This is a genomic window from Streptomyces avicenniae (genome assembly GCF_000719135.1).
GTDB lineage: Bacteria > Actinomycetota > Actinomycetes > Streptomycetales > Streptomycetaceae > Streptomyces > Streptomyces avicenniae.
The window spans coordinates 57,034-169,886 of sequence record NZ_JOEK01000002.1; the positions used below are offsets into that span (position 1 = coordinate 57,034).

Below are 112,853 nucleotides of genomic sequence, written 5' to 3' on the forward strand. Positions count from 1 at the left end.
CGCGCAGCGCGTCGGCCAGGGCGCGCAGGCCGTGCTTGCTGGCGGCGTACGCGCCCCACTGGGCGTTCGCGCGCAGCCCGGCGCCCGAGTTGACGAAGACGACGTGGCCGCGCGTGGCCCGGAGCTGCGGGAGGAGGAGCCGCGTCAGCTCGGCGGGGGCGACGAGGTTGGTGGCGAGGGTGGCGCGCCAGACGGCGGGGGTCAGCTCGCCGACCGGGCCGAGTTCGACGACCCCGGCGCTGTGCACGAGCGAGTCGATGCGGTCGGGCGGCGACTGGTGGCCGAGCGCCCAGGAGAGCCGTTCAGGCTCGGCCAGGTTGCCGACGAGGGTACGGGCGCCGGGGTGCTGCGCCGCGAGTTCCTTGGCGCGTCCCGCGTCGCGGGCCCACAGCCACAGCTCGTCGCCCCGCTCCGCGAGGCGGCGGGCCACGGCGGCGCCGATGCCGGAGCCTGCCCCGGTGATCACATGTGTTGCCATGGGGTCATGCTCTCGTACGGTGGTGAGGGCGGAAGGGCAGGGCGGGGCACGGGCCCGTCCGGGAAGGGGTACGGGCATGCGGATCGCTGCGGTGCAGTTCGTGTCGGGTGTCTCGCCCGAGGAGAACCTGCGGGCCGTCACGGGCGCGATCGCCGAGGCGGCGGTCGAGGGCGCGGACGTCGTGGTCCTGCCGGAGGCGGCCATGGCGCGCTTCGGTATCCCGCTCGGCCCGGTGGCGCAGCCGTTGGACGGGCCGTGGGCGACGGGCGTGCGGGAGGCGGCGGGGCGTGCCGGCGTGCTGGCGGTGGCGGGGATGTTCACCCCGGCGCCGGACGGCCGGGTACGGAACACGCTGCTGATCACGGGGCGCGGCGTGGACACCTCGTACGACAAGCTGCATCTGTTCGACGCGTTCGGCTTCGCGGAGTCGGCGACGGTGGCGCCCGGCGGGCGCACGGTGGTGGCCGAACTGGACGGCGTGGGCCTCGGCTTCGCGACCTGCTACGACGTGCGGTTCCCCGAGCTGTTCACGCGGCTCGCGCAGCGGGGCGCGCGGGTGGTGCTGCTGCCCGCGTCCTGGGGCGCGGGGCCGGGGAAGGTGGGGCAGTGGGACGTGCTCGTGCGGGCGCGGGCGCTGGACAGCACGTGCTGGGTGGTCGCGGCGGGGCAGGCCGACCCCGCGACGGTGGGTGAGCCGCCGCGTACGACGGCGCCGACGGGGGTCGGGCACAGCATGGTCGTCTCGCCGCTCGGCGAGGTGCGGGCGCGCCTCGGCGGGGAGCCGGGGATGCTGGTGTTCGACCTGGACCCCGGCGAGGCGGACGCGGCCCGTACGGCGGTCCCGGTGCTGGCCAACCGGCTGGACGTCCGCGCCCGTTGAGGGCCCCGCGTCAGGCGTGGCCGACGGCGGTGGCGCGTTCCGTCGTCGCGATGGTCGCCGAGCCGACGACGCGGGCGCCGTCGTACAGCACGACGGCCTGCCCGGGCGCGACGCCGCGCACCGGCTCGGCGAAGCGGACGCGCAGCCCGTCGGGGGTGGGCTCGGCGGTCACGGGCGTCTCGCTGCCGTGGGCGCGCAGCTGGGCCGTGTAGCTGCCGGGGCCGGTGGGGGCGGGGCCGCACCAGCGGGGCCTGATGGCGGTGAGCGCGAGGACGTCGAGGGCTTCGGCGGGGCCCACGGTGACGGTGTTGTCCACCGGGGAGATGTCGAGGACGTAGCGCGGCTTGCCGTCCGGCGCGGGGCGGCCGATGCGCAGGCCGCGGCGCTGGCCGATGGTGAAGCCGTAGGCGCCGGAGTGGGTGCCGACGGTCGCGCCGTCCTCGTCCACGATGTCGCCCTCGGCGGTGCCGAGATGGGACGCGAGGAAGCCCTGGGTGTCGCCGTTCGCGATGAAGCAGATGTCGTGGCTGTCGGGCTTGGCGGCGACGGCGAGGCCGCGGCGCTCCGCCTCGGCGCGGATCTCGGTCTTGGTGGCGCCGGTGTCGCCGAGGGGGAACAGGGCGTGGGCGAGCTGCCGCTGGTCGAGGACGCCGAGGACGTAGCTCTGGTCCTTGCCGAGGTCGGCGGAGCGGTGCAGTTCGCGCGTGCCGTCCTGGGCCGTCACGACGGTGGCGTAGTGGCCGGTGCACACGGCGTCGAAGCCGAGGGCGAGGGCCTTGTCGAGGAGGGCGGCGAACTTGATCTTCTCGTTGCAGCGCAGGCACGGGTTGGGCGTGCGGCCCGCCTCGTACTCGGCGATGAAGTCATCGACGACGTCCTGCCGGAAGCGTTCGGCGAGGTCCCACACGTAGAACGGGATGCCGATCACGTCGGCGGCGCGGCGGGCGTCGCGCGAGTCCTCGACGGTGCAGCAGCCGCGGGCCCCGGTGCGGAAGGACTGGGGGTTGGCGGAGAGGGCGAGGTGGACGCCGGTCACGTCGTGCCCGGCCTCGGCGGCGCGGGCGGCGGCGACGGCGGAATCGACCCCGCCCGACATGGCGGCGAGGACCTTCAGGGGGCGGGCGGCGCGAGGGGTCTCAGTCATAGCGCCTTCCAGGGTACGGTCAGCTGAGGCCCGCCGCGCGGGCCCTTTCCACGGCGGGGCCGATGGCGGCGGCCACCGCGGCGACGTCGGCCGGGACGGTGGTGTGCCCGAGGCTGAACCGCAGGGTGCCGCGGGCCAGTTCGGGGTCGGACCCTGTGGCGAGGAGCACGTGGCTGGGCTGGGCGACACCGGCCGTGCAGGCGGAGCCCGTGGAGCACTCGATGCCCTGCGCGTCGAGGAGCAGGAGCAGCGAGTCGCCCTCGCAGCCGGGGAAGGCGAAGTGCGCGTTGCCCGGGAGGCGTCCGGCGGGGTCGGGGTCGCCGCCGAGGATCGCGTCGGGCACGGCGGTGGTGACGGCGGCCACGAGGTCGTCGCGCAGGGCGCCGACCGTGCGGGCGAAGTCCGCGCGGCGCGCGGCGGCGAGCGTGGCGGCGGTGGCGAATCCGGCGACGGCGGGCACGTCGAGGGTGCCGGAGCGCACGTCGCGTTCCTGCCCGCCGCCGTGCAGGACGGGGACGGGGGTGTGGTCGCGGGACAGCAGCAGGGCGCCGATGCCGTACGGGCCGCCGATCTTGTGGGAGGAGACGGTGAGGGCCGCGGCGCCGCTTGCGGCGAAGTCCACGCCGAGCTGGCCCGTGGCCTGGACGGCGTCGGAGTGCAACGGGATGCCGTGCTCGGCGGCGACGGCGGCGAGTTCGGCGACGGGCTGGACGGTGCCGATCTCGTTGTTGGCCCACATGACGGTGACGAGCGCGACGTCGCCCGGGTCGTCCGCGAGGGCGGCGCGCAGCGCGTCGGGGTGGACGCGTCCGTGGGCGTCCACGGGGAGCCATTCGACCGTGGCACCCTGGTGGTCCGCCAGCCACTGCAAGGGATCGAGCACGGCGTGGTGCTCGACGGGGCTGGCCAGGATGCGCGTACGGCGGGGGTCGGCGGCGCGGCGTGACCAGTACAGGCCCTTGACCGCGAGGTTGTCGGCCTCGGTGCCGCCCGCCGTGAGGACGACCTCGCTGGGACGGGCGCCGAGCGCCGCGGCGATGGCCTCGCGGCCCTCCTCGACCACGCGGCGTGCCCGGCGTCCCGAGCCGTGGAGCGCCGAGGCGTTCCCGGTGGCGGTGAGCTGGGCTGTCATCGCCGCGACGGCCTCGGGGAGCATCGGGGTGGTGGCTGCGTGATCGAGATACGGCATGGTGAGCCGATTCTACGAGCCGGGGTGGAACCCTCGGCAGGTGGCGAGCGTTGAAGGGGGTCGGGAGGACACGATGGGTGAACATGCGGCTACGGACCGGCGGTCCGGCGGCGGGGGGCCGGGGCGGCGGCGTCTGCTGATCGCGGGCGGGGCGACGGCCGCGGTCGGCGTGGGCGGATTCCTGGGCCGTGACGCGCTGGAGCGCTGGTGGTGGCAGTACGGCGCCCCGGCCGTGCCGCGTACGGAGGGCGAGGTGGAGCACGAGGGCGCGGAGTGGGTGCCCGCCTCCACCGCCAACTACCGGCGGGCGAGCCGCCCGCGGGACTACGGCGTGGACCGTGTCGTGATCCACATGCCTGAGGCGACGTACGACATCACCCTGCGCGTCTTCCAGGACCCGTCGCACGGCGCCGCGGCGCACTACGTCGTGCGCTCGGGCGACGGGCACGTGGCCCAGATGGTGCGCGAGCTGGACGTGGCGTACCAGGCGGGGCATCAGGCGTTCAACGAGCGCAGTGTCGGCATCGAGCACGAGGGCTGGGCCGACGACCCGTCGTATCTCACGGACACGATGTACGAGTCGTCGGCCCGTCTCGTCGCCGGGATCTGCGCCCGCTACGACATACCGGTGGACCGGGAGCACATCGTCGGGCACAACGAGGTGCCGGACGTGGTCCGGGTCTGCCCCGGGCCGCACTGGGACTGGGACCGGTACATGGCGATGGTGCGGTCGGCGGCGGGCGTCAGCTGAGCGTGCCGAGCCTGGTCAGCTCCTGGGCGCAGCGCTCGGCGTCCGCCTCACGTTCGAAGAGGGCGGCCCTGAGGTGGTGGGTGTCAGGGTCGGGGACATGGGCGAGGTGTCCCTCGTCGGAGACGACGTACCAGCCGCGCTCCTCGCTGTGCCGTGCCTCGTAGCGCATGGGACCACGCTAGCGGCAGGGCACGGGGCCGCGGGCGATGTCAGACGTTGTCCGGCGGGATGCGGAACAACCGCGGTGGCTCCACGACGGGGCCGCAGGGGCCGGGGTCGCTGTCGAAGAACTCCAGTGTCACGCCGGTCTCCCGCAGGTCGTTCGCGCCGATGACGGCGACGTCCCCGGGGAGCAGCTGGAAGGTGAAGTCCACCAACGGAAGCCGGGCGTCGTAGTCCTCGCGCGATTCCCACGGCGGGATGACGGTGGGTCTGTCGATCAGGCCGCGCCGCGGGTCCTCGGCGCCGGGGTCGGCGGGGTCGTGCTCGGGCCACGAGCACATGGTGCCGGGCGGCGCCGGGTTCAGGGTGACGTCGATCCCGGCGGCGGCCAGGTCCTCGGCGAAGTCCTCCGGGGAAATCTCCATGCCGATCCCGTCGAGGAAGCTGAGCGAGACCGTGCCGTCGTTCTCCGTCTCGATGGCGTACGCGGCCGGGGCCGTGCCGCCGGGGAAGAGGAGGACGCCGCCCGTGACGGCCGCCACGGCGGTGGCGCAGGCGGCCAGGCGCACGGGCAGGCGTCGCGTACGGCGCACGGGTGCCGGGTCCTCGGCGGCGGCGAGGTGGACCTCGCGCTGGAGTTCGGCCAGCAGGCGGTCCTCGAACGTGGCGGTCATACGGTGCTCCTGGGGGTGACGGCGGAGGTGGCGCTCCGGCGAGGTGGCGAGGCGGGCTCCCGCGTGAGAGCGGTGAGGGACTTGCGGGCGCGGTGGAGGCGGACCCGCGCGGTGACCGGGCGGAGCCCCAAGGCGCGCGCGGCCTCCGTGACGGTGAGCTGGTCCACGGCGACGAGTTCGAGGACGGCCCGTTCCCCCTCGGGCAGTTCCGCCATCGCGAGGAGGGCGCGGCGGCCCTCGTTCTCGGCGACGAGCCGTTCCTCCAGGCGCGCGATGTCGTCCGGCTCCAGCAGCCTGCGTCCGGCGATACGGGTGCCGAGGGACTTCTCCCTGGCGGCACGCCGGTGTTCGGCCGAGACGGTGTTGCGCGCGATGCCGTACAGCCACGCGGTCTCGCTGCCGCGCGCGGCGTCGTACGTCTGCGCCGAGTCGATGACGGCGAGGAAGACCTCGGCCGTCAGGTCGGCGACGGTGTGCGGATCGTCCACGCGGCGGGCCAGGAAGCGCGTCACCGCTTCGACGTGCCGCCGGTAGAACTCCTCGAACAGCGCCGGGTCACGAGCCACGGCGGCCGGACCGCCGCGGCTCGTGCTGGGTATCTTCACGCGGGGGACTCCCGTCCTCGTCCTGCTGACACACGTACTTGGCAGGAGGGCGGGAGAACGTTACGCCCGCAGGTCAGGTGGGCCAGTAGAGCGACTCGGCGCGCGCCCAGTCCACGGTGAGGGGCCCGTCGCCGTGGTGCAGCACCTCGACGCGGATGCGGCCCTTGTCGGTGGAGGAGATGAAGCCGGTCCACGCGTAGGTGAAGTGGCCGTCGCCGCCGTCGTGCACCGGCGAGTTGATCGGCATGCTGCCGGTGCGCTCGTACTTCCCGTCCGCGTCGGCGCGGTACTCGGCCAGCCGGATCTGGAACTCCTGGCCGCGCTCCAGGCCGACCACGCGGACGCCGACCGACGCCGTGTAGCGGCAGGAGCCGAACAGGATCGAGGGCTCGGCCTCCTTGTCCACCCACTTCTTGCCGTCGTGCTTCCGGTTGAACTGGAGCGTCGTCCAGGTCCCGGGCGGAACGGTCCTGACGTAGTCGGTGGTGCCGTAGACGGACCACTCGGGCATCTCGTCCTCCTCGGCGGGCGCGCCGGGGCTCCACCCGGCGTCGTGCTTCAGACGTTCGGCCACCCGCGCCCGGACGTCCTTCATGGTGATGCCGGGGCCGCGGGGGTCGATCTTGCCCGGCTGCCACTCCAGGTGGCCGATCACGCTCGTGTCGCCGTCCTTGCCCCAGCCGTGCGCGCGGCACAAAGCGGCGCTCGCCCGGACGGTCGCCTCGACCTGGGCGGCGGGCCACGGGTCCTTGTTGTCGCCGAGGTTCACGCACTCGAAGCCGTAGAAGTGCGTGTTGCCGTCCGCGTCGGTCTGGTTGTCGGCGGGGAGTGCCTTCTCGGCGATGACGGCGTCCAGGACGTCCCGGTCGCCCGCCCCCGCGTGGTTGGCTCGGCCGTGGCCGACGAGGTAGACCGTGCCGTCCTTGGCGATCACCCCGTGGCACAGCGGCCCGGGGAGGTCGGACCTTCCCCCGTAGCAGAGGTCAACACTTCCGGCGGTGCCGGTGGTGACGGTGTGGTGCACCATCACGCCGTGCACGGGACCCCAGGACCCCACGCCGTTTCGATTGTTCGTTCGCCAATTCTTGTGTTCGACGACTTTTACTCCCTCGTCCTTGAGGGCCTTGAGGAGTTTGTCGGCGGAAAGCGGAGAGGCCATGTCGCGAAATCCCCCGATCGTCAGGTGCGTGCCGCCGTAAGAGATGTACGGGGTGGCGCGCCGACGTGCAAGGCCGCCGGTCCGGCGCCCCCTACGATGATTGTCCAATCAACCGTTCTTTCCCGGTAGTTGGCACCGGGAACGGGAATGTGAAAATGCCTGGGGCGGCCGGTGAATTCAACACGGCGCCGCCACACGGGATTTCGCGGCGCCGCGGCATCGGCTATTCGCCGGGCGTTCGGCGGGGCGTCGCCCGGCCTACCCGGGCGGCACACGGACGGCGTCCAGAGTCGTCGGCGCGACGGTAAGTCACCCGCACGTGCGAAGAGAGGAACCACCCATGGCTGTGACACGACGGGGCGTACTCGGAGCGACGGGCGCGGCGGCCGGGCTGCTGGCGATGGCGGGCACGGCGGACGCGTCCGGCCCGCGCGCCGGTGAGGGCGCCGGGCGCCGCCCGCTCATCGGCGAGGCGCCGGGCGACCACCTGCACGTCATGTCGTACAACATCCGCTACGACGCCAACGCCGCTCCGGGAAGCCCGGACTCGTGGACGGACCGCCGCCCGGTGCTGGCCGAGTTCCTGAACCGGGAGCGGCCGACCGTGCTGGGCGTGCAGGAGGCGCTGTACCACCAGGTGAAGCAGGTCGCGGCCGATCTCCCCGACCGGACCGACTGGATCGGCCTGGGCCGCGAGGGCGGCGGCCGGGGCGAGTACATGGCGGTCTACTACGACACGCGCCGCCTGGAACCGCTCGACTACGACCACTTCTGGCTGTCGGACACGCCGAACGTGATCGGTTCGGCGTCCTGGGGCAACTCGGTCGTACGGATGGTGACCTGGGTGCGCTTCCGCGATCTGCGGACGGACCGTCAGTTCATCCACGTCAACACCCACTTCGACCACCAGTCCGAGAACGCGCGGCAGCGCTCCGCCGCGCTCGTCCGCGACCGGATCGGCGGCTTCGACCCCGCCCTGCCCGTCGTGCTGACCGGCGACTTCAACACCCCGGCGGAGACGTCGGAGTCCTACCGCGTGCTCGTCACGGACGGCGGGCTGCGGGACGGCTGGACGGCGGCCGAGCGGCGGCTCACCCCGCAGTGGGGCACGTTCCCCAACTACCGCGACCCGGTGGAGGGCGGCGACCGGATCGACTGGCTCCTCGTCAACGACCGCGTGCGGGTGCGGCGCGCGGCGATCAACCCGTACCGTTCGCGCGCGGGGCGCCAGCCGTCCGACCACGCGCCGGTCCACGCGCTCGTCCGCCTGGTCTGAGCGGGGCTGCGGGCGGCCCGGCGGGGCGTGCGTTCCCTCGAACGAGGGGTTCGCGGAAGAAAAATGTTGTCTTCGGCCTCCTTCGGGTAAGCGCATGGATACCCCCCACGGACCCCGGGCGGGCCGCCGGATCTTCGATCCCCCCCACCGGCGGACGCGCCCCGGTCCCGGTCCTCGCCTCGCGGCGGGCCCCGGGACCCCACGGGTTCCCCGCCCGGCGGCCCCACGGCCGCCGGGCGTCGTGCGTCGTGCGTGTCAGGCGGCGCGGCACGTCAGAGGTCCAGCCCCCACAGCACCCCGCGTCCGTCCGCCGCGGCGCGGCGCGCGAGGTCACGGAGCACGGCGAGCGGCGGCGGGCGGCCGTCCAGTGCCTCGGCCAGCAACCAGGACTCGTCGGGGTCGAGCCAGCCGTGGATGCCCTCGAAGCCGTCGGGACCTGCCCGCCGCCAGGCGTCGCCCCGGTTCTCCAGCCACCCGAGGAGCGTCCTGACGTCCTCGTCGTCCACCGACCGCTCGTGCGGCCCGGTGGGGAGGGCGAGGGTTCCGGGGAGGGCGGCGTTCCCCATGAACACGCCGCCGCTCAGGCAGGTTTGTACGACCAGCGTCCGGAAGAGGGCGCACAGGTCCGACCAGACGTCGTGGTCGCGGGGCAGTGTCCACCGGTCGGCGGGCTCCCCTCGCGAGGCCGGGGCGGGTCCCCGGCGTTTCGGGCGGGGGCGGGCCGGGGGATCAGCGCGGCGGGCAGCTCGGCCGCGAGGTCGGGGGCGGCCATCAGACCGGCGGTCGCCTCCCGCAGCCAGGGTGTGAAGCGCGGCACGGGCCGCGACCGCGCCCCGTCCCCGTCGTTCCAGACCGCCTCCACCCACGGCTCGGCCTCCCCCGCCGCGTGCAGCCGACGCATGGCAGGGACGACGTCCCGCCGGAACCGGCGGTGGTCGAAGAGGTAGGCGACCGCATCGACGATCATCTCCCCGGCTCCCCCGCTCCCCGGCCGGGACGGGCCCGCGCGCTCACGCCGCCGGGGCGGCGCCCGCCTGCCTGGCGAGCCAGTCACCGTACCAGGCCACCGTCGCGTCGATCGTGTCGGCGAGCGGCGTCGCGCGCACGCCGAACGCCTCCTCGAAGGCGGAGGAGTCGAGGATCTGCGGCTCGGTGTGCTGGTAGAACATCTCGGCGTACTCGGCCATGAACACCTCGTCGAACGGGCCCACCGGGCGCGGCTCCGACAGCACCGCGACGGTGAGCGGGCGTCCGACGCGCGCCTCGATCAGCGCGAGGACCTCGCGGGTCGTCAGGGCGGGGGCGGTCGGCAGGTGCCAGACGCGGCCGTCGCCGTCCGGCCGCTCGCCGAGCGTGGCGAGGCCGGTGGCGACGTCGCCGATGGCCGTGTAGCTGTGCGGCAGGTCGATGTCGCCTATGCCCATGACCTCGCCGCCGGTCAGCGCGGCCGGGAAGACGGCCCCGCCGAGGGTGGAGGTGAGGACGCCCGGCCCGACGAAGTCCGCGGCCCTGCCCATCACCGTCCTGACGTCGCCCGCGCGGTGCGCGGCGAGGTAGGCGGTGTCCAGGTCGGCACGCATCCGGCCCTTGCGCGAGGTCGCGCGCCAGGGGGTGTCCTCGGTCATGGGCTCCCCGCCGGTCTCGCCGTACGGGTAGAGCGTGTCGAGCACGACGAGGCGCGCGCCGGTCGCGGCGACGGCGGGCAGCAGCGCGCGCTGGATGGCGGGCAGGACGGTGGTCTGGAGGTGGTAGGGCGCGTTGGCGCAGTGGTGGACGACCGCCGCGCCCTCGACGGCGGCGCGGGCCCCGTCCGCCGAGGTGAGGTCGGCGGCGGCACGGGTGACGCCGGGCAGCGCGGGGCCGGTGCCGGAACGGTTCACCAGCCGCACGGCGTGGCCCCTGCGGGCGAGTTCGACGGCGAGCGCGGTCCCGGCGGGCCCGGCGCCGAGGACGGCGTGGAGCGTGCCTCGGGCGGCGGCGCGGGCGGTGGGAACGGTCATGGTGCACCCCTTCACGAACGGATCGGCGCGGCCCCGTGCCGCGCGGCGGGATAGCCGCTCGCTTCTGTTAGAGACTCTAACTTCAGAGATCGGCGATCGCAAGAGCGATGACTGCTTGGCGTCGCTCCGCCGCGAGGCGACAACCGGGCGGAGGTGCGAGGGAGGCGGCTAGGGTGCGGACGAGGAGAGGGGGGCAACGACCGTGCGGTACACCCACGTTCCGGCCTGCCGCTGGCGGCGGACAGGCGCCGGGTACGGGGCTGCCGGTTCGCCTGCCGCGAGCGGGACGGCGGAGCGGGCGAAGGTAAAATTGAGCAAAATCGCACCCGCACCCCGCTAAACCCGCAGGTCACTTACTCTGCTCCCCGCACACGCGAAGGTGTTCCCGACCACGGCTACGCCGCCGCAGTTGCTGCCACCTACTTCCCCGCACACGCAGGGTCGCCGAGACACGGCCGATGGCCTGGAAGGGGAAGCCGGTGGAGGGCCTGATTGCCGTGGACGGTCGGGGGCGCATGGTGCCCGGCGACCGGGTGGCCCTGGCGCGGCACGTGGCCCGGCTGCTCGACGGTTCGCCGAGCGCTCGCGACCTCCGGCAGGCGGGCGTGGGCGCGCTCGTGCTCGGCGAGTTCGAGCGGGCCGCGGAACTACTGCGGCGGGCGCTGGAACTCGCGGACGCGCGCGAAGTGGTCGCGGCGCACGTCAACCTCGGCGACCTGCATCGCTATCAGGGCGACACGGACACGGCGGAGCCGCACTACCAGGAGGCCCTGCGGCTCGCGCACGCCGGGCAGCCGGGGCTCGTCCACTTCTGCCTGCAACACCTGGGCAAGCAGCGGACCGACCAGGGCAGAACGCCGGAGGCCGTCGCCTTCCTGCGGGAGGCGCTGCGGCTGCGCCGCGCACTGGGCGACCCGGCGCTCGTCGCGGCGACCGAGGACGCGCTGCGACTGGCCGAGGCGCGCCGGGTCAGACGGCCCGGGGCCTGAGCCCGTCCATCAGCAGGTCGAGCAGCCGCCCCGCCTGGGCCCGGCCGCCCGGGGCCGCCGCGAGGCCGACGCCGCTGACCCCGACGAGCAGATCGACCGGGTCCACGTCGCCGCGCACCACCCCCGCCTCCGCCCCGGCGGCGAGCAGGGCGGTGACCGCCTCGTCGAGCCGTGCGCGGCTGGTGGCGTACGGGTCGCCGCCGGACGCGATCACCGCGCGCAGGGCGTCGGCCATGCCCTGCTTGGTCGTCATGTAGTCGATGAACTGGTCCATCCACACGCGCAGGGCGCGGTCGGGCGGGAGTTCGGCGAGCAGGCCGGGGACGGCGTCGCACAGGCGGGCGAGTTCGTTGCGGTAGGCCGCCTCGATCAGGGCCTCGCGGGTCGGGAAGTGGCGGTAGAGCGTGCCGATGCCGACGCCCGCCTCGCGCGCGATGGCGTCGAGCGTCACCTCGGGCCCCTGCTCGGAGAAGGCACGGACGGCGCACTCCAGGAGGCGGGCGCGGTTGCGCTGGGCGTCGGCCCGCATCGGGCGGGCGGCATCTGGGGACGGCACGTCACTCCTCGGGCGGCTTGCTTAACGGAGCCTCCTCCGGTTACCGTCGGGAAGCGATAACGGAGGCGCCTCCGGTTCGTACGGGTTCCATCGTACCGGCCGGTCCAGAACAGCGCGCCGCCCCGTACCGAGCGATCCGGAAGGACCCGCAGCGTGTCCACCCTTCTCACCACCCCCTTCTCCGCCACGTCCACCGCCGACGAGGTGCTGGCGGGCGTCGAGCTGACCGGCCGCCGCGCCGTCGTCACCGGCGGCGCCTCCGGCATCGGCGTCGAGACCGCCCGCGCCCTGGCGGCGGCGGGCGCCACCGTGACCCTCGCCGTCCGCGACACGGCGGCGGGCGAGCGGACGGCCGAGGCCATCCGCACGGCCACCGGCAGGCAGGACGTGACGGTCGCCCCTCTCGACCTGGCCGACCAGGCGTCCGTCACCGCGTTCACCTCCGCCTGGGAGGGGCCGCTCCACATCCTCGTCAACAACGCGGGCGTCATGGCCTCGCCCGAGGCCAGGACCCCGCAGGGCTGGGAACTCCAGTTCGCCACCAACCACTTGGGCCACTTCGCCCTGACGACCGGCCTGCACCGGGCGCTCGCCGCGGCCGGGGGCGCCCGCGTGGTGTCCCTCAGTTCGAGCGCGCACCTGATGTCGGCCGTCGTCTTCGACGACATCCACTTCCGCGAGCGCGCGTACGAGCCGTGGGCGGCGTACGGCCAGTCGAAGACGGCCAACGTCCTGTTCGCCGTCGAGGCCGCCACGCGGTGGGCGGACGACGGCGTCCTCGTCAACGCCGTGATGCCCGGCGGCATCAGGACCCGGCTCCAGCGGCACGTGGACATGGCGGCCCTTGAGGCGATGACGGCCCAGCTCACCGACGACGTGCCCGCGTGGAAGACACCCGAGCAGGGCGCGGCCACGTCCGTGCTGCTCGCGGCGTCGCCGCTGCTCGACGGTGTCGCGGGGCGCTACTTCGAGGACTGCAACGAGGCCGCGTCGGCCCGGCCCGGCGCCATCCGCGGCGTCGCCGCCCACGCCCTCGACCGGGACGCCGCGTCCCGGCTGTGGCAGGTCTCGGTGGACACGCTCGCCGCGTAAGTCCCTTCCGCCACCGGGCCGTCAGGCTTCGTGAGTGGGCGGGTAACGTTACGTGCGGAAGCTGTGACGGAACCTGCCGCGGCCTGGTTCGCCGGGGCGCGGAGCGGGACGCTGAAGGCGCCCGGTGATCCGCGCGAACGAGGGGGACGGAATGGCTGAGACAGCGGACGAGTGCCCCGGACCGCATCGGCAGTGCCAGGCGTGCACGGGGCAGCGCGTCGAGTTCCGGGAGACCCTGTACGTGCCCGCGTCGGGCCCGGGGCAGGGCGTGGCCGCGCCGCACCTGTGCTGGCACTGCAAGGGACGCGGGTACTACTGCCAGGCGCTGCTGCGCTGCACCCCGCCGCACGAGTGACCGTCAGACGGCGAGCCGACGTACGACGTCCGCGTCCCAGCCGGTGAGCCGCGCGACCTCGGCCTCGGCCGCGCCACCCGGCACCTCCTGCATCAACCTGACCGCTTCGGCCCGTACGTCCTCCCGCGCCGCGACGACGGCGTCCTCGGCCTCACGGCAACGCTGCACGGCGAGTTCAAGCTTGGCACTGTCCATGCACTCCACGTGCCCGGCCCGCAGCTGAGCAATCAGCTGCGGGCACGGGGGCGTTGGCCGGGCCGACGCCGACGCCCGCCCGGGCAACTGCCATCCCCGCGGGTACGGGGAGCAGTAGAGGGGCCAGCGGGTGGCGAAGCCCGGCACGGGAACATCCCCGCGCATACGGGGAGCAGGAGCCCGGCCCAGCCTGTGCTGGCGCCGTGCCGGGAACATCCCCGCGCATAGGGGGAGCAGAGCAAGTGACCTGCGGGTTCATCCGTGGTCAGGTGTCACTTTGCTCATTTTACCTTCGCCGCCCCCGACGCCCGAGCCCGTGGCGCCGGGTGCGGCAGCCGTCCCCTCCTTCGTCGGCACGGGGAGCCAGGCCGTCACCGCGGCGCCCTCCCGCGTCGGGGCGATGCCCCGGGACGCCAGGAGGCGCAGCACCGCCGCGTTGTCGGGCGTCGTGCTCACGAACACGGCCGTGAAGCCCGCCGCGCGGGCCTCGGACAGCAGCCCGGCCAGCACCGCCGCCCCCACGCCCGCGCCCCGCCGCGAGCGGCCGATCCACACGCCCGCCTCCGCGCCGTCCGCCCGCCCCTCGACCGGGCACAGCCGCGCCGCCCCGACGACCGTCTCCCCCGCCACGACGGCGTACGTACGCTCCACCGGCTCGTCCGCCAGCGCGCGCGACCGGTGGAACCCCAGGAACGCAGACCGCCGTTCCGCCGTCCACCCCGGTGGCCCGGCCACCTCCGGCATCACCTCGCCTGGCGCCGCGTCCGCGACGGCGGCGTCGAGCAGCAGCCGCAACAGGCCCTCGTCCAGCGGCCTCAGCCGTACGTCGGTACGCATGCCGCCCATCGTCCCACCCGGGCCGCGAACGCCACCGAAAAGAGTGAGCAGCCGTCCCCATCCGCACAGATGCCCCCGCCATCCCCTCGTCACGGAGGGGGGCGGGGGCTTCTCCTGGCGACCGACCGGGCTCAGACGGCGTTCTCCGCGCGGAACATCCAGGCGTGCTTCTCCAGGTCCTGCGTGACCGCGATCAGCAGGTCCTCCGACACCCGGTCGGCCTCCGCGACCTCGGCCATCCGTTCCCGCATCCGCACGACGACCGCGCCCAGCGCGTCCACCATCGTGCCCACGGCGTCCGTGTCCCGCTGCCAGCCCTCCGGCGCCTTCGCGATCCCCGTCCCGGCGGCCACGGTGCCCGCCCGGCCGTCCGGGGCGATGCCGAGGGCCGCGGCCCGCTCGGCGACCGTGTCGGAGTGCGTACGCGCCGAGGCGACGACCTCGTCCAGCTGGAGGTGGACGGAGCGGAACCGGGGACCGATGACGTTCCAGTGCGTCTGCTTGGCGACCAGCGAGAGATCGACCAGATCGACGAGCGCGCCCTGGAGCGCCTCGCCGACCGTCTTGAGCGCGGCGTCCGGCAGTGTGCTCTTCACGGCGTCCATACGACGTCCCCTTTCGAGGTGATGTGTCCTACCTCGCTGCGGCTACCCCGGATGCGCGGACGAAACCGGGGGCCGGGGCGTCAGTACGGGCGCGGGTAGCCGTAGCCGCCCGGCCGCGGGTCGGCGCCGTCAGGACCCGGCACAGGACCGGCGGCCCCCGCGGGCGCGTCGCGGTCGTAGAACGGCCGGGTGTTCGCGCGCAGCCACATCGCGACCGGGTCGTAGCCGTCCGCCATGGCGACGGTGCCGACCGGCAGGCCGTCCGGCACGGCGGTGATCGCCTCCAGCATCATCCGCCGCACCGCCTCGGCGGTCCGCTCGCCGGGGTCGTCCACGTCGAGCCCGATGACGAGGTACGCCTCGCCCAGGGCGGGCTGCACCCAGGCGCGCCGCAGGCTGCGGACCACGGGGGTGCGGCCCGCGTGCGTGACGAGCTGCGCGTAGAACGCGTCCGCGCGCACGCCGGGTTCGCCGATGCGCAACGGCCCGGCGGGCAGCCGGTCGAGGCCCCCCGCTATCCGCCGCAGGTCGAGCCAGGGGATGCCGATGCCGCCGCCGGGGGCGTGGGGGTTGAGCCACAGGCCCCAGTGGTCGGGGTAGAGGGCGGCGGCGATGTCGATGCCGCCGACGACCTCGTGGGCGCGGTTCCAGCCGCTGGCGGCCAGCTCGCGTTCCGACGTGACGCAGGGCGCGTAGCCGTGCCCGGCGACCTCGACGCTGCCGTACTGCGCCTCGGGTTCGCCGGAGCGGCCGTGCCACAGCAGCATCCACACGTCGGTACGGGCGAGGGCGGCCAGCAGTTCCTCGTACGCGTCCAGGCGGTCGGCCGTGATCCGGGGAAGCAGCTCCTCAACGCCTTGCACCGCACTCACTCGGGCCTGTCCTCCTCGCTCTCGGCTGCGGCGCGCGTGCCGGGCACGGCTGCGCGTGAGGTGTGCCACCGCGTGGGAAGGTCTCCTGCGCCTCAGACATCGCGGTCGTAGAACGGCTGCACGCACGCCCGGAGCCAGTCCACCACAGGGTCGTCGGCCGCATCCAGAAGGACCAGTTGTACCGGCCAGACGACGGGCTGCCGGGCAAGGGCGCGGCCGAGCGCGTCGTGGACGACGGCGCGCTGCGTCTCGTCCAGTGTGTCCATCTCTATGCCGACGAAGAGGGACGGTGCCGCGCCCTCGGCGCTGGCCAGGCCGCGCCGTGCGGTGCGCACCGGCGCGAGGGCGGACAGCTCGCCCGCGACGGCGCGCAGGAAGTCGATCGGGTCGTCCTGCCAGTCCGGCTGGAAAAGGCGCATCCGCGCGCCGCTGGGCACACCGGGCGTGCGCTCCCCGGGCGTGACGCGGCACAGCTCGGCGACGGCGACGGGCGGCACGGGGATGCCGACGGTGCCGCCGGGGTTGACGGCGACGCCGACGGCGGGCGGCAGGCCGCGCGCGAACTCCCAGGCGGGCGCGACGGCGAACGGGAGGTGGGAGGCGCCGCCCAGGTGCAGCTGCTCGGCCGAGCTGAAGACCGGCACGAACAGGCCGCCGTTCAGCTGGACCGTGGGCAGGTCGAGGTTTCTGCTCTCGCGGCTGCCGCCCTCGGGCAGCGGCACCCACAGGGCGCTGCGGGCGAGCACCTTGAGCAGTCTCGGGCCCGCGTCGGGCACGCCGAGGGAGGCGGCCAGCGCCTCTTCCAGCTCATTGCTCGGCCAGCCGCCGCCGAAGCCGGGCCCCTGCCTGGGAACGGTCATGCACGCACCCTAACGGCTGTGCCCGTCCGGCCGTGCCCGCAGGTTCGTGCGATGATGTGCCGACAACCGCATACCGGCCGTTCGACCTCGCGCGGGAGAGTCCCCGCCGTGCCGGGGCGCCGAAGGAGCAAGTCCTCCCTTGAATCTCTCAGGCCCCGATACCGCGCGCGGAAGGCGAATCTGAAAAGCGGACCACCGCCCGGTGACGGGCGTGGGTCCCACCCACGGTGCAAGCCGCCGCCCACGGGCCGCAGGCGAACCTCTCAGGTGCAGACGACAGATGGGGAGGACCCGGGACGGGCGCCGTCCCGCCGTCCTCACCCCACCCATCCGCCGATCGCACGCGCACCCAGGGAGCGAGCCCATGACGGACGACATCCTCAGCAGGACCACCGCGCTGGACGCCACGCACCGCGCGCTGGGCGCGACCATGACCGACTTCGCCGGGTGGTCGATGCCGCTGCGGTACGGGAGCGAGCGCGCGGAGCACGTGGCGGTGCGGACGGCCGCGGGGCTCTTCGACCTGTCGCACATGGGCGAGGTGACGGTGAGCGGCCCCGAGGCGGGCGCGTTCCTGGACCACGCGCTGGTGGGCCACCTGTCGGCGCTCGCCGTGGGCCGCGCGCGGTACACGATGATCTGTGACGCGGCGGGCGGCATCCTCGACGACCTGATCGTCTACCGGCTCGCGGAGGACCGCTACCTGGTGGTGGCGAACGCGGCGAACGCCGCCGCGGTGCTCGCCGCCCTCACCGCACGCGCGGCCGACTTCGACGCCGACGTGCGCGACGACCGGGACGCGTACGCGCTGATCGCCGTGCAGGGCCCGCGCGCGCCGGAGATCCTGGGGCGGCTCACGGACGCGGACCTGGCCGGGTTGAGGTACTACGCCGGGCTGCCGGGGACGGTCGCGGACCGGCCGGTGATGATCGCCCGCACCGGCTACACGGGCGAGGACGGCTTCGAACTTTTCTGCGACCCGGCGGACGCCCCGGCGCTGTGGGCCGCGCTGACGGAGGCGGGCCGGGACGACGGCCTGGTCCCGTGCGGCCTCGCGTGCCGCGACACGCTGCGGCTGGAGGCGGGCATGCCGCTGTACGGGCACGAGCTGTCCCTCGCCACCACCCCGTACGACGCCGGTCTCGGCCGGGTCGTGAAGCTCGCGAAGCCGGGCGGCTTCGTCGGGCGCGCCGCGCTGGCCGCAGCGGCCGAGCGGGCCGCGGAGCGCCCGCCGCGGGTGCTCACCGGCCTGGTCGCGCGCGGACGGCGGGTGCCGCGCGCCGGGTTCGCGGTGGTGGACGCGGACGGTGCGGTCGTCGGCGAGGTGACGTCAGGTGCCCCCTCCCCCACCCTCGGCCGCCCGATCGCGATGGCCTACGTCGATCCCGCCTACGCCGCGCCGGGCACCGAGGGTGTCCTGGTGGACGTCCGCGGCACGCACGAGTCCTACGACGTGGTCGCCCTGCCGTTCTACCAGCGCCGGAAGTAGTCCCCGATCCAGGAGAATCAGCCCATGAGCAACCCCGAGCAGCTCCGCTACAGCAAGGAGCACGAGTGGCTGTCGGCCGCCGAGGACGGCGTCGCGACGGTCGGCATCACCGAGTACGCGGCGACGCAGCTGGGCGACGTGGTGTACGTCGAGCTTCCGGAGGCGGGAGCGGCCGTCACGGCGGGCGAACCGTGCGGTGAGCTGGAATCGACCAAGTCGGTCAGCGACATCTACTCCCCGATCAGCGGGACGATCACGGAGGTGAACCAGAACGTCGTGGACGATCCGGCGCTGGTCAACTCCGAGCCGTTCGGCGACGGCTGGCTGTTCCGCGTGCGCGCCGACGAGGCGGCGGGCGAGCCGGACGACCTGCTGAGCGCCGACGAGTACGCCACCTTCACGAGCGAGTGAACGGCTGACCGCGGTGGCGCTCTCCGCCTTCGACCTGTTCTCCGTCGGGATCGGCCCGTCCAGCTCGCACACGGTGGGCCCGATGCGCGCCGCGCGGCTGTTCGCGCGGCGGCTGCGGAGCGAGGGGGCGCTCGCCGCGACCGCCTCGGTGCGCGCCGAGCTGTTCGGCTCGCTCGGCGCCACCGGGCACGGGCACGGCACCCCGAAGGCCGTCCTCCTCGGCCTCGCGGGGCACGCCCCCGACACGGTGGACGTGGACCTGGCGGAGGCGGAGGTGGCCGCCGTGCGCGCGTCGGGCACGCTGCGGCTGCTCGGCGCGGAGCCGGACGGCGGGCACGCCGTGCCGTTCGCGCCGGACAAGGACCTGGTGCTGCACCGGCGGCGCTCGCTGCCCTTCCACCCGAACGGCATGACGTTCCGCGCCGCCGACGCGGCCGGGCGCACGCTGCGGGAGGCGACGTACTACTCGGTGGGCGGCGGCTTCGTCGTGGACGAGGACGCGGCGGGCGCCGACCGGATCAGGCCGGACGGCACCGAGCCGCGCCACCCGTTCCGCACGGGGGCCGAACTCCTCGCCCGCGCACGGGAGTCGGGCCTGTCGGTGTCGGGGCTGATGCTGGAGAACGAGCGGGCCTGGCGCGACGACGCGGAGATCCGGGCGGGCCTGCTGACGATCTGGGACGTCATGCGCCGCTGCGTCGAGGACGGCATGGCGCGCGAGGGCATCCTGCCCGGCGGGCTGAAGGTGCGCCGCCGCGCGGCGGCCTCGGCGCGGAAGCTGCGCGGCGAGGGCGACACGGCGGGGCGTGCCATGGAGTGGGTGACGCTCTACGCGATGGCGGTGAACGAGGAGAACGCCGCCGGGCGCCGCGTCGTCACCGCCCCGACCAACGGCGCGGCGGGGATCATCCCTGCCGTGCTCCTCTACTACATGCGCTTCGTGCCGGGCGCGGACGAGGACGGCGTCGTCCGCTTCCTGCTGGCGGCGAGCGCGGTGGGGATGCTGTTCAAGGAGAACGCCTCGATCAGCGGCGCCGAGGTCGGCTGTCAGGGCGAGGTGGGCTCGGCCTGCTCGATGGCGGCCGGGGGTCTCGCGGAGGTGCTGGGCGGCACGCCCGAGCAGGTGGAGAACGCGGCCGAGATCGGCATCGAGCACAACCTCGGCCTGACCTGCGACCCGGTGGGTGGCCTGGTGCAGATCCCGTGCATCGAGCGCAACGGCATGGCCGCCGTCAAGGCGATCACCGCGGCCCGGATGGCGCTGCGCGGCGACGGCCGCCACCACGTCTCCCTGGACCAGGCGATCCGCACGATGAAGCAGACGGGCGCGGACATGTCCGTCAAGTACAAGGAGACGGCCCGCGGCGGCCTCGCGGTGAACATCATCGAGTGCTGAGCGGCGACACCTTCTCTCGGCAGAACGGGTGCATTTTTTGCCGCAAATGAACACAGATCTAGATCAAGGTTGATCACTTCTGGCCAATTCCCCGGCCGGGCTGGACAGTAGGCGTCCCTCGGTCGGCGGACCGGCTAGCGTGGTCCCCCGCCGCGGCCGGACGGACGGCCCCGGCCCGGGGGCGTGCCGACGGCGTCGCGCGTCGGGGCAGGTGGGCACTGACGTGCACCCGGTGCCGCAACATATGACGCGGACATGGGGAGCCGGGCCCCGGCGCCGCGCCGGAACACTGCGGCGACCTCTACATTTTACCTGGATGAGGCGTCGGCAAAGAAGCGGCAAAGAGTGGTAACGAAAAAACGCGGGCACCGTGGCCTGATCGTCCCGACGGAACGGACCCGTCGTTCCCCGTGAATGGGCCGCGAGGTACGTTCGAGAAGGACGAGCTTTCCGTGCGGACCCACGAATTCGGGGGGAATATGGCGATCACCACGCAGCAGCGGAAGGAACTCGGCGCCTTTCTGCGCAACCGGCGCGAGCGGCTGACCCCGGAGGCGGCGGGCATCAGCGAGTCCTACGGCCGCCGACGGACGCCGGGGCTGCGCCGCGAGGAGCTGGCGCAGCTGGCCGGTGTCAGTGTGACCTGGTACACATGGCTGGAGCAGGCACGGAAGATCAAGGTCTCCCGGCAGGTGCTGGGCAGCCTGGCGCGGGCGCTGCGTCTGGACGAGACCGAGAGTTCCCATCTCTTCCGCCTGGCGGGCGAGGTCTCGCCGAGCAGTCAGGAACCCTGCCGCCGCGACCGGATCCCCGCGCAATACCTCGATTTTCTGGAACTTCAGGATCCGCTTCCGGCCTTCATTTCCAACGACCGATTCGACGTCCTCGCGTGGACGCACGGCTTCTGCGTCCTCTTCCCCTATTTCGAATCGCTGCCGCCCAGCCGCCGTAACAGCCTGGCCATGATGTTCGACAGCCGGGCCCGCTACCTCTTCCCCGAATGGGACAAGGACGCGATGGAGGCCGTCGCGCTGTTCCGCGCGCAGGCGGCCGACCAGCTCGTGCAGCCGGAGTACGCGAGCCTGGTGGACGAGCTGACGCGCGTCTCGGCCGATTTCCGCGACGTGTGGGAACGGCTCGACCTGGCGCCGTCGAGCCCGTCGGTCCGGCTGTTCGACCACCCGGTGCTCGGGCGCGTCGAGCTGGGCTACGTGAAGCTGCGGCTGGCCGCCGTGGACGCCACGCTCGTCGTCTACCAGCCGCTGCGCGACCGGCGGCTGCTGGAGCGCATCCGCGGGCTCGTGGAGGAGCGGATGCGCTCGCAGCTGGCGCGGACGCCCCGCTCAGCCGGGAAGTTCGACCGAGAGGGCGTGGTGGAAGACGTCCCGCGGGTCCCAGCGGGCCTTGACGCGTTGCAGCCGGGCGTAGTTGGACTTGAAGTAGAGCGCGTGCCACGGAACGCCTGACGTGTTCCAGCGCGGGTCGCGCAGGTCCACGTCCGGGTAGTTGATGTAGGAGCCGTCGGTCCGGTCCCCGGGGACGGGGACCCCGCCGGTCTCCGCGAAGAGGTCACGGTAGAGCGCCCTGACGCGCTCCACGTGCAGCGCGTCCGCACGCGCGTCGGCCCAGTAGGTGCCGAGGTAGCAGCGCAGCAGGGAGTCGCGCTGGGCGACCACCGTGGCCGCCGGGTCCACGGCGTTGACCTGCCTGCCGTAGGAGAACAGCACCACCGTGGTGTGGCCGGAGTAGCGCGGGTCCGCGAGGTAGCGGTGGAGCAGGGCGCCGTCGCCGCCGTCGAAGGGCACGCGGAGCTGGGCCCCCTTGCTCTTGGAGCGCGTCAGGGCGCCCCGGTTCTCGACGTCGCGGGCGGTGACCTGGAGCCAGGGCAGCGTCTCCCAGGACGTCCTGGCGGACACGCGGACGCCTTCGCCGACCGCGCGGAGGTAGTCGCCGAGGAGCCGTCTGGCGTCGGGGCGGCCCGCGTCGATCTGCGCGTTCAGCACCAGCCGTCCGACCGACCGTTGGTTGAGGTACAGCGCGCTGTAAAGGGACGCGTAGGCCGGGTCGGCGGTGTCCTCCTTGGCGTGCCAGGCGCCGTGGTTGGCGAGGAGGCGCAGGAAGTCGCCCTCCGTCAGCCCGTCCCAGTCCCAGGCGGCCGAGGCGAACAGCACCGTGGCGGGCGGTCGCGGGAGGAGGTCGGCGGGCCGGTGGCCTGGCGCGTCGGCCGAGCGGAACCAGAACCGCGTGACCAGGCCGAAGTTGCCGCCGCCCGCGCCGGTGTGCGCCCACCACAGGTCGTGGTGCGGATCGGCGGGGTCACGGCCCGCGACGACGGTGCGCGCCCCGCCGTCCGCGTCGGCGACCACCACCTCGACGGCCTCCAGGTGATCGACCACGAGGCCGTACCGGCGGCACAGGGCGCCGAAGCCGCCCCCCTGCACGTAGCCGCCCAGCCCGACCGACGGGCACGTCCCGGCGGGCAGCGCGACGCCCCACTTCAGGTACAGGTCCCGGTAGACGTCGCCCATCAGCGCGCCCGCGCCGACGGCGAAGGCGTGACGGTCCTGGTCGTACGCGACGCCGTCCAGCGCGGAGACGTCTATCACGGTGGTGACGGCCGGGTCGTCCACCAGCCCTTCGAGGCCGTGGCCACCGGCCCGCACCGCGAGCCGCTCCCCCCGGCGCACGGCCTGGGCGACGGCCTGCCGCGCCCCGTCCGTGTGCCGGGGGACGAGCACGCGCCGGGGGCTGCCCGCGAACCGCGTGTTGCGCGAGCGTGCCACGAGGGACGCGTAGCGGGCGTCGGCGGGGGTGACCTCGGAGAAGGCTATGTCAGGCATCGGTCGCTCGGACTCCCTTGCCGGAGGGGTGGTTTCTTCGGGTGCGCAGGGCGTGGCCGGTCACGAGCAGCAGCGCGAGCGCGCCGAACGCGCAGCCGAGGAGGGCGGACGCCGCCCAGCCCCCCTCGCGCCAGACGGGCCCCATCAGGGCGGAGCCCACGGCGCCGCCGAGGAAGTAGGACGTCATGTACGCGGTGGTGACCCGGCTGCGCTCCGACGCCTCGACCCGCTGGAAGACGGCCGTCTGGTTCGTGATGTGGGCGGCCTGGACGGCGAAGTCGATGAGGACGACGGCCAGGCAGATCATGAGCAGCGCGGACTGCCAGGCGGCGACACCGGCGAAGGACAGCGCGATGAGCGCGAAGGACAGGACGCTGACGGCCGTGGAGCGGCCCCGGTCGGCGTGGCGTCCGGCCAGGTTGGCGCCGAGCGCGCCCCCGGCGCCGAGCAGGCCGACCAGGCCGATGGCGGAGGCGCCGAAGTCGTAGGGCGGTTCTGCGAGCAGGAGCGGGACGGCCGTCCACAGCACGGTGAACGCGCCGAAGCCGAGGCCGCCGTAGACGCAGCGCCGCGCCAGCTCGGGGTGGTGGCGCACGAGTGCGGCGACGGAGGCGAGCAGCCGCAGGTAGGCGGCGGGGGTCAGCGGGGGCCGTTCCTCCTGCGCCGACCGGCGCGGGATGACCCGCCGCAGCAGGACCAGCACGCCGCACATCGCGGCGGCGGCGCACCAAAAGACGGCCCGCCAGCCCGCGACGCCGGTGATCAGCCCGGCGACCGTGCGGCACAGCAGCGCCCCGAGGATGACGCCGGTCATCACGGTCCCGACGACCTGGCCGCGGCGTTGCGCCGGGGCCATCCCGGCGGCCATGGGCACGATGACCATGGCGGCCACGCTGAACAGGCCGAGCGGGAGGAAGAGGACGACGAGCAGCGTGCCGCGTGCCAGCGGGATGAGCAGGAGGACGACGGCGGCGCAGCTGACCAGGACGCTGACCAGCCGCCGCCGGTCGAGGACGTCGCCGAGCGGCACGAGCGCCAGCAGGCCGAGCGCGTAGCCGAGTTGGGTCGCGGAGAGCGCGGGGGTCAGGGACTCGGGGCGGACGTCGAGCGAGGCGGCCAGGTCGGGCAGGATCGGCTGGAGGTAGTAGAGGTTGGCCACGCACAGTCCGCACGCGACGGCGAGGAGCAGCACGGTCGCCCGGCCGGAGGCCGCCGGCCGCGGCGGTGCCCCGGCCGGGGCACCGCCGCGGGCCGCCTGGGTCACAGCGTGCCTCCCCCGTCCACATGGACCACCGCGCCGGTGACGAAGGTGTTCTCCATCAGGTGCTGGACGCTGACGGCCACGTCGTCGGGGCGGCCGACCCGCGCGACCGGGGAGCTCTGGGCGGTCTGGGCGAACAGGCCCTCGCGCGCGTCGTCGGGGAGGAACGACCACAGCGGGGTGTCGATCAGGCCGCCCACCACGACGTTGACCCGGATCGGGGCGAGTTCGAGGGCCAGGGAGCGCCCCATCCCGGCGATGCCCGCGTTGGCCGCGGCCGTCGCGCTCATGTCGGGGTACGCCTTGAAACCGGCGGCGCCCGCGATCAGCGTCACCGAGCCGCCCGGCGTGATCTTCTTCCCGGCGTGCCGCACGGTCAGCAGCTGGCCGACGATCTTGGTGTCGAGCGCGGCCCTGACGTGGTCGAGCGACACCTCGTAGACGGAGCCGACGGCCATGTCGCCGGGGCACACCACCAGGTGGTCCAGGCCATCGACCGTCGCGAAGAAGGCGCGCAGGCTCTCCTCGTCCCGGACATCGACGACGCCGGTGGTGGCGCCGTCGATCTCCTTCGCCGCCTGGGCGAGCCGGTCCGCGGAGCGGGAGCCGATGTGGACCCGCGCCCCGGCGCCCGCCGCGCGGGCGGCGACCGCCTTCCCGATTCCGGAGGAGCCGCCGATGACCACGACGCGGGCGCCGGCGAGGGAGGAAGTGCTGGAGGTCACGCTTGTCTCCGGTTCATGAGTGCGATGTGGGGTGAACACCGCCCACGCTCGCAGCAGCACGAAGGGCCAGACAGGCAACGCCTGATGCTAGGTGATCCACTACCCGGGACGCGCCCAGGGCGCCCGGGACGCCCCGGTCCGAACGCACGTGTCAGGTGGCACGACCACCCCCCTCGGCCCTTCGCCGGGCCGCCGGGGAGCCCGCAGTATGTGCACGTGAACAGCCTGCGGATTCCGAACGAGGCGGTGACGGCATGACCCGAGCGGACACCCCCGGGCGCGTGCGGGTCCCGACCGCGCGCGGCCCGATCGACGCGGCGGACCTCGGCGTGACCCTCGCCCATGAACATCTCTTCGTGCTCAGCGCGGAGTTCCAGAGCAACTACCCCCACCTGTGGGACCGGGAGGCCGGGATCGCCGCCGCGGTGCGGCAGCTCGCCGACGCGTACGCCGCCGGGGTGCGAACCCTGGTGGACATGACCGTGGTCGGCCAGGGCCGGGACGTCGGGCTCGTCGCCGCGGTCGCGGAGCGGACCCCGGTCAACATCGTGCTGGCCACGGGCGTCTACAGCGTGGACGGCATCCCGCTCTTCGCGCGCTTCCGCGGCCCCGGCTGCGCGATCGAGGCCGAGGAGCCGCTGATCGACCTGCTGGTCGGGGACGTCACCACGGGCATCGGCGGCACGGACGTGCGGGCCGGTCTGGTGAAGTTCGCCTGCGAGCGGGTGCCGCCCGACGCGGCGGCCCACCGCATGGCGGCCGTGACGGCGGAGGTGCACCGGCGCACCGGCGTCCCCGTGGTCGTGCACTGCGACCCGTTCGAGGGCAACGGCCTCCAGCTCGTCCGGCTGCTGGAGCGCGAGGGCGTGGCGGCGGGGTCCGTCGTGGTCGCCCACGCGGGGGACGACGCCGACCTCGCCCGGCTCAGGGCGCTCGCCGACACCGGCTGCGTGCTCGGCTACGACCGCTACGGCATGACGCCGTTCGCCCCCGACGACCAGCGCAACGCCACCCTGGCGGAGCTGGTGCGCGCGGGCCACGTGGCGCAGCTCCTCGTCTCCCAGGACCACGCCACGCACATCGACTACCTCACGGCGGAGCAGAAGGCCCGCACCTATCCCGACTGGAGCTATGTCCATCTCCTCAGGAACGCGCTGCCGCGTCTCCTGCGGGAGCCGGGCATCGACGAGGCCACCGTGCGCACGCTGCTGGTGGACAACCCGAGGCGCCTGCTGTCGCGCGTCCCGGCTCCACGACCCGCAACCCACTCCGAGGACGCTCATGCCATCTGACGAACACCTCTCCCCGCCCCGGCCACGGCCCGGCGACGCACCCGGGCACCGCCACGAGCCGTGGGAGGAACTCGGCGCGGCGCTCGTCGTGGACGAGCCGGGCGTCAAGTGCTGGATCGAGACGGTGCCGCCCGGCGAGGCCCGCCCGCTGCACACCCACCGGCACCCGTGGGTGACGGTGGTGCTGAGCGGCGCGCACGGCGAATCCCTGGACGAGCACGGCGGCGTCATCAAGAAGGTCGCCCTGGAGACGGGGCAGGTCCTCTTCAACGACGGGGCGCAGCTCCCGATGCGCCACCGGGTGCGCAACCTGTCGGACCGGACGCTGGTCATGGTCGCGATCGAGCGGCGCGCGGACGGCGGCGGCGTGTCGGAGGCCGCGGCATGACGGGCGACGCGGCGGCCCCGCACGCCCCGGCGCTGGTCACGGGCGCGACCTCGGGCCTGGGGCGCAGCGTGGCCCGGCATCTGGCCCTGAGCGGCTGGACGGTCCTGGTGCACGGCAGGGACGAGGGCCGCGCGCACGCCCTCGTCGAGGAGTTGCGCGCGTCGGGCGGCGCGGCCTTCCCCTACGTGGCGGACCTGGCGTCGCTTGAGCGGACGGCGGAGCTGGGGCGGCGGATCGCCGCCGACCATCCGAGCCTCGGCCTGCTGGTCAACAACGCGGGCGTGGGCGAGGGGCGGGACGCGCGGCGGCGGGAGCTGAGCGTGGACGGCTACGAGCTGCGCCTCGCCGTCAACTACCTGGCGCCCGTGCTGCTCACGCGCTGTCTGCGGGCGCCGCTGCGGGCGGCGGGGGCGGCGCAGGTCGTCAACGTCGGCTCGATCGGGCAGAGTCCGCTGAACTTCGACGACCCGCAGTTCACCCGTGGCTACGACGGGACGGAGGCGTACACGCGCAGCAAGTTCGCGCTGGCGGCGTTCACGTTCACCGTCGCGGACGACTACGCGCGCGACGACATCCGCGTCAACTGCGTCCATCCGGCGAACTACATGGACACGACGATGGTGACCGAGGCGGGCGTGCGGCCCTGGTCGAGCGTGGCGCACGGGACGGCGAGCGTGCTGGCCGTGCTGGAGGCGGGGGCGCGCGGGGTGAAGGGCCAGTACTTCAACGAGGACCGGCGCGCCTCGGCCCATCGCGGCACGGGCGACCCGCGCGTCCAGGACCGACTGGCGCGGCTCACGGACCAGTTGCTGGCTCCCTGGGAGACGGCCTCCAGCTCCCCCTGGTGAGGCCGGTCCCGGCGGCGGCTCCGGCGGCGGGAACGCCGGGGCCGCCGCCTGGCGCGGCGGGCGGTTCAGTCCTCCTGGACCATGGCCAGGAGGTGCGCGGGGAAGCGCTCCCCGGCGAAGGCCCCCGCGGGCGCGAGCGCGTCCACGGCCCGCAGCGTCGCGGCGGAGAGCCGTACCGTACCTGCCGAGGCGTTCTCGGCCATGTGCGCGCGGATCTGCGCGCCGGGGATGGGGACGACGCTCTGGGCGACGAGCCAGGCCAGCGCGAACTGGGCCGGTGAGCAGCCCACTTGGGCGGCCAGGGCGTGGATGCGGGAGATCAGCTCCAGGTTGCGCGGCAGGTTCTCCTCCGAGAACCGCGGCAGGCCGCGGCGCAGGTCGTCGGCGCCGAGGTCGGTGCCGGTGATCTCGCCGGAGAGCAGGCCGCGGCTGAACGGGCTGTAGGCGACGAAGCCGATGCCCAGTTCGCGAACGGTGGGCAGGACGGCGCGTTCCGGGTTGCGGCTGGCGAGGGAGTACTCGGTCTGGACGGCGGTGAGCGGGTGGACCGCGTGCGCGGCGCGTATCGTCGCCGGGCCCGCCTCCGACAGCCCGAGGTGGCGGACCTTCCCTGCCGTGACCAGTTCGGCCATCGCGCCGACCGACTCCTCGACGGGCACGTCGGGATCGACGCGGTGCAGGTAGTAGAGGTCCACGTGGTCGGTGCGCAGCCTGCGCAGGCTGGCATCGACGGCGCGGGCGACGTGCTCGGGCCGTCCGTCGATCCGCACGCCGTCGGGGGTGCGCACGAGGCCGCACTTGGTCGCGAGGGTGACGCGCTCCCGCCGTCCGCCGTCCAGCGCCTTGCCGACGATCTCCTCGCTGAGCCCGGCGCCGTACATGTCGGCGGTGTCGAGGAAGTCCATGCCGCGGTCGATCGCCGCGTGGATGGTGCGGATCGACTCCGCCTCGTCGGGGACGCCGTAGAACTCGGCCATCCCCATGCAGCCGAGGCCGATGGCGGACACCTCAAGTCCCTGGCCGAGCTGGACGCGGGGCAGGGTGCTCGCTGTGGTGGTCATGGGGTCTCCTGGTTCGTCTCGCGGGGGCCGGGTGTCCGGTGTGCGGCGGGCAGCAGCCGCCCGAGGCCGAGGACGGCGCGGCGGTCGGAGAGCGGCGCCGCCCCGGCTATCACGCCGTCGGGGCGCACCAGTACGGCGGACGGCCGCCGGGCGCCGAGGGCGCGCGTGCTCCTGCTGTCCAGCGGGGCGTACACGAGGTCGGGGCGTGGTTCGAGGGGGTTCAGGTGCCCGGTGGCGAGCAGCACGTGGCTGCCGTGGCGGAGCAGGTCGTGGGTGCGTGCGCCGGTGGGCAGGCCGATGTCGGGGAGGCGGCGGCCGGGGGCGAGGGGGCCCTGGGCGGCGCCCTGGGCCGGGTAACGGAGGTCGAGTTGGGCGAGGCGGGCGGGGAGGACGCGGTCGATGACGCCGGTGGCCTCGGCGACCCTGGCGGTGACGTCGCGCAGGCGTTCACGCCACCCGCCGCAGGTCCACAGCCGCGTCTGCCGGTCGGTGTCGGCGACCACGGCGCGGGCCACGTGGCGCCGTTCGTGTTCCCACCGGGCGAGGGCGTCGTCGGGGAGCGTGCCGCGGATGACGTCCGCGAGGCGCCACGCGGCCTCGTGGGCGTCCTGGATGCCGGTGTTGAGGCCCTGTCCACCTGCGGGGCTGTGGACGTGGGCGGCGTCCCCGGCGAGGAGGACGCGCCCGCTGCGGAAGCGGCGGGCGATCCGGCGGTGCACCTGGAAGAGCCCGGCGCCGGTCCGTTCGCGCAACGTGAGCGGGTGCGGGCAGCGTTCGGCGGCGAGGCGTACGACGGTCTCCTCGACGTCGTCGGCCGTGTCGCCCGCGGGGACGCCCGCGAAGACGCGGGTCCTGCCCCCGGGCAGCCCGACGACGACCAGGACGCCGCGCGGGTCCATGAAGTAGTGGGCCTCGTCGTGGGCGAGCGGTGTGTCCCACACCCCGTCAACCAGCGCGAACGACAGGGGGTACGTGGCGCCGTCGAACGGGATGTCCAGGGCTTCCCGCACGGTGCTGTGCGCGCCGTCGCAGCCGAGGAGCCACCGGGCCTCGTGCGCTGAGTCGCCGCAGTGGGCGACGACGCGGTCCGTCCGCTGTTCCAGCGCCGTGACGCGCTGCCCGTACTCGACGCGCCCGCCCGCGTCGCGCAGGGCGGCGTGCAGGATCTCCTCGGTCTGCTCCTGCGGCAGGGACAGCGGCGTGTCGAAGCGGCTGCCGCGCAGCCGCCGGAAGTTGATGCGGGCGACGCGGCGCCCGTGCGTGTGGTAGTTGGCGGCCCTGACGGGCAGGGACCGTGCGCGGATCTCCTCCTCAAGGCCGAGCCGGGCGAACGCCTCCAGGGCGCGGGGCTGGAGGATGATCGCCTTGGCGTGCGGGCTGCGGCGCTCCGCGCGGTCGATGACCCGCACATCGACGCCCCGGCGGCGCAGTTCGACGGCCATCGTCAGGCCGGTGGGACCTGCGCCCACCACGAGCGCCTCGCTGTCGGTGGCGATGGCGCCCACCTCCTTACGGTCGGGGGTCCGGCGCGGACGCGCCGTGCTGGTCGTCCATGCTGCCGAAGTCGGCCCAGGTCCACCTGGTACGCGCGCTACCCGCGGAATCGCCACCACGTTCACGTCTTTCCGGGGCCCGCGGGCCCTCGCGGCGGCCGGACGGGGGCCCCGCGGGCGCGCGCGGGCGCTCCCGGGCGGGGCGGCGCGGCACGGCACAGCGGTCCGAAGGCGACAAGCGGGGACGAATGTCCTGGTGGCGGGTTCCCGGGTACCGCGCACGCCGGTGGCAAGGGAATCTGGCTGACGGTGCGGAGCCGTCCGAAGACTGTCGGGCACGAGCTGACCCGACTTCCGAGGAGCGGCCAGGCATGTCCGTAACCCATCAGGCCCCGGCCAGGGGACGCACGACGGGCGAGGAGCCCTTCCTGCGGACCGTTGACCGGCGTGACGTCCACCGCTGGGCGGTCGGCGAGGTCTTCCTCACCGGCGCCGCGGCGACGTCGGCCGGAGGCTACACGGCCTTCGCCCAACTTCCCCCGAAGCACCACTACTTCACCGATCACGCCCCCGCGCGGGAGACGCCGGACAGCATCCTGGTCCTCGAATGCTGCCGCCAGGCGGCGACCTGGATCGCCCACCGTGGTCTCTCCGTTCCCCTGGACAGCGCGTTCCATGTCACCGACTGGGCCCTGCGCCTGACCGGCCCGCCCGGGCCCGCGCCGAGCGGCCGTCCGCGTGAGCTGGCCATGCGGGTCACCGTGGACCACGCGCCGAGGCGGGGCGACGCCGTACGGGCCGCCAGGTTCGCGCTCGACCTGTCGATCGACGGCACCCCGGTCGGCCGCTGCGACATCGCCGCGCGCTACTCCCGCGCGGACGAGGCGGACGTCATCCGCCGCCACCACCGCAGGACGGCGCCGCCCTGGTCGTCGTCCCTGCCCGCCGTCCCGCCGGGCGCGCGGGTGCCCGCCGCCGACGTCGGGCGCGGCGACCGGGCGAACGTCGTCCTGGCCGACGTACGCCGCCTGTTCAAGGGTGTGGCGGCCGACCTGTCGGTGCCGCGGGACCACGCCACGCTGTTCGACCACCCGCAGGACCACTACCCCGCGATGATCCTGCTGGAGGCCGCCCGCCAGGCCGCCGCGCTGGTCCGCTCCCCCGCGGCGCCCGTGACCGGCTACCGGTCCCGGTTCCGCCGCTTCGCGGAGCTGGACGCCCCGGTGCGCGTCGCGGCGGCGCCCCGGGGCGACGGCGAGGTGGCCGTCCGCTTCCGCCAGGGCGGGACGCTCGTCAGCGAGATCACCGTCGAGGCCGGGGAGGTCCCCTCGTGACCGCCGTCCGCGCCGTGTGGACCGACTACGGCGGCGTGCTGACGCCCCCGGTCGCGCGCACGCTCGACCGCTTCTGCGCCGGGCTCGGCGTCCCGGTGGACGTCTACCTCGGCGCGATGCGGCAGGTGGCGCGCGACTGCGGCGCGGGGGACGACGTGATGGCGCCGCTGGACACGCCGCTGCTGACGCAGGAGGAGTGGGAACGGCGCACCGCCGCGGCGGTCCTGTCCCTCGGCGGCGTCCGCATCGACCTCGGCGGCCAGCCCGCGCGGTGGTTCGCGGACCGCGCCGTGAACGACGCGTGGCTCGGCACGCTGGCGGGCCTGCGCCGACGCGGCGTGTTCGTCGGGCTGCTGTCCAACATGCCGCCCGCCTGGGACGCGCACTGGCGGCGGGCCGTCCCGCCCGAGGGGCTGTTCGACGCCGTGGTGCTCTCGCACGCGTCCGGCTGCCGCAAGCCGGAGCCGGAGATCTTCGCGCTGGCCGCCGCGCGCGCCGGGGTGACGGCCGCGGAGTGCGTGCTCGTGGACGACCTGGCGGACAACTGCCGCGGCGCGCGCCGCGCCGGGTGGCGGGCGGTCGAGTTCAGGGACGTGGTCACGGCCGCCGCCCGCGTCGAGGAGCTGCTGGCGGACGCGCCCTCGGCCGTCGAGGGGACACGCGCGTGACGGCCGCGGTGGTCGAGGGGATCGGCGGATGGCTGCCGCCGCGTGTCGTCACCAACGACGAGCTGGCGGCCCGGCTGGACACCTCGGACGAGTGGATACGCACCAGGACCGGCATCGGGGCCCGTCACGTCGTCTCGGACGGCATGACCACCTCGGACCTGGCGGTGCGCGCCGGGGCGAACGCCCTCAAGTCGGCGGGCACGGACAGCGCGGACATGGTCATCCTGGCCACGACCACGCCCGACCGGCCCTGCCCCGCCACCGCCCCCGAGGTGGCGCACCAGCTGGGCCTCGCCGGATGCCCGGCCTTCGACGTCGCGGCCGTCTGCACGGGCTTCCTCTACGCGCTGGCCGCCGCCTCGGGCCTGATCGGGACCGGTGCGGCCGGACGCGTCCTCGTCATCGGCGCCGAGGCGTTCAGCACGCTCGTCCATCCCGAGGACCGCTCCTCGGCCGCCGTCTTCGGCGACGGGGCCGGGGCGCTGCTCCTGCGGGCGGGCGACGAGGAGGAGCCGGGGGCGCTCGGCCCCGTGGTCCTCGGCAGCGACGGCGCGCTGTCCGACCTGATCACGGTGCGCGCCGGGGGCACGGAGGAACGGACCGGCGTCCGGCCGATGGAGGCGCAGGACCGCTGGTTCTCCATGCGCGGGCGCGAGGTGTTCGGCCACGCCGTCACGCGCATGACGCAGGCCGCGCTGAGCGCGGTCGATCAGGCCGGATGGCGGCCCGCCGAGGTGGACCGGCTCGTCGGCCACCAGGCGAACCTGCGCATCCTGCACGCCGTCGCCGAGCAGCTCGACCTCCCGCACGACCGGCTCGTGGTCCACCTGGACCAGGTCGGCAACACCGCCGCAGCCTCGATCCCGCTGGCCCTGGACCACGCCCACGCGACGGGGCGGCTGCGGCCTGGCGACCGGGTCGCGCTGACGGCCTTCGGCGGCGGGGCGACCTGGGGAGCGACGACGCTCACCTGGCCCTCGCCCGCGGCCGTCTGATCCCCTTCACCCACGTCGGAAAGGCATGCCCGAGATGAGCAGCAGCATCGCCACCACCCCCGTCTTCCAGCGCATCACCACGATCCTCGACGAGAAGTTCGGCATCCCGCGCGAGGACGTCACGCCCGACACCGTGCTGGACGACATCGAGTTGGACTCCCTGGCCCTCATCGAGGTGGGTCTCGCCCTCCAGAAGCAGCTCGGTGCCCAGGTGCGCACCGAGGACCTGAGCGGCAGCGCCACCGTCGCCGACCTGTACGAACTGGTCAACACGGCCGTGGGGGGCTCCTGATGGCCCGGCGGAGCGTGGCGCGGGGGGCGGTGGCCGTCACCGGGATCGGCCTGGTCACCCCCGCGGGCATCGGCACGGCGGAGAACTGGCGGCGGGTGCTGTCCGGCGTGCCAGCCGCGGCGCGTGACCCCGAGCTGGCGGGGCTGCCGGTGGACATCGCCTGCCGCGTACCGGGCTTCGACCCGGCGGCGCTGCTGGGGCGGTCCCAGGCGTGGCGCCTGGACCGGGTGAGCCAGCTCGCCCTGGTCGCCGCCGACGAGGCGCTGGCGGACGCCGGGCTCGACCCCACGGCGTGGGACGGCGCCCGGGTGGGCGTGGTGCTCGGCAACGCGCTGGGCGGCACGGCCTCGTACGAGGCTGCGCACGACGCGGTGCGCGACGAGGGGCCAGGGGGCGTCTCGGCGCTGGTCATGGTCAACTGGCCGATCAACATGATCTCCGGGTACCTGGCGACCCGCTTCCGGGCCGGTGGCCCGAACCTCGTGGTGGCGACCGCGTGCGCCTCGGGCGTGACGGCCGTCGGCACCGCGCGGTACCTCCTGCGCAGCGGGGTGTGCGACGTCGTGCTCGCCGGGGCGTCCGAGGCCCCGCTCAGCAGGACGCCGATGGCGGCGTACCACCGGATGGGGGCGCTCTCGACGCGGACGGACGACCCGGCCGCCGCGTCCCGCCCGTTCGACGCCGACAGGAACGGCTTCGTCGCCGCCGAGGCGGCCGGGGTGCTCGTGCTGGAGCGCGAGGCGGACGCACGGGCACGCGGCGCCCGCGCGCACGCCCTCGTCACCGGCTACGGCGCCAGCGCCGACGGCCACCACCCCTCCGCGCCCGACCCCACGGGCGCGGGCGTCGAACGGGCCCTGCGCGCCGCCCTGTCGGACGCGGACCTGGCGCCGGGCGACATCGACCACGTCAACGCGCACGGCACCTCGACCAAGCTGAACGACCTCATGGAGTCGCAGCTCGTCGAGCGCGTCCTGACGGGACGCCCCAGTGTCACGTCCACCAAGGGCGTGACGGGCCACGCGCTCGGCGCCGCGGGCGCCATCGAGGTCGCCTACGCCGCGCTGACGGTCGAGAACGGCCTCGTGCCACCGACGGCCAACCTGGACAAGCCGGACCCGGACATCGGCGTCGATGTCGTCGCCGGGGCGCCGCGCCCGCAGCGCATCGGCGCGGCCACCAGTCACTCGTTCGGCTTCGGGGGGCAGAACGCCGTCCTCGTCCTGGAGAGCGCGGGGAGCCGATGAGCACACGATCCGTCTTCGTCACCGGCGGGAACCGGGGCATCGGCCTCGCCATCGCCCGCGCGTTCGCGGCGCGGGGCGACCGGGTGGCGGTCAGCTACCGCTCGGGCGAGTCGCCGGAAGGGTTCCTCGGCGTCCAGTGCGACGTCACGGACACCGGGTCGCTCGACGCGGCGTTCGGGAAGATCGAGGCGGAACACGGCCCGGTGGACGTCCTGGTGGCCAACGCGGGCATCATGCGCGACATGCTGACGCTCGCCATGAGCGACGAGGACTTCACCGGCCTGCTGGACACCAATCTCGTCGGCCCGTTCCGCTGCGCACGCCGGGCCATCCCCGGCATGCTGGAGAAGCGCTGGGGGCGGCTGGTGTTCATCTCCTCCTTCTCCGGGATGCTCGGCTCCCCAGGGCAGGCCAACTACGCCGCGTCCAAGACCGGCCTGACCGGGCTCGCGCGCTCGCTGGCGCGGGAGTTGGGCAAGCGCGGGATCACGGCGAACGTCGTGGCGCCCGGCTTCATCGACACCGACATGGTGGCGGGCGTCAGCGACAAGCGGCGGCGCGAGTACATCTCGGCGACGGCGCTCGCGCGGCCGGGCCGCCCGGAGGAGGTCGCCAACGTCGTCCGGTTCCTGGCGGACGACGACGCGTCCTTCGTCACCGGCGCGTTCATCCCGGTGAGCGGCGGACTGGGGATGGGCGTATGAGCGGTGGCCTGCTGGAGGGGAAGCGCGTGCTGGTCACGGGCGTCGTCTCGGAGGCGTCGATCGCCTTCCACGTCGCCAGGATCGCGCAGGAGCAGGGCGCGCAGGTGGTGCTGTCGTCGTTCGGCCGCGCGCTGCGGGTGACGGAGGCGGTGGCGGGGCTGCTGCCGGACAAGGCACCCGTGGTGCCGCTGGACGTGACCTCGGCCGACGACCTGGAGGGTCTGGCCGACCGGGTCGGCGCCCACGTGGACGGGCTGGACGGCGTGGTGCACTCGATCGCCTTCGCGCCGCCCTCGGCGCTCGGCGGCGCCTTCCTTGAGACGTCGTGGCCCGACGCGGCGACGGCGCTGCGCGTCTCCGCGTTCTCGTTCAAGGACCTGGTGACGGCCTGCCTGCCGCTGCTGGCCGACGACGCGGCGGTCGTCGGCCTGGACTTCGACGCCAGCCTGGCGTGGCCCGGCTACGACTGGATGGGCGTGTCGAAGGCCGCGCTGGAGTCCATCACCCGCTACCTGGCGCTCTACCTGGGCGAACGCCGCATCAGGGCCAACCTGGTCGCGGCGGGCATGGTCCGTACGCTCGCGGCCCGCTCCCTCCCGGACGCGGACCGGCTCGAAGGGATCTGGCGGACGAGGCCGCCGCTGCCCTGGGACGTCAACGACCCCGTGCCGACGGCGAAGGCGTGCGCGCTGCTGCTGTCCGACTGGCTCCCGGCCACGACGGGCGAGGTGCTGCACGTGGACGGCGGGCTGCACGCGGTCATGGTCTGAGGACCGGCGGGTCCCGCCCGGCACCCCGTCCGGGCGGGACCCGCCCCCGTCATTTCGTCATACGAAACAATTTGACGCACTCCGTAACGTCCGCCGATGCTGGTCGCCACACCTCGGGACGCGCGTCCGCCGCGGTGGTGCGCCGCAGCGCCGCCCTCGCGCCGTGACGCCGTGGAGCGGAGAGACGATGACGGTGACGGACGGCGGCCCCGCCGGGCCTGGCGGAGGCGGACCCCGCGTGACGGGCCCGGTCACGGGCGGCGCCCACGGCCGCCCGTTCGGCGCCCACCCCGGCGGCCTCGCGCAGCAGGGCTACGTCGAGGAGGAGTTCCACGTCGGCGGCCTGGCACCGCGTTTCCGCCCGCTGCGCCCGCTCGGCCACGACGGCCGCTGGACCGTCGTCCCCCACGGGTCCGCGCCGTACCGCACGCGTGTCCTGGTGCGCCGCCCCGTGGACCCGCGCCGCTTCAACGGCACGGTGCTCGTGGAGTGGGCCAACGTCTCCAGCGGCTTCGAGCTGGGCATGCTCGCCGCGCCGGGACTGCTCGACGGCTTCGCCTACGCGGCCGTCTCCGCCCAGCCGCTCGGCATCGACGGCTTCCCGACCCGCCCGCGCGGCCTCGCCGTGTGGGACCCGGAGCGCTACGGCGAACTGCACATCCCCGACGACGCCGTGGGCTACGGCATCTTCACGCAGGTCGCGCGGCTGCTGCGCGCCGACCGGGACGGCCACGGCTCGCCGCTGCTCGGCGGGCTGCGCGCCGAGGTGCTGATCGGCGCGGGCGCGTCCCAGTCCGGCAGCCGCGTCCTCGCCTACGCCAACGGCGTCCAGCCCCTCGACCACGCCTTCGACGCGCTGATGCCGCTGCTGTGCGCGGGGCACGCGAGCGACTTCGCCGCCGACATCGCGCACCCCGACCGCAACGCCGGGGACCGCGGCCACAGCCGCGCGCTGCCCGCCCGCGTCCGCGACGACCTGGACGTCCCCGTCCTGACGCTCAACACCGAGACGGAGGCGGCGCACCACGTGCCGCAACGGCGGCCGGACACGCCCCTCTTCCGCTCGTGGGAGATCCCCGGCGCCTCCCACGGCCCGGCCGGTCTGCTGCGGGCGCTCGCCGAGGTGACCGTCAGGGACGGCGCCGGGCCCATGGGCTGGGCCGAGGGCACGTCCGCCAGCGCCGTCGAGTGGCTGCCGACGTTCGAGGCCGCCGTACGGCACATGCGCCGCTGGGTGCGGGAGGGCGAACCGGCCCCGGCCCAGCCGCCCATCGCGCTGACGCAGGACGGCGCCCTGGCCCGCGACGCGTTCGGCAACGCGCTCGGCGGCGTCCGCCTGCCCGAGCTTGAGGTGCCGGTCGCGACGTACCTGGGCTCGCACCCCGACTCGCCCCTCGCGGGCCGCACCACGCCGCTCCCGCCGGACGTGCTGCGGCGCCTCCACCCGAGCCACGCGGCGTACGTCGCCCACGTCACCACCGCCGCCGAGGCCGCCCGCGCGGCCGGGGTCGTCACCGCGGAACGCGCGGCACAGTACGTGCGCGCCGCCGAGGCCGCCGACGTCCCGCCCGCCTGAGGAGAAGCCCCATGCACGCTCAGGCGACCCGCGCGGTCGAGACGACCGGCGGCGCCGTCCGTGGCCGCGCGGCCCGTCACGTCCTGGCGTTCAAGGGCGTGCCCTACGGCGAACCGACGGGCGGGGACGCCAGGTTCCTGCCGCCGCGCCCCTACCGGCCGCGCCCCGGCGTGCTGGACGCGGACGCGTACGGGCCCGTCGCCCCGCAGCCGGGCCGGAATCCGGCGCCCCAGGGCGAGGACTGCCTCGTCCTCAACGTCTGGACGGCCGGTCTCGACGACGCGCGCCGCCCGGTCATGGTGTATGTCCACGGCGGCGGCTTCCTGACCGGTTCGGGCGGCACACGCACCGCCGACGGCGCGCGCCTCGCGCTCACGCACGACGTGGTCGTGGTGACCGTCAACCACCGCCTCGGGCCGTTCGGTTACCTCTACCTCGGCGACCTGCTCGGCGGCGAGCACGAGGCGGGGAACGCCGGGAACCTCGACCTCGTCCTCGCCCTGGCGTGGGTGCGGGACAACATCGCCGCGTTCGGCGGGGACCCGGGCCGTGTCATGGTCCTCGGCGAGTCGGGCGGCGGCAAGAAGATCAGCCACCTGCTCGCCATGCCAGCCGCCCGAGGGCTCGTGCACCGCGCCGCGATCCACAGCGGCGCGCTGTCCACGGCGCTCGGACGTGACGCGGCGACCGCCTACACCCGCCGCCTCCTCGACCACCTCGGCCCCGGCGCGGGCGGCGCGGCGACGCTGCGCGAGATACCGGCCCGGCTGCTGACGCGGGCCGTCGCCGCGCTGTCGGCCGCCGGGGTGGAGCCCGCGGGAGGCTACGGCGGCGGAGGCGGGCCGCAGCCCCTCGTGGACGGCGTGACGCTGCCGGAGCATCCGGGCGTCGCCGTCGCCGGGGGCGCCTCGGCCGACGTGCCCCTGCTCGTCGGCAGCACGCTGGACGAGCCGGTCGCCGCCTGGCGGGGCCGCGAGGGACGGTTCCTCGGCATGGACGAGGCGGACGTGCGCCGCGCGCTGGCCGACAGCCCGTACGTCGCCCTCGGCGACCGTCTGGACGACGTGATCCGGCACTACCGCGCGGTCTGGCCCGGCGTCCCGCCCGGCCTGTTCGTCGCCCGCGTGGAGACGGCGGGCAGTTGGCGGCTGCTCTCGCGCGCCTTCGCCGACGCCAAGGCGCGCGGCGGCCGGGCGCCGGTGCGCTCCTACGTCCTGACGTTCCCCGGCGGCGACCCGGCGGGCGTCCACGGCGCGGGGCACGCGAGCGACATCCCGCTGATCCTGCGCAACCTCGACGCCGACGACGTCCTCCACGACGCCGCGTGGTGGGAGAAGGCGCCCGGCGCGCGGGAGTTCAGCGACCTGATGAGCGTCACGTGGGAGTCGATGGCGCGGCACGGCGACCCGCGCGGCCCGCACCTCCCCCACTGGCCCGCGTACGTGCCCCCGCAGGCGGCCACGCTGCTGCTCGACCGCTCCCCCCGCGTGGCGGACGACCCGTTCGGCGACGCCACCGCCTTCCCCCTCCCACCCCTCCCACCCGCCCCATCGACGCACCCGGCACCGGGCGCACGGACGAAAGGCTCTGCACCATGACCACACCGGAGAAGGACCAGGACCTGGCCTTCAGCGGCATCATCCCGATCACCGACCCCACCCCGAAGCCCCGCACCGTGGGCCTCACGGAGGTACGGACGGCCGCGCGCTCGATCGCCGACCTGCGCGGCTACGTCGAGACCCTGGAGCCCTACCTCGACAGCGTGAAGTGGACGGCGGGCACGCAGCGGCTGCTGCCCCGCTCCCAGGTGCGCGAGATCAACGCCTACCTGCACGAGCACCGGATCGAGGTCTCCAGCGGCGGCCTGATCGAGACGGTGCTGCCGTTCGGCGCGAAGGCCGTCCGCCGCTACCTGGAGGAGTCGGCCGAGCTGGGCTTCGACATCATCGAGATCTCCTCGGCCATGATCGGCATAGCGGTCGAGGACAAGTGCCGCATCGTGAAGGACGTCCTGGACGTCGGCCTGAAGCCGAAGCCGGAGGTCAACGCCTGGTCGCCGGAGGACCGCGGGCACGTCAGCGGCGACAAGGTGATCCGCGAGGCGGAGGCCGTGCTGGAGGCGGGCGCCTGGAAGGTGATGATCGAGGAGGACGGCATCTTCTCGACCGCCAACACCGGGGACTCCCCGGACCGGTGGAACCGCGACCTCGCCTGGCGGCTGGCGGGCCGCGTCCCCCAGGAGTACCTGTTCTGGGAGGCCAGCTCGCTGGAGATCGACCTGTGGCTGATCAACAGCTTCGGCCCCGACGTGAACCTGTTCGGGGGCGACGAACAGCTCGGCTACATCGCGTCGTTCCGCTCGGGCGCCTTCGTGACGCGGACCGCCGCCTACCGCGGCTGACGCCGCGCGCCGCCGAGGGGGCGGCGGCCGGGCGGGTGGTGAACACCCTGTCCGGCCGCCGCCCCCTCGTCCGTGCACGGTCCAGGCGGCGCGGCGCTGAGGTCGTCGCGGAAGCCCCTTGCGCAATGGTCAAGAATCGTTGACCATTGCTCGCGTGCCTACCGACGACCTCCCCGAGACGTTCCACGTCACCACGGACGAGCAGCTGCGCGCCGTCTCCAACCTCACCCGCCACCGGATCATGGCCGTGCTCCGCTTCGAGCCCGCGACGATCACACAGATCGCCGACCGTCTCGGCCTCGCGAAGGGGAGTTCCAGCTATCACGTGCGGCTCCTGGAGCGGGCCGGGCTCGTCAAGGTCGTGCGGACGCGGAAGGTCAGGGGCGTCACCGAGCGGTACTACGCCATGGCCGCGCGCTCGATCGAGCTGCCCGACCCGGGCGAGGGAGGCCCTGACGTGCTGATGCGCCACGCGGTGGCGGACCTGGAGGCGTCGCCCGTGGACGGCCAGCGGCACGTACGGATGGCGCATCTGCGGCTCACCGACGAGCAGTTCGCGCAGCTGGGGGCACGTCTCGAGGCCCTGGCGGACGAGTACCGGGAGCTGTCCGACCCCTCACTGCCCGACGCGTCGTTCGTCTTCGCGCTCTTCCACCCGGCGGCGGGCGAGCGCGGCGAGGGGGACGCCAAGTGACCTCGGAAACACGGCAGTTGCCGTCCGGGTTCGGACGGCTGTGGACCGCTCAGACCATCTCCTCGCTCGGCGACGGGGTGTCGCACGCCGCGCTGCCGCTGCTCGCGCTGACGTTGACGCGCGACCCGATGGCGCTCGCCGTCGTCACGGCCGCCGGAACGCTGCCGTGGCTGCTCTTCGGAGTGCTCGGCGGCGCGCTGGTGGACCGCTGGGACCGCCGCCGCACGATGTGGGTCGCGGACGCGGCCCGCGCGGCGCTGCTCGCGATACCGGTGGCGGCGGCCGTGCTCGACGTGCTGAGCATTCCGCTGCTCGCGGCCGTCGCCTTCCTGCTCGGCCTCGGCGGGCTCTTCTTCGACACGGCCGCCACGGCCTACCTGCCGGAACTGCTCCGCCGCGACCCCGTACTCCTGGAACGCGCCAACACCCGCCTGCGCGGCGCCCAGACCGCCATGTCCGGCTTCGCCGGGCCGCCCGCGGGCAGTGCGCTGCTCGCGCTCGGGCGGGCGGTCCCGCTGCTGGCGGACGCGGTGTCGTTCCTGCTGTCCGCGCTGCTCGTCCGCTCGCTGCCCGCGATGCCCCGCCCGGCGCCCGAGGTCCGCGCGTCACTGCTGCGGCAGGCGCGGGCCGGGGCCTCGTACGTCTTCCGGGACCGGCTGCTGCTCGGGCTCGCGCTCCGCCCCGCGGTCGGGAACATCGCCTTCCTCGCCGTCGAGACCGTCCTCGCCCTCTTCGCGCACGACCGCCTCGGCATCGGCGCCTTCGGCTTCGGCCTGCTCCTCACGGCGGAGGCCACCGGCGGCCTGCTCGGCGCGGGCATCGCCTCACGCCTCGGCCGACGGCTCGGCACGGGCACCGCGCTGACCTGCACGGCCGCCGTCGAAGGGCTGGCCATCCTGGGCCTGGCCACCGCCACGAACCCGTACGTGGCCGGGCTGGCGCTCGCCGTCTGCGGGGCGGGCATGGGCGCCACGATGGTGCTCGCCCCCTCCCTGCGGCAGGCGATCGTCCCGGCCCACCTGATGGGCCGGGTCACCTCCACCTCCCGCATGCTCGCCATGTGCGCCGCGCCCGTCGGCGCCTTCCTCGGCGGCTGGCTGGCCACCGCACACGGCATCCGCACTCCGCTCTACGCCGCGGGGTTCCTGCTCCTCGCGATGACGGCCGTCACGGCGTCCATGACGAGCAACCGCCGGGTCGAGGCGGCCCTGCGCGCCGCCGCCCCGACCGGCGGCCCCGGACACGAGGCGCCGAGCGCCGCCTCCTCCGGGGCCGCCGCGTCGCCGCGTGGCTGAGCACTCAGGCGGCGGCGGGCTCCCGCTCGCGGGCGGTGCCGTCCTCCAGGGCCCCGGCCTCCTTGCCCGTGCCCACGGCGGTGAACACGATGAGCATCGAGACGAGGGCCGCCCCGGCGCAGATCATCCACACCACGCGGTAGGCGTGTTCCGTGGGCACGACCGTGCCGACGATCGTCAGCGACGTCATGATGGCGCCGAACGAGGCGGACGCCGTGCTGCCGCCGACGCTCTTGACCGTGTTGAACAGGCCGGTCGCGATCCCCGAGGAGGTACGGGCCGCGCGCTCGGCGAGGATCATCGGCATCGCGCCGGTCGAGATCCCCGTGCCGTAGTAGGCGATGGACACGGCCAGGACCGCCTGCCACAGCGACGCGTGCCACACGACGAGGGTCAGGTATCCGGCGACGAGGAGCACGTAACCGCAGTACAGCGTCTGTTTGTGGCCGAGCGACCGGCTCAGGTACGGCACGGACAGCGCGCCGACGACGGCCATGACGCCCGGCGGCACGAGGGCCAGCGCCAGGCCCGTCACGTCGAGCCCGAAGCCGTAGCCGACCTCCTCGGGTGTCGCCAGGAAGGTGCTGACGGCGGTCTGCGCGCCGTAGAAGGTGACGCCCATCGTGAGGCTGGCGACGTAGAAGGGGGCGACGTTGCGCCGGGAGGCGACCCGTAGGTCCACCATCGGGTCGGTGATGCGCAGCTCCAGCAGGGCCCAGCCCGTGAGGATCACGACGGCACCGGCCAGACAGCCGAGCGTCGGGGTGGAGGTCCAGCCCCAGTCGCCGCCCTCGCCGACGAACAGCAGCAGGCAGGCGAGGCCGAGGCTGAGGAGGACGGCGCCCCACCAGTCGGGCCGCACGTGCGCCCGGTTGAGGGATTCGGGGACCATCGTGAACAGCACGACGAGCGTCAGCACGAACATGACGACGGGTATCCACAGCACGGCGATGACGTTGTCCGTCATCGAGCTGATCTGCGCGGCGGCCAGGGTGCCGAGCACCGAGCCGCCGGTGAGGGCCGCCATGACCATGGACACGCCCGACCGCAGCCGCTCGGGGGCGGCCCGGTCGCGGATGATGCCGACGGACAGCGCCGTGTAGGCGGCGACGGGCCCGGCGAGCGCGCGGCCGACGAGGAAGACGAGGTAGTTCGGCGCGACGGCGCACAGCAGCGAGCCCAGCAGCGCCAGGACCACGCCGAGGCGCAGGATGCGGCGGTGGCCGTAGATGTCCCCGAGGCGCGCCAGGACGGGGACGGACATCCCGGCCGCGAGCAGCTGGACGGCGTGCACCCAGGTCAGCTCGCCCGCGGACTGGTGGAAGAGTTCCCCGAGGCCGCCGACGGCGGTGGGCATGACACCGAGCAGGATGCCCTCGGCGAGGTTCGCGCTCGCCAGCGCGACGATCATCAGGGTGTCGGCGCGTCTGCTGGACGCGCCGGCTGCGGGCGGCGACGAAGTGCCGATGGGCTGCACAGCTTCCTCCGGGTTGGGATCAGATCCACGTCGAACTGAACGCCCGGTGCGGCCGTGGCCCCCGCCCCGGCACCGGATCGCCCTAGTAACCCGGATGTTTCCCAGAGCGTCAATAATTTTCTTTGTGCGTAACGAGCAGGCGGCTTATTACGCATGGCGAAAGTTTTTGACTGTGTCAGAAACGGATCGTAGCGTGGCACGGGCGGCGGACGGGCGTGCCGAACGTCCCGAGGCGTCGTCCGGATGACGGAGGGGGCCGGTCCCTACGGGCGCGCGGGCGCGGCGTCCCATTCGCGGCGGAGCATGGCGTAGACGGCCAGGTCCACCCGCTCGCCCTTGAGCATCTCGGCCTCCACGAGGAACGCCTCGCGGCGCATGCCGATCCGCTCCATGAGCCGCATGGAGGGGTGGTTGGCGCCGTTGCACAGGCCGACCACGCGGTGGAAGCCGTACGTCTCGAACGCGATGCGCAGCACGGCGCGCGCCGCCTCGGCGGCGTAGCCCCGGCCGCCGTGGTCCGGGTTCATGACGAAGCCGATCTCGGCGCGGCCCAGTTCCTCGGACAGCCACACGAGGTTCAGGTCGCCGATCACACGGCCGGTGGCGCGCAGTTCGACCGCGACGGCGAGGTTGTCGCCCTCGGCGCCCAGCCCGGTCTGCGTGACGCGGACGGCGAGGGCGTCGCGCGTCTCCTGCCGGGTGCGCGCCTCCCAGCGCAGGTGGCGGGCCACGTCGGGGCGGCGCTGGATGGCGTGGAGGTCGTCGAGGTCACGCTCGGCGAAGGACCGCAGGACGAGGCGTTCGGTGATGACGGGGTCCATGGGCACACCGGTCCGTGGTCGTTCGCACGCTGGTCGGGCCGGTGCATGCTAACAGCGGCGCAACGACCCGCCCGGGGCGGTGGGGCGCCCCGGACGGGTGGGAGGTGCGGTGTGCTCAGAGCATGGTCGGCGTGGGGCGGGTCGCCGTGAGGGGGATCTCGCCCTTCAGCATCCGGCCGCCGTCGCCCGTGAGGCGCAGGTAGTAGTCGGACGAGCAGGGCGTGCCGTCCTCGTCGAGCGCCCAGAAGCCGGCACCGGCCGGGACCTGCGCGGAGGTCTCGGCGGTCTTGGCGATCTGGTTGCCCTCGTTGTACTCGTCGAACATCGAGATGTAGATGCCCTGCACCCCGACGCGGCACATGTTGTAGAACTGGCGCCACATGAAGTCGCCGTGCGCGCGGTCGCGGTCCTGGAGGTTGCCCGGCAGGACGCACGGCTGGTAGTCCACGCCGTTCTCGTTGCACCACGCCTGGTCGGGCAGGTTGACGTTCTGGTAGAAGTTGTCGGCGCCCGCGATGTCGCCGATGCGGCCGACCATCCACGGCGAGAGCATGTCGAGCGCGCGCCAGACCGAGTCGTAGCCGGGGCGGGCGTCCTCGATGCCGCGGCGCCAGTGGGTGGGGACGCCGCCCATGACGTAGGTGCCCTGGTCCTTGAACCAGTTGACGACGTCGAGGCAGACGTCGGCGGGCCAGGTCTTGTTGGGCTCGTTGAAGCCGAGGCCCCAGATACCGACGACCGGCTTGCCGTTCTGCATGGCGTAGGCGGGCGACGAGGTGTACTGGCTCATCTTCTCGAGCCAGTCCGCCTTCGTCTCCGGCTGCATGTTCACCCAGGCCGTGACGTCGTACATGATGTAGAACTTCACGCCGTGCCGCTCCGCCGCGTCGCGGACGCGCGGGACCATCGAGTCCCGGATCGGGCCCTCGCCGCCGTTGGGGTTGAAGCGCTGGAGCGCGGCGGTGTCGATGTTGTTCTCCGCCATCCACCGGAAGTGCGTGTCGATGGTCTGGAGATCGTGCGAGGAGAACAGGTTCGCCGCGCCGCCCCCGCCCAGGTTGGGGTAGGCACTGGGGTAGACGTTGGTGTAGTCGCTGACGTCGGGCCAGCTGATGATGGCGGTGTTGGACGGCGACGGCGGCTGGCCCCAGTTGTTCGACCAGTGCCACCAGTTGCCGTTCATGGGCGAACCGTCGCCCGCGCAGGCGAACCAGCCCTGGTACCCGACGGTGATCTTGCCGACGACGTCGCCCGGAGGGCTCGCGGCTGCGGCCGAACTGGCGGCGGTGACCGAGGGGAGCGCGGCGGCGACGGGGGCCGCTGCGAGGGCCGTGCCGACGAATGCACGGCGGGATATGGGCATGCTAGACCTCTCAGTGTGGGGGAGCTGTTACGGTCTGCGAGCCGCAGCGTAATCAGATCGTCATGGAAGCGCAATAATTGGCGCGAGATCCGGAAGAAATTGACGAGGGATCAGCTCCCCGGCGCTCTTGGCGACGCGCGTAGAGGTACGGCACCATGCTGCGTGCACCGACTGCACGGCCCACCCCACAGGCACGACCGGCCCTGCCGTCCGGCGGGCCGGCCATCAGCAGGAGGGTCCCCTCACATGAGTGCCACATCCGCCCCCACCGCCTCCCCCACGGCACGCCGCGGGCGCGTCGCGGCCACGCTCGCCGCGCTCGCGCTGGCCGCCACCGCCCTGTTCGCCGGTTCAGGCACGGCGACGGCCGCCCCGGCGGACGCCCCGACGACGGCCGCCGACGGCGGGTTCGCGCCCGCCGTCACCAAGATCACCCACGCGCGGGCGACGGACATGTTCCGCGCGTCCGGCATCACCTGGTCGTCGTCCGGCGGCTGTTCGAACCGCAACGTCCCGACGTGCACCTCGTTCGACCAGCTGAACCTGGAGTCGGCGCAGGGCGCCCAGACGCTCAGGTCGGCCAGCGGCTGCGCCCTCAACATCACCGGCGGCACCGAGACCGGCCACGCGGGCGGCACGTACAGCCACTGGAACGGCTACAAGCTCGACTTCGGCCTGAGCAGCTGCCTCACCAACTACGTGACCGGCGTCTTCACCTACATCGGGCAGCGCAGCGACGGCGCCGCGCTCTACCAGTCGGGTTCAGGCAACGTCTACGCCCGTGAGGGCAACCACTGGGACGTGACGTACTACAACTGCGGCGGCTGCTGAGCCGCCCCGCACGGGGCCGCGCCGACCGGCGCGGCCCCACCGCGTCTCAGGGCCGCTTGAGATCGGCCAGCCGCCCCTGCCCGATCACGCAGTCGCGGAACTCGTGCCACGGCTGGCTGCCCTCCCAGCGGAAGAAGGCGTTCGCGCCGCTCGCGGACGTCTCGTCCATGATGCGGCAGCCGTCGTAGAGCACCTTGCCCTCGGTCGTCGCGGCGGCCGACGTGACCACCTTGTGGTACCCGAGCAGCGTGCAGTCCGTGTAACGGACCATCGGGCCACGGCCGTTGAAGCGGTAGAGGTGGGAGTTCGCCTCGTCGGCCCAGGGCCGGTACGAGTGGGCGGAGTCGTCGCAGGACAGGAACGTGACGTGGCCGCGGTCCCAACTGCTGTCGATCACCTTGTGGCCCGCGCCGCGCAGCTCGAAGCGGATTCCGGCCGCGTACAGGCGCCTGACCGAGTCGGCGCGGCTCGGGGCGTCGCCGGTCAGCTGGAAGAACGTGCCGGACGCCCCCTCGCCGGTGAGGATGTACGAGCCGCCGGTGAAGTTCATCGAGCCGCCGCGCCGGTTCTTCACGAAGACGCCCGAGGTGTACTCGACCTTGCAGTCGCGGAACCAGTAGTTGAGGAACTGGTCCTGCTGCGCGACGGCCGGGGTCATCCCGATGACGAGGAAGGCGTCCGTGTAGGTGCCCGAGACCTGGCAGTGGTCCCAGCCCATCTCGCTGTTGAGGTTCGACGCCGGGTCCGGGCCGTCGAGCCCGATGCCGCGCTTCCACGAGCCCCGCCACTCGACGTCGGTGTACCAGGTGTCCTGCACGCCGTGGGTGGCGGAGGAGTAGGCGTAGTTGAAGCTGGACGTGGGGTTGGTGCTGCTGAACGTGAGGCCGCTGACGCGGATGTTCTTGTACCGCTGGTTGTTGGTCCACAGCGTCGTGTCGTTCGCGGTGGGCGCGTACGTGATGCGCGACAGCCGCTTGCCGTAGCCGGTGATGGCGATGCCGTCCACGATGCCGCCGCCCCCGTTGCCGTTGACGTTCGGCAGCAGCGAGTCGGGCTGCGTCAGCAGGTAGGTGCCCGGCGGGATCAGGATCGTCTTCTTCGGGATGGCGCCGGATATCGGGCCGGGCTGGAACGAGGCGAGCACCTCGGCCGCCGCCGCGCGGAACGCGGCGTCGCTGGCGCGCGCGCCGGTCGGGTCGGCGCCCTTGGCGACGACGTCCACGGCGTACGCGCTCGTGTCGGCCGCCGACGCCTGGCCGCCGAGCGCCAGCCCGCCCGCGACACCGCCCGCACCCGCCGCGCCGACGAGCAGCGCGCGCCGCCCGGGGTTGCCGACCCCTTCGGCGCGGTGTCGGGCCTGCGGTCTCTCCGGTCCTCCGGACATGCGCAACTCCTCCTGCTGACGCGTGACATGGCCCCCCGACGCCGGGCCCCCTGCCACGGCGGAACCGGAGCCTATCCCGCGGTACCCGCCCCCCGACCAGGTGTTTCGTGCAGGAGGCACCCACAGGAAACACCCGGCGGGCGGGGGGCGTCAGGCCGTGGCCGGGGGCACCGCGCGCAGCAGGAGGACGGAGCGTGGCCGCAGTTCCAGGACGCTGCCCGACGGGTGGAGCGTGCCGGGCGCCGACTCCTGGTCCTCCAGCGCGGTGTCCACGAGCAGTTCGTACCCGTCGGCCCACGGCGGCCCCGGCAGCGGGAAGCGCAGGGGCTCGTCTCCCGCGTGCAGGAGCACGAGGAAGCTGTCGTCCACGACGGGACGGCCCCGCGCGTCGCGCTGCGGGATGTCGCGGCCCGACAGGAACATGCCCAGGGTGCGGCCGGGCGCGTACCAGTCCTGCTCGGTCATCTCGGTGCCGTCGCCCGCGAACCAGCCGAGATCCCTTATCCCCTCGGGCCCCTGGCGGCGGCCGGAGAAGAAGGCGCGGCGGCGCAGGACGGGGTGCTCGCGGCGGGTGCGGATGAGGCGGCGCGTCAGGTCGAGGAGCGGGCGCCAGTCGGGGTCGGAGACGAGGTCCCAGTCCATCCAGCCGAGGGTGTTGTCCTGGCAGTAGCCGTTGTTGTTGCCGCCCTGGGTGCGGCCCGTCTCGTCACCGGCGACGATCATCGGGACGCCGGTGGACAGCAGCAGGGTCGTCAGCATGTTGCGCAGCTGGCGGCGGCGCAGGGCGTTGATCTCGGGGTCGTCGGTCTCGCCCTCGGCGCCGCAGTTCCACGAGCGGTTGTCGTCGCTGCCGTCGCGGTTGTCCTCGCCGTTGGCCTCGTTGTGCTTGCGCTCGTAGGAGACGAGGTCGCGCAGGGTGAAGCCGTCGTGCGCGGTGATGAAGTTGACGGACGCGTAGGGGCGACGGCCGCCCCAGGCGTACAGGTCGCTCGAACCGGAGAGGCGGTAGCCGAGGTCGCGGACGTCGGGCAGGGCGCCGCGCCAGTAGTCGCGGACGGTGTCGCGGTAGCGGTCGTTCCACTCCGTCCACAGCGGGGGGAACGCGCCGACCTGGTAGCCGCCCGTGCCGACGTCCCATGGTTCCGCGATGAGCTTGACGCGGCGCAGCACCGGGTCCTGGGCGATGACGGCGAGGAACGGCGAGAGCATGTCCACGTCGTGGAAGGAGCGGGCGAGGGCGGCGGCGAGGTCGAAGCGGAAGCCGTCCACGCCCATCTCCTGCACCCAGTAGCGCAGGGAGTCGGTGATGAGGCGCAGGACCTGGGGCTGCACGACGTGCAGGGTGTTGCCGCAGCCGGTGTAGTCGGCGTAGCGGCGGGGGTCGTCGGTGAGGCGGTAGTAGCCGGGGTTGGCGATGCCGCGCAGGGAGAGGGTGGGGCCGAACTCGTTCGCCTCGGCCGTGTGGTTGTAGACGACGTCGAGGATGACTTCGAGACCGGCCTGGTGGAGGGCGCGGACCATGCTCTTGAACTCGCCGACCTGCTGGCCCCGGCTGCCGGACGCGCTGTAGGCGGCGTGCGGCGCGAAGTAGCCGATGGAGTTGTAGCCCCAGTAGTTGTGCATGCGGCGGCGCAGGAGGTGGTCCTCGTGCGCGAACTGGTGGACGGGCAGCAACTCGACGGCGGTGACGCCGAGACTGGTGAGGTGTTCGATGGCGGCCGGGTGGCCGAGCCCCGCGTAGGTGCCGCGCAGTTCGGGCGGGATGCCGGGGTGGCGCATGGTGAAGCCGCGGACGTGCAGTTCGTAGATCACGGAGTCGGCCCAGGAGGTGCCCGGCCTGATGTCGTGCGCCCAGGACTCGGTGTCGTGGACGACGACGCCCTTGGGCACGAACGGGGCGGAGTCGCGCTCGTCGCGGACGGTGTCGGCCAGTTCCTGCTTGGGCCAGTCCCTGACGTGGCCGTAGACCTCGGGCGGGAGCGGCCCGTCCGTGGCGTAGTCGCCGTCCACGGCGCGGGCGTAGGGGTCGAGGAGGAGTTTCGCGGCGTTCCAGCGGGCGCCGCTCGGGGGGTCCCAGCGTCCGTGGACGCGGTAGCCGTACCGCTGCCCGGGGCGGACGCCGGGCAGGAAGCCGTGCCAGATCTCGTGCGTCAGCTCCTCCAGGGCGCAGCGGGTCTCCTCGCCGCTGTCGTCGAAGAGGCAGACCTCGACGGCTTCCGCGCCGCCCGCCCACAGGGCGAAGTTGGTGCCTTCCACGCCGTCTGGTCCTGCGTGGAATCGGGCGCCGAGCGGCTGGGGGCCGCCGGGCCAGACCTCGGTCCTCACGCGCTCCGGTGCCTGTGACACGCGCCCTCCCAGGAGTCTTCTTCGCTTGATGCTTCCCGCCGACGGGCCTTCGCTCACGCGCCGAGGCCCATGACATGACCGTGGGTCACAGGTGACAGGAATGTGACATTTTGTCACGACCCCGCCAGGAGGGTCGGGTGACGCCGCCCTGACTGCAGCAGAACAGTGACGTTTTCCCCGCAGCCCCACCCGTAGCGGTGTGATTACCTGGCCGCAAAAGTGGCGCGGGATGCCCGCGCGGGAATAGGGGAGAGCCGGACGTGGCGAGAAGTTCGGGGCGGGGGCGGCGCGGTGGCGCGGCCGTGGCGCTGCTGGGGGCACTGGCGCTGACGCTGGCGGGGTGCAGCGGGTCGGGCGGCGCGGAGCGGGATCCCCGTGAACCGGCCGCCGTGGAGGAGCCGGAGGCGCCGCCGGTGCGGATCGCGATCGCGCCGGGCGACGGCGCGCAGGACGTGGCCACCTGGGGGGAGCTGGCCGTGTCGGCGCGGGACGGCGTCCTGACGGGGGTGACGGTCACCGGTCCTGACGGTGAGGAGGTCCCCGGCGAGCTGTCGGCGGACGGCACCGGCTGGGAGCCGGACGAGCACCTGGCCAACGACGCCCGCTACACCGTCACGGCGGCCGGGGAGAACGGCGAGGGAGCGGCGGCGGAGGCGACGGCCGCGTTCGAGACGGTGGCGGCCGACGCCACGTTCGGCACCGAGTGGAACGTCCCCGACGGCGCCGAGGTCGGCGTCGGCATGGAGCTGTCGGTGACCTTCGACGAGCCGATCGAGGACACGGCCGCCGTGCGGGACGCCATCCGCGTCACGGCAGACTCGGGCGTCGAGGTGCGCGGGCACTGGTTCGGCACGCAGCGGCTCGACTTCAGGCCGGAGAAGTACTGGGCGCCCGGCACGGAGGTGAGCGTCGCGTTCCGGCTGCGCGGCGTGGAGGGCGCCCCCGGCGTGTACGGGACGCTGCGCGAGGACGTGGCCTTCACGATCGGCCGCGCCCAGGTGAGCACGGTGGACGTGGACACGCTGACGATGGAGGTCGTGCGCGACGGGGAGCTGCTGCGGACGCTCCCGGTCACCACGGGCGCGGCCGAGACCCCGACCTGGAACGGCCGGATGGTCGTCACCGAGAAGCTGGTCGAGACCCGCATGGACGGCTCGACGGTCGGCTTCGAGGGCGAGTACGACATCGAGGACGTGCCGCACGCGATGCGGCTGTCCACCTCGGGCACGTTCATCCACGGCAACTACTGGGCGCCGCCCTCGACGTTCGGCTCGACCAACGCCAGCCACGGCTGCGTGGGCCTGGAGGACGAGCAGGGCGCGGACGACCCGGACACGCCCGGCGCCTGGTTCTTCGCGCAGTCGATGGTCGGGGACGTCGTCGAGGTGATCAACTCGGCCGACGACGTGATCGCGCCCGACAACGGCCTGAACGGCTGGAACATGGACTGGGACGAGTGGGGCGCCGGGCAGTGACCGCCCGGCGGTGAACGGCGGGCGGCCGGGTGGCCGTTCCGCCGTCCACGCCCTCCTCACGGCGTGAGTCGGCCCGGTCCGTTCCGTCCGGCCGGGTCCGCACGCCGGACGAGCGCCCACAGGGCGTCCACGGCGGCGTCCGCCTCGGTGCGGCAGGCGGCCCGTTCGGCGACCGGTACCCGGTCGTCGGCCGCGCGCGCCAGTGCGGGGAACAGGCGGTCGCTCACCGCGCGCAGTTCCGGTCCTCCGTCGCCGAGTGCGGCGAGCCGCGCGACGAGGCTGCCGGGGAGGAGACGCGGCCAGTAGTGGGCCTCGCCCCAACTGGTCCACGGATGCGCGGCGAGCGGTACGACCCGGGCGGTGGCGCGGCACGCCTGGCAGGCATGATGCGTCCACCCGGGCCCCGACCCCCCGACGACGGTCGCCACCGGCACGAGCGCCCCGTCCGTGGCCTCGCAGTACATGCAACGCGGAACGAGACTCACGCCCCCGCCTCCCCACACTCCGGCGCACCGGGCGCGGCGTTCATGTACGGGCTGACGGTGGTCATCGGGGCCTGCCTTCCGGAGTGCGGTCGAAGGAGCTGGGACGGCCGCGACGCGAACGCATGGCCGAGCTGTAGCAAGGTCGGGGGAATCCGGCGACGCGAGAAAAGTCGTCCGGAGGCAGCGGCACGGTGGCGGCCCGACGGCCGGTGGACGTGCCGCCGCGCCTGCGGCGGACCACTCATCCTTCGCCTCACATCCCTTTCAGAAGCTTGAGATGCGCCGCGATCGCCGCGTTCAACTCCGCGCATCTGGCGGCGAGTTCGGCGACCTCTTTCGACGGCTGTGTCTCGTCAGAAGCCTCGGGACCATCAGAGGGCTGATCTTCGGGGGGTGGTGTGCTCATGGCGTGCTCCGCGATGTCCCGGAGCGACCTCCGGAACTGGTGTCCGACAGGACCAAGCGTGATCGAATAGGCACGCTCGGCGACGTATGATCACCCTGACGGCGCAATCAGTCCTGGTGCAATGGGTCGGATGGGGATTTCGCCCTTGTTGACTGCGACGTGTTGACCGCCGTTGCGGAACGGTGTTTTCGGAGCCTCCGTTTGGACGGCGCCGGGTATTCCACAACTGATGGAGGGGTGAGCGCGTGGTCGAGGAACACATGACGGGATCGACCGTCCCACGCAGGCAGTTGGGCCGGTATTTGCGGGACCTGCGGATGCAGGCCAGCATCACGGTGCGGGCGGCGGCCCGGGAGTTGGAGTGGTCGGAACAGAAGATCTGGCGCATCGAGACCGGGCAGGTGGCGATGCGGGTGCTGGACGTCCGCGCCATGTGCGAGATGTACGGCGCGCCGAACGATCTGACCGAGGCGCTGAAGAGCCTCGCCCGCGAGACGAAGGCACGCGGCTGGTGGCACGCGTACGGCGACGCACTGCCGGAGTGGTTCGACCTCTATGTCGGGCTGGAAGAAGCGGCATCCGAACTTCGCTGGTACGAGAACAAGCTCATCCCCGGACTTCTCCAGACGACGGACTATGCGGCGGAGATCATCCGTACGCACAGTCCGTCGCTCTCGGAATCCGAGGTGGAGCGTCGGGTTCATCTGCGAATGGATCGCCAGTCCATCCTGATGCGACCTGTGTCGGCACCGACGCTTCGGATAGTGCTGGCGGAGTGCGTGCTGCGCCAGCTTGTCGGCGCGCCCAAGGTGATGGCCACGCAGCTGGCCCACCTCGCGTACGTCTCGGCGAATCAGAACGTGAACCTGCGTGTTGTACCTTTCGACGTGAGTAACCCGGGAGTGCTCAGCGGTGCGTTCACCGTCCTTCAGTTCCCTGAAGGACGGATGGCGGAGCCCCCGACCGTCTACGTAGAGGGCTTTACGGGCGGCTTGTACCTGGATAAACCTGATGAGGTCAGGCGGTTCGAGGCCGCTTTCCAGAAGATCTGGGATGCGGCAGTGGACGATCAGGCATCGCAGCGCCTGATCGCTGAGGCGGCGAGGAGCTATGAGCAGCAGTAAGGGCGTGCGTTGGCGCGTGTCGAGCTACAGCAACGGTGAGGGTCAGTGCGTGGAGGTGGCGCGTTGTGCTACCGCTGTGGGCGCGCGCGACACGAAGGACACCGGTCACGGCCCTGAGTTGTGGACCAGCTGTGAGAGTTGGGCTGCGTTCGTCGGTTCGGTGCGGCGGGGCAGTCTCGAAGGTTGATCGCACGAGATGAGACGCCCCCGGTCCAGCCCTGTGCCGGTGCCGGGGGCGCCGTCTCGTCCGGATCTCGCCGTTCCTGCCGCTGGCTGCTGGGCAGGTACCCGCAGACGGTTCATGACGCGCCGAGGGAATGCGGGGAGACCCATGTGCATCACGTCGGCATGGCGGAAGTCCACCTACAGCAATGGTCAGGGCGAGTGTGCTGAGGTGGCGCGGGTCGCGTCTGCCGTGGGCACGCGCGACACGAAGGACGCCGGGCACGGCCCCGAGGTGTGGGTTTCGGCGACCACCTGGGCCGCGTTCGTCGGTTCGGTGCGTCGGGGTGGTCTCGACGCCTGACCGCATCAAGGGTTCCACGCCCCTCGCGTCGGACCGGCGTGTGAGAGCACCGGGTCCGTGCGTGGTCGGTTCGCGACGGACGACCGGGCGTACGACCCCTCAACTGACCGGCAGGTGACGGGCGGTGCGGACGGGGCGGACGGGAACGCGGGCCCTCGCCGAGGGCATATGCGGGCCGTCACAGCGGCATCCGTCACCCCTCGGGGCACCGTCCGCCTCCGATACCCCGGAAGCGACCACGCGTCCGGCATATGCACGCCATGATGGGGCGCATGACGACAATGGCGGACGCCAGGGACATCAGGAACGCGGCGTTCTCGGCCGACGAGGACCCGTCCGCCGGAGAGGTGATCCTGCCGTCCCTGCCCGAGTCCGCCGGTCGCGCCAGGCGGCTCACGCGGCGGCTGCTCGGGGTCCGCTGGCTGCTGCCGCCCGACCTGACGGACAGCGCCGTGCTCCTCGTCTCGGAACTCGTCGGGAACGCCGTCCGGCACGCGGGCGCGCCCTCGTTCGGCCTGCGTATCCGCCGCCGCAGGGGCTGGATCCGCGTCGAGGTCAGCGACCCGTCGCGCACCCTGCCCTGCCTGCTGCCCGTCCGGGATCTGGACGTCAGCGGCCGGGGCCTCTTCCTTGTGGACCACCTGTCGGACCGCTGGGGCGTCGATCTGCTGGCGGACGGCAAGGCCACCTGGTTCGAGATGCGCGTCCCGCTCCCCTGAGCCCACCTAACTGAGCCCACCCACCTGAGTCCCTGACCCCCCGGGCCCCCGGGCCCCGGCGCCGCTCCCCCACTCCCCCGCTCGCCCGGGTCAGCGACGGCCGCCCGCGAGCCCCCGTGAGGCACGGCGACGCCGGTCGTTGCACAGCAGGCACCTCCCCCAGCCCGGCGGCAGCGGATCGTCCTTGTCCCCGTGGAGCGGGTCGATCGCGCCGCGCGGATGCTCGCGGCAGCCGGTGCCCACCGGCCCGTCGCTCAGCGACTGCGCCGCCCCGAGCGCACGACGCAGCGCGTCCACCAGCGCCTCGGCCTGCGCCCCCGCCGGGACGTCCTCCTCGAAGGCGATGTCGGACGCCGTCCGCAGGGCCGCCTGGAGTTCCCTTACCTCGCTTCGCTGACTCATGCCCGCCAGCGTAGGCGGCACCACCGACAACGGCGCCGGGCGGCGGGTCCCGGGGTCGGAAAGGACGCACGACCTGCGATCTAGGACAAAAAACCCGTTGGGAAGTGTCAGTGCAGGTCCGTACTCTCGACCTGATGTGTGCCTCAGCCGAACCCAGCGTCCCCCCGGCCCGAAAACGTTCCGTCGTCCGCGCCCTCCTGCGGCTGTGGCCCTACGTCCGTCCTGTCAGGGCACGCGTCTTCGGTGCCGCCGGGGTGGCCGTGGTCGCCGCCTCGCTGGGCCTGGCGATGCCGCTGATCCTCAAGTGGATCGTGGACGGGCCGGTCAGTGAAGGGGACACGGGCGGCATCTGGCTGGGCGGCATCGTCCTGCTGTGCGTCGGGGTGGCGGAGGCGCTGCTGTTCGGGCTGCGCCGTTTCCTGGTGGCCAGGCCGCTGACGAGGGTCGAGGCGGACATGCGCTCGGCGCTGTACCGCCACATCCAGCGCCTCCCGGTCACCTTCCACGACAGGTGGGCCACGGGGCAACTGCTTTCCCGCGCCACCGGTGACCTCCAACTGCTGCGGATGTTCCTGGCGTTCGGCCTGACGTTCCTCATCGTCAACACCGCGACGATCCTCGTCGGCGTCGTCATCCTGCTCGCGCAGGACTGGACGCTCGGGCTGGTGCTCATCGGCCCGGTCGTGCCGCTCATCGTGCTGTGCGCCCTGTTCGAGCAACGCTTCAGCGTCGTCGCCCGGCGCGCGCAGGACCAGATGGGCGACCTGACGACGGTGGTCGAGGAGTCGATCCTCGGCATCCGCATCATCAAGGGCTTCGGGCGGCACCGCAGCCAGGCCGAGGCGTTCCGGGCCCTCTCGGGTCAGCTCCGCGAGACCGAGATGCACAAGGCGAAGCTGCTCGCCGGTATCTGGTTCGTGATCCAGGCCATCCCGGAGATATTCGTCGGCCTCGCGCTGGTCCTCGGCGTGATCCAGGTCTCCGACGGCAACCTGACGGCGGGCACGCTGGTGGCGTTCATGTCCACGGCGATGGCCCTGCGCTGGCCCGTCGAGTCCATGGGCTTCCTGCTGGCGCTGTGCAACGAGGCGGCCACCGGCGCCGACCGCTTCTTCGACGTCATGGACACCCCGCTGCCCGGCGAGTACGACGGCGCGCCGTCCGTCACCGGCGCGGCGGACGGGATGCGCTTCGAGAACGTCGTCTTCCGCTTCGCCGACGCGCCGCCGGACAGCACTCCCGCGCTCGACGGCATCGACCTGCACATCAGGCCGGGCGAGACGATGGCGCTCGTCGGCGGCACCGGCAGCGGCAAGACCACGCTGGTCGGCCTCGTGCCCCGCCTGCACGAGGTGACCTCGGGCCGCGTGACGCTCGACGGCGTGGACATCGCGACGCTGACCCGCGACGAGGTGCGGCGCCAGGTCGCCGTCGCCTTCGAGGAGCCGACGCTCTTCTCCGCCTCCGTGCACGAGAACGTCGCCATGGGCACCGAGGACGCGCGCCCCGACGACCTCGACCGCGCGCTGCGCGTGGCCCAGGCGGACGGCTTCGTCCACGCCCTGCCGCACGGCGCGGCCACGGAGGTCGGCGAGCAGGGGCTCAGCCTCTCCGGCGGCCAGCGGCAGCGCCTCGCGCTGGCCCGCGCCGTCGTCGGCAACCCGCGCTTCCTCGTCCTGGACGACCCGCTCTCCGCGCTCGACGTGCACACCGAGGCACGCGTCGAGGCCGCGCTGCGCGAGGTCCTGGCCACGACGACGGCGCTGGTCGTCGCCCACCGGCCCTCGACGGTGCAGCTCGCCGACCGGGTGGCCCTGCTGTCCGGCGGCCGGATCACCGCCGTCGGCACCCACGCCGACCTGCTCCGCGACAGCGCCGAGTACCGGCATCTCATGACCGGCGAGCCGGTCCCGCACGAGGAACGGCCGGAGGTCAGCGTCCGATGACGACCACCGCCCTGGACGACAGGGAACTCCCCCCGGAGGCGGCGCGGGAGCACACGGAGCCCGTGGACGACCCGTTCGACCGGGACGTCCTCCCGGCGCCGAAGGACGCGTCGCGGCGGCTGCTCGGCTCGCTGATCCGCCCCTACCGCGCCCGCATGGCGGTCGCGGCCGTCGTGCTGCTGGCGCAGCAGGCCGCGGTGCAGGCCGGGCCGCTGCTGGTCGCGTACGCCATCGACAGCGCCGTCCCGGCGCTGCGCGAGGACGACAACGGGCCGCTGATCGCCGTGGCCGTCGCCTACTTCCTGTGCGCGGTGGGCGGCGGCGGCTTCCAGGCGCTGTTCATCCGGCTCACGGCCCGTCTGAACCAGGGCATCCTGCTGGAGCTGCGCGGCAGGATCTACCGGCACGCGCAGGCGCTCAGCCTCGACTTCCACGACCGCTACACCTCCGGCCGCCTCATCTCCCGCGCGACGAGCGACGTGCAGTCGCTGCGTGAGCTGCTGAACGAGGGCCTCCAGCAACTGCTGATGATCATGGTGTCGATCGTGTACATCGGCGGGCTGCTGTTCTACCTGGACGTCGGCCTCGGCGTCGCGGCGGTGGTGTCGTTCGTCCCGCTGTGGTTCCTGGTGCGCAGCTACCGGCGGCGGTCCGCCGAGCGGTTCAGCAGGCGGTCCACGGCGATCGCCGCGGTGATCGTGAAGTTCACCGAGACGGTGGGCGGCATCAGGCCCGTGCAGGCGTTCCGCCGCGAGCGGGCCAACGACGAGGCGTTCGAGCGGCTGAACCGCACGCACGAGCGCGTCAACGGGGACACGATCCTGGAGATGGGCCGCTTCATCGTGCTGTCCCGCTGCGTCGCGGCGATCACCGTCGCGGCGATCGTCCTGTGGGGCGCGCAGCGGGTGGCGTCCGGCGAGCTGGCGCTGGGCGCGCTGGCGGCCGGGGCCCTGTACATCCGGCGGCTGTACGACCCGCTGGACCAGTTCGCGATGGTCCTGAACAACTACCAGTCGGCCGTCGCGTCGCTGGACAAGATCTCGGGCCTGCTGGCGCAGCGGCCCGACGTGCCGGAGCCCGAGCGGCCGGTGCGGCTCCCGGAGCGCGCGGCGGGGACGCCGGGCCGCGAGGTGGTCTTCGACGACGTGCGGTTCGCGTACCGCACGGGCGGCGAGGTGCTGCCCGCGTTCCGGATGACGCTGGCGGCCGGGGAGACGACGGCGCTGGTGGGCGCGACGGGCGCGGGCAAGTCCACGCTGGTCAAGCTGCTGGCGCGCTTCTACGACCCGAGCGAGGGGCGCGTCCTGCTGGACGGGACGGACCTGCGGGACCTGACGACGGCGGAGCTGCGGCGCGGCGTCGTGATGGTGACGCAGGAGGCGTTCCTCTTCTCGGGGACGGTCGCCGAGAACATCGCGATCGGCAAGCCCGACGCGACGCGCGCGGAGATCGAGGAGGCGGCGCGCGCCATCGGGGCGCACGACTTCATCGCCGCGCTGCCCGACGGGTACGACACGGACGTCCGCAAGCGCGGCGGCCGGATCTCGGCGGGGCAGCGGCAGCTGGTCGCGTTCGCGCGGGTGCTGCTGGCCGACCCGGCGGTCGTGATCCTGGACGAGGCGACGTCGTCGCTGGACATCCCGGGCGAGAAGGCCGTGCAGGAGGCGATGGAGACGGTGCTGCGCGGCCGGACGGCCGTGCTCATCGCGCACCGGCTCTCGACGGTGGAGATCGCCGACCGGGTGCTCGTGATGGAGGCGGGGCGCGTGGTCGAGGACGGCCACCCGGCCGACCTCGTCGCGGGCACGGGCCGGTTCTCCGACCTGCACCGCGCCTGGCGCGAGAGCCTGGTCTGAGCGGCGTCGGGGCGAACGGAACGGCGGCGCCGTCCCCGGGTGGGGGCGGCGCCGCCGTGTGTCGGGCCGGTCAGCGCAGGGGGGTGCCGGTGGTCTCGGCGTGGTCCTCGGACGGCATGGCGACCATGCCGAGCTCCGCCCGCGACGCGAGCTGCGGGTGCGCGGGCAGGACGCGGACGGTGTAGCCGAACGGCCCGGCACGGTGCAGCGTCAGGTCGCCGGTGAACGTCCAGCGGCCCGACAGGTCGGGACCGCCCTGCGCCTTCAGCGGGACCTGGAGCGGGTCGGCCAGCGTGTCGTCCCCGTTGACGCGGCCGATGACGGCCTGCACCTCGACGGCGGACGGGTCGAGGTCCCCGAGCGTGACGCGGACCCGCAGCGGCACGGAGGCGCCGAGCGTGGCCGGTTCGCCCGCGGTCTCGACGTGGTCCACCGCGACGCGCGGCCACTCGTGCGCGACGCGGTCGGCGAACGCGGCCAGCTCCCCGGCCGCCTCCGGCGTCATCGCCCGGTGCGCGACGGCGGCGGGCGCGTAGTAGCCGGTGATGTACTCGCGCAGCATCCGCTCGGCGAGGACGCGCGGGCCGAGCCGGTCCAGGGTCGCGCGGACCATCTCCAGCCAGCGGACCGGCAGTCCCGACCGTCCGCCCGCCCGGTCGTAGAAGCGCGGGCCGACCTGCTCCTCCAGCAGCCCGTACAGCGCGGCGGCCTCGATGGCGTCGCGCCGGTCGGGCTCGGCGGCGGCCAGGCCGTCCGCCGTGGGGATCTCCCAGCCGAAGTCGGGGTCGAACCACTCGTCCCACCAGCCGTCGCGCACCGACAGGTTGAGGCAGCCGTTGAGCGCCGCCTTCATCCCCGAGGTGCCGCACGCCTCCAGCGGGCGCAGGGGGTTGTTGAGCCAGACGTCGCAGCCCGCGTACAGGCTGCGGGCCATCGCCATGCCGTAGTCGGGCAGGAAGACGATGCGGTGGCGGATCGCGGGGTCGTCGGCGAAGCGGACGAGTTCCTGGATGAGCCGCTTGCCGCCCTCGTCCGCCGGGTGCGCCTTGCCCGCGACGACGATCTGCACCGGCCGGTCCGGGTGGAGCAGCAGGGCGGTGAGGCGGCGCGGGTCCTGGAGCATGAGCGTGAGGCGTTTGTAGGAGGGGACGCGGCGGGCGAAGCCGATGGTGAGGACGTCCGGGTCGAGCACGTCGTCGATCCAGCCGAGTTCGGCCTGCCCGGCGCCGCGCTGCCGCCAGGAGGTGCGCAGCCGGGCGCGGACGTCCTGGACGAGCTGGTCGCGCAGGGTGCGGCGCAGTTCCCACAGTTCGGGGTCGCCGAGGGTGGTCGCGGCGCGGGCGCGCTGGGTGGCGTCGGCGGTCCACGTCGGGGCGTGCACGCCGTTGGTGATCGAGCCGATGGGCGCCTCGTCGGCGTCGAACCCGGGCCACAGCCCGGCGAACATGCCGCGGCTGACGTCGCCGTGCAGGGCGGAGACGCCGTTGGCCCGCTGCGCGGTGCGCAGTCCGAGCACCGCCATGTTGAACTGCGGGACCTCGCCGTCCTTGGTGAGGGCCTCGGGCTCGCGCCCCAGGGCCAGCAGGGCGGCCGGGTCGAGGGAGCCCAGTTCGGCGCCGTCGCCGAAGTGGCGCGCGACCAGTTCCTCGCCGAAGCGGTCGATCCCGGCGGGGACGGGTGTGTGCGTCGTGAAGACGGTCCCGGCGCGGACGGACCTGAGCGCGGCGGCGAAGCCGGTGCCCGCCTCCCCCAGCTCGCGGATGCGCTCGAAGCCGAGGAAGCCCGCGTGGCCCTCGTTCATGTGGAAGACCTCGGGCGCGGCGTGGCCGGTGATGCGGCAGTACGTCCGCACGGCGCGCATGCCGCCGATGCCGAGCAGCATCTCCTGGAGCAGCCGGTGCTCGCTGCCGCCGCCGTAGAGCCGGTCGGTGACCTCGCGTTCCGCCGGGGCGTTCTCGGCGACGGCCGAGTCGAGGAGGAGCAGCGGGACGCGGCCGACGCTGACCTGCCAGATCTGCGCCGTGAGCGTGCGCCCGGCGGGCAGGGCGAGGCTGACGCGGGCCCGGCCGCCGTCCCGCTCCGTGAGGGGGGTGAGCGGCAGTTCGTGGGGGTCGATGACGGGGTAGTGCTCCTGCTGCCAGCCGTCGGGCGACAGGCTCTGCCGGAAGTAGCCGTGCCGGTAGAGGAGGCCGACGCCGATGAGCGGGGCGCCCAGGTCGCTGGCGGCCTTGAGGTGGTCGCCGGCGAGGATGCCGAGGCCGCCCGAGTACTGCGGGAGCGCGGCGGTGATGCCGAACTCCGGCGAGAAGTACGCCACGGCGCGCGGCAGATCGCCGCCCGCGCGGGAGTCCGCCTGCTGGTACCAGCGGGGCTCGGTGAGGTAGTCGCGCAGATCGCCGACGGCGACGCCGAGGCGCCGCAGGAAGCCGCGGTCGGCGGCGAGGGCCGCCAGCCGGTCGGCGGGCACGGTGCCGAGCAGCCGTACCGGGTCCTCGCCGCACGTCACCCAGGCGTCCGGATCGACGGAGCGCAGCAGGTCACGCGTCTCGGGGTGCCAGGACCAGCGGAGGTTCAGCGCCAGTTCCTGGAGGGGTCGGAGGGGTTCGGGCAGGACGGGGCGAACGGAGAAGCGACGAATGGCCTTCACGGTCCCGACCGTAGCCGGGCCCCGGGGGGTGTGGGCGGGTTTCCACCGAAATGGGCTGGAATCGGACGGTAAACCACCCCCGGGGACCAGGGAACGGCGGGGCGTCGGCGGGCGGGAAACGCGCGGTCAGGCGGGGGTGCCTCCCGTGCCGGGCGTCTCCTGCGGGTCGGCGGCGGGCGGCGGCTTCTGGACGGGCACGGTGCCCGCCGTGTCCTCCGCGCCGCCGGTGCCCTCGGTGTCGGCGGGGGCACTGGGACCACCGGTGCCGTCGGTGTCGTCGGTGTCCCGCAGCACGCGCGGCGCGAGGTCGCGCGTCGGAAGCACCGTCCCGGCGGCGATCTCGGCCGCGTAGTGGCACGCCACCCGGTGCCCGTCGCCCATGTCCGTGAGGACGGGCCGCTCCGTGTCGCAGCGCTCCGGCTGGCGCCAGGGGCAGCGGGTGTGGAAGCGGCAGCCGGTGGGCGGGGCGGCCGGGGAGGGCAGGTCGCCGCGCAGCAGGATGCGTTCGCGCCCCGCCTCGACGGTCGGGTCGGGCACCGGCACGGCGGACATGAGCGCCCGCGTGTACGGGTGGCGCGGCTCCGCGTACAGCACCTCGCTCGGCGCCTCCTCGACCAGCGAGCCGAGGTACATCACGCCGATGCGGTCCGAGATGTGCCGGACCACGGCGAGGTCGTGCGCGATGACGAGGTAGGTGAGGCCGAGCGAGTCCTGCAACTCCTCCAGCAGGTTGATGACCTGCGCCTGGATGGAGACGTCGAGCGCGGAGACCGGCTCGTCGCAGATGATCAGGTCGGGTTCGAGGACGAGCGCGCGGGCGATGCCGATGCGCTGCCGCTGCCCGCCGGAGAACTCGTGCGGGTAGCGCGACAGGGCGCTCGCGGGCAGGCCGACCCGGTCCAGGATGTCGAGGATCTTCGTGCGGCGCTCCTCGCGCGTGGCGCCGATGCCGTGCGCGGCCATGCCCTCGGCGAGGATCGACTCGATGTTCTGCCGGGGGTTGAGGCTGCCCAGCGGGTCCTGGAAGACCATCTGGAGGCGGCGGCGCGCGCGGCGCATCTCCTCGGACGGCAGGGCGGCGAGATCGGTGCCGTCGAAGACGACGCGGCCCGCCGTGATGTCGTTCAGCCGCAGCACGGCGCGGCCCAGGGTCGTCTTGCCGCAGCCGGACTCGCCGACGAGGCCGTACGTCTGCCCCGCCTCGACGGTCAGCGACACGCCGTCCACGGCGTAGACGTGACCGACCGTCCGGTCGAAGAACACGCCGCGTTTGACGGGGAAGTGGACCTTGACGTCGTCCAGTTCGAGCAGGCTCATCGGGAGACCTCCGTGGCCTCGGCGGTGGTGTGCACCGGGTGGACGCAGCGGACCAGGTGGCCCTCGGGCGGCGCGGCGGCCCCGTCGGCCGGGCGGTCGGCGAGCGGCGGCGCGCCGCCGAGGCACTGCGGTGTGTAGAAGTCGCAGCGGGGCGCGAAGGCGCAGCCGTCCTCCCACGCGATGCGGTCGTTGATGGAGCCGCGGATCGGGTTCAGCCGCTCGCCGCGCGGGGCGTCGAGCCGGGGGATGGAGCCGAGCAGGCCGTGGGTGTACGGGTGCGCGGGGTCGGCGAACAGGCGGTGCCGGTCGGCCGCTTCGACGGCCTTGCCCGCGTACAGCACGTTGACGCGGTCGCACAGCCCGGCGACGACGCCGAGGTCGTGCGTGATCATCAGCAGCGCCGTGCCCTGGTCGTCCACGAGCTCCCGCAGCAGTTCGAGGATCTGCGCCTGGATGGTGACGTCGAGCGCGGTGGTCGGCTCGTCGGCGATCAGCAGCCGGGGGGCGCAGGCGACGGCCATGGCGATGAGGGCGCGCTGCCGCATGCCGCCCGACAGCTGGTGCGGGTACTCCTTCAGGCGGCGCGTCGGGTCGGGTATGCCGACGCGGTCCAGGAGCGCGGCGGCCTCCTTGCGGGCGGCGGCGCCGCGCAGCCCGCGGTGGCGGCTCAGGATCTCGGTGACCTGCACGCCGATCGGGACGACCGGGTTCAGCGACGACAGCGGGTCCTGGAAGATCATCGAGAGCTGGGTGCCGCGCAGGTCGCGCAGGGCGGAGCGGCGCAGGGTGAGGAGATCGACGTCCGTGCCGGTGCCGGTGTAGCGGGCGGTGCCGCCGACCGTCACGCCCTTGGCCGGGAGCAGGCCCATCAGCGCCAGCGAGGTGACGCTCTTGCCGCAACCGGACTCGCCGACCAGGCCCACGACCTCGCCCTGATCGACGGTGAAGGAGACGCCGGAGACGGCGGTCGTGTCGGGGCCGCCGCGTCCGGCGAAGGTGACCGTCAGTTCGTCCACGGTGAGCAGGGGCATGTGCGTCAGCTCCGCAGTTTCGGGTCGAGTGCCTCGCGCATGGCCTCGCCCAGGAGGGTGAAGCCGAGGGCGGTGATGATGATGCCGAGGGCCGGGTAGACGGCCATCATCGGCTCGGCGTCGAAGAACCGTTGCGCCTGCGAGAGCATGACGCCCCACTCGGGCTGGGACGCGTCCGGGTTGCCGAGGCCCAGGTAGGACAGGGCGGCGGCCTCGATGATGGCGGTGGCCAGGGCCAGCGTGGTCTGGACGATCACCGGGCCGAGCGAGTTCGGCAGCACGTGGGCCAGCACGATGCGGCGGCGCCGTACGCCGAGGGCACGCGCGGCCAGCACGTAGTCCGACCCGGCCTGGGCGAGCATGGAGCCGCGCAGGAGCCGGGCGAAGACGGGGATCTGGATGACGCCGACCGCGATCATCACCGTCGTGAGGCTCTGGCCGAGGATGGCCGCGACGCTGACCGCGAGCAGCAGCGACGGCAGGGCGAGCATCATGTCGATGAAGCGCATCAGGACGGTGTCGAGGCGCTGCCCCGCCTTGCCGCCGAACGCGAGGGCCGCGCCGGACAGTCCGCCCACCAGCGCGCCGACGACGAAGCCGAGGACGGTGGAGACGACGCCGACCAGCAGCGTCTGGCGGGCGCCGACCAGCATGCGGGAGAACATGTCACGGCCCAGGTGGTCGAGCCCGAGCCAGTTGTCGCCGCGCGGGCCGATGAAGACGCCGCGGTTGGTGAAGACCTCGTCGCGCCAGGTCTGGGCGGTCGGGTCGTAGGGGGCCACCCAGGGGCCGACGATGGCGATGACGATGAACAGGGCCATCACCGTGCCGCCGACGAGGGCCATCTTGCTGGAGCGCAGGCGCCGCAGCGCCTCGGTCCACAGGCTGCCGCCGGACGCGGTGGTGGTACGGGTGGTCAGCTCGGCGAGCCGGTCGATCTTCTCGGTCGTCTTGCTCATCAGTTCACCCGGACTCTCGGGTCGATGATGCTGTAGGCGATGTCCACCAGCAGGTTGATCGCCACGTACAGCAGCGCGATGAAGAGGATGAAGCCCATGAGGACCGGGTAGTCGCGGGTGTCGATGGCGTCACGGATGAAGGAGCCGATGCCGCCGAACGCGAAGACCGACTCGGTGAGCACCGCGCCGGACAGCAGGCTGCCGGTGAGCAGGCCGACCGTGGTGACGACGGGCAGCAGCGCGTTGCGCAGGACGTGCCGCCCGCGGACGACGCGGCGGCGCAGGCCCTTCGACTCGGCGGTGCGCACGTAGTCCTCACCCAGCACGTCGAGGACGCTGGCGCGGGTGATGCGGACGATGACGGCCAGCGGGATCGACGCGAGCGCCAGGCCGGGCAGCACGAGGTGCTGGAGCGCGTCCCAGGAGGCGTCCCACTCGCCGGTCAGCAGGCCGTCGAGGACGTAGAAGCCGGTGATCTCCGTCGCGTCGATGCCGGTGGACTGGCGGCCGAAGCTGGGCAGCCAGCCGAGGTTCACGGCGAACACGGCGCGGAGGATGAAGCCGAGGAAGAAGACGGGGATGCAGATGCCGATCAGCGAGCCGGAGACGGCCGTCAGGTCGAGCCAGGTGCCGCGCCTGCGGGCGGCGAAGTAGCCGAGCGGGATGCCGACGACGACGGCGATCAGCATGGCGGCGAAGGCGAGTTCGACGGTGGCGGGGAAGCGCTGGAGGAACTCCTCCCACACCGGGCGGCCGGTGCGGACGGACTCGCCGAAGTCGAACCGGACCAGCCGCTCCATCCAGCGGGCGTACTGGACCCACACGGGGTCGTCGAGGCCGAGGGCCTCCTCGATGGCGCGGCGGTCCTCCTCGGTGGCGCGTTCACCCAGCAGCGCGGACGCCGGGCCGCCGGGCAGCTGGTGCAGCCAGGCGAAGAGGAGGACCGACAGGCCGAGCAGCGTGGGTATCAGCTGCAACAGTCTGCGGACGATGAGACGGAGCACAGAAGGGTTGGCCTTTCTCTTGGCTCGCCTGGCTCACTTGCTTCCGGGGACCGGCCGGGGCCTGGCCGGTCCTGCGGCCCTCGCACGAACCGCCCGGCCACGGGGGTGCCGTGACCGGGCGGTCGGCCGTGCGTACCGGCGCGCTACTTGAAGGAGACCTCGGCGAAGTTCTCCTGCGTGAGCGGGGAGACCGTCGGCGGGTTCACGTCGGGCGAGAAGACGATGGACGGGGGCGAGCTGGAGATCGGCACGCCGGGCAGGTAGTCCATGATGTATTCGTTCAGCGCCTCGTACTCGGCGACGCGGGTCGCGACGTCGGGCTCGGTCGAGGCGGCGGCCATCATGTCGAACAGTTCCTGGTCCTCGAAGCCCCACTCCAGGCTGTAGTCGGCGAACCAGGTGCCCAGGAAGTTGTAGGCGTCGTTGAAGTCGCCGGTCCAGCCGAGGAGGTACAGGCCGCAGTTACCGGCGCGGGTGGTCTCCTGGTAGTCCGGGTTCCACTTGAGCGGCACCGGGTTGACGGTGACGCCCACGGCCTCCAGGTCGGCCCGCAGCAGCTCGTAGATGTCCGCGGGGGCGGGCATGTACGGGCGGGTGACCTCGGTCGGGTAGCAGAAGTCCACGCTCAGGTCGGAGGCGTCCGCGTCGGCCAGCAGTTCCTGGGCCAGCTCCGGGTCGTAGTCGTACGTGGCGACGTTCTCGGAGTAGCCGTCCACCGTGTCCGGGATGAACTGGGTGGCCACGGTGCCGCCTTCCGGCAGCTGCGTGTCCACGATGTTCTGCCGGTCCAGGGCGTGGGCGATGGCCTGCCTGACCTCGGGTTCGGCGAGCGCGGGGTTGTTCTCCTGCGTGATGCCGAGGTAGAGGATGTTGAAGACGCCGCGGACCGGGACCTCGAAGCCGTCGGCGGCGAGCGTCTCGACGTCGGCGGGGGCCACGAGGTCGTAGCCGTCGATGTCCCCGGCCTGGAGCGCCTGGCGCCGCGCGTCCTCCTCGGGGATGGTGCGGAAGACCAGCTCATCGACCCCGGCGGGGTCACCCCAGTAGTCGTCGAAGCGCTCCAGGGTCACCTCCCCGTTGCTCTTGTTCCACTCGGTGATGCGGAACGGGCCGGTGCCGGCGACCGTCCCGGCCTCCTGGCTGTAGTCGGGGAAGGTGATGTTCTCGCCCTCGCCGCTCGGGTCGTCCGCGGCGAACGCCTCCAGGGCGTTCGGGGACTGGATGGCGAACGCCTGGAGGGAGAACGCGCCGGGGAAGTTCGCGGACGGCGCGGCGACCTCGATGACGGCGGTCTGCGGGTCGGGCGCGGTGCAGCCGACGTAGTTCGACTCGCTCGTCTCCTCGCTCTCGTTCTCGGCGAAGCCGCCGAAGACGGAGCCCCAGTAGTACGAGAGCGTCGGGTTCTGGTAGGTGCCGCTCCAGTTGTACCAGCGGTCGTAGTTCGCGCAGACGACCTCGCCGGTCAGCTCGGCGCCGTCGTGGAAGGTGACGCCCTCGCGCAGGTGGAAGGTCCACTGTGTGCCCTCGGGGTTGCTCTCCCACTCCTCCGCGAGGCCGCCGACCAGTTCGGTGCCGCCGGGCTCGTGCTCCAGCAGCGCCTCGAACGCCTGACGGGTGATCCGGAAGGTCTCGCCGTCACTGGCGAGGGAGGGGTCGAGGGAGGCCGGGTCGCCGGCCGCGCCGAAGACGAAGGTCTCCGTGCTGTCCGCCGATTCCTCCTCGTCCCGCTCGCTCGCGCACGCGGTCGCGAACAGTCCGATCGCCAGGGCCGCCGCAAGCATCCTCGCGGCCTTGGGTCTTGCTATGCGCATCGTCCACCTCAGGGGGTCGGCGGTGGTAGGGCCTTCCGGTGGACCGCACATTACTGCTCGGACACATGCCTGGGAACTGCGCGTAGACCGGCGATACCGACCTGAGATGTGGGCAACAAATACGGACAAGTCACCTCCCGGACGGGCAACTTGTCAAGATCGAAGACGCTTCGCGCGCCCCGGCAACGCGCGCTCCACACCCCCGCAACACCCCGGTCACACCCCGGCGCGGGCGCGGGGCGCCGCCGGGCGACGGCGTGGCGCGCGCCCGCGTACCCCCTTTCCGAAAACATGCGCCGCCGGAAATACGGACGCAACGCCCCGGACGACGAACGGCGCGACACTGGTCCAGAACCCGTCCGCACCCCCTGATCCCGGCCCCGCACCGGCCGCCGGGCCCCCGCGCGCGGGCCCCTTTTCCGCCCCCTCGCACGTCTTGGCGGAAAGCGGACCGGTGTGGTCCCGCGAAGTCCGGAAAGCCTCTCCAAGGCAGACGCGTCAGCGGGCGCAGCGATGCGCCACCCCCACCCGAGTGAACGCGCAGGGGAGCGGCCATGCTCGAAACCAGCCAGTCACGTGCAAAGAAGATACAAAGGACGAAATCCCCACAAGCCGGGGTAAGTCCCCCGGACGACGTCACCGGCCCGCCTTCGACACCTCCAGGTGATTCCCAGATGATCGGTCGCATCCCCGTCCTCGACGTCCAGCCGCGCGTGGACTGCGGGCGCCGCCCCGCCAAGGCGGTGCCGGGCGAGACCTTCCAGGTCAGCGCGACCGTCTTCCGCGAGGGCGCGGAGGCGGTGGGCGCGAACGTGGTGCTGCGTGACCCGAAGGGCCGCGTGGGGCCGTGGACTCCGATGCGGGAGCTGGCCCCGGGCACCGACCGGTGGGGCGCGGAGGTGACGCCGGACAGCGAGGGCCGCTGGACGTTCGCCGTCGAGGCGTGGAGCGACCCGGCCGCGAGCTGGCGCCGGGTGGCGGCGATCAAGGTGGGCGCGGGCGTGGACGTGGAACTGACGCTGCGGGAGGGCGCCGGTCTGTACCGGCGCGCCGCGGCGGGCGTCCCGCGCAGCGACGGCAAGGAGACGGTGCTCGCCGCCGCCCGCGCCCTGCTCGACCCGGCCCTCGGCGCGGAGGAACGTCTCTCCGCCGCGCTGGCGCCCGACGTCGTGGCGGCGCTCGAACGCAGCCCGCTGCGGGAACTCGTCACCGCCTCGCGCCCGATGCCGCTGATGGTGGAGCGGGAACGGGCGCTGTACGGCTCGTGGTACGAGCTGTTCCCGCGCTCGGAGGGCGCCCGGGTGCGCCGGGGCAGGCCGCCGGTCTCCGGCACGCTGCGCACGGCGGCCGAGCGGCTGCCCGCCGTCGCGGCGATGGGCTTCGACGTGGTCTACCTGCCGCCGGTGCACCCGATCGGCACGTCGTTCCGCAAGGGCCCCGGCGGGTCCCTGACGGCGCGGGCGGACGACGTGGGCAGCCCGTGGGCCATCGGCTCGCCCGACGGCGGGCACGACGCGATCCACCCCGACCTCGGCACCCTCGACGACTTCGACCACTTCGTCGCGACCGCCGCCTCGCTCGGCATGGAGGTGGCGCTCGACTTCGCGCTCCAGTGCAGCCCCGACCACCCCTGGGTGAAGGAGCACCCCGAATGGTTCAGGCGGCGGGCGGACGGCACCATCGCGTTCGCCGAGAACCCGCCGAAGAAGTACCAGGACATCTACCCGATCTCGTTCGAGCAGGACCTCCCCGGCCTGGTGACGGAGACGCTGCGGCTGCTGCGGCACTGGATGGCGCACGGGGTGCGGATCTTCCGGGTGGACAACCCCCACACGAAGCCGGTGGTGTTCTGGGAGAAGGTCATCGGCGAGATCAACAGGACCGACCCCGACGTCCTCTTCCTGGCCGAGGCGTTCACGCGTCCCGCGATGATGCACACGCTGGCGCAGATCGGCTTCCAGCAGTCGTACACCTACTTCACCTGGCGCAACGGCCGTCACGAGCTGGCCGAGTACCTGACCGAGCTGAGCGGCCAGGCCGCGGCCTACATGCGGCCGAACTTCTTCGTCAACACGCCCGACATCCTCCACGCGTACCTCCAGCACGGGGGGCGCGCGGCCTTCGAGACGCGCGCCGTCCTGGCGGCGACGCTGTCGCCGACCTGGGGCATGTACGCGGGCTACGAGCTGTGCGAGAACGAGGCGGCGGCGCCCGGCAGCGAGGAGTACGCCGGTTCGGAGAAGTTCGAGCTGCGCCCGCGCGACTGGGCGCGCGCCGAGGCGGAGGGGCGCAGCATCGCCCCCCTCGTGACGCTGCTGAACGACCTGCGCAGGCGGCACCCGGCGCTGCGTCAGCTGCGCGATCTGCACTTCCACGCCTCGGACAACGAGCACATCCTGGCGTACTCCAAGCGCGCCCGGACACCGCACGCCGACTGCGTGCTGACAGTGGTCAACCTCGATCCGCACCACACCCACGAAGCGACGATCTCGTTGGATATGGCGCAACTCCAAGGGTGCGGTCTCACGCCAGCGCAGGAAGGCGGCGCCGAGCCCTTCCCGGTGCGCGACCAGCTCACCGGGGCGACCTATCACTGGGGCAGGGACAACTATGTGCGGCTTGAGCCGGGCCGTGCGGATGCGTACGCCTCGTCCGCCCACATCCTGGCCCTGCGACCGTCCTCACAGACCGGAGGGTCACCCACACCATGAGCGTCAATGAGCCGGTTCTCGACACCTTCGAGGACACGCCAGCCCGCGACCGGGACCCGGAGTGGTTCAAGCGAGCGGTCTTCTACGAGGTCCTTGTCCGCTCCTTCCAGGACAGCAACGGCGACGGAATCGGTGACCTGAAGGGGCTCACCGCCAGGCTCGACTACCTTCAGTGGCTGGGCGTGGACTGCCTGTGGCTCCCGCCCTTCTTCGCGTCACCGCTGCGGGACGGCGGCTACGACGTGTCGGACTACACCGACGTGCTCCCGCAGTTCGGCGACCTGGCCGACTTCGTGGAGTTCGTGGACGCGGCGCACCAGCGCGGCATGCGGGTCATCATCGACTTCGTCATGAACCACACCAGCGACCAGCACCGGTGGTTCCAGGAGTCGCGCAAGGACCCGGAAGGACCGTACGGCGACTACTACATGTGGGCCGACGACGACAAGGGGTACGCGGACGCGCGGATCATCTTCGTCGATACCGAGTCGTCCAACTGGACGTTCGACCCGGTCCGCAAGCAGTACTTCTTCCACCGCTTCTTCTCCCACCAGCCGGATCTCAACTACGAGAACCCGGCCGTGCGGGAGGAGATCGTCTCCGCGCTGCGCTTCTGGCTCGACCTGGGCATCGACGGCTTCCGGCTCGACGCGGTCCCGTACCTCTTCGCCGAGGAGGGCACCAACTGCGAGAACCTGCCGCAGACCCACGAGTTCCTGAAGTCGGTGCGGGCGGAGATCGACACGCACTACCCGGACACGGTGATCCTGGCCGAGGCGAACCAGTGGCCGGAGGACGTCGTCGATTACTTCGGCGACTACGACAAGGGCGGGGACGAGTGCCACATGGCGTTCCACTTCCCCGTCATGCCGCGGATCTTCATGGCCGTGCGCCGTGAGTCGCGCTACCCGGTCTCGGAGATCCTGGCCAAGACCCCGCAGATCCCGGCCCACGCCCAGTGGGGCATCTTCCTGCGCAACCACGACGAGCTGACCCTGGAGATGGTCACCGACGAGGAGCGCGACTACATGTACGCGGAGTACGCCAAGGACCCGCGGATGCGGGCCAACATCGGCATCCGCAGGCGGCTCGCCCCGCTGCTCGACAACGACAGGAACCAGATCGAGCTGTTCACGGCGCTGCTGCTGTCGCTGCCGGGCTCGCCGATCCTGTACTACGGCGACGAGATCGGCATGGGCGACAACATCTGGCTCGGCGACCGCGACGCGGTGCGGACCCCGATGCAGTGGACCCCCGACCGGAACGCGGGCTTCTCCTCCTGCGACCCGGGACGGCTGTACCTGCCGACGATCATGGACCCGATCTACGGGTACCAGGTGACCAACGTCGAGGCGGCCATGAGCTCCCCGGCGTCCCTGCTGCACTGGACACGGCGGATGGTGGAGATCCGCAAGCAGAACCACGCCTTCGGCCTCGGCACGTACGGCGAGCTGCCGTCGTCGAACCCGTCCGTCCTCGCGTTCCTGCGCGAGTACGGCGACGACCTGGTGATGTGCGTCAACAACTTCTCCCGCTTCTCCCAGCCGACGGAGCTGGACCTGCGCGCCTGGGTCGGGCGCGTGCCGGTGGAGCTGATCGGCGGCGTGCGGTTCCCGCCGATCGGGGAGCTGCCCTACCTGCTGACGCTGGCGGGGCACGGCTTCTACTGGTTCCGGCTCCGTAAAGGATCCGAGCAGTAGGACGTAACGCGAACGGGGCAGGCTTACCCCCGGTGGTCCGGGGGTAAGCGTTCCCTGTCGCCCAGTTCTACCCAAAGCACTCCATATGTGTTACGGGCGTCACCCGCTCGGTCGGTCCTTCACGACACGTCCCGCACCACGGGGCTTCGCTCGCTGCAATCCGGGACACTTCGCCACATATTTTCGTGCCCGGGGAAAGGACGCCATGTCGGACAGCTCCTCACCCCGGACGGTTCCGGCGCGCCTCCCGCTCGCCACCGCTCCGCAGGCCAGCGCCCTGCTCAGGTCCCTCACGGGCCTCCTCGCGCGCTGGATGCCACGGCAGCGCTGGTTCGCGGGCAAGGGCCGTCCGCTCAGCTCGCTCACCCTCGTCTCCGCCACGGAGCTGCTCCCGTGCACGGGCGGCGGCCCCATCCCCGGACTGCTGCACCTGCTCGTGCGCACCCGCCTGGGCGGCCAGGAGGGCGCGCCGCCCGCAGGGGACTGCTACCAGCTGCTCCTCGGCGTCCGCCCCACCCTGCCGCCCACGCTCAACCCGGCCCTGGTCGGCCGCCCCGCGGACGGCCCGCTGCGCGGCAAGGCCGTCTACGAGGCGCTGCACGACGCACGGCTCGCCGCCCTCCTGCTGGAGCGGCTGCGCGCCCCCGGGCGGCTCGGCGGCCTGACGTTCGGCCGCGCCCCCGGCTCCGCGATCCCCTCGGGGCTGCCCGCCCGCGTCCTGACCGGCGAGCAGTCCAACACGTCCGTCGTCTACGGCGACACGCACATCCTGAAGCTGTTCCGCCGGGTCAGCCCCGGCATCAACCCGGACCTGGAGCTGCCGCTCGCGCTCGCCGAGGCCGGCAGCGGCCGGGTCCCGGCGCCCGCCGCCTGGTTCGAGGCGACGCTCCCCCCGCCGCCCGACACCGGGAACAGCACGGGCGGCGGCCGGGACGAGCGCCACCGCGACGGCGCGGAGCCGATGACGCTCGGCGTGCTGGCGCCCTTCCTGTCCGGGTCCTCGGACGGCTGGCAGCTCGCCCTGCGCTCCCTGGCGGAGCGCACCGACTTCACCGGCTCGGCCCGCTCCCTCGGCCGCGCCACCGCCGAGGTCCACACGGCCCTCGCCACCGTGCTGCCCACCGTCCGCCTCGGCCGCGAGCAGCTGGAGCACGTCGCCGCCGCCATGGCCGAACGGCTCGACGAGGCGGCCGAGGCCGTGCCCGCGCTGCGCCCCTACCGCGCCGGGCTGCGCCGCTCCTTCGACACCGTCGCCGACTTCGCGCGCCGCGGCGGCACCTGCGTCGCCCAGCGGCTCCACGGCGACCTGCACCTCGGTCAGGTCCTGCACACCGCGGAGACCGGCACCTGGTCCCTCATCGACTTCGAGGGCGAGCCCGCCAGACCCCTGGCCGACCGCCGCAGACCGGGTCCGCCCGTCCGCGACATCGCCGGGATGCTGCGCTCCTTCGACTACGCGGCCTGCCAGCACCCGGCGGGCGGCCCCTGGGTGGACAGCTGGTCACGCGCCAACCGCACCGCCTACTGCCAGGGCTACGCCGAGGCGTCGGGCCAGGACCCGATGGACCAGCTCGACCTGCTGCGCGCCTACGAGACGGACAAGGCCGTCTACGAGGTCCTGTACGAGGCCAGGCACCGCCCCGCGTGGCTGCACGTCCCGATGGCGGCGGTCCGCCGGCTCGCCGCCGCGCCCGGCTGAGCGCCGGGCCGGGCACCCGCGCCCCCACCGCGTGCCCGCGCCGCACGGCGTGGCCGCTCCCTCGCCCGACCCCCACAGCCCATAGGAGCCGCGCAGTGCCTCACGCGCTTTCCGCCGACGACCGGACCCGTCTCCTCTCCGGCGCCCACCACGATCCGCACGCGCTGCTCGGGGCGCACCCCGAGCCCGGCGGGGGCCTGCGGGTCCGCGCGCTGCGCCCGGGGGCGCGGGGGGTGAGCGTCCTCGGCACGCCGCTCGAACCGGAGGGCGACGGCCTGTTCTCCGGCGTGCTGCCCGAGCCCGCGGGGGCGCGCGGCGTCCCCGCGTACGAGTTCGAGGTGACCTACGGGCCGGGCGACGTGCGCCGCGCGCAGGACCCGTACCGCTTCCTGCCCGCGCTCGGCGGCTTCGACCTGCACCTGATCGCCGAGGGGCGGCACGAGCGGCTGTGGGACGCGCTCGGCGCCAGGACCATGACGCACCAGGGCGTGCGCGGCACGCGCTTCACCGTCTGGGCGCCGAACGCGCGGGGCGTCCGCGTCGCGGGGGACTTCAACGGCTGGGACGGCGGCGCGTACCCCATGCGGTCGCTCGGCGCGTCCGGTGTGTGGGAGCTGTTCCTGCCGGGCGTCGGCGCGGGAGCGCTGTACAAGTTCGACGTCTGCCGCCCCGACGGCTCGCACTCCCAGCGCGCCGACCCGATGGCCCGCCGCACGGAGCGCCCGCCCGCGACCGCCTCGGTGGTCGAGGAGAGCGCCTACGACTGGGGCGACGCCGCCTGGATGACCGCGCGGGCCGGGCGCCACTGGCACCGGGAGGCCATGTCGGTGTACGAGCTGCACCTCGCGTCGTGGCGCCCCGGCGCGACGTACCGCACGCTCGCCGAGGAACTGCCCGCGTACGTCGCCGACCTCGGCTTCACGCACGTCGAGCTGATGCCCCCGGCCGAGCACCCGTTCGGCGGCTCCTGGGGCTACCAGGTGACCGGCTACTACGCGCCGACCGCCCGCCTCGGCACGCCCGACGACTTCCGCCACCTCGTGGACGCGCTGCACCGCGCGGGGATCGCGGTGCTGATCGACTGGGTGCCGGGGCACTTCCCGAAGGACGAGTGGGCGCTCGCGAAGTTCGACGGCACGCCCTGCTACGAGCACCCGGACCCGCGCCGCGCCGAGCATCCCGACTGGGGCACGCTGGAGTTCGACCTCGGCCGCCGCGAGGTGCGGAACTTCCTGGTCGCCAACGCCGTGTACTGGTGCGAGGAGTTCCACATCGACGGGCTGCGCGTGGACGCCGTCGCCTCGATGCTGTACCTCGACTACTCGCGCGAGGACGGCGAGTGGTCGCCCAACGAGCACGGCGGCCGGGAGAACCTGGACGCCGTCGCGTTCCTCCAGGAGATGAACGCGACCGTCTACCGGCGCTGTCCAGGGGTGATCACCGTCGCCGAGGAGTCCACCGCCTGGGACGGCGTCACGCGGCCGACCGACCAGGGCGGCCTGGGCTTCGGCTTCAAGTGGAACATGGGCTGGATGCACGACTCGCTGGTCTACATGTCCAAGGACCCGGTGCACCGCGCGTGGCACCACGGCGAGATCACGTTCTCCATGGTCTACGCCTACTCGGAGAACTACGTCCTGCCCATCTCGCACGACGAGGTGGTGCACGGCAAGGGCGCGCTCGTGGCGAAGATGCCGGGCGACTGGTGGCGGCAGCGCGCCGACCTGCGGGCGTACCTCGGCTTCATGTGGTCCCACCCGGGGAAGCAACTGCTCTTCATGGGGCAGGAGTTCGCGCAGGGCGCCGAGTGGTCGGAGGCGGAGGGGCCGCAGTGGTGGGTCCTGGACGACTCGTGGCCCGCCGCCGGGGACCACCGGGGCGTGCAACGGCTCGTCAGGTCGCTCAACTCCGTCTACCGCGCGACGCCCGCGCTGTGGGAGCTGGACACCGACCCGGCGGGCTTCCGCTGGCTGCTCGCCGACGCGGCGGGCGACAACGTCCTCGCCTTCACCCGGCACGCGGCCGACGGCGGCCCGCTGCTGGTGGTCTGCAACTTCTCCCCCGTCGTGCGGCACGGCTTCCGGCTCACGCCGTCGGGCCACGCCCCCGGCTGGACCGAGGTGCTGAACACCGACGACCTCGCGTACGGCGGCAGCGGCGTCACCAACCCGGGGCCGCTCAAGGCGGACGCGGCGGGCACCGTGACCCTGACGCTGCCGCCGCTCGCGACGGTGTGGCTGCGCCCGGCGTGACGACCTGGCGCGGCCACCGGCCCCGGCGACGGCGCGCCGGGGCCGGTGGCGGGGGGCGTCAGACCAGCGCCTCGCGGTAGTACGGGTCCACGACCGTGCCGGTGCGCGTCCCCTCGTCCCACGTGTAGACCTCGCGGCCCTCGATGAAGACGTTCAGCGCGCGGCTCATGACGTCCAGCGGGTCGCCCGACCAGATGACGACGTCGCCGTCGAGCCCCGGCTTCAGGGAGCCGACGCGGTCGTCGAGGCCCAGGATCTCGGCCGGGTTGGACGTGATGGTGCGCAGCGCCACGTCGCGGTCGAGCCCTTCCTTGACGGCCAGGGTCACCTGGTGGACGAGGAAGTTGATCGGGATGACGGGGTGGTCCGTGGTGATGGCGACCTTGACCCCGGCGCGGGTGAGGATGCCGGGGTTGGCGAGGGTGCGCTCACGCAGCTCGACCTTGCTGCGGGTGGTGAACAGCGGGCCGCTGATCACCGGCACGTCGCGGCGGGCGATCTCGTCGGCCAGCAGGTGGCCCTCGGTCGCGTGGTTGATGACGACGCGGTAGCCGAACTCGTCGGCGAGGCGCAGCGCGGTGGAGATGTCGTCGGCGCGGTGCGTGTGCTGGCACCACGGCAGCTCGCCGTCGAGGACCTTGACCAGGATCTCCAGGCTGGGGTCGCGCTCGAAGGGCTTGCCCTCGCTCGCGGCGTGCTCGCGCTTCGCGCGGTAGTCCTGCGCCCTGGTGAACGCGTCACGGATGACGGCGGCGACGCCCTGGCGCGTGGACGGCAGCTGCTTCTTGTCGCCGTAGACGCGCTTGGGGTTCTCGCCGAGGGCGCTCTTCACGCTGACGGGCTGGCGGACCAGCATCTCGTCCACGCTGCGGCCCCAGCACTTGAGCGCGACGGTCTGGCCGCCGATGGGGTTGCCCGAGCCGGGCTTGATGACGGCGCTGGTCACGCCGCCCGCGAGGGCGTCCTTGAAGCCGGTGTCGGCCGGGTTGATGGCGTCGAGGGCGCGCATGCGGGCGCCGTTCGGGTCCGTCATCTCGTTGGTGTCGTTCCCGGCCCAGCCCTCGCCCTCCTCGTGGACGCCGATGTGGCCGTGCGCCTCGACGAAGCCGGGGACGACCCAGCGGCCCGCCGCGTCCACCGTGCGGACGCCGTCGGGGACGGTGACCTCGGCGTCGGGTCCCACGGCGGCGATCCTGCCGTCGAGGATGAGCACGGTTCCGCCATCGATGGGTGCGCCGGTGACGGGTACGACATGACCTGATCTGATCGCGATATCCATGGCCACCGAACCTATCCCACGGGATGTGCAGAGGGTAGGCAACAGTCCGGCCGCCCGACGCCCGCCGTACACCGTCGATTTCCGGCCGTCGCGCCGGGGCGGGAGGGGCGGCTGTGACAGGTGTCACGCGCCGGAGCGGCGTCCGCGGCCCGGCCTAGACTGCGGCGGTGATCGGCTACGACGACATCGAGGCCGCCGCGCGGCGCACGGCGGGCGGCACACGGCCCGTGACGCTGGCGCGGGCGGGCGAACGGCTGTGGTTCGCGCTGGAGTTCCTTCAGCACACCGGCACGTTCAAGGCGCGCGGCGCGCTCAACTTCACCGTGGCGCACGCGGAGTCGGGCTCCATCCCGGCGGCCGGGGTGACCATCGCCTCGGGCGGCAACGCGGGGCTCGCCTGCGCCTGGGCCGCCGGGCGGCAGGGCGTGCCCGCGACGGTGTTCGTGCCGGAGACGGCGCCCGCGGTGAAGGTCGCGCGGTTGCGGCGGCTGGGGGCTGAGGTGCGGCAGGTGGGCGGTGAGTACGCGGAGTCGGCCGAGGCGTGCGCGGAGTTCGCGGCGGCGAACGGCGCGCTGGCGTCGCACGCGTACGACCACCCGCTGGTCGCGGCGGGGGCGGGCACGCTGCTGACGGAGATCGCGGCGGCCAGGCCGTCGATCGGGACGGTGGTCGTCTCGGTCGGCGGCGGCGGGCTGTTCGCGGGCGTCGCGGCGGCGGCCCTCCGGCACGGGACGCGGGTCGTCGCCGTGGAGCCGGAGGGCAGCCGGGCGCTGGACGCGGCGCTGGCGGCGGGGGCGCCGGTGGACGTGCCCGTGCGGTCGGTCGCGGCCGACTCGCTGGGCGCGCGCCGGGTCTCGGCCGAGGCGCTGCGCCGGGCGCAGCAGCCGCACACGGCGTCGCTGCTGGTGCGCGACGAGGAGATCGTCGCGGCGCGGCGGCGCCTGTGGGAGGAGCACCGGATCGTGGTCGAGCACGGCGCGGCGGCGGCGTACGCGGGGGCGCTGTCCCTCGCGGCCTCGGGCGCGGAGCCCGAGGGCGAGACGTGCGTGGTGCTGTGCGGGGCGAACACGGACCCGTCCGACCTGGTGTGACGGACGGACGGGCGCCGCGCGTCGGGTGCGGCGTGGGCGGTGTCAGCCCGCGGTGGGCGCGTTCCAGTCCACCAGCTGGACGATGACGCCGTTGGGGTCGCGGACCTGGAAGGCGCGTTCGCCCCACTCCTCGTCGGTCAGCGGCATGGTGATCTCCACCCCCTCGGCGCGCAGCCTGGCCAGCTCGCCCTCCAGGTCGTCCACGACGAAGGCGAGGATGAGCCCGGTGGCGTGCACGTCGCGCTGGTCGGCCGGGAGCGACGGGAGCCCGCGGCGCAGGAAGATCACGTTCATCCCGGCGTCGTCCCTGCTCAGGGAGGCGAAGCCGTCGGCGGCCATCTCCTCCCTGAATCCGAAGTGTGCCGTCAGGAAGGCGCTGGAGGCGGCCACGTCCTCGACGGTGAGCGACACGGCACTTGAGGTGATCTTCACAGCTGGCTCCTTCGGCGAGCGGTTCCCTGTACGCAGTACATTGTACATCGTACGGAGAAGCGTGCGAGAGGATGCCCCCGTGCCGACGGAACGAACGAGCGCGGGCGACCCGGCCCGGACCCTCCAACTGCTGTGGCAGGACTCCCCCGCCGACCGCCCCAAGGGGCCACGCCGCGGGCTCACCGTGGCGGCCGTGGTCACGGCCGCCACCGGCGTCGCCGACGCGGAAGGGCTCGACGCGCTGACGATGCGCCGCGTCGCGAAGGACCTCGGCGTCGTGCCCATGACGCTCTACACCTACGTGCCGGGCAAGGCAGAACTGCTGGACCTGATGCTCGACGCCGCCTACCGGCGCATGCCCCGCGCCGACACCGCGGGGGCGCCGTGGCGCGACCGGCTCACCGCCGTCGCCGAGGAGAACCGCGCCCTTTACGCACGGCACCCCTGGGCGGCGGCGGTCTCCACCGCCAGGCCCCCGCTGGGGCCAGGACTGATGGCGAAGTACGAGCACGAACTCGCGGCCCTGGACGGCCTCGGCCTCGACGACGTCACCCTGGACGCCTGCCTGACCCACCTGCTCACGTTCGTCCAGGCATGGGCCCGCGCCGCCGCCGACGCGCGCGCGGCCGAACAGGACAGCGCCATGGACGACCGGCAGTGGTGGGAGGCGAACGGGCCCCTGCTCGCACGGGTGCTGGACGAGGAGGCGTACCCCCTGGCCGTCCGCGTCGGCGCCGCGGCCGGTGCGGCGCACGGCGGCGCGTACGACCCGGAGCACGCCTACACCTTCGGCCTGGGCCGCGTCCTCGACGGGTTCGCCCCCCTGATCGACGGCTGACCCCCCGAGGACGGGATCAGGAGATGACCGCCCGTGCCTCCTCCCGCTCCGCCGTGCCGCGCAGGACGCAGAACTCGTTGCCCTCCGGATCGGCCAGGACGACCCAGCCCATGCAGCCCGGCGCGCGGCGGTCGGTGACCAGCGTCGCCCCCAGGGCGAGCAGCCGCTGCATCTCCTCCTCGCACGCCGTCTCGGGGCGCAGACAGAGGTGGATACGGTTCTTGACGGACTTCGGCTCGGGCACCTCGTTGAAGTGCAGCACCGGCCCCTCCGCCAGCAGGACCTGCACCTCCGGGTCGCCCGGCCCGTCCTCGGGGTCCAGAGGGCGCCCCGTCGCCTCGCTCCAGAAACGCGCCAGGCCGTAGGCGTCCGCGCAGTCGATCGCTATGTTCTCCACCACTGAAACCATGCGCCGAGCCTGCCCCGCGCGCCGCCGCCCCGCCACCCCTTTCCCCGCCGCCCGCGTGCGCCCGCGCGGGCGGTGCGACACTGTCCCGGTGCAGGTAGGCATCCTCGGGCCCCTCGAAGTGGCCTCCTCCCAGGGACGACCCGTCGCCGTGACGGGCGGGCGGCTGCGCACGCTGCTCACCCGCCTCGCGCTCGACGCCGGGCGGACGGTGCGCGGCGACACGCTCGTGGACGCGCTGTGGGGCGGCGACGACGTGCCGGGCGACCAGGCGAACGCGCTCCAGTCCCTCGTCTCCCGGCTGCGCCGCGCCCTCCCCGAGCCGGGGCTGATCGTCTCGGCGCCGGGCGGCTACCGGCTCGCCCTCCCGCCCGACGCCGTGGACGCGATCCGCTTCGAACGGCTGGCGGACGACGGCCGCCGCGCCCTGGCCGCAGGGCGGGCGGCGGAGGCCGCCGCCGCGCTGCGGGACGCGCTGGCCCTGTGGCGCGGCCCCGCGCTCGCCGACGCGGCCGACGCGCCGTTCGCCGCCGCCCCCGCGACCCGCCTGGAGGAGCTGCGGCTCGCCGCCCGCGAGGACCTGTACGACGCGGAGCTGACGGCGGGCCGCGCCGCCGTCGTCGTCGCGGAGCTGGAGGCCCTGACCGCCGCCCATCCGCTGCGCGAGAGACCGCGCGCCCTGCTGGTGCGGGCCCGCTACGCGACCGGCGGCCAGGCCGAGGCGCTGTCGGCGTACGAGGAGTACCGCGCGCTGCTGGCCGAGGAGTTGGGCGTCGATCCCTCGCCCGAGCTGCGCGACCTCCAGCTGTCGGTCCTGCGCGCCGACAGCGCCCTGGCCCCCGCAGCGGCTCCCCCGCAGCCCGCGCCCGGCAACCTGCGCTCCGCGCTGACGAGCTTCGTCGGGCGCGAGGAGGAGCTGGGGCTCATCGCGAAGCGCCTGGAGGAGTCCCGGCTCGTCACGCTCGTCGGTCCGGGCGGCGCGGGCAAGACCCGGCTGGCGGCCACCACCGCGACCGGGCAGGCCGAGCACTTCCCCGGCGGCGCGTGGCTCGTCGAGCTGGCGCCCGTGACCGACCCCGACGACGTGCCGCAGGCCGTGCTGGACGCGCTCGGCCGCCGCGTGACGGGCATCCTGGAGCGCCCCAGGCCGCCGGGCGCCGCCGCACCCCCGCGCGACGCCCTCGGGATGCTGACGGAGGTGCTGGCCGCCGCCCCGACACTGCTGGTCCTCGACAACTGCGAACACCTCATCGAGGGCACCGCGCGCCTGGCCGACCACCTCCTCGGCCACTGCCCCGGGCTGCGCGTGCTCGCCACCAGCAGGGAACCCCTCGGCATCACCGGCGAATCGCTCTCCCCCGTGCCGTCCCTGACGATGCCTGGCCCGGGCGCCACGGCGGACGAGGCGTACGCCAGCGCCGCCGTACGGCTGCTCGCCGACCGGGCAGCCGCCGTCCGTCCCGGCTTCACCGTGAACGAGACGAACGTCGCCGCCGTCACCGAGATCTGCCGCCGCCTCGACGGCCTGCCGCTGGCCATCGAGCTGGCCGCCGCCCGGCTGCGCGCCATGGAACCGGCGCACCTCGCCGCCCGCCTCGACGACCGCTTCCGGCTGCTCACCGGCGGCAGCCGCACCGCGCTGCCACGCCATCGCACGCTGCACGCCGTCGTCGCGTGGAGCTGGGAGCTGCTGACCGACGAGGAACGGGAGCTGGCCGCCGCCCTCGCCGTCTTCCCCGGCGGCGTCACCCCGGCCTCGGCCGAGGGCGTCACCGGCGTCCCGGCCGACGAGGCGCTCGACCTGCTGATGTCGCTCGCCGACAAGTCGCTGCTCCAGCTCGCCGGGGCGGGCGACGCGGCGGACGGCCCCCGGTTCCGCATGCTGGAGACGCTGCGCGAGTACGGCGTCGAGCGGCTGGCCGCCGAGGGCCGCGCGCGTGCCGTACGGGAGGCGCACACCGCGTACTTCCTGCGGCTCGCGGAGACGGCGGAGCAGCATCTGCGCGGCCGGGACCAACTCCCCTGGATCCTCCAGCTCATGGCCGAACGCGACAACCTGCTCGCCGCGCTCCACCACGCCACCGCCACCGACGACGCCGACACCGCCGTCCGCCTGTGCGCGGCGCTCTCCCTCTACTGGATGATGCGCGGCGCGCACTCGGAGGCCGCGAACTGGCAGCGCGCCGCGCTTGAGGTGCCGGGCGAGCCGCCGCTCGAACAGCTGACGGTGGTCCTGGGCATGACGGTGATCAACATCGCCTCGACGGGCGACCCGCGCGACACCGTGCGCTACGTCGTCCGGCTGCGCCGCGCCCTGGAGGCGCTGGGGGACGCCGCCGCCCGGCATCCCCTGATCGCCGTCTTCAAGCCGGGCCTCCTGCTGTTCGAGGGGTGGCACGGGATGACCGGGCGTCCGCTGGACATCCCGCTCGACCACCCCGACCCGTGGACCCGGGCCATGCTGCGGCTGATGCGCGGCGCCGTGCGGGAGAACGCGGGCGAGCCGGAGGGCACGCAGGACGAGCTGACGGAGGCGGCCGAGGCGTTCCGCGCGGTCGGGGACCGCTGGGGTCTGGCGATGACGCTGACGTCGCTCGGCGAGCTGAACCGTTACACCGGCGCGTACGGGCAGGCCGCCGCGAACCTGGAGGAGGCGCTGCACCTGATGGGCGAGCTGCGCACCGAGTCCGACGCGGAGCACCTCGGCGTACGGCTGGCCACGCTGCACGCCGAGCGCGGCGACACGGACCGGGCGCAGGAGGAGCTGGAACGATTCGCCCGCGACGCGGAGCGGCGGGGCGAGCCCTTCCTGATCGCCACGGTGCACCACGCGCTCGGCGACCTCCACCGGCGCGCGGGGCGTCCCGCGCGGGCCCGTCAGGACTACGCGACGGCGCGGGCGCAGCTGGACCGGCCCGCCTTCGTCCAGCCCCAGCTGAGCGCCGCCGTGCACTGCGGTCTCGCCCTCGCCCTGCTGGAGCTCGGCGAGCCCACCGAGGCGGCGGCCCGTGAGGCGGCCACCGCCCTGCGCGAGGCGGAGTCCGCGCGGGACATGCCGGTGATCGGCGCGGTGGGCGTGACGCTGGCCGCGGTGGCGGACGCGGAGGGCGACCCGGCGGCTGCCGCCGAGCTGCTCGGCACCGCGACCGCCGTGCGCGGCATCGCCTACGGCGGGAACCCGGACGTCGCCCGGTTCACCGCGCGGGTGCGCGGTGTACTGGGCGACGCCGGGTTCGACGCGGCGTACGGGGCGGGGGCCGCCCTGACGCGGGACGCGGCGCTGGCACGCCTACGCCTTGCGGCGGTAGGCCCGGACGGCGAGCGGGAAGAAGACGGCGAACAGCCCGGCTGACCACAGCAGCGTCGTCGTGACGGGCCCGGCCACCGGTCCGCCGGTGAGCAGGCCGCGCGCGGCCTCCATGACGTCGGTCACCGGGTTGACGTTCACCCACCACTGGAGCCAGCCGGGCAGGCTCTCGGTGGGCGTGATCATGTTCGTGCCGAAGGTCAGCGGGAACATGGCGAGGAACATGATGCCCTGCACCGCGCCCGCCTCCCGTGCCACGACGCCGAGCAGCACCGAGGCCCAGATCAGCGAGAAGGCGAACAGCATCACCAGCACGCAGGCCGCCAGCGCGGACAGCGGGTCGGTGCCGATGCGGAAGCCCAGCGCGTAGCCGAAGCCGAGCAGGACCGCGATGCAGACGACGAAGCGCACCATGTCGCCGAGCACCGAGCCGAGCAGCGGCGCCGAGCGGGCGATGGGGAGGCTGCGGAAGCGGTCGAAGACGCCCTTCTTTATGTCGGTGTTGAGGTTCACGCCGGTGGCGACGGTCGCGAAGATGACGGTCTGCACCATGATCGCCGGGAGCAGGAAGCGCAGGTACTCGGAGGTGGATCCCGAGACGGCGCCGCCCAGCAGGTAGACGAACATGACGACGAAGATGATCGGCTGGAGCGTCACGTCGATGAGCTGCTCGGGGGTGCGCAGCGTCTTGACGAGGCTGCGCCTGGCCAGCGTGAGGCTGTGCGTGACGCCGCGGGCGAGGGCGGGGCGCCGGGTGGCGGCCTGCTCGGCGGTGGGGGTGGGTCCTTCGGCGGGGCGGGTGAGGGTGGCGCTCATGCGACGGCCGCTCCCTTCGTCTCGTGGGCGGTGCGGTCGGGGGCCGCGGTGGCGGGGCCGGTGGCGGCGGGGGTGTCACGGCGGGTGAGGGTGTGGAAGACCTCGTCGAGGCTGGGCAGCCGCAGGGACAGCTCCATGACCTCGATGCCCTGCTCGGCGAGGCGTGCGACCACGGGCGGGAGCGCCGCGTCCCCGGTGACGGGCACGCTGAGGACGTCGCGCGCCGGGGAGTCGGGGCGTCCGCCGGTGACGCGTTCGAGGATGTCGCCGACCTCGCCGAGGCGCGCCGGGTCCAGCGGGCGGACCTGGAGCGTCTGGCCGCCGACGACGGACTTCAGCTCGTGCGGCGTGCCCTGGGCGATGACGGAGCCCTGGTCGATGACGGCGATCTCGTCGGCCAGCGCGTCGGCCTCCTCCAGGTACTGCGTGGTCAGCAGCACCGTGACGCCCGAGGCGACCTGCTCGCGCACCAGCGCCCACACGTCGTCGCGCTTGGCCGGGTCCAGGCCGGTCGTCGGCTCGTCGAGGAAGACGACCTCGGGGCGCGCGACGAGGCTGGCCGCCAGGTCGAGACGGCGCCGCATGCCGCCGGAGTACGTGCCGGCCCGGCGGCCCCCGGCCGCGGTGAGGTCGAACTGCTCCAGCAGTTCCCCGGCGCGCCGCTTCGCCTCCTGCCGGGTCAGGTCGAGGAGGCGGCCGATCATGACGAGGTTCTCGACGCCGGTCAGGTCCTCGTCCACGGACGCGTACTGCCCGGTCAGCCCGACGCGGCGGCGCACCTCCTCGGCCTCGCGGACGACGTCGTGGCCCGCCACCTCGGCCGTGCCGCCGTCGGGGCGGGTCAGGGTGGCGAGGATGCGGACGGCGGTGGTCTTGCCCGCGCCGTTCGGTCCGAGGACCCCCAGCACGGTGCCCGGCCTGGCGGCGAGGTCCACCCCGGCCAGTGCCGTGGTGTCCCCGAAACGTTTGACGAGACCCGTGGTCCTGAACGCGTAGCTCATCCCGGGCTCCCCCTCTCCTTCTGCTGACGTGTGCCTGTCCTTGCGGTGTCCAGGTCACTGTCGCGAAGAGGGCTGTCAGTGTCCGCACAGGGCGCTGACAGCGGCGAGCCCGCCGTGTCAGCGGCCGTCGGCCGGGGACAGGACGGGCTCGGGTCGGGAGGTCAGGAGGCGGGGCGGCGTGTCAGAAGACGGCCTCGGTCTCGTCCATGCGGTTCTGCGGGACGGTCTTCAGCTCCATGGTGGCGCTGGCCAGCGGGGTCATGACGATCTCGGTGCCGCGCAGCGCCGTCATCATGCCGAACTCACCGCGGTGCGCCGCCTCCACCGCGTGCCAGCCGAAGCGGGTGGCGAGGACGCGGTCGTACGCGGTCGGGGTGCCGCCGCGCTGGATGTGGCCGAGGATCACCGGGCGGGCCTCCTTGCCCAGCCGGTGCTCCAGCTCGGCGGCCAGCCGGTTGCCGATCCCGGCGAACCGCTCGTGGCCGTACGGGTCGATCTCGCCGCGCTCGTAGGGCATGGAGCCCTCGGCGGGGCGGGCGCCCTCGGCGACGCAGATCACGGCGAACTTCTTCCCGCGCGCGAAGCGGTCCTCGACCATCTTGCACAGGTCGTCCACCTGGAAGGGGCGCTCCGGCACGCAGATGCCGTGGGCGCCGCCCGCCATGCCCGCCTCCAGGGCGATCCAGCCCGCGTGCCGTCCCATGACCTCGACGACCATGACGCGCTGGTGCGACTCGGCGGTGGTCTTCAGGCGGTCGATGGCCTCGGTGGCGACGCCGACGGCCGTGTCGAAACCGAAGGTGCGGTCGGTGGCGGAGATGTCGTTGTCGATGGTCTTGGGGACGCCGACGACGGGGATGCCCGCGTCGGACAGCATGCGGGCCGCCGTGAGCGTGCCCTCGCCGCCGATCGGGATCAGCGCGTCGAGGCTGAGCTTGCGGCGGAACGCCTCGGCGTTGTCGCAGGCGTCGCGCAGCCGGGTCCGCTCCAGGCGGCTGGAACCGAGAATGGTGCCGCCGCGCGCCAGGATGCCGCTGACCTCGTTGATGTCGAGTTCGCGGTAGCGGCCTTCGAGCAGGCCCTTGAAGCCGTCCTCGAAACCGATGACCTGGTCGCCGCGATCGACCACGGCGCGGTGGACGACCGACCGGATCACGGCGTTGAGACCGGGGCAGTCACCGCCTGCGGTGAGAACTCCGATTCGCATGGTGGTGCTCTCCTGCTCGCTAGGAACTGGGCTCGCTGGGACTGGTGTGCCGCGCCTTCGGGGCCGCGGGAATTCTTTCACGGTCACGTGGGTGCCCGCCGGGGCCTTCCCCAGGTCCCACCGCGCGCGGGCCGCCCCCGCGCGGGTACGGTCGGGAAAGACTGCCCGCGGTGCCTCAAGGCGAGCTTGCCACGCGTGGGCCGGGAAGCGAACAGGGAGGGGACCGTGACGCGCAGCGTGTACGTGACCGGGATCGGCCGGGGCGACGGCCGCCAGGTGGTCGAGCTGGGGGTCATGGAACTGCTCACCAGGCAGGTGGACCGCGTCGGCGTCTTCCGCCCGCTGGCGCACGAGGGCCCCGACCCGGTCTTCGACCTGCTGCGCGGCCGGTACCGGCTGACGCAGCCCCCGTCCGAGGCGCGCGGCATGGCGTACGCGGACGCCGCCGTGCTGCACGCCGAGCGGGGCACCGACGAGCTGGTGGGGCGGCTCGTGGACCGGTTCCACGAGGTGGCGCGCGGCTTCGAGGTGATGCTCGTCCTCGGCACGGACTACGCGGACACGCAGCTCCCCGCCGAGCTGGCGCTGAACGCCCGGCTGGCCAACGAGCTGGGCGCGCCGGTCCTGCCGGTGATAGCGGGCCCGGGCCAGAACGCCGAGTCGGTCGCCGCCGAGGTCCGCAACGCGCACCACGCGTTCACGTCGCTCGGCTGCGACGTCATCGCCATGATCGCGAACCGCGTCGCGGAGGACGAGGCGGCCGAGGCCGCCCGCGAGCTGGCCGGGCATCTGCCGGTGCCGGTGTGGGTGCTGCCCGAGGACCCGGTGCTGGCGGCGCCGACCGTGGCGCAGGTCGCGGACGCGCTGGGCGCCCGGGTGCTGCTGGGCGACGCGACGGGCATGGCCAGGGACGCGCGCGGCTTCGTCTTCGGCGGCGCGATGCTGCCGACGTTCCTCACCGCCCTGACGGAGGGCTGCCTCGTCATCACGCCCGGCGACCGCGAGGACCTGGTCGTCGGCACGCTGGCCGCGCACTCGGCGGGCTCGCCGCCCGTCGCGGGCCTGCTGCTGACGCTGGACGAGCGGCCCTCGGCGCGCACCATGGCGCTCGCCGACCGGCTGGCGCCGGGCACGCCCGTGCTGCTGGTGCCCGACGGCTCGTTCGCCACCGCCGCCGCCCTGTCGGGTCTGGAGGGCAAGCTGACGGCGGCGACGCCGCGCAAGGCGGAGATCGCCCTCGGCCTCTTCGAGACCCGGGTGGACACCGCCGCGCTCACCGAACGGCTCTCGGTGGCGCGCGGCGACCGCGTGACCCCGATGATGTTCGAGCACGAGCTGATCGAACGGGCCCGCGCCGACCGCCGTCACGTCGTGCTGCCCGAGGGCGAGGAGGAGCGCGTGCTGCGCGCCGCCGAGGTGCTGCTGCGGCGGGGCGTCTGCGACCTGACGCTGCTCGGCGACGAGGCGGTGATCCGCAAGCGCGCCGCCGACCTCGGGCTCGACCTGCGGTTGCGCGGCCCCGACGAGCTGCCCGAGCACCCCTCGGCCGCGCCCTGGGCCCGCGTCGTGGACCCGCGCGTCTCCCCGCTGCGGGAACGGTTCGCCGACGTGTACGCCGGGCTGCGCGCGCACCGGGGCGTCACGCAGGAGCTGGCCTGGGACGTCGTCTCCGACGTCTCCTACTTCGGCACGCTGATGGTCCGCGAGGGCCTGGCGGACGGCATGGTGTCCGGCGCGGCCCACTCGACGGCGGCCACGATCAGGCCCGCGTTCGAGGTGATCAGGACGAAGCCGGACGCGTCGATCGTCTCCTCCGTCTTCTTCATGTGCCTGGCCGACCAGGTGCTCGTCTACGGCGACTGCGCCGTCAACCCCGACCCGGACGCGGCGCAGCTCGCCGACATCGCCGTCCAGTCGGCGGCGACGGCGGAGCAGTTCGGCGTCACGCCGCGCATCGCGATGCTGTCGTACTCGACCGGCACCTCGGGCACGGGCGCGGACGTGGACAAGGTCAGGGAGGCGACGGAGCTGGTGCGCCGCATGCGGCCCGACCTGCGGATCGAGGGGCCCATACAGTACGACGCGGCGGTCGAGCCGACCGTGGCGGCGGCGAAGCTGCCGGGCTCGGCGGTCGCGGGGCAGGCGACCGTGCTGATCTTCCCCGACCTGAACACGGGCAACAACACCTACAAGGCCGTGCAGCGTTCGGCGGGCGCCGTCGCGGTCGGTCCCGTCCTCCAGGGCCTGCGCAAGCCGGTGAACGACCTGTCGCGCGGCGCCCTCGTCCAGGACATCGTGAACACGGTGGCGATCACCGCCGTGCAGGCGCAGAACGAACGGGGCGGCGCGCCGGGCGCCGCGGGCGAGGAGAACCGACCGTGACCGAGGCGACCCGTGTGCTGGTGCTCAACTCAGGCTCTTCCTCGGTGAAGTACCAGCTGCTCGACATGCCGGGCGGCACCCGCCTGGCCACGGGCCTGGTGGAGCGGATCGGCGAACGCTCGGCCCGGCTCGTGCACACCCCGTCCGGCGGGGAGCGGCGCGAGCGCGGCGGGCCGTTCCCCGACCACCGCGCCGCCCTGCGCGCGGCGGCCGAGGAACTGGCGGCGGACGGCACCGGCTTCGACTCCCCGGCGCTCGCCGCCGTGGGCCACCGCGTCGTGCACGGCGGGGACCGCTTCACCGGGCCCGTGCGCGTGGACGACCGGGTGATCGCGGAGATCGAGGCCCTCGTGCCGCTGGCGCCGCTGCACAACCCGGGGAATCTGGAGGGGATCAGGACGGCGGGCGCGCTCAGCCCCGGCGTGCCGCAGGTGGCCGTCTTCGACACGGCGTTCCACACGACGATGCCGGAGTACGCCTGGCGGTACGCGATCGACGTGCGCACCGCCGACGAGCACCGCGTCCGCCGCTACGGCGCCCACGGCACGTCGCACGCGTACGTCTCGCGCCGCACGGCCGAGCTGCTCGGGCGGGCGCCCGAGGACGTGAACGTGATCGTCCTGCACCTGGGCAACGGCTGCTCGGCGGCCGCGGTGGCGGGCGGACGGTGCGTGGACACGTCGATGGGCATGACGCCGCTCGAAGGGCTGGTGATGGGCACCAGGTCGGGCGACATCGACCCGGCCGTCGTCCTGCACCTGGCGCGGAACGCCGGGATGTCGGTGGACGCCATCGACGCCCTGCTCAACCGGCGTTCCGGGCTCCTCGGCCTGTGCGGGGACAACGACATGCGTGAGGTCACGCGGCGGGCCGGGGACGGCGACGAGGCGGCGCGGCTGGCGCTCGACGTCTACGCGCACCGGCTGCGCAAGTACGTCGGCGCGTACACGGCGGTGCTCGGGCGCGTGGACGCCGTCGCGTTCACGGCCGGGGTGGGCGAGAACTCGGCGCCGGTCCGCGCGGCGGCGCTGGCGGGCCTCGGCGGGCTGGGCCTCGTGGTCGATCCCGACCTCAATACGGCACCGGGGCGCGGTCCCCGGTTCATCTCCCCGCAGTACGCTTCGGTCGCGGTCGCCGTGGTGCCCACGGACGAGGAACTGGAGATCGCGGGCCAGGCTTACGATCTGGTCAGCACCTGAATTATTCCACCACGGAACAAACGATAGGATCGCTTCATGCGCCGTTCCAAAATCGTCTGCACGCTGGGCCCCGCCGTGGACTCGTTCGACCGCCTGAAGGCGCTCATCGAGGCGGGGATGAACGTGGCCCGCTTCAACTTCAGCCACGGCTCGCACGCGGAGCACGAGGAGCGGTACCACCGCGTCCGCAAGGCCAGCGAGGAGACCGGCCGCGCGATCGGCGTCCTCGCGGACCTCCAGGGCCCGAAGATCCGCCTGGAGACGTTCGCGGGCGGCCCGGTGGAGCTGAAGCGCGGCGACGAGTTCACCATCACCACCGAGGACGTGCCGGGCGACCGCACCATCTGCGGCACCACGTACAAGGGCCTGCCGGGCGACGTCGCCAAGGGCGAGTCGATCCTCATCAACGACGGCAACGTCGCGCTCCAGGTGCTGGAGGTGGACGGGCCGCGCGTGCGGACCATCGTCATCGAGGGCGGCGTCGTCTCCGACCACAAGGGCATCAACCTGCCGGGCGTCGCCGTGAACGTCCCGGCGCTGTCCGAGAAGGACATCGAGGACCTGGAGTTCGCGCTGCGGCTCGGCGCCGACATGATCGCGCTGTCGTTCGTGCGCAACGCCGACGACGTGCGCGACGTGCACCGCGTGATGGACCGTGTGGGCCGCCGCGTCCCGGTCATCGCGAAGGTCGAGAAGCCGCAGGCCGTGGACAACATGGAGGAGGTCGTCCTGGCCTTCGACGGCGTCATGGTGGCCCGGGGCGACCTGGCGGTGGAGTACCCGCTGGAGAAGGTCCCGATGGTGCAGAAGCGCCTGATCGACCTGTGCCGCCGCAACGCCAAGCCGGTCATCGTCGCGACCCAGATGATGGAGTCGATGATCGAGAACTCCCGCCCGACGCGCGCGGAGGCGTCCGACGTCGCCAACGCGATCCTGGACGGCGCGGACGCGGTGATGCTGTCGGCGGAGTCGTCGGTCGGCCGCTATCCGATCGAGACGGTCAAGACGATGTCCAAGATCGTCATCGCGGCCGAGGGCGAACTGCTCTCGCGCGGCCTCCAGCCGCTGGTGCCGGGCAAGAAGCCGCGTACGCAGGGCGGTTCCGTCGCCCGCGCCGCCGCCGAGATGGCCGACTTCCTGAACGCCAAGGCCCTCGTCGCCTTCACCAAGTCGGGCGACACGGCCCGCCGCCTGTCCCGCTACCGCGCGGTCCAGCCGATCCTCGCCTTCACCTCGGAACCGGCCACCCGCAACCAGCTCACGCTGAGCTGGGGCGTGGAGACGACCGTCGTGCCGAACGTGAACCACACGGACGAGATGGTCGAGCTGTGCGACGCGGAGCTGTCGCGCCTGGGCCGCTACGAGTCCGGCGACACCATGATCATCACGGCGGGCTCGCCCCCCGGCATCGCGGGCACGACCAACATGGTCCGCGTCCACCACATCGGCGGCCACCAGGGCGTCTGAGCCCGGGAGCCCGGGGCCCGGCGGCGGACACGTCACGCCGCCGCGGCCGTTGGACGCGGGCAGGGGTTCCCGCCTCAGGTCGGCCGACCGGGACAGGGGGACGGAAAGGCTGCCGCGGCGTCGCCGGCGCGGCGGGTGCGCCTCGGGCCTTGTCCCCGAGGGGCCCGCAGGACGCTCCGGCGCACCCGAACCGACGACGGCTCCCGACGCACGTCACCACGCCCTGTCCGGCGGATCAGGGGGCCCGGAACGCCCGCCGGTAGGCGCCAGGGGTCGTGCCCGTCCGGGCGCGGAAGCGGCGGCGCAGGTTGACCGCGGAGCTGAGGCCGACGCGGGCCGCGATCGCCTCGACCGGCAGGTCCGTCTCCTCCAGCAGGGTGCGCGCCGCGGCCACCCGCCGGGAGAGCAACCACGCACCCGGGCTCGTGCCGAGCTGGGCGGCGAAGCGTCGGGCCAGGGTGCGGGGCGAGACGCCGAGGCGCGCGGCCAGGTCGTCCACCGACAGCGGTGTCCCAAGGCGCTCGTCAGCCCACGTGCGCAGGTCGTCGAGCGCGCCCCCGGGTGGTGGAGCAGGCACGTACGGGGCCTGGCCGCCCTCGCGATGCGGCGGCAGCACCATGTGGCGCGCGAGCAGGGCGGCGTACGCGGCCCCCTGGTCGTGCCGGACCAGATGCAGGCAGAGGTCGAACCCCGCTCCCGCTCCGGCACTGGTGGCGACGTCACCGTGATCCACGTAGAGCCTGTCCGGCTCCACGCGCACCCGGGGGAACTCACGCCGCAGTTGGTCGGCGCGCGACCGGTGCGTGGTGGCCGAGCGGCCGTCCAACAGTCCCGTGCGGGCCAGCGCGAAGACCCCCGAGCAGATGGTGACCAGCCGTGCCCCTCGCGCGTGCGCCCGCAGCAGCGCGCGGCGCACGGGGTCGGAGAGCGGCTCTTCCACCGGTCTCCAGCCCGGGATGATCACGGTGTCCGCGTCCTGCAGCACGGACAGGCCGTGCACCACGGCCATCGGGTACCCGCCCGTGGTCGGCACGGGGCCGGGTCGCTCCGCGCACACCTCGAATGCGTAGTGCCGCGGCATCCCCGGCCGCTCCGTACCGAAGACCTCGATGGCGCAGCCGAGCTCGAACGGCGACTGCACCGGCCCTATGAGGGCCACCACGCGATGCATGGCACGAAAGTACCCCATGGTGTCCTCACGCTCTCTGTCCTGCCGCCGCCTGCGCGCGGCACTGTTGCAGGCATGCACCCCGAGATCCTCGCGCAGGAGGGCTACACCTCCGCCTCTGTCGATGAATCCCCGGTCCGTGAGCTGTTCCCCGGGATACGGCTGCGTCCCCTCTGGCAGGGACCGACCGGCGAGCACGCGAACGTACTGGTGATGGAGGCGGGCGCCTCCTGGCCGCACCGGGACGTCCACGAGCCCGGTCCTGAAGAGGTCTACGTCGTCGCAGGCACCTTCAACGACGGAGCACGCGACTACCCGGCCGGCACGTTCCTGCACGCCCCCGCCGGGTCGTGGCACGTGCCCTCGACCACCACCGGCTGCACGCTGTTCCTCTTCTACCCCGCGGGTTAGCGGTCCGCCCGATCGAACAAGGGCGGAGCCGAAGTCGGGCCGGCACGAGCGACTTCTTCGCACGGCCGGGCCGGCAACGGCTCACCGCCTTCACGCTCCTCGCGCGCGCGACGAGCCCCTGACACGGCTCTCCCCCGGCGACGACCACAGGGAGTGGGACGAGGACGGGCGGCTCCTCTCCCCCACCGCTCCTGGCGGTGGGGGAGCTCGCCGTGGGAGATGTGCGACCGACCGGTCACCTACGATGGCCGCAGGCCGGACGCCGCCCAGGAGCCGGAGTACGCGTGCCGGTCGCACATGTGGACGCGAACGCGCCGCATCCCGACCCCTCGACGCGGCGGTCGCGGAACAGGCGGGCCGGAGAAGTGGCGCCGCCGCCCCGGCCGGACGCGGCGGCCGACCGTGCGGTATCCGGGAGGACGGCGATGAGCGCGATCGTGGCCCTGTGGGCGCGGGCCGAGCTGCCGATCAAGGACGGTCTCCACCTGGCGTCAGGGATGTCGGTGGCGGTGGAACTCGCGCCGGGCACCACGTCCGGCGTCCGGTTCCTCGAACCCTTCGACCCGGAGGCCGAACTGCGGGCGGATCCCGAGTGGGTGACGTCGATCGACATCACCAGGACGCTCCCGCTGGACGGCGGCGCCCGCGTCCTGTGCTGCGGCGACGGCGCGTACGGCTCGGAGGGCTTCGTCGCCTCCACGCGGGGCGACGGGGCGCTGGAGTGGGTCATGTACCTCCAGGACTCCGATCCGTTCGTGGAGATCACTTCCGACGGCCGCCACGCGACGTTCCTGTCCACGTCCGGTGTGCGGGTCACACTCGACGCCGCGAGCCCTTGGTCGCCCATGCCCTGAGAAACAGGACGTTTGGGGTGGCGGTGGGCGAGAACCCGCATGGTGCATGGCACGAGAGACGAGCGGGACGACGGTGGGCGACGGCCACGGCGCGGACGGGACCGGCGCGGGCCTCGCGCGGGCCGTCCTGGAGATGCTCCGCACGGCGGGCGCCGAGTTCACCGCGCTGACCGGGCTGCGCGCCGAGGCGGTGACCCGGCTCGAACGGCACGGCGACGGCTGGCTGGTGGAGGCCGAGGTCGTCGAGGCGCCGGGGCGGGCCCGCGCGCCCGACGTCCTGGCGGCGTACGAGGTCACCACAGGGTGGGACGGCCGACTGCTCCGCTGCCGCAGGACACGGCGCTTCACGCGCGGTCCTTCCGCACACGAGGGGAGAACGGAACGATGAGCACCTATGTCTACGGCATCACCCACGCCGGGCTGCCCCGGCTCCCGGCGGCGCTCGCGGGCGTGGGCGACCCGCCGCGCGCGGTGCGCGTCCTGCGCGCGGGCGGGGTGGCGGCCGTCGTGAGCGACTGCCCCGAGGGGCTGCGGCCGACGCGCCGCGCCCTGTTCGCGCACCAGCGCGTGCTCTCGTCGGTGTCGGGCGCCGCCACGGTGCTGCCGCTGCGCTTCGGCAGCGTCGCGCCGGACGACCGCGCCGTGCGCGCCCTGCTCACCGGCCGGTCGGGGCCCCTGCGCGAGCAGCTCGAACTGGTCGCGGGGCGCGTCGAGTTCACCGTGCGCGGCATGCATCTGGAGGACGTGCTGCTGCGGGGCGTCGTCGCCCGTGACCCCGAGATCCAGCGGCTGGACGCGGCGGCGCGGGCCAGCGGCGGCGGCACGTACACCGAGCGCAGGCGGCTCGGCGAGCTGCTGGCCGAGGCGGTGGAGGCGCAGACCGGGCGGGACGTCGCGGCGGTGCGGGACGGGCTGGCGCCGCTGGCCGCCGCGTGCCGGACGGGCCCCGGGGGCGGCGGGCTGGCGCTGCACCTCGCGTTCCTCGTGGACCGCGACCGCGCGGCGGACTTCCTGACCACCGTGCCGCGGCTCCAGGAGCGGCTGCCGCATCTCGAACTCGGCGTCAACGGGCCGCTGCCGCCCTACGGCTTCGCGGGGACGGCCGGGTTCGCCGGGCTGTTCGCCTCGGCCGGGTCCCGGCCGCTCGCCGCCGCCTGACGGAGGGCCGTCAGCCGGGGCCCGCGCCTGCGCCGGTGTCCTGGGCGGTGCCGCGACCGCCGCCGGGGACCGTCGGGCCGTCCTCCGTGGTGTAGATCTCCATGCCGTGCAGCGTGAGGTCACCGCCGAACTGGCCCGCCTGGTGGACGAAGACGTCCGTGAAGAAGGCGAACGCGATGTCGAGCGGCGGCTCGTGCTCCGGGTCGAAGACGATGGGGATGACACCGAAGAGATTGCCTTCGAGGCGCTCGGTGTACATGGTCACCCGGCCGTTCCTGAACGTCGAGTTGGAGCCGGTGGCGGTGCCGACGTGGTAGCGCAGCGCGCCCTCGCCGTCCACGATCTGGTGGAGGTCGCCGACGTCGAGCTGGTCGGCCGTGAACTTGAGGGCCTGCTTGGTGCCGCCGCCCGCCGTCGTCACGTTCACGACGCCCTCGTAGTCGAGGCCGCGCAGGGTGAGGTAGGTCGCCTCCAGGTACCAGCCCTCGTCGGGCAGGACGACCGGCAGGGCCTCGTCGGAGCCGGGGACGCTGCGCTCCTCGGGGCACGGGTACGGCAGGCGGCCCTGCGCGTCGGGGGCGAACGGGTCGGCGGGCGTGGCGTCGTCCTCGCCGCCGCTGCCGGTCGTGCCGGACGTGCCCGACGTGCCCGACGTCTCGTCCGCCCCGGTGTCGTCAGGGGCGCCCTGTGCGGGCTCCTCGGGGAGCCCCGGGTCGCCCGAGCCCTGCTCGTCCGCCGGGTCCTCGGGGGTCTCCGCCGGATCCTCGGGGCGGCCGGGCTCGGACGGCGCGGCGGGGGGCGGCGTGGCGCCCTCGTCGGTGCCGCCGCCCGAGCCGCCGTCGGCGCCGCGCCCCGGCGTGAGGAGGTCGCCGACGGCGTGCCCGAGGTCGGACAGGCCCTGGCCGAGGCCCAGCGGGTCCCACGGCTCACCGGTGTCCTCCGGCCGGTCCTCGGGCGCGGCGGCGTCCTCCGGCCCCGGCGCCCGGCTCCCGGTGGCCTCCGTGGGCCCCGTGTCCTCGACGGGCCGCTCGTCGGGTTCCGCCTCATCGACCGGCGCCGTGGGGTCGGGATCGGGGTCGGCGTCCGCGTCCGGCGCGTCCGCCGCGCCCTGGTCCGACTCCGGCTCCGGCTCCGGCTCCTGCTCCGGCCCCTGCTCCGCCGCGCCGTCGGTCTCCGGCTCCGCGCCGTCCGGCATCTCGACGCACGGCCGGTCCTGGAACGGATTCGGCGGCTGCGGCTCCGCCTTGGCGAGGGGCGAGCCGATGCCGATGCCGAGCAGCGCGGCGGAGGGCATCGCGGCCAGCGCGATCGCCTTGCCGACCGGCGTCCGCAGCCGGCTGCGCAGCGTCCGCCGGGCGGCCGTCGCGGCTATGTCCTCACTCGGCACGGTCGCCGTCCTTCCCCGGATGCCCCGGCGGCCGTCCGCCGCCCCTGGGCACGGCGCCCCCGAAGCGCGCCAGCGCGCTCCCGGTGCCGGGCACGCGCGCGGGCGGCACCAGGCCGGGCACGGCCGCGGGCGGGGCGGGCGGGGCCGACGCGGCGGCGGGGGCGGGAGCGGGGGCCACGTCCCCCGCGGCGGGCAGGGGTGTCCCCGGCACCCAGGCGACGCTCATCGCACCGCCGACCATGCCGAGGAGGAAACCGATCAGCCCGCCACCGAAGTTGGCGACGACGAGCGAGACGAGGGAGAGCAGGATGGCCGCGACACCCGCGAATATCCGCACATGCGGCTGGAACCATATGGTCAGCCCGAGCACGATGAGGAGCACGCCGATGACCACGGCGCTGGCACCGGCCGTCGTGGACATCCGCACGTTGAGCTGGCCGAGCGTCAGGTTGGCGTAGGGCAGCCAGAGGATCGGCACACCGGCGGTCCCGACGTACAGGCCCGCCCAGAACGGCCGCCGCCAGCGGAAGTTCCGGAAGGCGACGCGGCCTCTGCGCAACGGCGAAGCGGCTGGCCGGTCTTCGGCTTCGACAGTCACAGTACGTACTCCCCTGGTGGCGCGTTCAGTAGCGGGATGCACGATACGGCGGCCGGACCCGCCGTGCGCGGGCGCCTCCGCCCCCTGGCCGGGGCAGGGACGGGAACGGTGGCGTCCGCCGCCCCGGCACGCGGGTCATCGGCCCGTCAGAAGCATTCGTCGTCGTCGCCGGTGTGCAGGCTGAGGCTCAGGTCGGAGAGGGTGAACGTCCCGGCCGACGTGCCGTAGGCGATCTGCTCGACGTCGGTGAGGACGGCGCCCTCGGCCTCCTGGGCGAAGGAGTCGGAACGGGCGCTCCCGTCACCGTCGCGGATGCGGCCGGTCGATCCGGTGCTGACGCCGATCCGCATGTTGCTGAACGTGGCGTCGGCGTCGAGTTGGGCCACGTCGATGAAGAGGTTGTCCGCCAGCACCGGATCGCCGTCGGCCCCGGCGGTGATCCGCAGGGTGATGTCGCCGACGACCGGGAGCGAGATGACGACCGACTGACACAGGTCGGTGATCTCGGCGTGGTCGAACGCCGAGACGGCGACCGCCCGTTCGCCTTCCCCGGCGGCGGTGATCACCGTGCCGTACTGGACGAACCCCTCGCCTTCGAGGCGCGCGAGGCGCACCTTGAACGCGTCACCCGACATGCTCAGCGAGGTGGCGAGGGCACCGGAACTGACGGCGACGCCTATGGCGGCTGTGGCGGCCACGCTCGGCACCATGACCAGACCGAACCGCCGCCATCTGGTGCCGCCGCGAGCCTGAGACTCCATGAGAATCCTCCTTTTCGGACAAGCATCCCCGGGGCTCCCGGAGAGCCCGTGGTTCCGCAAGCCGTCCGGCGCCTGGAGAGGAGAAGCGCGATGCCGCCGGTCCGCACACCGGCGCCAGCCACGGGCCGCCGGTGTGCGCGGCCCTCCGGGACAGGTCCCGCAGCGGCGGGAACCCCCCTGTTCCGGAGCGGGGACGTGGCACCCCCGACCCCGCCGATCGTGGTCCATCTGGCGCCCGGACACAAGGGGTTGGTTACCTGCGGGTAAAATAACCGGCCGCCCGGGACGGCCGTCCCGGTGGGCGGGATCCGCCGCACGCGCGCGCCAAAGAGGACGGACGCCTATCAAAGGGGCCTAACGCCTCGGACACCTGAGCGACAGGTCGCCCCAGGTGGACGTGGCCGCGATTACCAAGTTTTGGTAAAGCCCGGTGAATCGCGGCCACCTGACGGCGAGGGAGGCGAAAGCGGCCGGGACGCGTGGCTCAGAAGAGCACGCGCGCCAGGGCGCCGCGGGCCGCGATCACCCGCGGGTCGTCGGGACCGACCAGGTCGAAGAGTTCGAGCAGCCGCACCCGCGCGGTGTCCCGGTCGTCCCCCGCGCTGCGCTGGACGGTGGAGACGAGGCGCCCGAACGCGTCCTCGACGTGCCCGCCCACCAGGTCGAGATCGGCCACGGCGAGCTGGGCCGTGACGTCGCCCGGCCGCTCGGCCGCGTCCTTGCGCACGCGCTCGGGATCGGCGTCGCGCACACGGTCGAGGAGCCTGGCCTGCCCGAGGCCGATCCTCGCCTCCTCGTCGGCCGGGTTCCCGGCGAGCACGTTCTCGTACGCCTGGATCGCGCCGCCGAGGTCGCCGGAGTCGAGCGCCGCGTGCGCGGCGGCCAGCACCGGGTCGATGGGCTCGGCGACCGGCTCGGGGGCGCCCTGGGCCTCACGGGCCGCCGCCTGCTCGGGATCGACGGGCGCGCCGACGATGCCGAACCGCTGCTCGGCCGCCTCGATCAACTGGTCGAGCACCTGCCGCACCTGCGGCTCGGGCGCCGCGCCCTGGAAGAGCGGCAGCGCCTGGCCGGCGATCACGGCGAAGACGGCCGGGATGCCCTGGACGCCGAACTGCTGGAACAGCATCTGGTTGCTGTCCACGTCGATCTTGGCGAGCACGAACCGTCCGGCGTACTCCTCCGCGAGCCGCTCCAGGACCGGGCTCAGCTGCTTGCACGGCTGGCACCACTCGGCCCAGAAGTCGATGACGACGGGCACCTCGGTGCTGCGCTGGAGCACCTCCTGCTCGAAGTCGGCCTCATCGACGTCGATCACGAGCCGCACGGCGGCGGGGGTCTGCCCGCCCTCCGGCTGGGCCGCGCGCTGGGCCCGCGCCTGCTCGGCCTTCTGCCGGGCCTCGGCGGCGGCCTTCACCGCGGAGAGGTCAACGGCTCCGCTCATGGACATGTTGCGTGGCTGCATGGCACCAGTCTCCCCCCTTCGGGCACGGATCGGGTACGCACCCCGGGACCTGGCGTACCGGAGGGCGGCTCAGAAGACGGGCGGCTCGGTGTAGACGCCCCATTCCTCCTTCAGGGCGCCGCAGATCTCGCCGAGCGTCGCCTCGGCGCGGGCGGCCTCCAGCATGGGCACGATCATGTTGCCGCCGTCCCTGGCGGCGGCGAGCAGCGCGGCGAGCGCGGCGCGTACGGCGGCGTCGTCCCGGGCCGCGCGGCGAGCGGCGAGGGCGCGGACCTGCTCCCGTTCCACCTCGTGGCTGACGCGCAGGATCTCCAGGTCGCCGGTGACCGACTCCCGGTGCGCGTTCACGCCCACGACGCGCTTGTCGCCCTTCTCCAACGCGCGCTGGTAGGTGAACGCCGCCTCCGCGATCCGGCCCGTGAACCAGCCGTCCTCGATGCCCGCGAGCAGCCCCGAGGTGATCGGCCCGACGGGGTGCCGCCCGCCGGGGACGGCCCGCCGCCCCTTCTCCAGGATCTCCTCGAAGATCCGCTCCGCCTCGGCCTCGATGCGGTCGGTCAGCTGCTCGACGTACCAGGAGCCGCCGAGCGGGTCGGCGACGGAGGTGACGCCGGTCTCCTCCATGAGCACCTGCTGGGTGCGCAGCGCGATCTCGGCGGCGCGTTCGCTGGGCAGGGCGAGCGTCTCGTCCAGGGCGTTGGTGTGCAGCGAGTTGGTGCCGCCGAGGACGGCGGACAGCGCCTCGACGGCCGTGCGCACGACGTTGTTGTACGGCTGCTGCGCCGTGAGGGAGACACCGGCGGTCTGGGTGTGGAAGCGCAGCCACTGGGCGCGCTCGCTCGTCGCGCCGTAGACGTCGCGCATCCTGCGGGCCCAGATCCGGCGCGCGGCGCGGAACTTGGCGATCTCCTCGAAGAAGTCGATGTGCGCGTCGAAGAAGAACGACAGGCCGGGCGCGAACGTGTCCACGTCGAGGCCGCGCGACAGGCCGAGCTCGACGTACCCGAAGCCGTCGGCGAGGGTGTACGCCAGCTCCTGCGCCGCCGTGGAGCCCGCCTCGCGGATGTGGTAGCCGGAGACGGACAGCGGCTTGTACGCGGGGATGTGGCGCGCGCAGTACTCCATGAGGTCGCCGATGAGGCGCAGGTGCGGCTCGGGGCCGAACAGCCACTCCTTCTGGGCGATGTACTCCTTGAAGATGTCCGTCTGGAGCGTCCCGTTGAGCGCGCCGGTGTCGGCGCCCTGCCGCTCGGCGGCGACCAGGTACATGCAGAAGACGGGGACGGCGGGGCCGCTGATCGTCATGGAGGTGGTGACCTCGCCGAGCGGGATGCCGTCGAAGAGGACGTCCATGTCCGCGGCGGAGTCCACGGCGACGCCGCAGTGGCCGACCTCGCCGAGGGCGAGGGGGTCGTCGGAGTCGCGGCCCATCAGCGTCGGCATGTCGAAGGCGACGGACAGGCCGCCGCCGCCGTTGCGCAGGATGCTGCGGTAACGCTCGTTGGTCTGCCGGGCGTTGCCGAATCCGGCGAACTGGCGGATGGTCCAGGTCCTGCCGCGGTAGCCCGTCGCGTGGAGGCCGCGGGTGTAGGGGAACTCGCCGGGCCAGCCGATGCGGTCGAACCCGGCGTAGGTGTCGCCGGGGCGTGGGCCGTACACGGGCTCGACGGGGTCGCCGGAGAGTGTGGTGAAGTCGGCGTCCCGGGTGCGGGCCGCGTCGAAGCGGGCCTGCCAGCGAAGGCGGCCCGCGGCAATGGCGTCTGCGTCCATGCCACCAATTTACTTGGACGTCCAACTATCTGTCGAACGTCCCGGCCGGGACACGCCGGACGCGACCCCCGGGGTCTCCGGGGATCAGGGGGCGACGCGCCGGGGTCAGACCCCGACGGGCTCCTCCTCCGGCGCCTCGACCAGCGGCTCGACCTCGGCCGCCACCCGGCGCTCGACGAAGAACGCGGCGGTCGGGATCGTCCCGGAGACCAGCACCCACAGCAGCTTCCCGAACGACCAGCGGGCCTTCTGCCCCAGGTCGAACGCGAAGATCAGGTAGACGATGTACAGCAGCCCGTGGACCTGGGAGACGACGAGGGTGATGTCCTCGCCCCGGTCGAAGCCGTACTTGAAGACCATGCTGACGCACAGGACCAGCAGCATGACCGCGGTGACGTAGGCCATCACCCGGTATCGCGTGAGCACACTCCGCTTCATGCCGGCGAGCCTATCCGGTCATTCGGGGCGATCTTCGCCGGGCCCCCCGGCCCCCGGGGCTCCCGGGACGCCCGCGCCGTCACCGGCCGCGGGGGCGTCGAAGTCCAGCGCGGCCACGCGCAGCGGGCGCAGCAGGGCGAAGATCTCGCCGCACTCCTCCGCGTCGTACGCGCCGAGGCCGAAGTCCATGGCCATCAGGTCGCGGGTGGCGGCGTCGCAGACGGTGCGCCCCTCGTCGGTGATCGAGGCGAGGGTGCCGCGCCCGTCGTTCGGGTTGGGGCGTTTGGTCACCAGCCCTGAGCGCACGAGGCGGTCCACCGTGTTGGTCACCGACGTCGGGTGGACCATGAGGCGCTCGCCGATCTTGGACATCGGCAGTTCACCCTTCTTGCTGAAGGTGAGCAGGACCAGCGCCTCGTACCGGGCGAACGTCAGTCCATACGGCTTGACCACGGCGTCCACCTCGTGGAGCAGGATCTGCTGTGCGCGCATGATCGACGTGATCGCCGCCATGGCCGGTGCGGAGCCCCAGCGGCGGTTCCACAACTCCTCCGCGCGGGCGATCGGGTCGAAGGGAAGGCTGAGCGGTTTGGACACGCCAGCGACCCTACCGGCTGGTCATACGAATGCCGTCCGTGGGCCGAGGGGCGGGCACCTTCCGGACGATCCGGGCACGGCGCGCGCCACGGCCGTCCCGGGCGCGGTCGCCGGGCCGCGGTCAGGGCACGTGGCCGCAGGAGCCGGTGGTGGCCCAGTCGCCCATCATCTCGCTCAGGCAGTCCGCGCTGCCGTCGTCAGGACTGGGGACGTAGGGGTAGGAGAACTCCTTCGGGGTGGCGGCCTGCTCGGGCGTCCCGACCATGATGCGCAGGACACCGAGCCTGTTGCCGTCGAGCAGGGTGTAGACGCGGGCCGAGCCGGGCTCGCCCGGCTCCGCGCCGGTGTCGGCGATACCGGGGCCGTACTCCTGGTCACCGGTCGTCCGGGCGCCGTACGCGCACCTGCCCTCGTCGAGCACCTTCTCGGCGGCCTCCTCCGCATCGAGGCTCGACTCGTAGACGTACGTCTCCCACAGGGCCACGGCGCCGTCCCTGCCCTCGTAGAAGCGCGTCTCCCCGCTGGCCTGCGGTCGGCCGATCGGCCAGGCGCACTTGTCCCGCCAGCCCGTGACGACCTCGGGGTCCTCCTCGCCCGGCGCCGTCTGGCGCCAGCCGAACCGGTCGTCCCAGGGCAGGCCCGCCGGGGGCGGCGGCGACGGCACGTGCACGTCCTCGGCTGCGGGCGGCACCGGCTCCCCCGCCCCCGGGCGCCAGGGCCCGAACTGCCAGGTCCCGGCCGCCAGCGCGGCGGCGAGCACGAAGGACCCGGCGGCCGTCCCGGCGCGTCTGCGGGCGCGGCGGCGCTCGCCGCGGCGGCGGGCCGCGTCGGCGCCCGGCAGGAGGACGGCGGGCTCGACGTCCCGGGCGAGCTGCCGCAGCCGTGCGCCGAGGTCAGCCCCCTCGTCGGGACTGTCGTGGTCGGTCATCGGGGGATGCCACCTCTTCTCGGGGCGGGGAGCCTGGCGGGACGCGCGGAGGACGCGTGGGGGACGCTCACCTGGCGCGTACCCCCTTCCGCCGCCGTCCGCCGCCGTCGGGGTCGTCGGCCAGCTCGGGACGCAGCGCCTTGCGCGCGCGGCTGAGGCGGGTGCGGACCGCCGCGTCCGACGCGCCGGTCTCGTGCGCGACCTGGGCGACCGGCAGGTCGAGCAGGTGGTGGAGGACGACGGCCGTGCGCTGGTCGGTGGGCAGCGCCCGCAGCGCGGCGACGAGCGCGACGTGGTCGGGCGCGATCGCCGAGACGTCGGGCGGCGGGCCGTGCCGGGAGTGCGCGCGCAGCCGGTTGCGCGCCTTGCGCCAGGAGCTGACGGCCAGGCGGAGCGCGACGGTGCGGACCCAGGGCGCCGGGTCGCCGTCGGCCGTGAGGGTCGCCCAGCGCTGCCACGCGCGGGCGTACGCCTCCTGCACGGCGTCCTCCGCCTCGCCCAGGTCGCCCGTGACCGCGTAGACGGCGGCGACGAGGCGGGCGGCGGTCGCCTGGTAGAAGGTCTCGAACTCCTCGCGCGCGTCGGTCATGGGGAAGTCACCCCCGGCGGCCGGGCAGGCGGCGCAGCACCGGCGCGAGCATCTCCCCGACCTCCGGCACGCGCAGCGGGCGGGCCAGCAGCAGGACGGACAGCAGGAGCGCGGCGCCGCCCAGGCAGAGCCCGGCCAGGTCGCCCGCCGGGCCCTCGCCGAGGCGGGCCGTGCAGCGCTCCGCGACCAGGAGCGCCGCGACGGCGCCGGGCGCGGCTGCCAGGGCCGTGCGGACGTGCGTGCCGAGCGTGCCGGGCCAGCGGCCGATGCGGCGTACGAGGGCCCGGCTCGTGCAGAACAGGCCGACCGTGCACGCGACGGCGTACGCCCCCGCCATGCCGACCACGGCCCAGCGCGGCGGGAGCGCCACGTACGCGCAGGCCGCGAGCCCGGCCTGGACGGCGGCGATGACGAGGTTCAGCAGAAAAGGGGTGCGGGTGTCGCCGAGGGCGTAGAACGCGCGGGCGACGAGGTACTGGGCGGCGAACGCGGGCAGTCCGGCGGCGAAGGCGGTGAGGATCCAGGCGAGGACGCGGACGTCCGCCTCGGTGGTCTGCCCGTACTGGAAGATGACGCCGGTCAGCTGCGGTCCGAGGACGAGGAAGACGAGGGCGGCGGGGACGACGGCGACGGCGTTGCGCCGCAGGCCCCACGACAGGTCGGCCCCGGCCTTGCGCGGCGTGCCGTCGGCGACGGCGGCGCTCATGCGCGGGAGCAGGGCGGTGCCGAGCGAGACGGTGATGATGCCCTGCGGGACGACCCACAGCTGGTAGGCGTTGGTGTAGGCCGCGAACCCGACGCCCGTGGTGACGCCGTCGGCCGCCGCGCGGACGGCGGCCGAGGTGGCGAGGCTGGTGACGGCCCACAGCGCGAGCTGGTTCACGAGGACCAGCAGGACCGTCCAGACGGCGGCGCGCAGCGGCGCGGCGAGCCCCGCGTGCAGCAGGTCGAGGCGGGGGCGCCAGCGGAAGCCCGCCGCGCGCAGCGGGGGTATCAGCGCGAGGAGTTGGACGAGGACGCCCGCCGTGCTGCCGAGGCCGAGCAGCAGGGCCTGCCGGTCGGTCATCTCCCCTGCGGTGGTGACGTCCCCGGCTATCGCGAGGTAGAGGCAGAAGACGGCGACGACCACGACGTTGTTGAGCACGGGCGCCCACATCATCGCGCCGAAGCGGCCCCGGACGTTGAGCACCTGCCCCAGCAGCGTGAACAGGCCGTAGCAGAGGATCTGCGGCAGGCAGTAGCGGGCGAGGGCGACGGTGAGGTCGCGCTGCGCGCCGGTGAAGTCGGGCGCGTAGGCGGTGACCAGCCAGGGCGCGGCGACGACGGCGGCGGCGGTGAGCAGCAGCAGGCCGAGGAGGCAGGCGGTCAGCAGGCGGTCGGTGTGGGCGACGCCGCCGTCGGCGTGGGTGCGGCGGGCGCGGACCAGTTCGGGGACGAAGACCGAGTTGAGGGCGCCGCCGAGTATCAGGAAGTAGACGATGGTGGGGACGGTGTTGGCGATCTGGAACGCGTCGCCGAGCAGCGTGGTGCCGAGGGCGGCGACGACGACCGCCGTCCGCACGAAGCCCGTGGCACGCGAGACGAGGGAGCCGAGCGCCATGATGGCGCTTCCCCTGCCGGGCGAGCCGGACGGCTCGGCCTCCTCCTCGGCCGGTCCGGCGTGTCGGCCGGACCCCCCGGGCCGCCCGGTCACGGCGGCGACGGGGGGAGCCGTCGCGCCGCGTCTGCTGTGCTTCCCCATGAGCAGGTGATTGTGCCAGGGGGGCGGGCCGCCGGGCGGGCCGGGAGCCTGTCGTGAATCTCTCTGTCACCTCGCGGGGGTGCCGGACGTGAGGGCTTGCGAGTGGGCCTCGTCCGGGGCCCGCCCCCGGGCTCTCGGGTCCGGCCGCCACCGCGGAGGGAAGTCCCGTGTCCGACATGACCATCACCCGCCCGTCGTCCCCGACACGTGGCCAGGGGCACGCGCACCCGCTGCTCGTCCCGCTGACGTCGGCCGAGCATCTCGCGTTCCTCGGCGAACGGCGGCTGTGGGCGGGGGGCACGGCCGGGCAGGTCAGCTTCCTCCAGTCCCCGGCCTGGGCCGCGGTGAAACGGGGGTGGCGTGCCGAGAGCCTGGGGTGGTTGGTGGACGGGCGGCTGGTGGGCGCGGCGCTGGTGCTGTACCGCCAGGTGCCGGGGCTGCGGCGGTGGTTCGCGTACCTGCCGGAGGGGCCGGTGATCGACTGGTCGGCGCCCGACCTCGGCCGGTGGCTTGGCCCGCTGCTGGACCGGCTGCGGGAGTCGGGCGCGTTCACCGTACGGATGGGGCCGCCGCTGGCGTACCGGCGGTGGTCGGCGCGGACGCTGAAGGACGCGACAGGGCCCGGCCGCCGCGTGGGGGACGTGCTGCCCGACCTGGTGGAGCCGCTGGGCGCGGCGGTGGCCGACCGGCTGCGGGAGGCGGGCTGGACGCGCTGCGGCGAGGACGGCGGCGGCGCGGGGGACGCGCAGCCGCGGCTGGTGTTCGAGGTGCCGCTGGCCGGGCGGGACCGGGACGCGCTGTGGACGGGGCTGAGCCAGGAGTGGCGGCGCAACGTGAAGCGGGCGGCCAAGGCGGGCGTACGGACGGAGGTGGCGGGCCCCGAGGACCTGCCGGGGTTCCACGCGCTGCTGGGCGTGACGGAGCGGCGGGACGGCTTCAGGCTGGGGCGTTCGCTGGAGTACTACCAGCGGCAGTACGCGGCGCTGAACCTCGACGTGCCGGGCACGATGCAGCTGTACACGGCGCGGCACGAGGGCGAACTGCTCGCGGCGCACACGCTGTTGCGCGCCCCGGACGGTGACCGGGTCTGGTACCAGACGGGCGCCTCGGCGGATCACCGCCGCGAGGTGCGGCCGAGCAACGCGCTCCAGTGGCGGATGCTGTGCGACGCGCGGGCGATGGGCGCCTCGGTGTACGACATGCGCGGCATCCCGGACACGCTCGACCCGCAGGAGCGGCCGTTCGGGCTGGTGCGGTGGAAGCTCGGGACGGGCGGCGAGGCGGTGGAGATGCTGGGCGAGTGGGAGCTGCCGTTGGAGGGGGCGGTGAACAGGACGCTGCACAGGGCGATGAAGGGGTACCTGGAACGGAGGTGAACGAAGGTGAACGGAGGTGAGAGGCGCTGACCGGCGCGACGTCCACGGACCGAAGGTGACGCCGTGTCACGATGGCGTCATGCTGCGTCGATCGTCGCTCTCCGCCGTCCTGTGCTGCGCGGTCCTCGCGCTGGCCTGTTCCTCGGGTGGCGACGCCGCCCCCGACGGTCCGGAGGGGGGCGGGGCGGCGGCCGGGGAGGCCGGGGAGCGGTTCTGGGTCGATCCGGGCAGTCCGGCGGCGCGGCAGGCCGAGGAGTGGGAGGCAGCGGGCCGCGGGGACGACGCGGAGGTGCTGCGCCGGATCGCGGACCGGCCGCTGGCGCACTGGGCGCCGGGCGAGGAGGACCCGGGGCCGTGGGCGCGGGAGGTGACGGGGGCGGCGACCGCCGAGGGCACGACGGCCGTGCTGGTCGCGTACAACATCCCGCACCGTGACTGCGGCCAGTACTCGCAGGGCGGCGCGCGCGACGACGCGGCGTACGCGGGGTGGATCGACGCGCTGGCCGAGGGCATCGGGGACGCGCACGCCGTCGTCGTGCTGGAGCCCGACGCGGTGCCGCACGTCGTGGACGGCTGCACGGCGCCGATGTACGTCGAGGACCGGCTCGCGGCGCTGGCCGGGGCGGTGGACCGTCTCAAGGAGCAGCCGCACACGCGGGTCTATCTCGACGCGGGCAATCCCGACTGGATCGCCGACCCGGCGCAGATCGCCGAGCCGCTGCGCCGCGCGGGCGTGGGGGGCGCGGACGGCTTCGCGCTGAACGTCGCCAACTTCCAGACGCTGTCGGACAACACGGTGTACGGCCACGCGCTGTCGGAGCTGCTGGGCGGCGCGCACTTCGTCATCGACACGAGCCGCAACGGCAACGGGCCCTTCGACGGGGGCGAGGAGTCGTGGTGCAACCCGCCGGGCCGCGCGCTGGGCACACCGCCCACGGCCGACACGGGCGACGCGCTGACGGACGCGCTGCTGTGGGTGAAGCGTCCCGGCGAGTCGGACGGCGAGTGCAGGGGCGGCCCCGCCGCCGGGCAGTGGTGGCCGGAGTACGCGCTCGAACTGGCCCGCGCGGCGGCGCCGTGATCTCACGGCGCCGCCGCGCGGTCGTCGCGCGTGCCGCCGCTACCCGACCTGCACCCAGGTCGCCACGCTCGGCGTCCCCTCCGCGTCGGTGACGAACAGCATGTACCAGCCGGGCGGCACGAGGGACGGGTCGTCGGGCACGGTGAACGTGACCTCCCCCTCGCCCGCCTCGACGCCGAGCCGGATCGAGCGCTGCTCGACGTCGGTGGTGTGGGTGACGGCGCTCGGGCGGATCAGCCTGGCCTCGGCGACGCGGGCGGCGTCCTCGGTGGCGAAGGTGGCGGTGCCGCCGGGGGCCACCGTGTCGGGCCCCGCGCCGAGGACGGGCCGGTTCTCGGCGCGGTCGCCCTGGAGGTAGGGCGGCGTGTAGATCTCGACGCGGTCCTCGAAGGTGCCCATCCGCGTGTTGGCGCGGTCGCCGAACAGCGGGTCGGAGCCGAACGTCGCCACGCGCCCGTCGGGCAGCAGCAGCGCCTCCGAGTGGTAGTTGCGGCCGACGGTGGGCGCGGCGGCGGCCCGGAACGTGTTCTTCTCCGGGTCGTAGAACTGCGCCTTCAGGATGTCGCTGTCGCCCTGGCCCCGGTAGTCCTCCGAGCCGCCCGAGGTGAAGACCGTGTCGTCGGGCAGGATCACGCTGCTGAGGTAGCGGGTGCCCTGCGGCAGGTCGGGTCCGTCGCGGAAGGCCGGGTCCTCCTCGGTGAGGTCGATGACGGCGGTGCGGGCCGTGGACTTCTCCGACTCGCCGACCCCGCCGCCGCCCAGGACCATGAACCGCTGGTCCTGCGCGGGCGGCAGCAGGAGGGACGCGGCGGTCTCCAGCTGGTCGGCGTCGCGCAGGCCGCCGACCTCGGTGAACGTGTTGGTCTCCAGGTCCCACAGGCCGGGCTCGCGGCCCTCGTCCGCCGGTCCGTAGCCCGCGTTGGCGCCGGTGTAGAACAGCTCGCCGCCCTGGGTGAGGAAGAGGGCCGGGTAGGTCGGGAAGTAGCGGTCGGGCGCCTCCGACCAGGTCTTGGTCTCCGGGTCGTAGATCTCGTTGAGTCCTGGCACGACCTCGCCGACGTCGTCGAGCCCGGAGACGGTGAGGACGCGGCCGTCGGGCAGGGCGGTCAGCGTCGGGTACCAGCGTGCCTCCTCCATCGGCGCGACGGGGACGTACCGCTCGGCCTCGGGGTCGAACTCGTAGGCGGCCTTGATGCCCTGGAAGTCCTGGTCGTCCAGGGTGAGTTCCTCGGCCATGCCGTAGACGTTGCGGGCGTCGGCGCCCTTCAGCCCGGCGACGGCGTACTGGGCGGGCGCGTCCGTCACGTACTCCTCGCCCTCCTCGGCCGCGCTGACGAAGACGCGCGCCTCGGCGGCCGTGACGGTGACCTCGCCGTCCTCGCCCGCCTTCTTGGCGGCGGCGGGGACGGTGACGTCCGTCTCGGTCAGGTACTCAAGACCGTCGGGCGAGCGCAGGCGGGTGCCCTTGGGGAAGGTGTGCTCGCGGTCGGGGTCCTCGTTCTTCAGCAGCATCGCGCCGCCCGCGTGCGTCACGGCGTCCCCCAGCACCTCGTAGCGCGCCGTGCCGCCCGCGACGAGCAGGCGGCCGTCGGGGAGGGCGGCGTGGCCCGCGCAGAAGAGGTCGTCGGGCGTCTCGACCTTCTTGTACGAGTTGTCCGCCGGGTCCCACAGGATGGACTCGAACGTCCCGGCGTCGAACTCCTCCTGCTTGTTGCCGGAACCGGCTATCAGGAGCACCTTGCCGGTGCGCAGCAGGGCGGCGTGGATCGCGTTGGTGCGGAACTCGTCGGGCACGTCCATGACGTCCCAGGAGCCGTACTGGGCCATGTACTCGGGCCGGGATATGCGGTACTCGTGCAGCCGGTCCTGGGCGAAGCCGAGGGCGGCGGGCAGGTTCATCCCGGCGAGCAGGAGCGTCACTCCCGTGCCGATGGCGGTCTTCTTGAGCCGCTTGCTGGGGCGGTACCTCATACGTCAGCTCCCACTGGTCGTCGCGGCCATGGCGCGCGGCGTCGCGTTCTCCGGTGCGGTGTCGTGGTCGGCGGGGTCGGGGGTGCGGTCGGCGGGCGGGGGCGCGGACCGGGTGGTCCACGCCCAGATGGCGGGCGGCGCGAGGCAGACGACGAGGGCCAGCAGCGTCCAACCGCGCATGGCGACGTGGCCGTGGCCGAGCGCCAGGGAGACGAGCAGCGCGGCGGTCAGCACGGCGCCCCACGCGAGGTGGAGGCGGAAGGTGGCGGGCCGGTCGGCGCTGGCGCTGCCGCCCTTGGGCGTGACGACGAACCGGCTGGTCCGGCGCAGCACGGCGTCCAGCAGCGAGCGGGCGTAGATCGGCGCGGACAGCGCGGACATGGCCATCCCGGCGACCCCGGAGGAGCCCTCGGGTTCGTGGGGCGACACGTTGTGCCGCCTGTTCCAGACGTACAGGCCGATCTGGAGGGCGGCGACGTCGCTGTAGAGCATCATCCAGGCGGAGGAGGCGACCTGGGTGCCGGAGGCGCCGAGGACGAGGTACAGCAGGCAGCCCAGGGCGCCGAGCGTCCAGGTGATGGCCGCCATGGGGTAGAAGGCGAGCATCAGGGAGTAGCTGAGCAGCGGGCCCGGCCTGTGGCGGCGGTACCCGCGGCCGTACTGGCGCAGCAGCGTCTCGTAGGTGCCGCGTGACCAGCGCATCTGCTGGGTGAAGAAGTCGGTCCAGGAGGAGGGGCCTTCGCCGACCGCCAGGACGTCGGGGGTGTAGACGGAGCGCCAGCGGCGGCCGGTGTCGGGGTTGCGGTGGCGGTGCAGTTCGAAGCCGGTGGCCATGTCCTCGGTGACGGAGTCGTACAGGCCGCCGACGTCCTTGAGCGCGCTGACGCGCACGGCGTTGTTGGTGCCGACGAACATGGGGCAGCCGTAGCGGTTCCCCGCGCGCTGGATGAGGGCGTGGAAGAGGAACTGCTGGCTCTCGGCGGCCTTGGTGACGGGCGCGTCGTAGTTGCCGTAGACCTGGGGGCCGACGACGAACGCGATGTCGGGGTCGCGGAAGTAGCCGAGCATCCGGGCCAGGTAGTCGGGCAGGGGCACGTGGTCGGTGTCCACGGAGGCGAAGAAGTCGTACTCGTCGCCGTGCGCGGCCAGCCAGGCGTTGTAGTTGCCGTGCTTGGTGCGCTCACGGTGCGGGCCCTGCGGCCGGTTCCACTCGGGGACGCCCTGGCGGGTGAAGTGCAGGACGCCGAGTTCGGCGCACAGGGCGCGGGCGTCGGGGTCGTCGCCCTCGTCGAGCAGCCAGACGTCGAGCGGGCCGGTGTGGTGCAGCGCGGTGGCGCCCTCCAGCGTGGCCCTGACCATGGCGAGGGGTTCCTTGCCAGGCACGTACGTGGTGAGGAACGCGACGCGGGTCCCGGCCTCGGGTGTGACGGGCACGGGGTCGCGGGCGACGAGGGTGGCATGCGCGATGGAGACGACGTTGACCAGGCGGAAGAGTTCGACGAGCGCGATGCAGCCGAGCATCACCGCGTCGGCCGCGGGCAGGTACCAGGGGGCGTGGTCGCGTTCGGTCCAGTGGCTCGGCCAGACGAGCCAGACGAGGAGCACCGCCGACAGCGTGGGGGCGAGCGTCATCAGGAGGGTGGCGCGTATTCGGTGCGGCTCGCAGGAGAGCAGACTGCGGTACCGCACGCGGTAGCCGGGCTCGGCGTCGGCCAGCGGGCCGGCGAGCCTGCTGTACTTCTCGTAGTCGTAGCGGTGGCCGTCGAGTCGTGCACGCCCCACGGCGCCTCCTCGCGGATGACAGGGCTCCCAAATCCGACATTCCCCACCTCATGTCAGGGCGGGGGCGCTGTCGAGCCGGGAAGGGCCGCAAGGGTCACCGGTGGACGCCGGGGGGTGACGGGGCGTGGAGGACGGGCGCGCGGGACGGGCGCGGACGCGGCGCGGCCCCGCGCCGTGGACGACGCGGGGCCGGGGGTGTGGCGGGCGGTGGGGGTCAGGCGCTGACGACGCCCTCGCTGCGGGCGCGGGCGGCGATCACCGCGTCGTCCTGGAGGCGGCGCAGGCGCCGTTCGGCGAAGAAGCCGCCGAGGGGCAGCACCGACATCAGGAAGTACCAGGCGGCGGTCTTGAGGCTCCACTTGGCGCGGTTCCACGCGTCGGCCCACAGGAGCACGTACGCCACCCACAGCACGCCGTGGACCGCGCCCATGACGGGGACGAGGTCCAGGTCGGTCGTGCGCCGCAGCACGGAGCAGACCATGAGGATGAGGAACGAGGCGGCCTCGGGCGCGGAGATCAGCCGGAGCCGACGCAGGGCGGAGGCGGTCTTGAGGTCCATGGGGGGTTCCGCTTTCGGGTGGAGTCCGGAGGGCGACGGGCCGCACGCGATCTTGTGAACGCACGCACAATCTCCTCGCCATTGTGACAGCCGCTCCGCGCCGCCAGGAAGCAGGGCACCGCGACCGCCGGGACGCACGGTTTTGGCCACGCGCCGGGCGGCCCCCGCGCCCTCGTGCGCAGTTCCGGCGGCGCACGGCGGCGGGGGATCAGGTGTGCGGATTCGATTCCGGCCACGTCGGGCCCGGCCCGCGCGTTGGTTAGAGTTCGGACATGGACACGGACAACGGGACCCGCTGGCTCTCGGACGCGGAGCAGCGCGCCTGGCGCGTTCATCTGGACGTCAGCAAGCTGCTGACCCACCGGCTCGAACGGGATCTCCAGCCCTACGGGCTCACCATGTACGACTACGAGATCCTGGTGAACCTCTCCGAGTCCGAGGACCGCCGGATGCGGATGAGCGATCTGGCGGCGGCCACGCTCCAGTCGAAGAGCAGGCTCTCGCACCAGATCACGCGCATGGAGAAGGCCGGGCTCGTCCGGCGCGAGAACTGCGACTCGGACAAGCGCGGGCTGTTCGCCGTGCTCACCGAGCGCGGCTGGGAGACGATGCGGACGGTCGCGCCGCACCACGTGGCCTCGGT

Annotated in this window: 103 protein-coding genes, 2 pseudogenes and 1 riboswitch (2 of these 106 only partly in view); of the genes and pseudogenes, 50 read left to right on the plus strand and 55 right to left on the minus strand. The window is 73.6% G+C overall.

Going from position 1 to position 112,853, the window contains the following annotated elements; all coding sequences use genetic code 11:
* On the minus strand, window positions 1–478 hold the 5' portion of the coding sequence (locus IF27_RS04290; protein ID WP_052847977.1) for an SDR family oxidoreductase. 212 nt of this gene lie to the left of the window's left edge; only the first 478 of its 690 coding nucleotides appear in the window; its start codon is at window positions 476–478; its stop codon lies off the left edge, out of view.
* A gap of 76 nt (window positions 479–554) precedes the next feature.
* Between IF27_RS04290 and IF27_RS04295 the strand changes: the two genes are divergently transcribed.
* Window positions 555–1,358 (plus strand): carbon-nitrogen hydrolase family protein, encoded by an 804-nt coding sequence (locus tag IF27_RS04295; protein WP_052847978.1) that lies wholly within the window; start codon window positions 555–557, stop codon window positions 1,356–1,358.
* A 10-nt stretch (window positions 1,359–1,368) separates the two neighbouring features.
* Here the strand turns inward: IF27_RS04295 and mnmA are convergent, their stop codons facing one another.
* Entirely contained in the window at window positions 1,369–2,502 is a 1,134-nt protein-coding gene (gene mnmA / locus IF27_RS04300; RefSeq protein ID WP_052847979.1) for a tRNA 2-thiouridine(34) synthase MnmA, read from the minus strand.
* Between the two features lie 19 nt (window positions 2,503–2,521).
* A complete protein-coding gene (locus IF27_RS04305) occupies window positions 2,522–3,691 on the minus strand; it encodes a cysteine desulfurase family protein (protein WP_052847980.1) in 1,170 nt (389 codons plus the stop codon).
* A gap of 73 nt (window positions 3,692–3,764) precedes the next feature.
* Between IF27_RS04305 and IF27_RS04310 the strand changes: the two genes are divergently transcribed.
* Window positions 3,765–4,442: an N-acetylmuramoyl-L-alanine amidase gene (locus IF27_RS04310; RefSeq protein WP_110945537.1), complete on the plus strand. Its 678-nt coding sequence runs from the start codon at window positions 3,765–3,767 to the stop codon at window positions 4,440–4,442.
* On the opposite strand, the gene IF27_RS30845 is transcribed toward IF27_RS04310, so the two are convergent.
* The 4 genes from IF27_RS30845 to IF27_RS29940 form a co-directional block, all read right to left on the minus strand.
* Entirely contained in the window at window positions 4,435–4,611 is a 177-nt protein-coding gene (locus IF27_RS30845) for a hypothetical protein (RefSeq protein WP_190232800.1), read from the minus strand. The two genes, IF27_RS04310 and IF27_RS30845, sit on opposite strands and share 8 nt — an antisense overlap.
* Before the next feature lie 40 nt (window positions 4,612–4,651).
* Window positions 4,652–5,278: a hypothetical protein gene (locus IF27_RS04315; RefSeq protein ID WP_052847982.1), complete on the minus strand. Its 627-nt coding sequence runs from the start codon at window positions 5,276–5,278 to the stop codon at window positions 4,652–4,654.
* On the minus strand, window positions 5,275–5,883 hold the full coding sequence (locus tag IF27_RS04320) for an RNA polymerase sigma factor (protein ID WP_052847983.1): 609 nt from the start codon (window positions 5,881–5,883) through the stop codon (window positions 5,275–5,277). Before IF27_RS04320 ends, IF27_RS04315 begins: the two co-directional genes overlap by 4 nt.
* A 73-nt stretch (window positions 5,884–5,956) precedes the next feature.
* Entirely contained in the window at window positions 5,957–7,042 is a 1,086-nt protein-coding gene (locus IF27_RS29940) for a peptidoglycan recognition protein family protein (protein WP_110945538.1), read from the minus strand.
* A 340-nt stretch (window positions 7,043–7,382) separates the two neighbouring features.
* Between IF27_RS29940 and IF27_RS04335 the strand changes: the two genes are divergently transcribed.
* The gene (locus tag IF27_RS04335; RefSeq protein ID WP_110945539.1) at window positions 7,383–8,318 is read left to right on the plus strand and encodes an endonuclease/exonuclease/phosphatase family protein; all 936 of its coding nucleotides are present in this window, start codon (window positions 7,383–7,385) and stop codon (window positions 8,316–8,318) included.
* Between the two features lie 272 nt (window positions 8,319–8,590).
* On the opposite strand, the gene IF27_RS04340 is transcribed toward IF27_RS04335, so the two are convergent.
* The 3 genes from IF27_RS04340 to IF27_RS04350 are packed head-to-tail and all read right to left on the minus strand — an operon-like array spanning window position 8,591 to window position 10,318.
* On the minus strand, window positions 8,591–8,884 hold the full coding sequence (locus tag IF27_RS04340; protein WP_190232801.1) for a hypothetical protein: 294 nt from the start codon (window positions 8,882–8,884) through the stop codon (window positions 8,591–8,593).
* A 14-nt stretch (window positions 8,885–8,898) separates the two neighbouring features.
* Window positions 8,899–9,285: a hypothetical protein gene (locus IF27_RS04345; RefSeq protein ID WP_052847986.1), complete on the minus strand. Its 387-nt coding sequence runs from the start codon at window positions 9,283–9,285 to the stop codon at window positions 8,899–8,901.
* Between the two features lie 43 nt (window positions 9,286–9,328).
* Entirely contained in the window at window positions 9,329–10,318 is a 990-nt protein-coding gene (locus tag IF27_RS04350) for an NAD-dependent epimerase/dehydratase family protein (RefSeq protein WP_052847987.1), read from the minus strand.
* 479 nt (window positions 10,319–10,797) lie between these two features.
* Here IF27_RS04350 and IF27_RS04355 point away from each other — a divergent pair, with 479 nt between their 5' ends.
* Entirely contained in the window at window positions 10,798–11,307 is a 510-nt protein-coding gene (locus tag IF27_RS04355) for a tetratricopeptide repeat protein (RefSeq protein WP_190232802.1), read from the plus strand.
* Here IF27_RS04355 and IF27_RS04360 read toward each other — a convergent pair.
* Window positions 11,288–11,836 carry a TetR/AcrR family transcriptional regulator gene (locus IF27_RS04360; RefSeq protein ID WP_052847989.1) on the minus strand — a complete coding sequence of 183 codons (549 nt, stop codon included), beginning with the start codon at window positions 11,834–11,836 and terminating at the stop codon, window positions 11,288–11,290. The two genes, IF27_RS04355 and IF27_RS04360, sit on opposite strands and share 20 nt — an antisense overlap.
* Before the next feature lie 180 nt (window positions 11,837–12,016).
* Between IF27_RS04360 and IF27_RS04365 the strand changes: the two genes are divergently transcribed.
* Entirely contained in the window at window positions 12,017–12,955 is a 939-nt protein-coding gene (locus tag IF27_RS04365) for an SDR family NAD(P)-dependent oxidoreductase (RefSeq protein WP_052847990.1), read from the plus strand.
* Between the two features lie 151 nt (window positions 12,956–13,106).
* Window positions 13,107–13,310, plus strand: a complete 204-nt coding sequence (locus IF27_RS04370) for a hypothetical protein (RefSeq protein WP_190232803.1) — start codon at window positions 13,107–13,109, stop codon at window positions 13,308–13,310.
* Between the two features lie 3 nt (window positions 13,311–13,313).
* On the opposite strand, the gene IF27_RS04375 is transcribed toward IF27_RS04370, so the two are convergent.
* From IF27_RS04375 to IF27_RS04395, 5 genes are all read right to left on the minus strand, one after another.
* Window positions 13,314–13,505: a hypothetical protein gene (locus IF27_RS04375; protein WP_052847992.1), complete on the minus strand. Its 192-nt coding sequence runs from the start codon at window positions 13,503–13,505 to the stop codon at window positions 13,314–13,316.
* Between the two features lie 255 nt (window positions 13,506–13,760).
* Window positions 13,761–14,342, minus strand: a complete 582-nt coding sequence (locus IF27_RS04380; protein ID WP_110945604.1) for a GNAT family N-acetyltransferase — start codon at window positions 14,340–14,342, stop codon at window positions 13,761–13,763.
* A gap of 131 nt (window positions 14,343–14,473) precedes the next feature.
* The gene (locus IF27_RS04385; protein WP_052847993.1) at window positions 14,474–14,947 is read right to left on the minus strand and encodes a Dps family protein; all 474 of its coding nucleotides are present in this window, start codon (window positions 14,945–14,947) and stop codon (window positions 14,474–14,476) included.
* Window positions 14,948–15,027: 80 nt separating this feature from the next.
* Window positions 15,028–15,819 (minus strand): enhanced serine sensitivity protein SseB C-terminal domain-containing protein, encoded by a 792-nt coding sequence (locus tag IF27_RS04390; protein ID WP_052847994.1) that lies wholly within the window; start codon window positions 15,817–15,819, stop codon window positions 15,028–15,030.
* Window positions 15,820–15,911: 92 nt separating this feature from the next.
* Window positions 15,912–16,679: an enhanced serine sensitivity protein SseB gene (locus IF27_RS04395; RefSeq protein ID WP_052847995.1), complete on the minus strand. Its 768-nt coding sequence runs from the start codon at window positions 16,677–16,679 to the stop codon at window positions 15,912–15,914.
* A gap of 82 nt (window positions 16,680–16,761) precedes the next feature.
* Window positions 16,762–16,853: riboswitch (glycine riboswitch) on the plus strand.
* A gap of 190 nt (window positions 16,854–17,043) precedes the next feature.
* On the opposite strand from IF27_RS04395, the gene gcvT reads away from it, so the two are divergent.
* From gcvT to IF27_RS04415, 4 genes and pseudogenes are all read left to right on the plus strand, one after another.
* Entirely contained in the window at window positions 17,044–18,168 is a 1,125-nt protein-coding gene (gcvT, locus tag IF27_RS04400) for a glycine cleavage system aminomethyltransferase GcvT (protein WP_052847996.1), read from the plus strand.
* 24 nt (window positions 18,169–18,192) lie between these two features.
* Window positions 18,193–18,579, plus strand: coding sequence for a glycine cleavage system protein GcvH (gcvH, locus tag IF27_RS04405; protein WP_052847997.1), 387 nt, complete (start codon window positions 18,193–18,195; stop codon window positions 18,577–18,579).
* A 13-nt stretch (window positions 18,580–18,592) separates the two neighbouring features.
* Window positions 18,593–19,975 carry an L-serine ammonia-lyase gene (locus tag IF27_RS04410; protein WP_052847998.1) on the plus strand — a complete coding sequence of 461 codons (1,383 nt, stop codon included), beginning with the start codon at window positions 18,593–18,595 and terminating at the stop codon, window positions 19,973–19,975.
* A 479-nt stretch (window positions 19,976–20,454) separates the two neighbouring features.
* A pseudogene (locus IF27_RS04415) lies at window positions 20,455–21,225 on the plus strand (helix-turn-helix transcriptional regulator); the annotation flags it as partial.
* A gap of 93 nt (window positions 21,226–21,318) precedes the next feature.
* On the opposite strand, the gene IF27_RS31425 reads toward IF27_RS04415, so the two are convergent.
* The 3 genes from IF27_RS31425 to IF27_RS04430 are packed head-to-tail and all read right to left on the minus strand — an operon-like array spanning window position 21,319 to window position 24,801.
* Window positions 21,319–22,815, minus strand: coding sequence for an FAD-binding oxidoreductase (locus IF27_RS31425; RefSeq protein ID WP_052847999.1), 1,497 nt, complete (start codon window positions 22,813–22,815; stop codon window positions 21,319–21,321).
* Window positions 22,808–24,079, minus strand: coding sequence for an MFS transporter (locus IF27_RS04425; protein WP_052848000.1), 1,272 nt, complete (start codon window positions 24,077–24,079; stop codon window positions 22,808–22,810). Before IF27_RS04425 ends, IF27_RS31425 begins: the two co-directional genes overlap by 8 nt.
* Window positions 24,076–24,801 carry an SDR family oxidoreductase gene (locus IF27_RS04430; protein ID WP_052848001.1) on the minus strand — a complete coding sequence of 242 codons (726 nt, stop codon included), beginning with the start codon at window positions 24,799–24,801 and terminating at the stop codon, window positions 24,076–24,078. Before IF27_RS04430 ends, IF27_RS04425 begins: the two co-directional genes overlap by 4 nt.
* Before the next feature lie 254 nt (window positions 24,802–25,055).
* Between IF27_RS04430 and IF27_RS04435 the strand changes: the two genes are divergently transcribed.
* Genes IF27_RS04435 through IF27_RS04445 form a run of 3 tightly spaced genes read left to right on the plus strand, consistent with a single transcriptional unit; the run spans window position 25,056 to window position 27,329 of the window.
* Complete coding sequence (locus IF27_RS04435; protein WP_052848002.1) at window positions 25,056–26,093, plus strand: phosphotriesterase family protein; 1,038 nt, start codon at window positions 25,056–25,058, stop codon at window positions 26,091–26,093.
* Window positions 26,083–26,481: a cupin domain-containing protein gene (locus IF27_RS04440; protein ID WP_052848003.1), complete on the plus strand. Its 399-nt coding sequence runs from the start codon at window positions 26,083–26,085 to the stop codon at window positions 26,479–26,481. Before IF27_RS04435 ends, IF27_RS04440 begins: the two co-directional genes overlap by 11 nt.
* A complete protein-coding gene (locus IF27_RS04445; RefSeq protein ID WP_052848004.1) occupies window positions 26,478–27,329 on the plus strand; it encodes an SDR family NAD(P)-dependent oxidoreductase in 852 nt (283 codons plus the stop codon). The genes IF27_RS04440 and IF27_RS04445 overlap by 4 nt, the downstream gene beginning before the upstream one ends.
* Before the next feature lie 65 nt (window positions 27,330–27,394).
* Here IF27_RS04445 and IF27_RS04450 read toward each other — a convergent pair whose 3' ends face one another.
* Both IF27_RS04450 and IF27_RS04455 read right to left on the minus strand, forming a co-directional pair.
* On the minus strand, window positions 27,395–28,390 hold the full coding sequence (locus IF27_RS04450) for an aldo/keto reductase (RefSeq protein WP_223290915.1): 996 nt from the start codon (window positions 28,388–28,390) through the stop codon (window positions 27,395–27,397).
* Entirely contained in the window at window positions 28,387–29,895 is a 1,509-nt protein-coding gene (locus IF27_RS04455; RefSeq protein WP_052848005.1) for an FAD-dependent monooxygenase, read from the minus strand. The genes IF27_RS04450 and IF27_RS04455 overlap by 4 nt, the downstream gene beginning before the upstream one ends.
* 359 nt (window positions 29,896–30,254) lie before the next feature.
* Here IF27_RS04455 and IF27_RS04460 point away from each other — a divergent pair, with 359 nt between their 5' ends.
* The 12 genes from IF27_RS04460 to IF27_RS04515 all read left to right on the plus strand — a co-directional run bounded on the left by IF27_RS04460 (window position 30,255) and on the right by IF27_RS04515 (window position 41,859).
* On the plus strand, window positions 30,255–31,217 hold the full coding sequence (locus tag IF27_RS04460; RefSeq protein ID WP_052848006.1) for an AfsA-related hotdog domain-containing protein: 963 nt from the start codon (window positions 30,255–30,257) through the stop codon (window positions 31,215–31,217).
* Complete coding sequence (locus IF27_RS04465) at window positions 31,214–31,885, plus strand: HAD-IA family hydrolase (protein WP_052848007.1); 672 nt, start codon at window positions 31,214–31,216, stop codon at window positions 31,883–31,885. The genes IF27_RS04460 and IF27_RS04465 overlap by 4 nt, the downstream gene beginning before the upstream one ends.
* Window positions 31,882–32,880, plus strand: a complete 999-nt coding sequence (locus IF27_RS04470) for a beta-ketoacyl-ACP synthase III (RefSeq protein ID WP_052848008.1) — start codon at window positions 31,882–31,884, stop codon at window positions 32,878–32,880. The genes IF27_RS04465 and IF27_RS04470 overlap by 4 nt, the downstream gene beginning before the upstream one ends.
* Window positions 32,881–32,914: 34 nt before the next feature.
* Entirely contained in the window at window positions 32,915–33,172 is a 258-nt protein-coding gene (locus IF27_RS04475) for an acyl carrier protein (protein WP_190232806.1), read from the plus strand.
* A complete protein-coding gene (locus IF27_RS04480; RefSeq protein ID WP_052848010.1) occupies window positions 33,172–34,419 on the plus strand; it encodes a beta-ketoacyl-[acyl-carrier-protein] synthase family protein in 1,248 nt (415 codons plus the stop codon). Before IF27_RS04475 ends, IF27_RS04480 begins: the two co-directional genes overlap by 1 nt.
* Window positions 34,416–35,123 carry a 3-oxoacyl-ACP reductase FabG gene (gene fabG, locus IF27_RS04485; protein WP_052848011.1) on the plus strand — a complete coding sequence of 236 codons (708 nt, stop codon included), beginning with the start codon at window positions 34,416–34,418 and terminating at the stop codon, window positions 35,121–35,123. Before IF27_RS04480 ends, fabG begins: the two co-directional genes overlap by 4 nt.
* Window positions 35,120–35,893 (plus strand): enoyl-ACP reductase FabI, encoded by a 774-nt coding sequence (fabI, locus tag IF27_RS04490; RefSeq protein WP_052848012.1) that lies wholly within the window; start codon window positions 35,120–35,122, stop codon window positions 35,891–35,893. The genes fabG and fabI overlap by 4 nt, the downstream gene beginning before the upstream one ends.
* Before the next feature lie 238 nt (window positions 35,894–36,131).
* Complete coding sequence (locus IF27_RS04495; RefSeq protein WP_190232807.1) at window positions 36,132–37,469, plus strand: alpha/beta hydrolase domain-containing protein; 1,338 nt, start codon at window positions 36,132–36,134, stop codon at window positions 37,467–37,469.
* Between the two features lie 11 nt (window positions 37,470–37,480).
* Window positions 37,481–39,067, plus strand: coding sequence for a carboxylesterase/lipase family protein (locus IF27_RS04500; RefSeq protein WP_052848014.1), 1,587 nt, complete (start codon window positions 37,481–37,483; stop codon window positions 39,065–39,067).
* Complete coding sequence (locus tag IF27_RS04505) at window positions 39,064–39,870, plus strand: phosphosulfolactate synthase (RefSeq protein WP_052848015.1); 807 nt, start codon at window positions 39,064–39,066, stop codon at window positions 39,868–39,870. Before IF27_RS04500 ends, IF27_RS04505 begins: the two co-directional genes overlap by 4 nt.
* 154 nt (window positions 39,871–40,024) lie before the next feature.
* Window positions 40,025–40,564 (plus strand): ArsR/SmtB family transcription factor, encoded by a 540-nt coding sequence (locus IF27_RS04510; protein WP_052848016.1) that lies wholly within the window; start codon window positions 40,025–40,027, stop codon window positions 40,562–40,564.
* Between the two features lie 17 nt (window positions 40,565–40,581).
* Window positions 40,582–41,859 carry an MFS transporter gene (locus IF27_RS04515; RefSeq protein ID WP_052848017.1) on the plus strand — a complete coding sequence of 426 codons (1,278 nt, stop codon included), beginning with the start codon at window positions 40,582–40,584 and terminating at the stop codon, window positions 41,857–41,859.
* 4 nt (window positions 41,860–41,863) lie between these two features.
* Here the strand turns inward: IF27_RS04515 and IF27_RS04520 are convergent, their stop codons facing one another.
* From IF27_RS04520 to IF27_RS04530, 3 genes are all read right to left on the minus strand, one after another.
* Entirely contained in the window at window positions 41,864–43,336 is a 1,473-nt protein-coding gene (locus tag IF27_RS04520) for an MFS transporter (protein WP_052848018.1), read from the minus strand.
* A gap of 263 nt (window positions 43,337–43,599) precedes the next feature.
* The gene (locus tag IF27_RS04525) at window positions 43,600–44,157 is read right to left on the minus strand and encodes a GNAT family N-acetyltransferase (RefSeq protein WP_052848019.1); all 558 of its coding nucleotides are present in this window, start codon (window positions 44,155–44,157) and stop codon (window positions 43,600–43,602) included.
* Between the two features lie 115 nt (window positions 44,158–44,272).
* Complete coding sequence (locus IF27_RS04530) at window positions 44,273–45,520, minus strand: glycoside hydrolase family 71/99 protein (protein WP_052848020.1); 1,248 nt, start codon at window positions 45,518–45,520, stop codon at window positions 44,273–44,275.
* Window positions 45,521–45,766: 246 nt separating this feature from the next.
* Here IF27_RS04530 and IF27_RS04535 point away from each other — a divergent pair, with 246 nt between their 5' ends.
* Window positions 45,767–46,351: a hypothetical protein gene (locus tag IF27_RS04535; protein WP_052848021.1), complete on the plus strand. Its 585-nt coding sequence runs from the start codon at window positions 45,767–45,769 to the stop codon at window positions 46,349–46,351.
* A gap of 46 nt (window positions 46,352–46,397) precedes the next feature.
* On the opposite strand, the gene IF27_RS04540 is transcribed toward IF27_RS04535, so the two are convergent.
* Together IF27_RS04540 and glgX are read right to left on the minus strand one after the other, a co-directional pair.
* On the minus strand, window positions 46,398–47,735 hold the full coding sequence (locus IF27_RS04540) for a hypothetical protein (RefSeq protein WP_223290916.1): 1,338 nt from the start codon (window positions 47,733–47,735) through the stop codon (window positions 46,398–46,400).
* A 150-nt stretch (window positions 47,736–47,885) separates the two neighbouring features.
* Window positions 47,886–50,093, minus strand: a complete 2,208-nt coding sequence (glgX, locus tag IF27_RS04545; protein WP_420821983.1) for a glycogen debranching protein GlgX — start codon at window positions 50,091–50,093, stop codon at window positions 47,886–47,888.
* Window positions 50,094–50,341: 248 nt separating this feature from the next.
* On the opposite strand from glgX, the gene IF27_RS04550 reads away from it, so the two are divergent.
* On the plus strand, window positions 50,342–51,556 hold the full coding sequence (locus tag IF27_RS04550; RefSeq protein WP_052848023.1) for a L,D-transpeptidase: 1,215 nt from the start codon (window positions 50,342–50,344) through the stop codon (window positions 51,554–51,556).
* A 56-nt stretch (window positions 51,557–51,612) separates the two neighbouring features.
* Here IF27_RS04550 and IF27_RS04555 read toward each other — a convergent pair whose 3' ends face one another.
* Both IF27_RS04555 and IF27_RS30850 read right to left on the minus strand, forming a co-directional pair.
* Complete coding sequence (locus tag IF27_RS04555) at window positions 51,613–52,041, minus strand: hypothetical protein (protein WP_190232809.1); 429 nt, start codon at window positions 52,039–52,041, stop codon at window positions 51,613–51,615.
* A gap of 253 nt (window positions 52,042–52,294) precedes the next feature.
* A complete protein-coding gene (locus IF27_RS30850) occupies window positions 52,295–52,447 on the minus strand; it encodes a hypothetical protein (protein WP_190232810.1) in 153 nt (50 codons plus the stop codon).
* 260 nt (window positions 52,448–52,707) lie between these two features.
* Here IF27_RS30850 and IF27_RS04560 point away from each other — a divergent pair, with 260 nt between their 5' ends.
* The 4 genes from IF27_RS04560 (at window position 52,708) to IF27_RS04570 (ending at window position 54,816) form a co-directional block, all read left to right on the plus strand.
* On the plus strand, window positions 52,708–53,571 hold the full coding sequence (locus IF27_RS04560; protein ID WP_110945606.1) for a helix-turn-helix domain-containing protein: 864 nt from the start codon (window positions 52,708–52,710) through the stop codon (window positions 53,569–53,571).
* A complete protein-coding gene (locus IF27_RS29945) occupies window positions 53,558–53,758 on the plus strand; it encodes a DUF397 domain-containing protein (protein WP_110945546.1) in 201 nt (66 codons plus the stop codon). Before IF27_RS04560 ends, IF27_RS29945 begins: the two co-directional genes overlap by 14 nt.
* A 144-nt stretch (window positions 53,759–53,902) precedes the next feature.
* Window positions 53,903–54,097, plus strand: a complete 195-nt coding sequence (locus IF27_RS04565) for a DUF397 domain-containing protein (RefSeq protein WP_052848025.1) — start codon at window positions 53,903–53,905, stop codon at window positions 54,095–54,097.
* 272 nt (window positions 54,098–54,369) lie between these two features.
* Window positions 54,370–54,816 carry an ATP-binding protein gene (locus IF27_RS04570; RefSeq protein ID WP_052848415.1) on the plus strand — a complete coding sequence of 149 codons (447 nt, stop codon included), beginning with the start codon at window positions 54,370–54,372 and terminating at the stop codon, window positions 54,814–54,816.
* Window positions 54,817–54,906: 90 nt separating this feature from the next.
* Here IF27_RS04570 and IF27_RS04575 read toward each other — a convergent pair whose 3' ends face one another.
* Window positions 54,907–55,218, minus strand: a complete 312-nt coding sequence (locus tag IF27_RS04575; protein WP_052848416.1) for a hypothetical protein — start codon at window positions 55,216–55,218, stop codon at window positions 54,907–54,909.
* Between the two features lie 134 nt (window positions 55,219–55,352).
* On the opposite strand from IF27_RS04575, the gene IF27_RS04580 reads away from it, so the two are divergent.
* Together IF27_RS04580 and IF27_RS04585 are read left to right on the plus strand one after the other, a co-directional pair.
* A complete protein-coding gene (locus IF27_RS04580) occupies window positions 55,353–57,164 on the plus strand; it encodes an ABC transporter ATP-binding protein (RefSeq protein WP_052848026.1) in 1,812 nt (603 codons plus the stop codon).
* Window positions 57,161–59,020 carry an ABC transporter ATP-binding protein gene (locus IF27_RS04585; RefSeq protein ID WP_110945548.1) on the plus strand — a complete coding sequence of 620 codons (1,860 nt, stop codon included), beginning with the start codon at window positions 57,161–57,163 and terminating at the stop codon, window positions 59,018–59,020. Before IF27_RS04580 ends, IF27_RS04585 begins: the two co-directional genes overlap by 4 nt.
* 70 nt (window positions 59,021–59,090) lie before the next feature.
* Here the strand turns inward: IF27_RS04585 and glgP are convergent, their stop codons facing one another.
* The 6 genes from glgP to IF27_RS04615 form a co-directional block, all read right to left on the minus strand.
* The gene (gene glgP, locus IF27_RS04590; protein ID WP_052848027.1) at window positions 59,091–61,667 is read right to left on the minus strand and encodes an alpha-glucan family phosphorylase; all 2,577 of its coding nucleotides are present in this window, start codon (window positions 61,665–61,667) and stop codon (window positions 59,091–59,093) included.
* A 126-nt stretch (window positions 61,668–61,793) separates the two neighbouring features.
* On the minus strand, window positions 61,794–62,984 hold the full coding sequence (locus tag IF27_RS04595) for an ABC transporter ATP-binding protein (protein WP_110945549.1): 1,191 nt from the start codon (window positions 62,982–62,984) through the stop codon (window positions 61,794–61,796).
* On the minus strand, window positions 62,981–64,015 hold the full coding sequence (locus IF27_RS04600; RefSeq protein WP_052848028.1) for an ABC transporter ATP-binding protein: 1,035 nt from the start codon (window positions 64,013–64,015) through the stop codon (window positions 62,981–62,983). The genes IF27_RS04595 and IF27_RS04600 overlap by 4 nt, the downstream gene beginning before the upstream one ends.
* 5 nt (window positions 64,016–64,020) lie before the next feature.
* Window positions 64,021–64,974: an ABC transporter permease gene (locus tag IF27_RS04605; RefSeq protein ID WP_052848029.1), complete on the minus strand. Its 954-nt coding sequence runs from the start codon at window positions 64,972–64,974 to the stop codon at window positions 64,021–64,023.
* Window positions 64,974–65,978, minus strand: coding sequence for an ABC transporter permease (locus tag IF27_RS04610; RefSeq protein ID WP_052848030.1), 1,005 nt, complete (start codon window positions 65,976–65,978; stop codon window positions 64,974–64,976). Before IF27_RS04610 ends, IF27_RS04605 begins: the two co-directional genes overlap by 1 nt.
* 143 nt (window positions 65,979–66,121) lie before the next feature.
* Complete coding sequence (locus tag IF27_RS04615; RefSeq protein WP_052848031.1) at window positions 66,122–67,789, minus strand: ABC transporter substrate-binding protein; 1,668 nt, start codon at window positions 67,787–67,789, stop codon at window positions 66,122–66,124.
* Between the two features lie 674 nt (window positions 67,790–68,463).
* Here IF27_RS04615 and IF27_RS04620 point away from each other — a divergent pair.
* From IF27_RS04620 to glgB, 4 genes are all read left to right on the plus strand, one after another.
* A complete protein-coding gene (locus IF27_RS04620) occupies window positions 68,464–70,500 on the plus strand; it encodes an alpha-1,4-glucan--maltose-1-phosphate maltosyltransferase (RefSeq protein ID WP_052848032.1) in 2,037 nt (678 codons plus the stop codon).
* On the plus strand, window positions 70,497–72,200 hold the full coding sequence (treS, locus tag IF27_RS04625) for a maltose alpha-D-glucosyltransferase (RefSeq protein ID WP_052848033.1): 1,704 nt from the start codon (window positions 70,497–70,499) through the stop codon (window positions 72,198–72,200). Before IF27_RS04620 ends, treS begins: the two co-directional genes overlap by 4 nt.
* A 205-nt stretch (window positions 72,201–72,405) precedes the next feature.
* Entirely contained in the window at window positions 72,406–73,899 is a 1,494-nt protein-coding gene (locus IF27_RS04630; protein ID WP_052848034.1) for a maltokinase N-terminal cap-like domain-containing protein, read from the plus strand.
* 95 nt (window positions 73,900–73,994) lie between these two features.
* Entirely contained in the window at window positions 73,995–76,151 is a 2,157-nt protein-coding gene (glgB, locus tag IF27_RS04635) for a 1,4-alpha-glucan branching protein GlgB (protein ID WP_052848035.1), read from the plus strand.
* Between the two features lie 58 nt (window positions 76,152–76,209).
* Here the strand turns inward: glgB and IF27_RS04640 are convergent, their stop codons facing one another.
* On the minus strand, window positions 76,210–77,430 hold the full coding sequence (locus tag IF27_RS04640; protein ID WP_052848036.1) for an amidohydrolase: 1,221 nt from the start codon (window positions 77,428–77,430) through the stop codon (window positions 76,210–76,212).
* Between the two features lie 167 nt (window positions 77,431–77,597).
* Here IF27_RS04640 and IF27_RS04645 point away from each other — a divergent pair, with 167 nt between their 5' ends.
* On the plus strand, window positions 77,598–78,521 hold the full coding sequence (locus IF27_RS04645) for a serine/threonine dehydratase (protein WP_052848037.1): 924 nt from the start codon (window positions 77,598–77,600) through the stop codon (window positions 78,519–78,521).
* Window positions 78,522–78,563: 42 nt separating this feature from the next.
* Here IF27_RS04645 and IF27_RS04650 read toward each other — a convergent pair whose 3' ends face one another.
* The gene (locus IF27_RS04650; RefSeq protein ID WP_052848038.1) at window positions 78,564–78,953 is read right to left on the minus strand and encodes a VOC family protein; all 390 of its coding nucleotides are present in this window, start codon (window positions 78,951–78,953) and stop codon (window positions 78,564–78,566) included.
* 79 nt (window positions 78,954–79,032) lie between these two features.
* On the opposite strand from IF27_RS04650, the gene IF27_RS04655 reads away from it, so the two are divergent.
* Window positions 79,033–79,791: a TetR/AcrR family transcriptional regulator gene (locus IF27_RS04655; RefSeq protein WP_052848039.1), complete on the plus strand. Its 759-nt coding sequence runs from the start codon at window positions 79,033–79,035 to the stop codon at window positions 79,789–79,791.
* A gap of 16 nt (window positions 79,792–79,807) precedes the next feature.
* On the opposite strand, the gene IF27_RS04660 is transcribed toward IF27_RS04655, so the two are convergent.
* Entirely contained in the window at window positions 79,808–80,200 is a 393-nt protein-coding gene (locus tag IF27_RS04660; RefSeq protein ID WP_052848040.1) for a VOC family protein, read from the minus strand.
* An 88-nt stretch (window positions 80,201–80,288) separates the two neighbouring features.
* Here IF27_RS04660 and IF27_RS04665 point away from each other — a divergent pair, with 88 nt between their 5' ends.
* A complete protein-coding gene (locus IF27_RS04665; RefSeq protein WP_190232811.1) occupies window positions 80,289–83,549 on the plus strand; it encodes an AfsR/SARP family transcriptional regulator in 3,261 nt (1,086 codons plus the stop codon).
* Here the strand turns inward: IF27_RS04665 and IF27_RS04670 are convergent.
* The 3 genes from IF27_RS04670 to IF27_RS04680 form a co-directional block, all read right to left on the minus strand.
* The gene (locus IF27_RS04670) at window positions 83,487–84,320 is read right to left on the minus strand and encodes an ABC transporter permease (protein ID WP_052848042.1); all 834 of its coding nucleotides are present in this window, start codon (window positions 84,318–84,320) and stop codon (window positions 83,487–83,489) included. The genes IF27_RS04665 and IF27_RS04670 overlap by 63 nt on opposite strands.
* On the minus strand, window positions 84,317–85,321 hold the full coding sequence (locus IF27_RS04675) for an ATP-binding cassette domain-containing protein (protein ID WP_052848043.1): 1,005 nt from the start codon (window positions 85,319–85,321) through the stop codon (window positions 84,317–84,319). The genes IF27_RS04670 and IF27_RS04675 overlap by 4 nt, the downstream gene beginning before the upstream one ends.
* A 181-nt stretch (window positions 85,322–85,502) precedes the next feature.
* The gene (locus IF27_RS04680) at window positions 85,503–86,528 is read right to left on the minus strand and encodes an ATP-dependent 6-phosphofructokinase (RefSeq protein ID WP_052848044.1); all 1,026 of its coding nucleotides are present in this window, start codon (window positions 86,526–86,528) and stop codon (window positions 85,503–85,505) included.
* Between the two features lie 225 nt (window positions 86,529–86,753).
* Between IF27_RS04680 and pta the strand changes: the two genes are divergently transcribed.
* From pta to pyk, 3 genes are read left to right on the plus strand one after another with little or no spacing between them, the layout of a single operon-like run.
* Complete coding sequence (pta, locus tag IF27_RS04685; protein WP_052848045.1) at window positions 86,754–88,910, plus strand: phosphate acetyltransferase; 2,157 nt, start codon at window positions 86,754–86,756, stop codon at window positions 88,908–88,910.
* Entirely contained in the window at window positions 88,907–90,109 is a 1,203-nt protein-coding gene (locus IF27_RS04690; protein WP_052848046.1) for an acetate kinase, read from the plus strand. The genes pta and IF27_RS04690 overlap by 4 nt, the downstream gene beginning before the upstream one ends.
* Window positions 90,110–90,145: 36 nt before the next feature.
* Window positions 90,146–91,576 (plus strand): pyruvate kinase, encoded by a 1,431-nt coding sequence (gene pyk, locus IF27_RS04695; RefSeq protein WP_052848047.1) that lies wholly within the window; start codon window positions 90,146–90,148, stop codon window positions 91,574–91,576.
* Between the two features lie 235 nt (window positions 91,577–91,811).
* On the opposite strand, the gene IF27_RS04700 is transcribed toward pyk, so the two are convergent.
* Window positions 91,812–92,747 (minus strand): GlxA family transcriptional regulator, encoded by a 936-nt coding sequence (locus IF27_RS04700; RefSeq protein ID WP_052848048.1) that lies wholly within the window; start codon window positions 92,745–92,747, stop codon window positions 91,812–91,814.
* 72 nt (window positions 92,748–92,819) lie between these two features.
* Here IF27_RS04700 and IF27_RS04705 point away from each other — a divergent pair, with 72 nt between their 5' ends.
* From IF27_RS04705 to IF27_RS04720, 4 genes are all read left to right on the plus strand, one after another.
* A complete protein-coding gene (locus IF27_RS04705; protein ID WP_052848049.1) occupies window positions 92,820–93,155 on the plus strand; it encodes a cupin domain-containing protein in 336 nt (111 codons plus the stop codon).
* Window positions 93,156–93,580: 425 nt separating this feature from the next.
* Window positions 93,581–94,009 carry a hypothetical protein gene (locus IF27_RS04710; protein WP_052848050.1) on the plus strand — a complete coding sequence of 143 codons (429 nt, stop codon included), beginning with the start codon at window positions 93,581–93,583 and terminating at the stop codon, window positions 94,007–94,009.
* Between the two features lie 46 nt (window positions 94,010–94,055).
* Window positions 94,056–94,397 (plus strand): gas vesicle protein GvpO, encoded by a 342-nt coding sequence (gene gvpO / locus IF27_RS04715; RefSeq protein ID WP_223290917.1) that lies wholly within the window; start codon window positions 94,056–94,058, stop codon window positions 94,395–94,397.
* Window positions 94,394–95,167: a GvpL/GvpF family gas vesicle protein gene (locus IF27_RS04720; protein WP_052848052.1), complete on the plus strand. Its 774-nt coding sequence runs from the start codon at window positions 94,394–94,396 to the stop codon at window positions 95,165–95,167. Before gvpO ends, IF27_RS04720 begins: the two co-directional genes overlap by 4 nt.
* A 10-nt stretch (window positions 95,168–95,177) precedes the next feature.
* Here IF27_RS04720 and IF27_RS04725 read toward each other — a convergent pair whose 3' ends face one another.
* The 10 genes and pseudogenes from IF27_RS04725 to murJ all read right to left on the minus strand — a co-directional run bounded on the left by IF27_RS04725 (window position 95,178) and on the right by murJ (window position 105,441).
* On the minus strand, window positions 95,178–96,554 hold the full coding sequence (locus IF27_RS04725) for a hypothetical protein (RefSeq protein ID WP_052848053.1): 1,377 nt from the start codon (window positions 96,552–96,554) through the stop codon (window positions 95,178–95,180).
* On the minus strand, window positions 96,544–97,113 hold the full coding sequence (locus tag IF27_RS04730) for a DUF6114 domain-containing protein (RefSeq protein WP_223290918.1): 570 nt from the start codon (window positions 97,111–97,113) through the stop codon (window positions 96,544–96,546). Before IF27_RS04730 ends, IF27_RS04725 begins: the two co-directional genes overlap by 11 nt.
* A gap of 185 nt (window positions 97,114–97,298) precedes the next feature.
* Entirely contained in the window at window positions 97,299–97,913 is a 615-nt protein-coding gene (locus IF27_RS04735; RefSeq protein ID WP_052848055.1) for a DUF6230 family protein, read from the minus strand.
* A gap of 484 nt (window positions 97,914–98,397) precedes the next feature.
* Complete coding sequence (locus IF27_RS04740; RefSeq protein WP_052848056.1) at window positions 98,398–99,378, minus strand: tetratricopeptide repeat protein; 981 nt, start codon at window positions 99,376–99,378, stop codon at window positions 98,398–98,400.
* A gap of 69 nt (window positions 99,379–99,447) precedes the next feature.
* Entirely contained in the window at window positions 99,448–101,148 is a 1,701-nt protein-coding gene (locus tag IF27_RS04745) for a coenzyme B12-dependent isobutyryl-CoA mutase large subunit (protein ID WP_052848057.1), read from the minus strand.
* A 105-nt stretch (window positions 101,149–101,253) separates the two neighbouring features.
* Window positions 101,254–101,586 (minus strand): DUF3817 domain-containing protein, encoded by a 333-nt coding sequence (locus IF27_RS04750; RefSeq protein ID WP_052848058.1) that lies wholly within the window; start codon window positions 101,584–101,586, stop codon window positions 101,254–101,256.
* Window positions 101,587–101,676: 90 nt separating this feature from the next.
* A pseudogene (locus IF27_RS04755) lies at window positions 101,677–102,183 on the minus strand (MarR family winged helix-turn-helix transcriptional regulator); the annotation flags it as partial.
* A 121-nt stretch (window positions 102,184–102,304) separates the two neighbouring features.
* Entirely contained in the window at window positions 102,305–103,111 is an 807-nt protein-coding gene (locus tag IF27_RS04760) for a hypothetical protein (RefSeq protein ID WP_052848060.1), read from the minus strand.
* A gap of 67 nt (window positions 103,112–103,178) precedes the next feature.
* Window positions 103,179–103,700, minus strand: a complete 522-nt coding sequence (locus IF27_RS04765) for a SigE family RNA polymerase sigma factor (protein WP_052848061.1) — start codon at window positions 103,698–103,700, stop codon at window positions 103,179–103,181.
* Window positions 103,701–103,707: 7 nt separating this feature from the next.
* Window positions 103,708–105,441, minus strand: a complete 1,734-nt coding sequence (gene murJ / locus IF27_RS04770) for a murein biosynthesis integral membrane protein MurJ (protein ID WP_110945553.1) — start codon at window positions 105,439–105,441, stop codon at window positions 103,708–103,710.
* Between the two features lie 176 nt (window positions 105,442–105,617).
* Here murJ and IF27_RS04775 point away from each other — a divergent pair, with 176 nt between their 5' ends.
* Both IF27_RS04775 and IF27_RS04780 read left to right on the plus strand, forming a co-directional pair.
* Window positions 105,618–106,817: a lipid II:glycine glycyltransferase FemX gene (locus IF27_RS04775; protein ID WP_110945609.1), complete on the plus strand. Its 1,200-nt coding sequence runs from the start codon at window positions 105,618–105,620 to the stop codon at window positions 106,815–106,817.
* 79 nt (window positions 106,818–106,896) lie between these two features.
* Window positions 106,897–107,898 (plus strand): glycoside hydrolase family 6 protein, encoded by a 1,002-nt coding sequence (locus tag IF27_RS04780; RefSeq protein WP_052848064.1) that lies wholly within the window; start codon window positions 106,897–106,899, stop codon window positions 107,896–107,898.
* A 39-nt stretch (window positions 107,899–107,937) separates the two neighbouring features.
* Here IF27_RS04780 and glxA read toward each other — a convergent pair whose 3' ends face one another.
* The 3 genes from glxA to IF27_RS04795 all read right to left on the minus strand — a co-directional run bounded on the left by glxA (window position 107,938) and on the right by IF27_RS04795 (window position 112,210).
* Window positions 107,938–109,869 (minus strand): radical copper oxidase GlxA, encoded by a 1,932-nt coding sequence (gene glxA / locus IF27_RS04785; RefSeq protein ID WP_052848065.1) that lies wholly within the window; start codon window positions 109,867–109,869, stop codon window positions 107,938–107,940.
* Between the two features lie 3 nt (window positions 109,870–109,872).
* Window positions 109,873–111,651: a glycosyltransferase family 2 protein gene (locus tag IF27_RS04790; RefSeq protein WP_052848066.1), complete on the minus strand. Its 1,779-nt coding sequence runs from the start codon at window positions 111,649–111,651 to the stop codon at window positions 109,873–109,875.
* Window positions 111,652–111,865: 214 nt separating this feature from the next.
* Complete coding sequence (locus tag IF27_RS04795; protein ID WP_052848067.1) at window positions 111,866–112,210, minus strand: DUF3817 domain-containing protein; 345 nt, start codon at window positions 112,208–112,210, stop codon at window positions 111,866–111,868.
* A 272-nt stretch (window positions 112,211–112,482) separates the two neighbouring features.
* Between IF27_RS04795 and IF27_RS04800 the strand changes: the two genes are divergently transcribed.
* Window positions 112,483–112,853, plus strand: the 5' portion of a protein-coding gene (locus IF27_RS04800; protein ID WP_052848068.1) for a MarR family winged helix-turn-helix transcriptional regulator. The gene runs 106 nt beyond the window's last position; 371 of the gene's 477 nt are visible here — the first part of the coding sequence; its start codon is at window positions 112,483–112,485; the stop codon falls past the right edge of the window.

Excerpts from the sequence above, each read along its gene's own strand:
- IF27_RS04565 (WP_052848025.1), top strand. The coding sequence starts at position 53,903 with ATGTGCATCACGTCGGCATGGCGGAAGTCCACCTACAGCAATGGTCAG.
- murJ (WP_110945553.1), bottom strand. The coding sequence starts at position 105,441 with ATGGGGAAGCACAGCAGACGCGGCGCGACGGCTCCCCCCGTCGCCGCC.
- IF27_RS04450 (WP_223290915.1), bottom strand. The coding sequence starts at position 28,390 with ATGACCACCACAGCGAGCACCCTGCCCCGCGTCCAGCTCGGCCAGGGA.
- IF27_RS04395 (WP_052847995.1), bottom strand. The coding sequence starts at position 16,679 with ATGACCGTTCCCAGGCAGGGGCCCGGCTTCGGCGGCGGCTGGCCGAGC.
- fabI (WP_052848012.1), top strand. The coding sequence starts at position 35,120 with ATGAGCGGTGGCCTGCTGGAGGGGAAGCGCGTGCTGGTCACGGGCGTC.
- IF27_RS04660 (WP_052848040.1), bottom strand. The coding sequence starts at position 80,200 with ATGGTTTCAGTGGTGGAGAACATAGCGATCGACTGCGCGGACGCCTAC.
- IF27_RS04525 (WP_052848019.1), bottom strand. The coding sequence starts at position 44,157 with ATGGACCCCGTCATCACCGAACGCCTCGTCCTGCGGTCCTTCGCCGAG.
- glxA (WP_052848065.1), bottom strand. The coding sequence starts at position 109,869 with ATGAGGTACCGCCCCAGCAAGCGGCTCAAGAAGACCGCCATCGGCACG.
- IF27_RS04615 (WP_052848031.1), bottom strand. The coding sequence starts at position 67,789 with ATGCGCATAGCAAGACCCAAGGCCGCGAGGATGCTTGCGGCGGCCCTG.
- IF27_RS04640 (WP_052848036.1), bottom strand. The coding sequence starts at position 77,430 with ATGGATATCGCGATCAGATCAGGTCATGTCGTACCCGTCACCGGCGCA.
- IF27_RS04440 (WP_052848003.1), top strand. The coding sequence starts at position 26,083 with ATGCCATCTGACGAACACCTCTCCCCGCCCCGGCCACGGCCCGGCGAC.
- pyk (WP_052848047.1), top strand. The coding sequence starts at position 90,146 with ATGCGCCGTTCCAAAATCGTCTGCACGCTGGGCCCCGCCGTGGACTCG.
- IF27_RS04340 (WP_190232801.1), bottom strand. The coding sequence starts at position 8,884 with ATGGGGAACGCCGCCCTCCCCGGAACCCTCGCCCTCCCCACCGGGCCG.
- IF27_RS04670 (WP_052848042.1), bottom strand. The coding sequence starts at position 84,320 with ATGAGCGCCACCCTCACCCGCCCCGCCGAAGGACCCACCCCCACCGCC.
- IF27_RS04750 (WP_052848058.1), bottom strand. The coding sequence starts at position 101,586 with ATGAAGCGGAGTGTGCTCACGCGATACCGGGTGATGGCCTACGTCACC.
- gvpO (WP_223290917.1), top strand. The coding sequence starts at position 94,056 with ATGGCACGAGAGACGAGCGGGACGACGGTGGGCGACGGCCACGGCGCG.
- IF27_RS04350 (WP_052847987.1), bottom strand. The coding sequence starts at position 10,318 with ATGACCGTTCCCACCGCCCGCGCCGCCGCCCGAGGCACGCTCCACGCC.
- gcvH (WP_052847997.1), top strand. The coding sequence starts at position 18,193 with ATGAGCAACCCCGAGCAGCTCCGCTACAGCAAGGAGCACGAGTGGCTG.
- IF27_RS30845 (WP_190232800.1), bottom strand. The coding sequence starts at position 4,611 with ATGCGCTACGAGGCACGGCACAGCGAGGAGCGCGGCTGGTACGTCGTC.
- IF27_RS04595 (WP_110945549.1), bottom strand. The coding sequence starts at position 62,984 with ATGAGCCTGCTCGAACTGGACGACGTCAAGGTCCACTTCCCCGTCAAA.
- IF27_RS04535 (WP_052848021.1), top strand. The coding sequence starts at position 45,767 with ATGAGTGCCACATCCGCCCCCACCGCCTCCCCCACGGCACGCCGCGGG.
- gcvT (WP_052847996.1), top strand. The coding sequence starts at position 17,044 with ATGACGGACGACATCCTCAGCAGGACCACCGCGCTGGACGCCACGCAC.
- IF27_RS04605 (WP_052848029.1), bottom strand. The coding sequence starts at position 64,974 with ATGAGCAAGACGACCGAGAAGATCGACCGGCTCGCCGAGCTGACCACC.
- IF27_RS04475 (WP_190232806.1), top strand. The coding sequence starts at position 32,915 with ATGAGCAGCAGCATCGCCACCACCCCCGTCTTCCAGCGCATCACCACG.
- IF27_RS04600 (WP_052848028.1), bottom strand. The coding sequence starts at position 64,015 with ATGCCCCTGCTCACCGTGGACGAACTGACGGTCACCTTCGCCGGACGC.
- treS (WP_052848033.1), top strand. The coding sequence starts at position 70,497 with ATGAGCGTCAATGAGCCGGTTCTCGACACCTTCGAGGACACGCCAGCC.
- IF27_RS04570 (WP_052848415.1), top strand. The coding sequence starts at position 54,370 with ATGACGACAATGGCGGACGCCAGGGACATCAGGAACGCGGCGTTCTCG.
- IF27_RS04370 (WP_190232803.1), top strand. The coding sequence starts at position 13,107 with ATGGCTGAGACAGCGGACGAGTGCCCCGGACCGCATCGGCAGTGCCAG.
- IF27_RS04620 (WP_052848032.1), top strand. The coding sequence starts at position 68,464 with ATGATCGGTCGCATCCCCGTCCTCGACGTCCAGCCGCGCGTGGACTGC.
- IF27_RS29945 (WP_110945546.1), top strand. The coding sequence starts at position 53,558 with ATGAGCAGCAGTAAGGGCGTGCGTTGGCGCGTGTCGAGCTACAGCAAC.
- IF27_RS04780 (WP_052848064.1), top strand. The coding sequence starts at position 106,897 with ATGCTGCGTCGATCGTCGCTCTCCGCCGTCCTGTGCTGCGCGGTCCTC.
- IF27_RS04575 (WP_052848416.1), bottom strand. The coding sequence starts at position 55,218 with ATGAGTCAGCGAAGCGAGGTAAGGGAACTCCAGGCGGCCCTGCGGACG.
- IF27_RS04445 (WP_052848004.1), top strand. The coding sequence starts at position 26,478 with ATGACGGGCGACGCGGCGGCCCCGCACGCCCCGGCGCTGGTCACGGGC.
- IF27_RS04460 (WP_052848006.1), top strand. The coding sequence starts at position 30,255 with ATGTCCGTAACCCATCAGGCCCCGGCCAGGGGACGCACGACGGGCGAG.
- IF27_RS29940 (WP_110945538.1), bottom strand. The coding sequence starts at position 7,042 with ATGGCCTCTCCGCTTTCCGCCGACAAACTCCTCAAGGCCCTCAAGGAC.
- IF27_RS04720 (WP_052848052.1), top strand. The coding sequence starts at position 94,394 with ATGAGCACCTATGTCTACGGCATCACCCACGCCGGGCTGCCCCGGCTC.
- IF27_RS04310 (WP_110945537.1), top strand. The coding sequence starts at position 3,765 with ATGGGTGAACATGCGGCTACGGACCGGCGGTCCGGCGGCGGGGGGCCG.
- IF27_RS04710 (WP_052848050.1), top strand. The coding sequence starts at position 93,581 with ATGAGCGCGATCGTGGCCCTGTGGGCGCGGGCCGAGCTGCCGATCAAG.
- IF27_RS04580 (WP_052848026.1), top strand. The coding sequence starts at position 55,353 with ATGTGTGCCTCAGCCGAACCCAGCGTCCCCCCGGCCCGAAAACGTTCC.
- IF27_RS04740 (WP_052848056.1), bottom strand. The coding sequence starts at position 99,378 with ATGCAGCCACGCAACATGTCCATGAGCGGAGCCGTTGACCTCTCCGCG.
- IF27_RS04585 (WP_110945548.1), top strand. The coding sequence starts at position 57,161 with ATGACGACCACCGCCCTGGACGACAGGGAACTCCCCCCGGAGGCGGCG.
- IF27_RS04500 (WP_052848014.1), top strand. The coding sequence starts at position 37,481 with ATGCACGCTCAGGCGACCCGCGCGGTCGAGACGACCGGCGGCGCCGTC.
- IF27_RS04505 (WP_052848015.1), top strand. The coding sequence starts at position 39,064 with ATGACCACACCGGAGAAGGACCAGGACCTGGCCTTCAGCGGCATCATC.
- IF27_RS04775 (WP_110945609.1), top strand. The coding sequence starts at position 105,618 with ATGACCATCACCCGCCCGTCGTCCCCGACACGTGGCCAGGGGCACGCG.
- IF27_RS04705 (WP_052848049.1), top strand. The coding sequence starts at position 92,820 with ATGCACCCCGAGATCCTCGCGCAGGAGGGCTACACCTCCGCCTCTGTC.
- IF27_RS04530 (WP_052848020.1), bottom strand. The coding sequence starts at position 45,520 with ATGCCCATATCCCGCCGTGCATTCGTCGGCACGGCCCTCGCAGCGGCC.
- IF27_RS04345 (WP_052847986.1), bottom strand. The coding sequence starts at position 9,285 with ATGATCGTCGATGCGGTCGCCTACCTCTTCGACCACCGCCGGTTCCGG.
- IF27_RS04360 (WP_052847989.1), bottom strand. The coding sequence starts at position 11,836 with ATGCGGGCCGACGCCCAGCGCAACCGCGCCCGCCTCCTGGAGTGCGCC.
- IF27_RS04765 (WP_052848061.1), bottom strand. The coding sequence starts at position 103,700 with ATGACCGACGCGCGCGAGGAGTTCGAGACCTTCTACCAGGCGACCGCC.
- IF27_RS04435 (WP_052848002.1), top strand. The coding sequence starts at position 25,056 with ATGACCCGAGCGGACACCCCCGGGCGCGTGCGGGTCCCGACCGCGCGC.
- IF27_RS04760 (WP_052848060.1), bottom strand. The coding sequence starts at position 103,111 with ATGACCGACCACGACAGTCCCGACGAGGGGGCTGACCTCGGCGCACGG.
- IF27_RS04675 (WP_052848043.1), bottom strand. The coding sequence starts at position 85,321 with ATGAGCTACGCGTTCAGGACCACGGGTCTCGTCAAACGTTTCGGGGAC.
- IF27_RS04680 (WP_052848044.1), bottom strand. The coding sequence starts at position 86,528 with ATGCGAATCGGAGTTCTCACCGCAGGCGGTGACTGCCCCGGTCTCAAC.
- IF27_RS30850 (WP_190232810.1), bottom strand. The coding sequence starts at position 52,447 with ATGAGCACACCACCCCCCGAAGATCAGCCCTCTGATGGTCCCGAGGCT.
- IF27_RS04480 (WP_052848010.1), top strand. The coding sequence starts at position 33,172 with ATGGCCCGGCGGAGCGTGGCGCGGGGGGCGGTGGCCGTCACCGGGATC.
- IF27_RS04335 (WP_110945539.1), top strand. The coding sequence starts at position 7,383 with ATGGCTGTGACACGACGGGGCGTACTCGGAGCGACGGGCGCGGCGGCC.
- IF27_RS04795 (WP_052848067.1), bottom strand. The coding sequence starts at position 112,210 with ATGGACCTCAAGACCGCCTCCGCCCTGCGTCGGCTCCGGCTGATCTCC.
- IF27_RS04385 (WP_052847993.1), bottom strand. The coding sequence starts at position 14,947 with ATGGACGCCGTGAAGAGCACACTGCCGGACGCCGCGCTCAAGACGGTC.
- IF27_RS04630 (WP_052848034.1), top strand. The coding sequence starts at position 72,406 with ATGTCGGACAGCTCCTCACCCCGGACGGTTCCGGCGCGCCTCCCGCTC.
- IF27_RS04315 (WP_052847982.1), bottom strand. The coding sequence starts at position 5,278 with ATGACCGCCACGTTCGAGGACCGCCTGCTGGCCGAACTCCAGCGCGAG.
- fabG (WP_052848011.1), top strand. The coding sequence starts at position 34,416 with ATGAGCACACGATCCGTCTTCGTCACCGGCGGGAACCGGGGCATCGGC.
- IF27_RS04745 (WP_052848057.1), bottom strand. The coding sequence starts at position 101,148 with ATGGACGCAGACGCCATTGCCGCGGGCCGCCTTCGCTGGCAGGCCCGC.
- IF27_RS04735 (WP_052848055.1), bottom strand. The coding sequence starts at position 97,913 with ATGGAGTCTCAGGCTCGCGGCGGCACCAGATGGCGGCGGTTCGGTCTG.
- IF27_RS04295 (WP_052847978.1), top strand. The coding sequence starts at position 555 with ATGCGGATCGCTGCGGTGCAGTTCGTGTCGGGTGTCTCGCCCGAGGAG.
- IF27_RS04305 (WP_052847980.1), bottom strand. The coding sequence starts at position 3,691 with ATGCCGTATCTCGATCACGCAGCCACCACCCCGATGCTCCCCGAGGCC.
- IF27_RS04380 (WP_110945604.1), bottom strand. The coding sequence starts at position 14,342 with ATGCGTACCGACGTACGGCTGAGGCCGCTGGACGAGGGCCTGTTGCGG.
- IF27_RS31425 (WP_052847999.1), bottom strand. The coding sequence starts at position 22,815 with ATGCCTGACATAGCCTTCTCCGAGGTCACCCCCGCCGACGCCCGCTAC.
- IF27_RS04540 (WP_223290916.1), bottom strand. The coding sequence starts at position 47,735 with ATGTCCGGAGGACCGGAGAGACCGCAGGCCCGACACCGCGCCGAAGGG.
- IF27_RS04560 (WP_110945606.1), top strand. The coding sequence starts at position 52,708 with ATGACGGGATCGACCGTCCCACGCAGGCAGTTGGGCCGGTATTTGCGG.
- mnmA (WP_052847979.1), bottom strand. The coding sequence starts at position 2,502 with ATGACTGAGACCCCTCGCGCCGCCCGCCCCCTGAAGGTCCTCGCCGCC.
- IF27_RS04700 (WP_052848048.1), bottom strand. The coding sequence starts at position 92,747 with ATGCATCGCGTGGTGGCCCTCATAGGGCCGGTGCAGTCGCCGTTCGAG.
- IF27_RS04375 (WP_052847992.1), bottom strand. The coding sequence starts at position 13,505 with ATGGACAGTGCCAAGCTTGAACTCGCCGTGCAGCGTTGCCGTGAGGCC.